Source organism: Pseudomonas sp. ICMP 561, assembly GCF_002699985.1.
GTDB lineage: Bacteria > Pseudomonadota > Gammaproteobacteria > Pseudomonadales > Pseudomonadaceae > Aquipseudomonas > Aquipseudomonas quasicaspiana.
This window is the reverse complement of sequence record NZ_LKBT01000016.1, coordinates 1-96,252: the sequence shown is the minus strand read 5'-3', so window position 1 is coordinate 96,252 and position 96,252 is coordinate 1. Positions and strand designations below refer to the sequence as shown.

The 96,252-nt window shown below is 56.9% G+C and carries 85 protein-coding genes and 4 pseudogenes; 42 read left to right on the top strand and 47 right to left on the bottom strand.

Annotated features, from left to right (window positions below):
- Positions 1 to 266: 266 nt before the first annotated feature.
- Positions 267 to 3,305 (bottom strand): D-2-hydroxyglutarate dehydrogenase YdiJ, encoded by a 3,039-nt coding sequence (gene ydiJ, locus AO242_RS14600; protein ID WP_099269261.1) that lies wholly within the window; start codon positions 3,303 to 3,305, stop codon positions 267 to 269.
- A gap of 157 nt (positions 3,306 to 3,462) precedes the next feature.
- Between ydiJ and AO242_RS14595 the strand changes: the two genes are divergently transcribed.
- Entirely contained in the window at positions 3,463 to 4,365 is a 903-nt protein-coding gene (locus tag AO242_RS14595; RefSeq protein ID WP_099269260.1) for a LysR substrate-binding domain-containing protein, read from the top strand.
- A 110-nt stretch (positions 4,366 to 4,475) separates the two neighbouring features.
- On the opposite strand, the gene dapF is transcribed toward AO242_RS14595, so the two are convergent.
- From dapF to AO242_RS14580, 3 genes are all read right to left on the bottom strand, one after another.
- Entirely contained in the window at positions 4,476 to 5,291 is an 816-nt protein-coding gene (dapF, locus tag AO242_RS14590) for a diaminopimelate epimerase (protein ID WP_099269259.1), read from the bottom strand.
- A gap of 44 nt (positions 5,292 to 5,335) precedes the next feature.
- The gene (locus AO242_RS14585) at positions 5,336 to 5,665 is read right to left on the bottom strand and encodes a DHCW motif cupin fold protein (RefSeq protein ID WP_027898278.1); all 330 of its coding nucleotides are present in this window, start codon (positions 5,663 to 5,665) and stop codon (positions 5,336 to 5,338) included.
- Between the two features lie 106 nt (positions 5,666 to 5,771).
- Positions 5,772 to 6,194 carry a hypothetical protein gene (locus AO242_RS14580; protein WP_099269258.1) on the bottom strand — a complete coding sequence of 141 codons (423 nt, stop codon included), beginning with the start codon at positions 6,192 to 6,194 and terminating at the stop codon, positions 5,772 to 5,774.
- Between the two features lie 249 nt (positions 6,195 to 6,443).
- Between AO242_RS14580 and AO242_RS14575 the strand changes: the two genes are divergently transcribed.
- Positions 6,444 to 6,686 (top strand): CopG family ribbon-helix-helix protein, encoded by a 243-nt coding sequence (locus AO242_RS14575; RefSeq protein WP_099269257.1) that lies wholly within the window; start codon positions 6,444 to 6,446, stop codon positions 6,684 to 6,686.
- Positions 6,687 to 6,934: 248 nt separating this feature from the next.
- A complete protein-coding gene (locus tag AO242_RS14570) occupies positions 6,935 to 7,195 on the top strand; it encodes a DUF6429 family protein (protein WP_099269256.1) in 261 nt (86 codons plus the stop codon).
- A gap of 117 nt (positions 7,196 to 7,312) precedes the next feature.
- On the opposite strand, the pseudogene AO242_RS14565 reads toward AO242_RS14570, so the two are convergent.
- Positions 7,313 to 7,543 (bottom strand): annotated as a pseudogene (locus tag AO242_RS14565) (hybrid sensor histidine kinase/response regulator); the annotation flags it as partial.
- 589 nt (positions 7,544 to 8,132) lie between these two features.
- Here AO242_RS14565 and AO242_RS14560 point away from each other — a divergent pair.
- The 4 genes and pseudogenes from AO242_RS14560 to AO242_RS14545 form a co-directional block, all read left to right on the top strand.
- A pseudogene (locus AO242_RS14560) lies at positions 8,133 to 8,384 on the top strand (type II toxin-antitoxin system HigB family toxin); the annotation flags it as partial.
- A 26-nt stretch (positions 8,385 to 8,410) separates the two neighbouring features.
- Positions 8,411 to 8,674, top strand: a pseudogene (locus AO242_RS14555) (helix-turn-helix domain-containing protein); the annotation flags it as partial.
- A 333-nt stretch (positions 8,675 to 9,007) separates the two neighbouring features.
- On the top strand, positions 9,008 to 9,670 hold the full coding sequence (locus tag AO242_RS14550; RefSeq protein WP_257153439.1) for a DUF6036 family nucleotidyltransferase: 663 nt from the start codon (positions 9,008 to 9,010) through the stop codon (positions 9,668 to 9,670).
- Positions 9,633 to 10,067, top strand: coding sequence for a hypothetical protein (locus AO242_RS14545; protein ID WP_257153438.1), 435 nt, complete (start codon positions 9,633 to 9,635; stop codon positions 10,065 to 10,067). The genes AO242_RS14550 and AO242_RS14545 overlap by 38 nt, the downstream gene beginning before the upstream one ends.
- A gap of 107 nt (positions 10,068 to 10,174) precedes the next feature.
- Here the strand turns inward: AO242_RS14545 and AO242_RS30185 are convergent.
- A pseudogene (locus AO242_RS30185) lies at positions 10,175 to 10,371 on the bottom strand (hypothetical protein); the annotation flags it as partial.
- A gap of 77 nt (positions 10,372 to 10,448) precedes the next feature.
- Between AO242_RS30185 and dusA the strand changes: the two are divergent.
- Positions 10,449 to 11,459: a tRNA dihydrouridine(20/20a) synthase DusA gene (gene dusA, locus AO242_RS14535; protein ID WP_099269253.1), complete on the top strand. Its 1,011-nt coding sequence runs from the start codon at positions 10,449 to 10,451 to the stop codon at positions 11,457 to 11,459.
- Positions 11,460 to 11,625: 166 nt separating this feature from the next.
- Positions 11,626 to 12,552 carry a transaldolase gene (gene tal / locus AO242_RS14530; protein WP_099269252.1) on the top strand — a complete coding sequence of 309 codons (927 nt, stop codon included), beginning with the start codon at positions 11,626 to 11,628 and terminating at the stop codon, positions 12,550 to 12,552.
- A gap of 75 nt (positions 12,553 to 12,627) precedes the next feature.
- Here the strand turns inward: tal and rssC are convergent, their stop codons facing one another.
- Positions 12,628 to 13,110: an anti-sigma factor antagonist RssC gene (gene rssC / locus AO242_RS14525; RefSeq protein WP_027898268.1), complete on the bottom strand. Its 483-nt coding sequence runs from the start codon at positions 13,108 to 13,110 to the stop codon at positions 12,628 to 12,630.
- Positions 13,107 to 14,291, bottom strand: a complete 1,185-nt coding sequence (gene rssB, locus AO242_RS14520) for a two-component system response regulator RssB (RefSeq protein ID WP_027898267.1) — start codon at positions 14,289 to 14,291, stop codon at positions 13,107 to 13,109. Before rssB ends, rssC begins: the two co-directional genes overlap by 4 nt.
- A gap of 264 nt (positions 14,292 to 14,555) precedes the next feature.
- Here rssB and AO242_RS14515 point away from each other — a divergent pair, with 264 nt between their 5' ends.
- The gene (locus AO242_RS14515; RefSeq protein WP_027898266.1) at positions 14,556 to 14,855 is read left to right on the top strand and encodes a PilZ domain-containing protein; all 300 of its coding nucleotides are present in this window, start codon (positions 14,556 to 14,558) and stop codon (positions 14,853 to 14,855) included.
- A gap of 78 nt (positions 14,856 to 14,933) precedes the next feature.
- Here the strand turns inward: AO242_RS14515 and AO242_RS14510 are convergent, their stop codons facing one another.
- On the bottom strand, positions 14,934 to 15,635 hold the full coding sequence (locus tag AO242_RS14510; RefSeq protein WP_027898265.1) for an MlaA family lipoprotein: 702 nt from the start codon (positions 15,633 to 15,635) through the stop codon (positions 14,934 to 14,936).
- 209 nt (positions 15,636 to 15,844) lie between these two features.
- Here AO242_RS14510 and AO242_RS14505 point away from each other — a divergent pair, with 209 nt between their 5' ends.
- Positions 15,845 to 16,453: a phosphatase gene (locus tag AO242_RS14505; protein ID WP_099269251.1), complete on the top strand. Its 609-nt coding sequence runs from the start codon at positions 15,845 to 15,847 to the stop codon at positions 16,451 to 16,453.
- Between the two features lie 318 nt (positions 16,454 to 16,771).
- Positions 16,772 to 17,035 (top strand): DUF4404 family protein, encoded by a 264-nt coding sequence (locus tag AO242_RS14500; RefSeq protein ID WP_027898263.1) that lies wholly within the window; start codon positions 16,772 to 16,774, stop codon positions 17,033 to 17,035.
- 74 nt (positions 17,036 to 17,109) lie between these two features.
- Here AO242_RS14500 and queF read toward each other — a convergent pair whose 3' ends face one another.
- The 5 genes from queF to AO242_RS14475 form a co-directional block, all read right to left on the bottom strand.
- Positions 17,110 to 17,940, bottom strand: coding sequence for an NADPH-dependent 7-cyano-7-deazaguanine reductase QueF (queF, locus tag AO242_RS14495; RefSeq protein WP_099269250.1), 831 nt, complete (start codon positions 17,938 to 17,940; stop codon positions 17,110 to 17,112).
- Between the two features lie 73 nt (positions 17,941 to 18,013).
- A complete protein-coding gene (gene copI, locus AO242_RS14490) occupies positions 18,014 to 18,526 on the bottom strand; it encodes a copper-resistant cuproprotein CopI (protein WP_049826770.1) in 513 nt (170 codons plus the stop codon).
- A 94-nt stretch (positions 18,527 to 18,620) separates the two neighbouring features.
- Positions 18,621 to 19,865, bottom strand: a complete 1,245-nt coding sequence (locus tag AO242_RS14485) for a lipoprotein-releasing ABC transporter permease subunit (protein WP_099269249.1) — start codon at positions 19,863 to 19,865, stop codon at positions 18,621 to 18,623.
- Positions 19,866 to 19,940: 75 nt separating this feature from the next.
- Entirely contained in the window at positions 19,941 to 20,624 is a 684-nt protein-coding gene (gene lolD / locus AO242_RS14480) for a lipoprotein-releasing ABC transporter ATP-binding protein LolD (protein WP_176469878.1), read from the bottom strand.
- Positions 20,625 to 20,631: 7 nt separating this feature from the next.
- Positions 20,632 to 21,882, bottom strand: coding sequence for a lipoprotein-releasing ABC transporter permease subunit (locus AO242_RS14475; protein WP_099269248.1), 1,251 nt, complete (start codon positions 21,880 to 21,882; stop codon positions 20,632 to 20,634).
- Between the two features lie 124 nt (positions 21,883 to 22,006).
- On the opposite strand from AO242_RS14475, the gene AO242_RS14470 reads away from it, so the two are divergent.
- Positions 22,007 to 22,588 (top strand): PilZ domain-containing protein, encoded by a 582-nt coding sequence (locus tag AO242_RS14470; protein WP_099269268.1) that lies wholly within the window; start codon positions 22,007 to 22,009, stop codon positions 22,586 to 22,588.
- A gap of 195 nt (positions 22,589 to 22,783) precedes the next feature.
- The gene (locus AO242_RS14465) at positions 22,784 to 23,506 is read left to right on the top strand and encodes a glycerophosphodiester phosphodiesterase (protein WP_099269247.1); all 723 of its coding nucleotides are present in this window, start codon (positions 22,784 to 22,786) and stop codon (positions 23,504 to 23,506) included.
- Positions 23,507 to 23,548: 42 nt separating this feature from the next.
- Here the strand turns inward: AO242_RS14465 and sthA are convergent, their stop codons facing one another.
- Positions 23,549 to 24,943, bottom strand: coding sequence for a Si-specific NAD(P)(+) transhydrogenase (gene sthA, locus AO242_RS14460; RefSeq protein ID WP_027898719.1), 1,395 nt, complete (start codon positions 24,941 to 24,943; stop codon positions 23,549 to 23,551).
- Positions 24,944 to 25,256: 313 nt separating this feature from the next.
- Entirely contained in the window at positions 25,257 to 29,786 is a 4,530-nt protein-coding gene (locus AO242_RS14455) for a dermonecrotic toxin domain-containing protein (protein WP_099269246.1), read from the bottom strand.
- Positions 29,787 to 30,116: 330 nt separating this feature from the next.
- On the opposite strand from AO242_RS14455, the gene AO242_RS14450 reads away from it, so the two are divergent.
- On the top strand, positions 30,117 to 31,409 hold the full coding sequence (locus tag AO242_RS14450; protein WP_099269245.1) for an MFS transporter: 1,293 nt from the start codon (positions 30,117 to 30,119) through the stop codon (positions 31,407 to 31,409).
- Between the two features lie 326 nt (positions 31,410 to 31,735).
- Here AO242_RS14450 and AO242_RS14445 read toward each other — a convergent pair whose 3' ends face one another.
- A complete protein-coding gene (locus AO242_RS14445; RefSeq protein ID WP_027898081.1) occupies positions 31,736 to 33,199 on the bottom strand; it encodes a glyceraldehyde-3-phosphate dehydrogenase in 1,464 nt (487 codons plus the stop codon).
- A gap of 216 nt (positions 33,200 to 33,415) precedes the next feature.
- Here AO242_RS14445 and mfd point away from each other — a divergent pair, with 216 nt between their 5' ends.
- From mfd to AO242_RS14430, 3 genes are all read left to right on the top strand, one after another.
- Positions 33,416 to 36,868 (top strand): transcription-repair coupling factor, encoded by a 3,453-nt coding sequence (gene mfd / locus AO242_RS14440; protein ID WP_099269244.1) that lies wholly within the window; start codon positions 33,416 to 33,418, stop codon positions 36,866 to 36,868.
- 11 nt (positions 36,869 to 36,879) lie between these two features.
- Complete coding sequence (locus AO242_RS14435; RefSeq protein ID WP_099269243.1) at positions 36,880 to 37,404, top strand: CsiV family protein; 525 nt, start codon at positions 36,880 to 36,882, stop codon at positions 37,402 to 37,404.
- A 71-nt stretch (positions 37,405 to 37,475) separates the two neighbouring features.
- Positions 37,476 to 40,217 (top strand): DEAD/DEAH box helicase, encoded by a 2,742-nt coding sequence (locus AO242_RS14430; RefSeq protein WP_099269242.1) that lies wholly within the window; start codon positions 37,476 to 37,478, stop codon positions 40,215 to 40,217.
- A 205-nt stretch (positions 40,218 to 40,422) separates the two neighbouring features.
- On the opposite strand, the gene AO242_RS14425 is transcribed toward AO242_RS14430, so the two are convergent.
- The 3 genes from AO242_RS14425 to AO242_RS14415 all read right to left on the bottom strand — a co-directional run bounded on the left by AO242_RS14425 (position 40,423) and on the right by AO242_RS14415 (position 42,983).
- Positions 40,423 to 41,172 (bottom strand): S-methyl-5'-thioinosine phosphorylase, encoded by a 750-nt coding sequence (locus AO242_RS14425; protein ID WP_099269241.1) that lies wholly within the window; start codon positions 41,170 to 41,172, stop codon positions 40,423 to 40,425.
- 9 nt (positions 41,173 to 41,181) lie between these two features.
- Positions 41,182 to 42,180, bottom strand: a complete 999-nt coding sequence (gene nagZ / locus AO242_RS14420) for a beta-N-acetylhexosaminidase (RefSeq protein ID WP_176560626.1) — start codon at positions 42,178 to 42,180, stop codon at positions 41,182 to 41,184.
- A gap of 86 nt (positions 42,181 to 42,266) precedes the next feature.
- Positions 42,267 to 42,983, bottom strand: coding sequence for a TetR/AcrR family transcriptional regulator (locus AO242_RS14415; protein ID WP_099269239.1), 717 nt, complete (start codon positions 42,981 to 42,983; stop codon positions 42,267 to 42,269).
- Positions 42,984 to 43,230: 247 nt separating this feature from the next.
- On the opposite strand from AO242_RS14415, the gene lexA reads away from it, so the two are divergent.
- Together lexA and sulA are read left to right on the top strand one after the other, a co-directional pair.
- Complete coding sequence (gene lexA / locus AO242_RS14405) at positions 43,231 to 43,839, top strand: transcriptional repressor LexA (protein ID WP_027900633.1); 609 nt, start codon at positions 43,231 to 43,233, stop codon at positions 43,837 to 43,839.
- A gap of 9 nt (positions 43,840 to 43,848) precedes the next feature.
- Positions 43,849 to 44,319, top strand: a complete 471-nt coding sequence (sulA, locus tag AO242_RS14400) for an SOS-induced cell division inhibitor SulA (protein WP_027900632.1) — start codon at positions 43,849 to 43,851, stop codon at positions 44,317 to 44,319.
- Positions 44,320 to 44,340: 21 nt separating this feature from the next.
- On the opposite strand, the gene AO242_RS14395 is transcribed toward sulA, so the two are convergent.
- The 7 genes from AO242_RS14395 to AO242_RS14365 all read right to left on the bottom strand — a co-directional run bounded on the left by AO242_RS14395 (position 44,341) and on the right by AO242_RS14365 (position 52,913).
- Entirely contained in the window at positions 44,341 to 44,574 is a 234-nt protein-coding gene (locus tag AO242_RS14395; RefSeq protein WP_027900631.1) for a hypothetical protein, read from the bottom strand.
- Between the two features lie 151 nt (positions 44,575 to 44,725).
- Complete coding sequence (locus AO242_RS14390; RefSeq protein WP_099269238.1) at positions 44,726 to 45,247, bottom strand: DUF6586 family protein; 522 nt, start codon at positions 45,245 to 45,247, stop codon at positions 44,726 to 44,728.
- 221 nt (positions 45,248 to 45,468) lie between these two features.
- A complete protein-coding gene (gene topA / locus AO242_RS14385) occupies positions 45,469 to 48,078 on the bottom strand; it encodes a type I DNA topoisomerase (RefSeq protein ID WP_099269237.1) in 2,610 nt (869 codons plus the stop codon).
- Between the two features lie 114 nt (positions 48,079 to 48,192).
- The gene (locus AO242_RS14380; protein ID WP_027900628.1) at positions 48,193 to 48,429 is read right to left on the bottom strand and encodes a DUF1653 domain-containing protein; all 237 of its coding nucleotides are present in this window, start codon (positions 48,427 to 48,429) and stop codon (positions 48,193 to 48,195) included.
- A gap of 102 nt (positions 48,430 to 48,531) precedes the next feature.
- Positions 48,532 to 49,707 (bottom strand): acetyl-CoA C-acyltransferase FadA, encoded by a 1,176-nt coding sequence (fadA, locus tag AO242_RS14375; RefSeq protein WP_027900627.1) that lies wholly within the window; start codon positions 49,705 to 49,707, stop codon positions 48,532 to 48,534.
- 34 nt (positions 49,708 to 49,741) lie between these two features.
- Positions 49,742 to 51,889, bottom strand: coding sequence for a fatty acid oxidation complex subunit alpha FadB (gene fadB, locus AO242_RS14370; RefSeq protein ID WP_099269236.1), 2,148 nt, complete (start codon positions 51,887 to 51,889; stop codon positions 49,742 to 49,744).
- 586 nt (positions 51,890 to 52,475) lie between these two features.
- A complete protein-coding gene (locus AO242_RS14365) occupies positions 52,476 to 52,913 on the bottom strand; it encodes a hypothetical protein (RefSeq protein ID WP_099269235.1) in 438 nt (145 codons plus the stop codon).
- Between the two features lie 110 nt (positions 52,914 to 53,023).
- On the opposite strand from AO242_RS14365, the gene AO242_RS14360 reads away from it, so the two are divergent.
- The gene (locus tag AO242_RS14360; protein ID WP_027900624.1) at positions 53,024 to 53,464 is read left to right on the top strand and encodes a universal stress protein; all 441 of its coding nucleotides are present in this window, start codon (positions 53,024 to 53,026) and stop codon (positions 53,462 to 53,464) included.
- A 222-nt stretch (positions 53,465 to 53,686) separates the two neighbouring features.
- On the opposite strand, the gene AO242_RS14355 is transcribed toward AO242_RS14360, so the two are convergent.
- Positions 53,687 to 55,603, bottom strand: coding sequence for an ATP-binding cassette domain-containing protein (locus tag AO242_RS14355; protein ID WP_099269234.1), 1,917 nt, complete (start codon positions 55,601 to 55,603; stop codon positions 53,687 to 53,689).
- 215 nt (positions 55,604 to 55,818) lie between these two features.
- On the opposite strand from AO242_RS14355, the gene AO242_RS14350 reads away from it, so the two are divergent.
- Both AO242_RS14350 and AO242_RS14340 read left to right on the top strand, forming a co-directional pair.
- On the top strand, positions 55,819 to 57,747 hold the full coding sequence (locus tag AO242_RS14350) for a transglycosylase SLT domain-containing protein (protein ID WP_099269233.1): 1,929 nt from the start codon (positions 55,819 to 55,821) through the stop codon (positions 57,745 to 57,747).
- Between the two features lie 478 nt (positions 57,748 to 58,225).
- The gene (locus AO242_RS14340) at positions 58,226 to 59,380 is read left to right on the top strand and encodes a glycerophosphodiester phosphodiesterase (protein WP_099269267.1); all 1,155 of its coding nucleotides are present in this window, start codon (positions 58,226 to 58,228) and stop codon (positions 59,378 to 59,380) included.
- 19 nt (positions 59,381 to 59,399) lie between these two features.
- Here the strand turns inward: AO242_RS14340 and AO242_RS14335 are convergent, their stop codons facing one another.
- Complete coding sequence (locus tag AO242_RS14335) at positions 59,400 to 60,416, bottom strand: LacI family DNA-binding transcriptional regulator (RefSeq protein ID WP_099269231.1); 1,017 nt, start codon at positions 60,414 to 60,416, stop codon at positions 59,400 to 59,402.
- A gap of 272 nt (positions 60,417 to 60,688) precedes the next feature.
- On the opposite strand from AO242_RS14335, the gene AO242_RS14330 reads away from it, so the two are divergent.
- The 6 genes from AO242_RS14330 (at position 60,689) to AO242_RS14300 (ending at position 65,721) form a co-directional block, all read left to right on the top strand.
- Positions 60,689 to 61,183 carry a gluconokinase gene (locus AO242_RS14330; RefSeq protein ID WP_099269266.1) on the top strand — a complete coding sequence of 165 codons (495 nt, stop codon included), beginning with the start codon at positions 60,689 to 60,691 and terminating at the stop codon, positions 61,181 to 61,183.
- A gap of 111 nt (positions 61,184 to 61,294) precedes the next feature.
- On the top strand, positions 61,295 to 62,647 hold the full coding sequence (locus AO242_RS14325) for a GntP family permease (protein ID WP_027898327.1): 1,353 nt from the start codon (positions 61,295 to 61,297) through the stop codon (positions 62,645 to 62,647).
- A 610-nt stretch (positions 62,648 to 63,257) separates the two neighbouring features.
- Positions 63,258 to 63,446, top strand: coding sequence for a carbon storage regulator CsrA (gene csrA / locus AO242_RS14320; protein WP_002554157.1), 189 nt, complete (start codon positions 63,258 to 63,260; stop codon positions 63,444 to 63,446).
- 294 nt (positions 63,447 to 63,740) lie between these two features.
- On the top strand, positions 63,741 to 64,493 hold the full coding sequence (locus tag AO242_RS14310; RefSeq protein ID WP_099269230.1) for a hypothetical protein: 753 nt from the start codon (positions 63,741 to 63,743) through the stop codon (positions 64,491 to 64,493).
- Complete coding sequence (locus tag AO242_RS14305; protein ID WP_099269229.1) at positions 64,490 to 64,897, top strand: phage holin family protein; 408 nt, start codon at positions 64,490 to 64,492, stop codon at positions 64,895 to 64,897. Before AO242_RS14310 ends, AO242_RS14305 begins: the two co-directional genes overlap by 4 nt.
- Complete coding sequence (locus AO242_RS14300) at positions 64,894 to 65,721, top strand: DUF3618 domain-containing protein (RefSeq protein WP_099269228.1); 828 nt, start codon at positions 64,894 to 64,896, stop codon at positions 65,719 to 65,721. The genes AO242_RS14305 and AO242_RS14300 overlap by 4 nt, the downstream gene beginning before the upstream one ends.
- Positions 65,722 to 65,933: 212 nt before the next feature.
- Here AO242_RS14300 and AO242_RS14295 read toward each other — a convergent pair whose 3' ends face one another.
- On the bottom strand, positions 65,934 to 66,176 hold the full coding sequence (locus AO242_RS14295; RefSeq protein ID WP_099269227.1) for a DUF465 domain-containing protein: 243 nt from the start codon (positions 66,174 to 66,176) through the stop codon (positions 65,934 to 65,936).
- A 51-nt stretch (positions 66,177 to 66,227) separates the two neighbouring features.
- Positions 66,228 to 67,163: a ketopantoate reductase family protein gene (locus AO242_RS14290; RefSeq protein WP_099269226.1), complete on the bottom strand. Its 936-nt coding sequence runs from the start codon at positions 67,161 to 67,163 to the stop codon at positions 66,228 to 66,230.
- Between the two features lie 201 nt (positions 67,164 to 67,364).
- Here AO242_RS14290 and AO242_RS14285 point away from each other — a divergent pair, with 201 nt between their 5' ends.
- The 3 genes from AO242_RS14285 to AO242_RS14275 all read left to right on the top strand — a co-directional run bounded on the left by AO242_RS14285 (position 67,365) and on the right by AO242_RS14275 (position 71,316).
- Positions 67,365 to 67,895 carry a sigma-70 family RNA polymerase sigma factor gene (locus AO242_RS14285; protein WP_099269225.1) on the top strand — a complete coding sequence of 177 codons (531 nt, stop codon included), beginning with the start codon at positions 67,365 to 67,367 and terminating at the stop codon, positions 67,893 to 67,895.
- Positions 67,892 to 68,830, top strand: coding sequence for a FecR domain-containing protein (locus tag AO242_RS14280; protein WP_099269224.1), 939 nt, complete (start codon positions 67,892 to 67,894; stop codon positions 68,828 to 68,830). Before AO242_RS14285 ends, AO242_RS14280 begins: the two co-directional genes overlap by 4 nt.
- Positions 68,831 to 68,913: 83 nt before the next feature.
- Positions 68,914 to 71,316 carry a TonB-dependent siderophore receptor gene (locus tag AO242_RS14275; protein ID WP_099269223.1) on the top strand — a complete coding sequence of 801 codons (2,403 nt, stop codon included), beginning with the start codon at positions 68,914 to 68,916 and terminating at the stop codon, positions 71,314 to 71,316.
- Positions 71,317 to 71,565: 249 nt separating this feature from the next.
- On the opposite strand, the gene AO242_RS14270 is transcribed toward AO242_RS14275, so the two are convergent.
- Positions 71,566 to 72,993, bottom strand: a complete 1,428-nt coding sequence (locus tag AO242_RS14270; protein ID WP_027898317.1) for a hypothetical protein — start codon at positions 72,991 to 72,993, stop codon at positions 71,566 to 71,568.
- A 619-nt stretch (positions 72,994 to 73,612) separates the two neighbouring features.
- Here AO242_RS14270 and AO242_RS14265 point away from each other — a divergent pair.
- A complete protein-coding gene (locus AO242_RS14265) occupies positions 73,613 to 73,927 on the top strand; it encodes a hypothetical protein (protein WP_141562218.1) in 315 nt (104 codons plus the stop codon).
- Positions 73,928 to 74,199: 272 nt separating this feature from the next.
- Here the strand turns inward: AO242_RS14265 and AO242_RS14260 are convergent, their stop codons facing one another.
- Positions 74,200 to 74,466, bottom strand: a complete 267-nt coding sequence (locus AO242_RS14260) for a DUF1652 domain-containing protein (protein WP_027902706.1) — start codon at positions 74,464 to 74,466, stop codon at positions 74,200 to 74,202.
- Between the two features lie 330 nt (positions 74,467 to 74,796).
- A complete protein-coding gene (locus AO242_RS14255) occupies positions 74,797 to 75,279 on the bottom strand; it encodes a GNAT family N-acetyltransferase (RefSeq protein WP_099269222.1) in 483 nt (160 codons plus the stop codon).
- A gap of 547 nt (positions 75,280 to 75,826) precedes the next feature.
- Here AO242_RS14255 and AO242_RS14250 point away from each other — a divergent pair.
- Positions 75,827 to 76,765, top strand: coding sequence for a hypothetical protein (locus AO242_RS14250; protein ID WP_099269221.1), 939 nt, complete (start codon positions 75,827 to 75,829; stop codon positions 76,763 to 76,765).
- 158 nt (positions 76,766 to 76,923) lie between these two features.
- Here the strand turns inward: AO242_RS14250 and AO242_RS14245 are convergent, their stop codons facing one another.
- On the bottom strand, positions 76,924 to 77,862 hold the full coding sequence (locus AO242_RS14245; protein ID WP_099269220.1) for a DMT family transporter: 939 nt from the start codon (positions 77,860 to 77,862) through the stop codon (positions 76,924 to 76,926).
- Positions 77,863 to 77,962: 100 nt separating this feature from the next.
- On the opposite strand from AO242_RS14245, the gene AO242_RS14240 reads away from it, so the two are divergent.
- Complete coding sequence (locus AO242_RS14240) at positions 77,963 to 78,829, top strand: LysR substrate-binding domain-containing protein (protein WP_099269219.1); 867 nt, start codon at positions 77,963 to 77,965, stop codon at positions 78,827 to 78,829.
- Positions 78,830 to 78,936: 107 nt separating this feature from the next.
- Positions 78,937 to 79,929 (top strand): alpha/beta hydrolase, encoded by a 993-nt coding sequence (locus tag AO242_RS14235; RefSeq protein ID WP_176560625.1) that lies wholly within the window; start codon positions 78,937 to 78,939, stop codon positions 79,927 to 79,929.
- Here the strand turns inward: AO242_RS14235 and AO242_RS14230 are convergent.
- From AO242_RS14230 to AO242_RS14210, 6 genes are all read right to left on the bottom strand, one after another.
- Positions 79,893 to 80,603 carry a DUF72 domain-containing protein gene (locus tag AO242_RS14230; protein ID WP_099269264.1) on the bottom strand — a complete coding sequence of 237 codons (711 nt, stop codon included), beginning with the start codon at positions 80,601 to 80,603 and terminating at the stop codon, positions 79,893 to 79,895. The two genes, AO242_RS14235 and AO242_RS14230, sit on opposite strands and share 37 nt — an antisense overlap.
- Positions 80,603 to 81,037, bottom strand: a complete 435-nt coding sequence (locus AO242_RS14225) for a DNA methylase (protein ID WP_257153437.1) — start codon at positions 81,035 to 81,037, stop codon at positions 80,603 to 80,605. Before AO242_RS14225 ends, AO242_RS14230 begins: the two co-directional genes overlap by 1 nt.
- 8 nt (positions 81,038 to 81,045) lie before the next feature.
- Positions 81,046 to 81,249, bottom strand: a complete 204-nt coding sequence (locus AO242_RS29305) for a hypothetical protein (protein ID WP_141562217.1) — start codon at positions 81,247 to 81,249, stop codon at positions 81,046 to 81,048.
- Positions 81,250 to 81,341: 92 nt separating this feature from the next.
- Positions 81,342 to 81,737 carry a RidA family protein gene (locus AO242_RS14220; RefSeq protein WP_099269217.1) on the bottom strand — a complete coding sequence of 132 codons (396 nt, stop codon included), beginning with the start codon at positions 81,735 to 81,737 and terminating at the stop codon, positions 81,342 to 81,344.
- A gap of 165 nt (positions 81,738 to 81,902) precedes the next feature.
- Positions 81,903 to 83,273, bottom strand: a complete 1,371-nt coding sequence (locus AO242_RS14215; RefSeq protein ID WP_099269216.1) for a GntT/GntP/DsdX family permease — start codon at positions 83,271 to 83,273, stop codon at positions 81,903 to 81,905.
- Between the two features lie 161 nt (positions 83,274 to 83,434).
- Entirely contained in the window at positions 83,435 to 84,343 is a 909-nt protein-coding gene (locus AO242_RS14210; protein WP_099269215.1) for a LysR family transcriptional regulator, read from the bottom strand.
- A gap of 125 nt (positions 84,344 to 84,468) precedes the next feature.
- Here AO242_RS14210 and AO242_RS14205 point away from each other — a divergent pair, with 125 nt between their 5' ends.
- The 3 genes from AO242_RS14205 (at position 84,469) to AO242_RS14195 (ending at position 87,458) form a co-directional block, all read left to right on the top strand.
- On the top strand, positions 84,469 to 85,170 hold the full coding sequence (locus AO242_RS14205; RefSeq protein ID WP_099269263.1) for a CoA transferase subunit A: 702 nt from the start codon (positions 84,469 to 84,471) through the stop codon (positions 85,168 to 85,170).
- Between the two features lie 67 nt (positions 85,171 to 85,237).
- A complete protein-coding gene (locus tag AO242_RS14200; protein ID WP_099269214.1) occupies positions 85,238 to 85,894 on the top strand; it encodes a CoA transferase subunit B in 657 nt (218 codons plus the stop codon).
- Positions 85,895 to 86,039: 145 nt separating this feature from the next.
- Complete coding sequence (locus tag AO242_RS14195) at positions 86,040 to 87,458, top strand: short-chain fatty acid transporter (protein ID WP_099269213.1); 1,419 nt, start codon at positions 86,040 to 86,042, stop codon at positions 87,456 to 87,458.
- A 213-nt stretch (positions 87,459 to 87,671) separates the two neighbouring features.
- On the opposite strand, the gene AO242_RS14190 is transcribed toward AO242_RS14195, so the two are convergent.
- The 6 genes from AO242_RS14190 to AO242_RS14165 all read right to left on the bottom strand — a co-directional run bounded on the left by AO242_RS14190 (position 87,672) and on the right by AO242_RS14165 (position 92,910).
- Positions 87,672 to 88,166, bottom strand: coding sequence for a MarR family winged helix-turn-helix transcriptional regulator (locus AO242_RS14190; RefSeq protein ID WP_099269212.1), 495 nt, complete (start codon positions 88,164 to 88,166; stop codon positions 87,672 to 87,674).
- A 99-nt stretch (positions 88,167 to 88,265) separates the two neighbouring features.
- A complete protein-coding gene (locus tag AO242_RS14185; protein ID WP_099269211.1) occupies positions 88,266 to 88,832 on the bottom strand; it encodes a YbhB/YbcL family Raf kinase inhibitor-like protein in 567 nt (188 codons plus the stop codon).
- A gap of 249 nt (positions 88,833 to 89,081) precedes the next feature.
- Positions 89,082 to 89,771, bottom strand: a complete 690-nt coding sequence (locus AO242_RS14180; RefSeq protein ID WP_099269210.1) for a hypothetical protein — start codon at positions 89,769 to 89,771, stop codon at positions 89,082 to 89,084.
- Positions 89,772 to 90,005: 234 nt separating this feature from the next.
- Positions 90,006 to 90,941 carry a 2-hydroxyacid dehydrogenase gene (locus AO242_RS14175; protein ID WP_099269209.1) on the bottom strand — a complete coding sequence of 312 codons (936 nt, stop codon included), beginning with the start codon at positions 90,939 to 90,941 and terminating at the stop codon, positions 90,006 to 90,008.
- 56 nt (positions 90,942 to 90,997) lie between these two features.
- A complete protein-coding gene (locus AO242_RS14170) occupies positions 90,998 to 91,807 on the bottom strand; it encodes an MOSC domain-containing protein (RefSeq protein WP_027898953.1) in 810 nt (269 codons plus the stop codon).
- A gap of 173 nt (positions 91,808 to 91,980) precedes the next feature.
- Positions 91,981 to 92,910 carry a chemotaxis protein CheV gene (locus AO242_RS14165; protein ID WP_027898954.1) on the bottom strand — a complete coding sequence of 310 codons (930 nt, stop codon included), beginning with the start codon at positions 92,908 to 92,910 and terminating at the stop codon, positions 91,981 to 91,983.
- Between the two features lie 553 nt (positions 92,911 to 93,463).
- Between AO242_RS14165 and AO242_RS14160 the strand changes: the two genes are divergently transcribed.
- The 3 genes from AO242_RS14160 (at position 93,464) to AO242_RS14150 (ending at position 95,820) form a co-directional block, all read left to right on the top strand.
- Positions 93,464 to 93,901 (top strand): hypothetical protein, encoded by a 438-nt coding sequence (locus AO242_RS14160; protein ID WP_099269208.1) that lies wholly within the window; start codon positions 93,464 to 93,466, stop codon positions 93,899 to 93,901.
- 369 nt (positions 93,902 to 94,270) lie between these two features.
- On the top strand, positions 94,271 to 95,164 hold the full coding sequence (locus AO242_RS14155) for a sensor histidine kinase (RefSeq protein WP_099269207.1): 894 nt from the start codon (positions 94,271 to 94,273) through the stop codon (positions 95,162 to 95,164).
- Positions 95,161 to 95,820, top strand: coding sequence for a response regulator (locus AO242_RS14150; RefSeq protein ID WP_099269206.1), 660 nt, complete (start codon positions 95,161 to 95,163; stop codon positions 95,818 to 95,820). Before AO242_RS14155 ends, AO242_RS14150 begins: the two co-directional genes overlap by 4 nt.
- Positions 95,821 to 96,252 lie beyond the last annotated feature (432 nt).

Below are 96,252 nucleotides of genomic sequence, written 5' to 3'. Positions count from 1 at the left end.
GGCGTTCGCCCTGATGAAAAATCAGAGCGAATATCAACCCAAAGGGTGGGTTATGGCTTGATCACAACCATAGAATCTCCCACAGGTTCATCATGATCTGGAACTCATAGGGATTCGCGCCAGCAGCGCCAAGATAGAATCTCCCACTGACGACGATTATCTGTAGGAGCCGAGCTTGCTCGCGATAAGCGATGACGCGGTCTATCTGATTGACCTCATCAGATGATTCGCGGGCAAGCAACGCCCCAACAGAGCACCGAGTCAACTCAGCCTGCGACTTCCCTCAAGCGAGCCAACAAAACCTGCAACGGATGGAGCACCGTTGTGCCCTCCTGACGCTTGACCTGACTGCGGCAGGAATAACCGTCAGCAACAACACGCCCCGACTGGTTGAATTTCTGGATCAGCAGTTTCCAGGATTGCCCGTAGATAATGTCCGACGTGGCTGCGTTTCGAGTTTCGTGCCCGTAAGTGCCAGACATTCCGCAACAGCCACTGGCCTGGACCTGCAACTTCAGCCCTGCCCGTTCGAAAATTTTCTGCCACAAGCTGATGCTGCCGGGCTCGTTGGTTTTTTCCGTGCAGTGCGGGAGGAAGTGATAAGGCTCGGCCTCCTTCAACACCTCGCTTTGCGGCAGCGCATTGATCAGCCACTCCTGCGCAAGCAGCACCGACGGCGTCTTGTCAGCCTCCAGCGTCTTGGCGTACTCCTGCCGATAAACCAGAGTCATCGCGGGATCCAGCCCCACCAGCGGCACGTCGTACTGCTGAAGATTGAACAGCGATTGACCATTGAAACTGGCCGCCTTTTCAAACGCCTTGAGAAAGCCCTGCACTTGCAGCGGCTTGCCATTGGGCGCGTACGGCGCCAGATACACCTTGTAACCAAGCCTTGAGATCAACTCCACCCAATCGGCCAGCAACGGGGTTTCGAAGAATCGGGTAAACGCGTCCTGAACGAGGATCACACTCCGCGCCCGCTGCGTGTCCGACAGCATGGCGAGCCGCTGCGGGGTGGCGACTTCGACGTTCCAGCGTCGGCAGACGGCAGTAAAGTCCACCAGACTTAGCAAAGGACTGTCGACCATTCCAGCGATGCGCTCAAGACTCCAACGAACCGGGCGAGCACTCATGGCGAAGTTATAAAGCCGCGGCATTCGAGCGATGTAAGGAACCGTGTATTCCAGAGAACCGATCAGGTAGTCCTTAAGCGGCCGAAGGTAACGAGTGTGATAAAGCTCAAGAAAGCGCGAGCGAAACTCGGGTACGTTCACTTTCACAGGGCACTGCCCGGCACAGGATTTACACGCGAGGCAGCCTGCCATTGCGTCGTAAACCTCATGGGAAAAATCATCCTGCCCAAGCTTTTGCCTGACGGTATTGACGGCCCGACGGGCAATGTTCTGCGTCGCGCCCGAGGCCGCCGACAATACATCAACACCCTGCGCGCCCTGCAACCGCAGCCACTCGCGAAGCAGCGACGCCCGGCCTTTGGGCGAGTGAATACGATTTCGCGTGGCCTTCCAGGAAGGGCACATGGCGTCATCAGGATCAAAGTTGTAGCAGGCGCCGTTGCCGTTGCAGTGCAGCGCCGCGTCGTAGCTCTGCCAGACACGCTCGTCAATCGTGCGGTCCAGTTCGCCACGCAGCCGGACTTCGTCGACCAACGTCAATTTCGCGGTCGGCACGGTCCCAGGCGTAGCGATTTTGCCCGGATTGAGCTGGTTGTGCGGATCGAATGCCGCCTTGAGTGCTTGCAGCGAGGGGTAAAGCTCACCGAAATAGTCAGGCACATATTGTGAGCGTAAGCCCTTGCCATGCTCGCCCCACAACAGGCCGCCATGCTTTTGCGTAAGTGCCGCAACCGCATCGGAAATCGGCCGGATCAGCGCGGCTTGAAGCGGATCCTTCATGTCCAGAATCGGCCGGACGTGCAGCACGCCCGCATCGACGTGACCGAACATCCCGTATTGCAGGTTGTGGCTGTCCAGCAGCGCCCGGAATTCCTGAATGAAATCAGCGAGGTTTTCCGGTGGAACCGCAGTGTCCTCAACAAAAGGCTGCGGCCGTGCTTCGCCCTTAACGTTGCCGAGCAAGCCCACCGCTCGCTTGCGCATGGCATAGATACGCTTGAGCGCATCAGCGCCTACCGCAAGGGTGTGCCCCAGGCGCACCACAGACAGGTCGCGCTGCAGGTGCACGACGAAGTCGTGGACTTTTTGCTGGACGACCTCTTCATCATCACCGCTGAACTCGATGATGTTGATGCCCAGCGTCGGCGTATCGGGATTTTCCGGGAAGTACTCGGCGACGCCATGCCAGACGATGTCTTTCATCGCCAGCATCAATACTTTCGAATCCACGGTCTCGATGGAAAGCGGCTTCAATTCCATCAAGGCTTTTGCATCGCGCAACGCATCCATGAAACCGGCGTAGCGCACGTTCACCAGAATCGAATACTTGGGGATCGGCAGAACGTTGAGTTTGGCTTCAACGATAAATCCGAGGGATCCTTCGGAGCCACAAAGCACGCTGTTCAGATTGAAGCGCCCGTCCGCCTCGCGCAGGTGCGCCAGGTCGTATCCGGTCAGGCAGCGGTTGAGCTTCGGGAACGTGCTTTCGATCAGTTCGGCCTGGGTGTCGACGATGTCCAGCGCACAGCGATACACCTCGCCGACGCGGTCAGTCCGGTTGACGAGTACTTGCAGCTGCTCGGCATCAACCGGCAGGCTGTCGAGGCGAAGGCCACCCAGCATGGCCGTAGAAAGTTCAAGCACGTGATCGCGGGTCTTGCCGTAGGTGCAACTGCCCTGCCCGCTAGCATCGGTGTTGATCATGCCGCCAATGGTTGCCCGATTTGACGTTGACAGCTCCGGCGCAAAAAATAGCCCGTGGGGCTTGAGCGCGGCGTTGAGCTGATCCTTGACCACACCACTCTGCACCTTGACCCAGCGTTCCTCGACGTTGATCTCAAGGATATTGTTCAAGTGCCGTGAAAGATCGACGACCACGCCATCCGTCAGCGATTGTCCGTTGGTGCCTGTACCGCCGCCACGAGGCGTGAGCACTACCGAGCTGTGTCGAGGCTCCGCAACCAGCCGGGAAACAATCGCAACGTCCTGCTCATCCAGCGGAAACACTGCGGCCTGGGGCAGCCGCTGATAAATGGAGTTGTCGGTTGCCAACACGGTCCGGCCGCCATAATCACGCGCAATCTCCCCGCGAAAGCCTGCCGCCTCAAGGGCATCAAGAAAGGCTTCATACGTCGTGCTTTGGGCAACTGTCGGGGACAAACGAGCGATCATGTGGAATTCCTGCAGGCTAAGAAGCTAATCTATGCATTCACGTTGGGCATGCTCGGCATATTGCACACAGAGCATCAGACTCTATTTTTGCTTATTTTTGCGACTCTCAGGCTTTGTCACAAGCGTAATTCCTGCCGGGTTTGCATGAGCTTTATGAATGAACCCTAGAAGACTGACTCCATCAATGTCGTTGCTGATTGCGTTTGAAGCTGCCGCTCGACATGGCAGTTTCACGAAAGCAGCAGAAGAACTGACGCTGACCCAGAGCGCAGTCAGTCGACAAGTGCAAACGCTTGAAGCCCAACTTGAAGTCGAGCTGTTCAGACGTGACGGGCGCAAGATCGAACTGACCGCCGCTGGCGCCCTCTATCAGCATGAGTTGGCCGCAGCTCTGGGCCGCATTCGCAGCGCGACGCTGCAAACCATTTCGTACAAGAATGACGGCGGCCCTCTGAATCTGGCGGTGCTGCCAACGCTGGGTTCAAAGTGGCTGCTGCCGCGCATGCATGAGTTCTATGCAAAACACCCTGGAATACTGGTGCATATCCACTCAAGAATTGTTCAGGCAGAAACCCAGTCCACGACCCACGACATGGACGCAATTATCTGCGTCGGTTCAGGGGAATGGCCTGGCTACATCTCGCATAAGCTGCTCAGCGAAAAACTGGTGGTCGTGGCCAGCCCGGCAGCTCTACCCGAATACCCTAAAATGACGCCCGCCAACGTTGCCGAGCATGCACTGCTCAACGTTGTGTCGAGACCGAACGCCTGGTCTGACTGGTTTGACAGCCATGATGTGGATCACCGAAACATGAGATCCGGCCCGAGCTTCGAACTCACCGCGCATCTGATTCAGGCGGTATCGGCTGGTATCGGGATCGGACTGGTGCCGGAAATTCTCGTGCAGGATGAGCTGAAGAGCGGCGAACTGGTTGCACTGTTTGACGCAATGGACAGCGGCCGCAGTTACTACCTTGTCTATGCGACCCGTTACCAGCATCTGCCGTCGTTGAACACCTTCAGCACCTGGCTGCTGTCGTTGCCGTTTCCTGACCGGTAAAGATGCAATCTTTGAGTTGAATGAATTCCTTGTAGGAGCTGCCGAAGGCTGCGAGGCATTTTCCGCCATCGCAGCCTTCGGCAGCTCCTACAAGTGAATGTGTGTCAGGACTACAGATCCAACAAGCGGTCGGCGATCAATCCCGACGCAACGCTCTCTACCGACCCGACCAGAAATACCGGGCCCATCCCATCCCATCGAACTGTCACTGTTCCGCCATCGCATTCGACTTCAACGGTATTGTCCAGCAAGCCACGCCGAATGCCGTTGACCGCAGCACCACACGCGCAGGACCCCGACCCGAGGGGAATACCACCGCCCCGCTCCCAGATACGCAGCCGGATGTGCTTGCGGTTGATAATCTGGACGAAATGCACGTTGGTCTTGAGCGGAAACAAGTCATTGGTTTCAAGGGCCGGACCGATTTTCGCGATATCAACATCAGCCAGATCATCGACAAAATAAGTGCAGTGCGGATTGCCCATGCTGCAGGCCGTCGGGCGACCGGCAAGTGGCAGCACTACAGAGTCCAGTTCCAGAGACAGCGGAATATCTGCCCAACCAAACAGCGGCTTGCCCATGTCGACCGCGATCTCACCGGTCGACGTTCGCTCGCACGCCAACAAGCCGCGATTGGTGCGTAACTTTACCGACGTTACATCGGCTTCGCGCATCAACAAATCCGCAACACCTCGCGTAGCGCTTCCGCACGCGTCCAGAGAAGAGCCATCGGCGTTCCAGAATATCAAGCGCGCCGCGGCATCTTCGCAATCGAGCAACACGGCGAGTTGATTGAAGCCGAGCCCTCGATTCCGGTCACCCAATCGGCGGGCGATGGCACTGGTGAACGGGTTGGCGGCGTTTCGCGTGTCTACAATGACGAAATCATCGCCATTGGCATGCATTTTATGAAAACCAAGCGGCATCACTGGATCCTGCGACAAGACGTGGAGATGATGTTTTAAGGGTATTAGTCCACCACAAACAACCTGGCGCCCGTTGTGGTGAACGAGCGATGTCCTTCGGCGTCATTACTGACCTGATAGCTCATACCCGCAGTGAGCACGAATTGGCGACCATCCTCAAGCTCGGTGTGCAATTCACCCTCAAGGCACAGCAGGATATGGCCTCTCCAACACCAGTGATCAGCCAGATAGCCTGGGCTGTATTCCACCATACGAACGCGCACCGCGCCAAACTGACAAGTGCGCCAATAAGCAGTACCGGTTTCACCGGCATGTTCTACGGGTTCGATTGTCGACCAGTCGGTTGTACCAAACGGGAAAGCGGTGAGTTCAATCATGGCTGGCTCAGAACAGGAGGGATGCAAACCGTATCAGCCCCAAGGAATGACCGACAGATACAGATTGCTTGTAGTCGCGGGATACAGAGCCCATCAAAACTTCTCAAGCGCGCCTTCGTAGCAACAGCCATACAAAACTGATGACAGCGATCAAAGGCCATCCCATGACAACAACACGAAACCATAAAGAGCCTGCGAGCGTAGACATTAAGACCAGGCTCGCAATCGTTCCGCAGAGCAATCCGGCCAGCGCCAGCTTTGACCAGGCAGGGGGTAAGCTGAAATGCAGAAAGTGATAGTAAAGCTTCCAGCCAGCGAGAATACCCAACCCTCCCAATACCACCACAGCGACCATTGCGCAGTGCATCAACGTGTCGTTAATAGATACGGCGCCCGATCTCAGAAACGAAACCCACTTCCCCAGCGCGAGTAGCGAAAAAAAAACCGCAGCCAATGTGGTTGGCACTAGAACGAGAATGCCCAACGCACGGATTGAAGCAGCTTTGACAGATGTGATGTTTGTCACCCGGATTCTTCCTTGATGGTTACGCTTGCGCGTCTATTTCGATAAAGAGTTTCATTGATTACTCGCAATGCGACGTGCAGGGCATGAACTAGCGCTGAACCGAGTCACAATAGCTGTTGCCAGACGTTTTAATAGCGCATCACACGACTTCGCTGTCCGTCAGCCGGACACTCTTGGCGACAAGCTGGCGCTCCATACAGAGGCTCCAGGGTGTAACATTCGCCATCAACGACCATCGTCGAGGTTTCCATGACCGGGATATCGCTGAATCTGCCAGAAGATCTTTCCAACTCACTCACCGATCTCGCTAAAACGAGCGGCCAGAGTGCGAGCTATCTTGCCATGGACGTTCTCCGCGACTACATCGAACACGAAAAAACGCTGACCGCGCATATCGAGCAGGCGGTGAAAGAAGCCGACGAAGGCAAATTCGCAAGCGAAGAGCAAGTCTCGGCAATGCGTGCCCCGCGCTGGAGCGGGAATGCGGGTTGAGTGGCTCGAAAGGCTCTCAAGAACCTGGAAGACGAAGCAAGTTTGATTCCCTATCGAGTACGTGATGATTGCCTGCAAGTGCTCGGCGTATTTCACACGAGGCAAAGGCCACGGTCGAAAGGGTGAGTCGAGCTATCGGGTTTTCTGTTCGTAGACTCTGGCTGACAGATGCTGCGCAGGGTAGTAAAGGTCGGGTATTTAAGAAACCTTGTTTCAGTCCCAACGGATGAATACGTGGAGCGCCGATCATGAAATATGACGAAAAACTGATTGAAGACGCCGTGCTTGCTCTATTGGCAACCTTCAGCGCTGACAACGGCAACGCCTGGAAAGGGTTCGACTTCGAAATTATGAATCGATTGCATGAACTTGGGTTTATCAGTAATCCAGTGAGCAAAAGCAAATCGATCTGGCTGACGGCGGAAGGTCAGGAGCGTGGACGGCAAATAGCCGACCGGCTATTTGGAGTGCAAATTCAAACGGGGGAAACATCTACTCCTGATACCTGACTTCAAACTGCGGTTACACTAGATGCAGCAAACATCTTCTGGTAGAACACGCCCCCCAACGAGCGAGTATAGAAGCTAACAGTGCAAGCCACTGAGCCTACTCTTGGGCATCGCTGATCATTGCACTTGCCGCGAAGCCATCGTTTCGACCAGAAACGGTTTGGTGAGTAAGGCGATCCCGGGAGCAAGGTGCCCATTCGCCAGGATCGAGCTTCCTGCATAGCCGGTGATAAACAGCACCTTAAGGTTCGGTCGGGAAATGCGCGCCGCATCCACCACCTGGCGCCCGTTAATTCCGCCGGGTAGCCCGACATCGGTCACCAGCAGGTCGACTCGAACATTGGATTGATGGGTAGATCGGCGTGTATCAGGCTCGAATCAAGACCGAAAGCAATGGCGAAACCCAGGTCTACAGTGAAAATGTCACGCGCAGGGTGCCAATTCCAGGTCCAGATCACTCCCCCGGCGGCCAAGGCGTTGCGTTGGTGCTCGTAACATCGACGAGACTCAACCTCGCGGGCGCATCTACTCTCGGCTTCGGCCTATCTCCCCCGAAGTTCACCGTTCTCAATCCTGAGCGAATAAATCTCGTTAGACACGCTGGCCATCCCAGACAAACTGCGCTGCTTCTAGCAATGCCGAAAATGGATGCAGGTAACCAGATGAACGTTTGGATGAGCTGTGGGGCAAGCAGACAGGCTGGCGGCAATGGGTGTTCATGCCTTGAATGTTCCTATAACGCAAGTAATTGCCATATTACACGGGTGGCACAATGCCGTCCCCGGTTGAAGATGGTGGCGAAGCAAGGCACACGTATTTTCCGGCGAGCATCCATTCCCGTTGTGCTCGGGCTATTGCCGGGGCTCTGGTAGACTTCAGCCTTTCGAATCCCTCGCGCTGAAATTTTGCGTCTCATTTACCGCTTCCAGGCGCTGATCTAAGAGCGTTTGGGGACCGTAGCCCGGGTTACGCCGATGCTATGAGCCTGCTGGTTGAGTGGTACAGGCACATGGAGAAAGCGGTTTATCGTACTGCTCAGGAAGTGAAGGCAGAGCTCCGCTCTGCAAGCATCCTGAAAGGTGGCCGAGTGGTCTTCAACATCGCTGGCAATAAATATCGAGTGATCCTGGCCATCGACTATGAGCGACAAATCGCTTTCATTCGTTTTGTGGGGACGCACGCCCAGTAAGACCACATCGACGCGGAGACTGTGTAATGAATATCAAGCCCATTCGTAGTGAAGCCGATCTGGCTGATGCCCTTCAAAGACTTGAGGAGCTCTGGGGTGCCCCCTTGAATAGCCCCGAGGGCGATGAATTGGAGATCCTGGCGGTACTGGTTGAGAAGTTCGAAGAGGAACACTTCCCGATGCCCGCTTCGGATCCTATTGAGGCCATCAAATTTCGCATGGATCAGCAGGGGTTGACGCCCCGGACCTTCACCCTTACCAGGTCCAGTGAATGCTTATCCAAATACCGAACCGCACGGGTCAACTGAGCTTGGGGGCTGATCCGGCGTATAGATGCGGCCTTCTCCATTGATGTCATACCGTCTTACCTCTAGGCCAAGACTGTTTTTTGTAGTCCTTTTCTGATTTTGGCATTAGTCGATATGTCGCAAAACGAAAGCGCTAAACTTCTGACTGCCCATTGGACAATGGTCGACTGAGCGTTGAGAATCGGCTTTCAAGGGTTCCTCCCGTAAGGTAGGCCTAACGCGGCCTCCCGCCACCTCTGATGTAGGCAGAGATAGAGCTTATGGCAAGTCTTTGCAAAAGGCCTTCGCCCCCTACGTAATCAGAGGAGCTAATCAGTGATTACCACACTGCCTGACATTCTGCCCGCATGTGTCGATACCAGTAAACCGCTAGGTCAGGCGGTCGTGGCTATGTTTAAAGGGGTAGAAGAAGAGCTAGAAGGCTATCCACCAGGCTCAGTAAAAATCATCATTTTCGGCGGAATCGCTGTCCATCTATACACGAACCACCGTGTTTCTGTTGACGTTGACGCTGAAATATTTCACTGCAGCCGTCAGTTGAGTAAGGATGAGCTGATCGAAAGCCTGGGCTCTACACCAGAGACGTTTATTGATCCAAGCACAGGCCGTACGTTGGCGCTCAACTACGATTTGACATTCAATACGACGCTTGGACCGCTGCATGAAGATTATCTGGAGCGAGCGATTCAATTGGAAGAGTTTGGCGAGGGCTCGCCCATACACATCCTGATTGCTTCACCTGTCGACCTAGCGATTTCGAAGCTTGGCCGAGCTACTGAGCAGGATATTGAAGATATTGAAACGCTCTTACGACGAGGCCTGATCCTAACCACAGATCTGAATCGACTAGCGTTACAAGCGATCGACGTGTACGTTGGCAACAAAGAACCACCTCAATCGATCCTTCACGCCATCATTACGGATTATTTGGAGACTGCACATGACGACGAAGCGTATGACGCCGACCGTCCTGTCTAATGAACTGGACCTGCTGGCTAAACGGCCTCTAGACCAGGCAGACGATGCAGTGCTCGTGCGTGCAGCACGAGCTTTCTGGTACTCCTCAGATAGCCTGGAGACGGCCCTGAGCTTTTTTCTTCTCAAGCAGCGCAGCGACGTCGAAGTTAGACGTGCGGGGTATTTACTGGAGCGCTTCACCCAATTTACGTGCGCTTCGGACGCTCGAGTCACTGAGGCTCATCGTGCGCTTAGCCTCGTTACATCACGTAAACAGGGTGCTAGCGCTGTAGTTGCCAAGGGTCGCGCCGATCACCTTGCAGATTCATGGGGTCTTGAAAAAGGGTTGGGCATGAAAGTACAAGTGCTTCAGCCGTATCAAAGTCGACACTTTGAAGCAACTCAACGGCAGGCATAGTCTTCATCGCTCTCTCGTACCTCTTACAATGACAACGAAAACCCTCCTCTCGAAAACGCGCAGAATAAGTATTGCATTGACTATCGCACCCTTGTGGTTGGGTCTGTCAATGCGCCAGGTGCCTCTAGCTCGGTTTCCCAACGCTTGATCCAAGCCTGAGTTATCTGCTTGCGGTCGAACGTTTGGCTTTCCTGATAAACTGTCCTCCCATCCCGATTGGTCCGGATTTGAGCCGTGTAGGCAGCGAGTTGTCTTTGCGTCTACGCAGTGTGATCGTTCCCTTTTCCGTTGCGCCATTGCTGATTTCGTTTGCTAAATTGTAGCAACGAGCTCAAATAACCACTGAAAACGGGTCATTTTTGCTACACACGACTGACTAAAATGCCACTAGATCTTGCTTCAAAGCAAAGTAATACAAGCCCTGAACCCTCGCGCCGCTTCAGCGTTGCGCCGATGATGGACTGGACTGATAGACATTGCCGATTCTTCCTCCGCCTCCTGTCAAAGAACGCCTTGCTCTACACCGAGATGGTCACCACCGGCGCGCTGCTCAACGCTGACCCATATCGTTTTCTCCAGCACGACGAGGCGGAGCATCCGCTGGCGTTGCAGTTGGGGGGCAGTGTTCCGGCGGATCTGGCGGCGTGTTCGCGGATGGCCGAAGCAGTGGGTTATGACGAGGTGAATCTGAATGTCGGCTGCCCGAGTGATCGGGTTCAGAACAATATGATTGGTGCGGTGCTCATGGCGCATCCGCAGTTGGTGGCTGATTGCGTCAAGGCGATGCGTGATGCGGTGTCGATTCCGGTGACGGTCAAGCATCGGATCGGGATCAATGGTCGTGACAGCTACGAGCAGTTGTGTGAGTTTGTCGGCACCGTTCGCGACGCCGGTTGCACCAGTTTTACGGTGCATGCGCGGATTGCGATTCTTGAGGGCCTTTCCCCCAAGGAAAACCGTGATATCCCGCCGCTGCGCTATGACGTTGCCGCGCAGCTGAAGCGTGATTTTCCTGATCTGGAAATCATCCTCAATGGCGGTATCAAGACCCTCGAACAATGCCAGGAACACTTGCAGGTATTCGACGGCGTAATGTTAGGTCGCGAGGCGTATCACAATCCGTATCTGCTGGCCGAGGTCGATCAGCAGTTGTTTGGCAGTGAGGCACCGGTGATTTCCCGGGCTGAGGCGCTCGCAGAAATGCGCCCATACATTGCCGCGCACATTCAGAGCGGCGGTTCCATGCATCACGTTACCCGTCACGTGCTGGGCCTCGGCACGGGTTTCCCCGGCGCCAGACGCTTCAGGCAGTTGCTGTCGGTGGACATCCACAAGACTCAGGATCCGCTGGCGCTACTGGATCAGGCGGCCGGGCTGCTGGAAGGTCGCTGAAAGCAGGGAACAAGCGCGGCGGATAGCGCTCCAACCAGTCTGGATCGAGTTTTCGCCCGCCCGGGCAACAGGCCGCCCTGTTCTGGCGCGGCGTTATGCTTAGCGCCCTTGAGTGGGCGCCATCGCTCGGGTAATGTCACCTAACCGCACAGGACAGAGCACGCTCATGACTTCCAAGCTGGATCAACTCAAAGCATTCACCACCGTTGTTGCCGACACCGGCGATTTCGCAGCCATCGAAAAGCTCAAGCCGGTCGACGCGACCACCAATCCTTCCCTGCTGCTCAAGGCCGGCTCCAGCGACAGCAACGCTGATCGCCTCAAGGCAGCCTTCAGCGGCGCCAATGGCGATATCGGTCTGGCATCCGATCGTTTTGCCGTCGCTATCTGCCAGGAAATTCTCAAGGTTGTTCCGGGCCGCGTTTCGACTGAAGTCGACGCCCGCCTCTCTTTCGACACCAATGGCTGCATTGAGCGCGCCCAGCGCCTGATCGATATGTACGAAACGGCCGGCATCAGCAAGGATCGCATCCTGATCAAGCTGGCTTCGACCTGGGAAGGCATCCGCGCCGCCGAAGTACTGGAAAAGAAAGGCATCCAGTGCAACCTGACGCTGCTGTTCTCCTTCGCCCAGGCCCAAGCGTGTGCCGATGCTGGCGTATTCCTGATTTCGCCGTTCGTAGGCCGTATCTACGACTGGTACAAGAAGGCTGAAGGCAAGGATTATGTGGGCGCGGAAGACCCGGGCGTGAAGTCTGTGACCCGCATCTACAACTACTACAAAGCCAACGACTACAAGACAGTCGTTATGGGTGCCAGCTTCCGTAACCTGAGCCAGATTGAGCAATTGGCCGGTTGTGATCGCCTGACCATCAGCCCGGACCTGCTGCAGAGGCTTGCCGAAGATACCGGCACGCTGGAGCGCAAACTGAAACCGGGCAATGCCGGTGAGCCGCGCGTAACGCTCAATGAAAGCGAATTCCGTTGGGCGTCCAACGAAGATGCGATGGCGACCGAGAAACTGGCTGAAGGTATCCGTCAGTTCGCTCGCGATCAGGAAAAACTGGAAGCGTTGCTAAGCGCCAAGGTCTGATCCAGAACGCTGAAAGACTAAAAGGGCGGCATCCTCACGGATGCCGCCCTTTTTGCTGCGCTCCTCACCAGTGGATCAGTGACGTTCGAGGGCGTTGACCAGGTCGTGGAAGGCTTCGCGATTGGAGTCATTGAGCCCCATCAGGATCTTGTGCGCTTCCAGCACCTTGGCCTTGACCACCTCTTCGCACTGGTCCTGAGACGGCAGGTCCGTCAGGCACTCAGGGCACGGAATCGGACGATCAACGATATTGAACACTTGATCGAAACCCATCGACTGCAGAAGCCGGGTGATGTCTTCGTGGGTGGTGACCAGCGTTGGCAACAACCCTACTTTTTGACGCGACAGGATCGACAGTTTGGCCAGCAAGCCAAGTGTCGTGCTGTCTATGCTGCGGGTTTCGGTCAGATCAATTACTACCGTTGAAAAATTCAGCGCAGTGAAGATCCGCTCAATAGTCGCATCCAAAGCCGAACATAACGTCAGACGCACTTCCCCGACAAACTTGAGGACAAACGTGCCTTCCTGCTCGGCGAACTGGATTCTACCGGTACTCATTCAAGGTTCCTGCTCAACACTAACAAGGCGATATCATCCGGCATCTCCCCTAGCGTGGCCAATCCAAAAGTCTGGCGCAAGCCATCCAGGCTGCCGCCCGCCGCCTTTACCAGTTCAGGTAGTGCGGCTTCTTTCTCTTTGAGTGTATCACCGGGAAGCAAGTCCAGAATGCCATCAGACAGCAGGGTCAGACTAAACGACTCGGGCAAGTCGATCACATGATCCTGGTAGGTGGCTTCGTTGAACAGCCCTACGGGCAAACCGCGACCTTGCAGGTAGCGTGCTTCACCCGGTGTATACAACACAGGCAACGGCAGATGACCGCCGACTGCGTACGTCAGTTGCCCCGACTCCTCGTCAATCACACCGCCAACCATCGTTACATGCTTGCCCAGCTTGCAACTGATCAGGCCGCGGTTGATGTGGCCTAGAACGTCAGAGGGCTTGAATTCCGGTAGCGTACCACCACGCTTGGATTCGAACAGCAAGCGTGTGGTCATGAACTTGAGCAGCACGGTGATGAATGCCGAAGAAGCGCCATGCCCGGAGACATCCGCGAGATAGAACGCAACGCGGCGCTCGTCGACGCGGAAGTAATCAACGAAATCACCCGACAGGTAAAGCGAGGGAATGATTTCGTGAGCGAAATTGAACTGATCGATCGACCACGGGCTGATCGGCAGCATGTTCATCTGCACCTGTCGACCGGCATCCTGGTCTTCCTGGAGCAAATGCAAGCTTGCTTCCAGCTCGCGGTTTGCGGTTTCCAGCTTCTTGCGATACTGCTGGTTCTCCTGCAGCAGACGCGCACGGTCAAGTGCGCGACGCACCGAGTGCTCCAGCACGGCCAAGTCTTCCAGAGGCTTTATCAGGTAATCCGCAGCGCCCAGGCGGAGCGCCTCGACAGCGTCATTCATCACGCCTGCACCCGACACCACGATTACAGGCGTTTCCGGCGCGATGGCCGTCACCTGACGAATCAGCTCAAGCCCGCCCATTTGCGGCATGCGCAAATCGCAGATCACCAGATCAGGCTTGTCCTGCTCGAATATCTGTATGCCCTCCAAGCCGTTATTTGCTTGAAGGACGCTGAAGCCACTGTCTTCCAAATAGGCGGCAAGGCTCGCTCGCACTACTTCGTCGTCATCGATTATCAGCAGCGTGGCACTGGTTTTCTGCATGTGGGCAAACGGCGCCAGATAAGGTTGGCGTAAGCACCCCGGTTCACGGGTCTGCGTACTGGATTCGCTTCTAGCCACTCTGACCGCACGACCGGACTTGTGATCCCGTAACTGGCGTTTCAGAGGTGCCCTTCAAGGCGCAGACGGTACTCCCATCCGACGGGCGTTTCAAGCACGCGGCAGTGCCGACATTGCGTCTTTACACGGCAAATCGCTCAGAGTTATAAGAACCATGAATTCAGCAATGGAAATGAAGGACTGGACATGAGTCTAAATGATCGAAGCTACGAGGAGAAACGGGACTTCATCCGGATGCGCGTGGAAGCTGACATCAGCTTGATCTACGCAGGCCAGGTCATCCCGGCTGTATGCATTGATTTATCGAGCTCCGGGATGCAGGTACAGGCACCCAGAACCTTCAGGGTTGGCGAAAAACTGCACGTGAGAATCGATTCGGACCATGCTGCCCTCAAAGGCCTTGAGGCAGAAACAGAGGTTGTATGGGTCACTGACGAAGCCGATGGCGGACAAAAACTGGGCCTGACCATCGTCAAGATGAGCTGAGATCCGGCGGAACTGGTTCACAAATGGTAAAAAATAAAGGCGACCACAGGTCGCCTTTATACTTTCAACTGACCGCGATCAGAAATCGTCGACCACCTGACCATCCTTGACGCGGAACTCACGGTTCTGCAGGTATGCGTTACGGATAAAGATGTACTTGTCGCCATTGATCAGGCGCTCGGCCGACAACAGGCTGGCACGGGTATCCACCAGGTTGATGCCCAGCGCAGTGTTGCGGGTGGGTACGTGGTCAATGTAACGGTACGGTGAGGTGTAGGTGTCCGGGTACTTGGCGACGGCGTCACGCACAGTGCTCGGCCCAAACAACGGCAGCACCACGTATGGACCGCTTTGCACGCCCCAGTAACCCAACGTCTGACCGAAATCTTCGTCACTGCGCTGCAGGCCCATTTTGGTGCCGACATCGATGAAGCCCAGCAGGCCGAAGGTGGTATTGAAGATCAGGCGCGCCGTATCAACACCCGCTGCAGCCGGTTTAGCCTGCAGCACGTTGTTGGCAAGATTTCCGACATCACCGATGTTGTTGAAGAAGTTATGTACGCCGTCTTCAACGAACTGCGGAGCAATGAATTGATAGCCCTGCGCGATAGGCTTCAGCGCATAGGTATCAAGAGTGTCATTGAAGCGGAAAGTGAGCCGGTTGACGCTTTCCCACGGATCTTCCTCGGCGGCCTGCGCAACCATTGGCACTAGCGCCATACCGGCACACACACACAGCTGAGCAAGACGATTGAATACACCTGCACCGGTCACGGGCATAGCTGAAACTCCTGGCATAAGTAATGAAGCGGGCGCTACGCCCCCACACGTCAAGGCGAGGAGTATAAGGCCATATGACAGGGATTTGGCAGCGCCTTGGTCATTCAAGTCTGTAGGACTGGTAAAACACTGATAAACACCATCACCTGATATTCATCTTACTGTCACAAATGCCCCGTAGCGTTCAGCGTTATTTCAGAGATATCGCCATGCTCGCCCCTGTGACAGCTCCCCTGCCCGCTTTTACTGCCGTTCTTTTTGGTCTCAGTGGCTGCCTGGTGGACTTTGGCGCCCAAGCGCGCAACGCTTCCAGGCTGAGCGATGAGCATTCGCTACCTACACCAGGCGCCTTGAAAGCATTACAGAGACTGCATCAGCAGGCAGTGCCTTGTGCGTGGCTGGACGAGTTGCCCGACGACCTTACAAACAGGCTGGCACAGCCATTGAGCCAGCTGATTAGTGCTCCCCCTGCCGCCCAGGCACCCTGGCCCGCTCCCCATGCTTGCTGGCAGGCGCTCATGGAGCTGAACGTCGGTCAACTGGATGGTTGTGTACTTGTCAGCGGCGAGCCACGCTTGCTGCAAGCGGGCTTGAGCGCCGGGCTGTGGACGGTCGGCCTCGCGTCGTGTGGTTCACTGTGTGGCCAGTCACCTTCTCAGTGGAATGCCCTGACCGATGCCGAGCGCGAATACCGCCGGGGCCAGGCGACATTGCAGCTTTACGCGCTGGGCGTGCATTCGGCGATCGATCATCTGGGTGAACTGGAATCCTGCCTGGCGGATATCGCGCTGCGTCGCACCAAGGGCGAGAAGCCCTGACATAGAATATTCGGATGCAACTCGCGCACTGTAACGCAGCCCCTTAAACGCACACCCGTAGGACCGGCTTTAGCCGGGAGGGCATTTTTTCCTGACACTCGGTTTGCAGCGAATCCACCGCCCCTCTCCCGGCTAAAGCCAGTCCTACAGGTCACAGGGCGTCCGCAGGAAAGTCTTTAGCTGCGAGGGCGCCAAGACTGGACGCGCAATTTGAAGGCAAGCCGCACCAGAGTGGATTAGTCTTGTCACATACCCAAGAAGAACCTTTGGCCCTGCGCCGGGGTCCATGGGACAGACTTATCAAAGAAGGAGCACGTCATGCCTGCCCGCGAACTGCAAGAACAACTCAATACCCTGCGCGAGCAACTGGAGCAGAACCCGCCGCTCAACCCAGAGGAGCGCGCCGACCTGGAAACACTGGCGCAGCAGATTCAGTCGCAGATCGAACTGGAGTCCGTGACTCAAGACGCGAGCCTGGCCGACGGCGTCAATCTTGCCGTAGAGCGCTTCGAGCTGGAGCATCCTGGCATTGCAGGGACTCTGCGCAACATCGTTGTGACCTTGGGCAATATCGGTATTTGATGCCACTAGACGCTAGAACGCACCGCCTGCCAACCAGCAGCAAAAAGCCCGTCGAAGACGGGCTTTTTTTATGCTTACTGCCTGGCCAGTCGGCGATTATCCGGGCTGATCGAGTCAGTGCTGCGATACGGATTGATATCCAGCCCGCCACGCCGCACATAACGCGCATAGACGGTCAACTTCTCCGGTTTGAGCAAACGCTGCAGGTCGAGAAATATCCGCTCGACACACTGCTCATGAAAATCCGAATGCTGGCGGAAACTGACGATGTAAGCCAACAGGCTCGCAGGATCCAGCTCGGCGCCGCGATACTCCACCGCTACGCTGCCCCAATCCGGCTGACTGGTCACCGGGCAATTGGACTTGAGCAAGTGACTGTGCAGGCTTTGCTCGACAATACGGGAATCATCACAACGCAGCAGCTCTGGCTGAGGCCGGTCGTAGCTATTGATGCTCACATCAAGCTCGTCGATGCACAGGCCCGGCATCGTCGCCACGCCTTCGCCTTCAATGTCCGCAAGACTGCGGATACGCACGCCTACCGGCTTACCCGCCGCGGCAGACAAATCCTTGACCAGCGTTGCAGTCAGCTCTGCACGATCAGCAAAGGCCGTCTGATTGAGCGAGTTGAGGTACAACTTGAACGACTTCGACTCGATGATATTCGGCGAATCAGCCGGAATGCTGAACTCGGCGATGGCCACCACCGGCTTGCCGGAGGGCAGCAGCCAGGAAAGCTCGTAGCAATTCCAGAAGTCGACGCCCTGATACGGCAACGTCTCGGCGGTCAGACCCAGCTCGGCCCATTTGGCGGCACGCGGGATCGGGAACAACAGAGACGGCGTGTAAGTGGCGATATATTCGCTGGACTTGCCTAGCGGCGAGTGTTCGGCTGCGGGGGGCATGAAAGTACCTGAATCACATAAAGCTGACGGAATAAGCGCCAAGTTTATAGGGTTTGCGCCGAGCTTTCAGCGACTAGTCGGTAATTGTCAGCTTGCCGACCATACCGGCCTGATAATGCCCAGGCAGATTGCAGGCGAACTCAAGATTGCTGGCCTTGGCAAAGGTCCACGTCAGCTCGGTGGTTTTGCCCGGTTCAACCAGCACGCTGTTCGGATCATCGTGCTTCATTTCCATGGAGCCATGGCCCATGTCGTGATGAGCCATACCCGTAGGCGTCAGCATGCCGCTTTGTTGCATTTTGATCATTTCCTGCTGATGGCTGGCGTGCATCGCCGCATCGCCCAGGTTGAACTCATGCAGCAACTGGCCTTTGTTGATCAGCACGAAGCGCACCGTCTCACCCGCCTTGACCTGCACCGCCTTGGGGTCGAAATACATATCCCCCAATACCAGTTCAATGGTGCGCGAAGCCTGGGCGGCAGGCGCAGCATGTCCGAACGTGAGGGCAGGAGCTGGCGAAGCGAGCAATGGCTGACTGAGTGTCAGCAGTGCAGCAACCAGTGTGAAGCGGGCAATAGAGGGCATGGTGTTCTCCAGAGTGGCGACGAACAAAGGCTGAAGTCAATGAAGTGAGTGACCGGGCCTGACGAACAGAATCGAGTCAGGCCCGAGCCATCAATCACTCATACCGCAATGCATGCGCAGGCTGAATCTGCGCAGCGCGCCAGGCCGGGTAAAGCGTGGCCAGGAAGCTCAGGATAAAGCCCGCGCTGCAAATCAGCACCACATCGCCCGCTTGCAGCTCGGAAGGCAGATTGCTGATGAAGTACACGTCAGAGCTGAAGATGTGCTGTCCACTGACCCGCTCTATCCAGCCCACAAGGCTGCTGACGTTGATCGCGGCAATAATCCCCAGCACGCCACCAATGATCGTCCCGACGATACCGATGACCGTGCCCTGAACCATGAAGATGGTCATGATCTGCCGCGGCGTCGCACCGATGGTGCGCAGGATCGCAATGTCCGCGCCCTTGTCGTTCACCACCATGATCAGCGTAGCAATGATATTGAACGCAGCGACGGCGACGATCATCAGCAATAGCAGGCCGATCATGGTCTTCTCCATCTTCATCGCGCTGAAGAGGCTGCCCTGAGTGTGGGTCCAGTCATCGGCCCGATAATCTGCGCCCAAGCCTCCGGCAATTGTTTTCGAGACTTCAGGCGCCTTGTACAGATCCTTGAGAGCCAGACGCACACCCTGCACCTGATCAGGCTGCCAGCGGTTTATCTGCGCGGCGTCTGCGACGTTGATCAAGGCCATGGAGCCGTCCAGCTCGGCGCCAACCTTGAAAATGCCGACCACCGTCAGGCGTTGCAGGCGTGGCGTGATGCCGCCCGGCGCGCTGCTGACTTCAGGCACGATCAATGTCAGCTTGTCGCCGACATTGAGTCGGAAGCGACGGGCGCTCAACTCGCCCAACACGACACCAAACTCGCCCGCTTTAAGGTCTTCAAGTTTGCCCTGCACGATGTGTTTGGTGACGATGGACACCTCGTGCTCCAGCGCCGGATCAACACCACTGATCTGAATCGGCTGCATCGCACCCTTGTAAGAGAGCATGCCGTCCATCTCGGTAAATGGCACAGCGGCCGTGACTTCCGGATTCTTCAACGAAGCGTCCGCAACCGGCTTCCAGTTGTCCAGCGGCTTGACGCCCGCGATCACTGCATGGGGCACCATGCCGAGAATTCGCGAGCTCATTTCCCGCTGAAAACCATTCATCACGGACAGCACCACAATCATCGCGAGCACGCCCAGCGCCAACCCGATCATCGAAGTCATGGAGATGAACGAGATGAAATGGTTGCGGCGCTTGGCACGTGTGTAGCGCGCGCCAATAAATATTGATAACGGTCGAAACATTCGCAGTGCACCGTGGGAAAAATTGTCGCAAAAAATCCAAATCCCGGCGCGATCAATTGCGCCGGGGCGGAGGGGTCAGGCTTCTACCAGACGACCGCCTTCCAGGCGCCATACACGATCCATCTGTCTGGCCAGATTCATGTCGTGAGTCACCACCAGAAACGCCGTGCGCGACGAAGTGCTCAGCTCCAGCATCAGGTCCTGAATACCTTGCGCGGTGTGGTGATCGAGGTTACCCGTAGGCTCATCAAGCATCACCAGCCCTGGCTGATTGACCAGCGCCCTTGCGATTGCCACACGCTGACGTTCACCACCGGACAACTCGGAAGGTTTGTGCGCCAGACGGTGTCCCAGCCCTACCCGCTCCAGCAGCGCGGTCGCACGCTGACGCGCTTCCGGGATCGCCGTCTTGCCGATCAGCAGCGGCATGCAGACGTTTTCCAGCGCAGTGAATTCCGGCAACAAGTGGTGGAACTGATAAACGAAGCCCAGCGCGCGATTACGCAGCAGGCCACGGGCCTTTTCGCCCAATGCGGAAAGCTCTTCGCCAGCCAGCCAGACACTGCCTTCGGAAGGTGTATCCAGGCCGCCCAACAAATTGAGCAAGGTACTTTTGCCAGAGCCTGAACTGCCGACAATCGCCACGCGCTCGCCCGGGAACAACTCCAGTTGCAACCCGGACAGGACCACTACCGACTCAGGGCCTTCCTCATAGGATTTGCCCAGGTTGCGGCAACTCAATACTGCTTTATCACTCATGCCCGACTCACTCATAACGTAACGCCTCCGCCGGTTGGGTGCGCGCTGCGCGCCAGGCCGGATACAGGGTGGCGAGGAAACTCAGGACCAATGCCGCGCCGCAGACCATCAACACATCTTCAGCCATCAGTTGCGATGGCAAGTAGTCGATGAAGTACACATCGGCATTGAGAAACTTGTGGCCAATCAGGCCTTCCAGCAGGGAAATGGCAGCACTGACGTTGAGCGCAGCAATAATGCCCACTACAGCGCCGATAAACGTGCCGACCACACCGATCACTGTGCCCTGGACCATGAAAATCGCCATGATCTGCCCGGGCGTAGAGCCCAGGGTGCGCAGGATCGCGATGTCGCCCTTCTTGTCGTTGACCACCATCACCAGCGTGGAAATGATGTTAAAGGCTGCGACGGCGACAATCAGCAACAGCAGCAGCCCGATCATGGCTTTTTCCATACGGATCGCCTGATACAGATTGCCGTGGGTGCGGGTCCAGTCACGGGAATAGTAGTTGTGCTCGCCGAGGGTCTGGGCGATTTGATAAGAGGTGCGAGGCGCTTCGAACAGGTCTTCGAATTTCAGGCGCAGCCCTTGTACTTCGTTGGCTTTCCAGCGATGCAGGCGGCCCAGGTCATCAATATTGGTCAGGCCGAGGTAGCCATCCAGCTCACCGGCTCCAACATGAAAAATACCTGTCACGGTAAAACGCTTCATGCGCGGGAACATTCCGGCGGGCGTCACCGTCACTTCAGGGGCAACGAAGGTCACCTTGTCGCCAACCCCAACCCCGAGCTTGGTGGCAGCTTTATCGCCGATCACGATGCCGAAGCCACCGCCAGCCAGATCATCCAGCTTCCCCTGCTTCATGAAGTTATCGATGATCGAAACTTTCCGCTCTTGCGCCGGGTCGATGCCATTAAGCAGGACCTTTTGCACGTTGCCGTTATTGGTCAACAAGCCCTGCATCTGGGTGAACGGGGCAACGGCCAGCACCTGCGGGTTTTGCCTGACCTTGTCGGCCAGACCCTGCCAGTTGCCGATCGGCTCACCGGCTTCAATGGTGGCGTGCGGGACCATGCCGAGTACGCGAGTACGCATTTCATGATCGAAACCATTCATCACCGATAACACGACTATCATCACCACTACGCCCAGGGCGAGACCGATCATGGAAGTCAGGGAAATGAAGGAGACGAAATGATTACGGCGTTTTGCACGGGTGTAACGCGTGCCTATGAATACAAAAAGAGGTCTGAACATTTAGGGACTTGTTCGGAGGAATGGGAACGTCCTTGTGGCGGGCCTGAGCAGGCAGCTTTACACTCGAAATCACTTGAGCACTGCGAGCAACCACTATGACCATCGCCGCTACCATGGGTTCGCCATGTCGACATTAGATGAAGAAGAACGCCGCGAATACTACCGTATCGAGGACAGCGTCGCACTGGAAATTAACCTGTTGTCCAGTACCGACGAGACTGGGCACCAGGCCATGCGCGAGACCTCGGCCCTCTTCGAGTTGCTCAGCGAGTTGCACATAGCCGAGTTCGAATCCCAGCATCTTCTACGCCAGCTGGACGACCGCGACCGGGTGGTGAACAGCCTGATGCAATCGTTTGGCAAGCGCATTGAACTGCTTGGCCGGGTGGTGGCGCAAACCACTCTGGGCAAGCTGGGCGCCCCGCAACCCGTGACTATTTCCGAAGGTGGCGTGCAGTTTCACAGCGCTACAAGTTATGCCGTCGATGCTCAGCTATCGATAAAAATGGTCTTGATGCCGCAAGCGTCAGCATTGATGCTGCACGCCAAAGTCACCCATTGCGACATTCTGCTGGATGGCCAATTCGAGATCGGCACCGAGTTCATCGACCTGCCGGACTCTCAACGACAGCTGTTGGCCAGATACATTTTGCAACGACAAGCTGCGCTGCGGCGTCAGGCGCTGGAGCAGGAAAAGCCTGAGTAAACGAAAGCAGGCCAAGCAGACGCTGCACCTGTAGGAGCTGCCGAAGGCTGCGATGGCGGTGCGTCAGACTAAATGCTTCGCAGCCTTCGGCAGCTCCTACAGGGAATGTATTTCATCCAGAGGATGCATTTCGATAACAGTACATAACTGACTATCAAACCAAGACCAACGCCTTGAAGGCCACCAGGAGTAAACGTGACCCTTATTTATGGCCATCGCGGCGCCAAAGGCGAAGCACCGGAAAACACCCTGACCAGCTTTCAGGAATGCCTCAAGCACGGCGTTCGACGCTGCGAACTGGACCTGCACCTGTCCAGTGACGGGGAATTGATGGTGATTCACGATCCAACCCTGAAACGCACCACCGACAGGCGCGGCAAAGTCATCGAACACAGCGCCGCCGACCTGGTGACGTATGACGCACGCAAAGGCGGCCCCGGCTGGATAAATCCCTGCCCGATCCCTCGTCTTGAAGAGCTGTTCGAAAAGTGCGATTTCGAGCACTGGCAGCTGGAAGTCAAAAGCGCCTCCCGCACCCGGGCCGCATCAACCGTACTGGCCATCCGCGAAATGGCTCAGCGTCACGGCCTGCTGGACAAGATCACTATCACCTCAAGCTCTCGAGAAGTGCTTAAAGCGGCACTGGAACTGACACCGGACATATCGCGCGGTCTTGTCGCCGAATACGCATGGCTCGACCCGCTGAAAGTCGCGCAAAGCTATGGCTGTGAGTACCTGGCATTGAACTGGACACTCTGCACCCCTGAGCGCCAGCAAAAAGCTCAGCGTCAGGGTTTGCATGTGTCGGTGTGGACGGTCAACGAACCTGCGTTGATGCGCAGGCTCGCCGACTTCGGCGTGGACAGCCTGATTACAGACTTTCCCGGTTTGGCCAGCGCCACCCTCGAGAATCGCTGAAATCGGTCTCCCCGGCCGGCTCAGGCCACCGGCCGGAGTCGCTTAAAAAAGCCGGTTCAGGCCATCGTAAGCAGCTACCCGATAAGCTTCAGCCATGGTCGGGTAGTTGAACGTGGTGTTGACGAAATACTTCAGGGTATTGGCTTCACCCGGCTGGTTCATGATCGCCTGTCCGATGTGCACAATCTCTGATGCCTGGTCGCCGAAGCAATGCACACCCAGCACTTCCAGAGTTTCGCGATGGAAGAGGATCTTCAGCATGCCCACACGTTCGCCGGAAATCTGCGCCCGCGCCATGCCCTTGAAGAATGCCTTGCCCACTTCGTAAGGCACCTTCGCCTGCGTGAGTTCGTGTTCGTTTTTGCCGATCGAGCTGATTTCCGGAATCGTGTAGATGCCGGTCGGCACGTCGTTGACATAGCGCCAACTGCCGTTGTCGACTACAACGCCTGCAGCTGAACGCCCCTGATCGTAAGCAGCACTGGCCAGGCTCGGCCAGCCAATCACATCGCCCGCGCCGTAAATATTCGGCACGTTGGTACGGTAGCTTTCGTCGACTTCAATCTGGCCGCGGCCGTTAGCCTTGATACCAACATTCTCCAGCCCCAGCTTGTCAGTGTTGCCGGTACGACCGTTACACCACAGCAAGGCGTCTGCCTTGATCTTCTTGCCGGACTTGAGGTGCAGGATCACACCGTTATCCAGACCTTCGACCTTTTCGTACTCTTCGTTATGGCGAACCATCACGTTGTTGTTGCTGAAGTGATAACTCAACGCCTGAGAAATTTCCGAATCCAGAAAGCTCAGTAGCTGATCGCGGTTATCCACCAGCTCGACCATGACGCCCAGACCACTGAAGATCGAAGCGTACTCGCACCCGATAACGCCAGCGCCATAAATGATCAGCTTACGCGGGGTGTGACCGAGGCTGAGGATGGTGTCGCTGTCGTAGATACGCTTGTGGGAAAAGTCGATATCCGCAGGGCGATATGGGCGCGATCCAGTGGCAATAATGATCTGGTTGGCGACCAGTTTCTCCACGACGCCGTTGCCGCACACCACATCGATGCTGTTCTCGTCAGCAAAACTGCCAGTGCCAAAGAACACATCGACGCGATTACGGGCGTAATAGCCAGTGCGCGAAGAAACCTGCTTGGAAATAACCATTTCGGCGTTTTTCAACACGTCCGGGAACGAAAACCAGCGTGGCTCGCCAATGGCCCGGAACATAGGGTTAGTGTTGAAGTGAATGATTTGCTTGACCGAGTGACGCAATGCCTTGGACGGGATGGTACCCAAGTGTGTGCAGTTACCGCCGACCTGCCGACGGCTGTCGACCATCGCTACTTTGCGCCCTGCCTTGGCGGCGTTCATTGCCGCGCCTTCTCCGGCAGGGCCGGAACCCAGTACTACTACGTCGTAGTTGTAGACAGCCATGCGTACTCCTTAGAACAGGCCGAGGTGCCACTCTGGCATCTCTGGCTAAATCACGTCGCGGCCAGCGACATGAAGGATCAGAATCTGGCGCGAAGTTTAAACTGCCACCGAAGCGTGGAACATTAACCGTTGGTAGCGCCGCAAGCCACTTTTGTCTGCGACAAAATGACGCTCTGGCTTTTCCCGCGACGCTCCACGTTGTGCAGACGGCAAACATTCGAACACCCCAAGGCTGCAAATGATAAAGCGCTTGCCGTCGCAAATCACAAAAAAAGCCAACGCAGCTTTCAAGCCACGCTGCGATCGACTCCATTCAAGGGGTCAGCACCAGAAACAGGCGCTGAGCGATCTCCCTGCCAATCGAACTGCGGTAAATGCTGACCACCTCCTGATTGGCTTTGGCCGCTTTGACCAGTGCCTTGTAGCCCAGAAGCCGCTGCGCCGGTAATTTCAGATGCGCCGCGGTGAATGCGTCAGGGCTGGCATTTTCGGTGGCGTAGTGAAAATGCGCCCACCAGAGTATCTGATGGTCTTTATCGCGAATGGCAAACTCCTGAAGGAAATCATCCCGCCGGGCTCCAGACATATTTTTTCGACCGCCAAAACTGGAAATATCGATCTCCCGCTGCTGATGCAGATAACTGATACGCGCAGCTGTGGGTGGCTGTGCCTTGATCATTGCAATACGAATCAAGCGCCCCTGATCTTTCAAGCGGGCGGCCGCCACTGCCAGATCCTGCATATCCTTTGCGAAGCCTGATGCAGATGCCTCTTCACTGAAGGGCTTCATCTGGTCGATCAGCACGGTCAGCTTTTCAGCCCTTTGAACGAGAATATCTTCCATGTCCTCCGGCTCACTCGCCCGTTTTGATTGTCTCCAGGCACTGTTGATGCTGGCCTCTACCCTTGCCAGATATTCACGAGCCTGCCGCTGCAACTCTGCTGGCAAAGCGCGAGAAGTGACGGGCTTCGCGGCAGGCCGGGGCGTCACGACCTCAACCCACTCACCGTCAGCATGCTGATGCCATGAGTTGATCACTTTACTGGTCATCGCATCGGAGACATCCACCACTTCGCCATCGGCATCACTCTGACGGACGCTGCCAATGAACGTTCGGTGTCCACGGGTTTTGATCACACGCTTGTCGGGCTTTGCAACTTTGGGCATATGCGCGACAAAGGTGTCCGAGGCTTCGGTTTTTTCCTTGATCAGCAGGGTCAGACGCTGCAGTGCGGCATCATTAAAGGCGCCAAGTTGTGCAATGAACTGCTCAAGGTATTGACCTTTGCTGCCTGAAAACTCCAAAGCCTGAATATAGGTGCTGATATCACTGACCCTGCCGTACTCCTTCAGCGCGCTTTCCAGCACGCTGATGCTCTCAGCCAGTGAATGGTCGTTCGGCTTCTCCAACTCAAGGTGTGACGCCACTGCCGCGTGCAGATTTTGATCGTTGCGCAGCCCCCTCAATTGCTTCAAGTCCTCCTCGAGCATCACTTCGGGACGACTGAACACCAACTCGAGAGTCGAAAACATATGAACGGCTTTCCACTCCAGATTCGAAGGCTGATTGTTGCTGTATGCCTCCGTAACTTCACTGCGCCAATATTCCTGTCCCACCTTTGGCAGGTCACGCAGTTGAACCCAAAAGGTCTCCCGCATCTGTGACCAATGCAGGCCTTTTGTCTGGGCGATCGTCAACTTGCGAAACAGATCAAAGTAAGCTTCAGCATTCTCGGGCGTCACTGCGTCGGCAGAAGCCAGGGCTCGCATTCTTACCATCTCATGATTCGCCATGGCTGCCTGCTCTTGAAAAAGCAGGCCTTCGAAGTAACAAATATGCCGGGCCAGAATTTGCAGCTCGATGGCAATATCCTTTTCAGCAGGACGATCCCCCGGCCGTTGTTCCTGCTCAAGTTTGACATGCTCTTGCATCACGCTGACCAGCTCGGTCAGATCGCTTTCATAGCGCTCCATAAAGAGCTGGCGCACATGGCCCTGCGCAGTTTTTAGCTGTTGATCGTAAGCCAGCATGTTTTTCAGCAATGCATCACGACGCTTCACGAGCTCCGCCAGGCCATTGTTGATACGCAGGGCGTTGGCGGCATTGGCCTGTGCCAGTTTTCGAGCATTCTGTTTTGGACCACCACCGCGCAAATGCAGGCCCAGATCAAGTCGCCATTCCAGCCCGTCCCGCGCCAGCCATGGTCCCGCCACAGAGGCATCGTCGTCCCGGACGATATGCACACCGTCCTCATCAGCAATGACACGAAACAGATTGGTATCAACTCGCGCGTACCACTTTCCATGGCTTTCGTACAAACCTGTGTAAACGCCAGAATTGGCCATTGCGCCAAGGGACGGCTCCGGTGAGATATTAAAGGCCAACAGCCTGGAGCGCTGAGCTGCAGTAAGGCGAGAAAGCGGGTTGGACCAACTGAAATCGAGACCGGACGCCATGTCCGGCCTCCGTGCGGCCATCGGCGATAAATCCACTTCGTGAGAGGTGGGTTCCGTCTCAATCAGCGGCTCGCCGCTTTGGGTCACCGGGCTCGGCAGCAGACCACCTGATATGACGCCCCGATGCAGCACAATTAGCGCAACGTTTAGCAGCAAATCCGCAAGCGCCGCCGAGCAAGCATTTTGATCGGCATCGACTGGCAGGGTGAGCATCTGATCGGTGCTATTGAGTAATTGCAAAAGCCATGCGGACTGGCCTAATGGGCCACTAATCAGGGGCAGCAACGTGTCAAGCAACAGCCAGCCTCCTTCCTTCAGGTTCGCCCAACGGCTCTCTACATTGGAAACCGACTCGCGATCAGCCAACTCGACCAGCGCCAGTGCAGTCGACTTGAACAACGCAGAAAGCGGATCACCGGCCATGACATCATCACTGAGAACAGCCGGCTGCGGGCGCTCAAGAGGCTCGAATTCGGAGCCAAGTCCGAAGCGAATGATGTGCGGTTCATCAAACCCTCCGTTGGCATAAACAGGACGTGCCGCATCACTGAACCAGGTAAGGACCTGCTGCTGCAAGGCACCCGCCTGAGCAATAGCGTTGCGCAGAGCCTCCCAGCTATCGAACTCAGTCAGCGGAGTACGCAGAAAGGGCTGATAAAGCAAGTGTGGGCCCGAAGCGATATCCCGCGGCCCAATGACAAACATGTTGCCGACCAGGTCCACCTGCCCCGTTGACCTGGCCTTGAAGCCCAACGGGCGCAGAACCACAGCCTGACCATCCACTTGGCGCACGGTAGACAGATCGCCCATCAATGAAGAAACCAACCGGCAACCCGCGGCACTTATCCCCCCTTCGCCTCTGAGCTTCTGCTCCAGAGCCTTCAGCGGAAGCTGGATGCGCAGTTGATTGCAGAACAGTAATCGACGTCGGTCCGCTTCCACAGCATCGGTAATCAACAGATTGCGCAGCAGTTGCGGATAGGCCTGGCCGACGTCGACCACCTGAATCAGGCGCTTGACATAATCTACGGTCAGCCAGTCCGGCAAAGGCTGGCCAGTGACTCTGCTTAATGTGACGGTCCCTACCGGTAATCCAACGAGATTCTCCAACGCAAAATCGGTCAACGTCATGCGGACCTTTTCCACGCTGCCCTGCACAAACACCTGACCACCAACCGCTGGTGCCACTGCCGTCACCTTGTCGATGACCAGTTCTATTTCGCTCAACGGTAAAGGTGAGGCCTGCGGATGATCCGCCAGCATCTGTCTGCTCATGGCCAGTGATGCGAAATCCGCGATGGGCGGCAACCCCTCGTTAAACGTTTTGCCTAGGGTACTGGCCTGCAACACGGCCAGCGCCATCATCGAGCGGCTGTAGGCAACGCGATCGGAATCACTGGCGTTACTCAGCCAGTCAGGAAGCGATCCGGCATAAGGCGGCTTGACGAACAAGGCCGCTACATCCGTCGACGCCTCAAGATATCGCTCAAGCGCCTGGACACTGAACCCAAGACAATCCTGCAAGCGTCCCACGGACCTGATTTGATTTTCCAGGACGCCACGGGTGAGGTCATCGAATACGTCAACGCCAGGCTCATAGAACCCCCAAGCGAGGGATTGATGCTGAGGGTCCTCAATGAAGTCCAGGCGCAGGCGCGTGACCCATGCGCCCAGCGAGTGGAGCTCACACCACCCGTAAGGTCGGTAAACCAACACCTGAGACTCACCAGCAGCCTGCTCAAGCGCGACAAGCGCGGGTAGAGCTCTGGTTCGTGAAGTAAAGCCCTCATCAATCGTCACGTACGCAACACCGGCCTCAGTCTGCGCTTGTTCGTAGTTATCGAGACGAAGGCTCATCGCGCCAAGCATGGCGTGCTGCTGATGATCGGAGACCGTTATCTCCGGCGCACCCAGCCTGTCCTGAACATCCTGCCTGATCCGCCTCGAAAGCCAGATCCAGCGAGTCATGCGGGTGCCATCAATGATGCATGGCTGGCTCCAGAAGTCAGCAATAGCCTGCTTGAAGGCCGCAACCAGAGCCAGTGCAGACTGGTCGACAAGTGTGCTGATTTCCCTCATATCCACGGCAAACGGACGCGCCGGTGCCCCGCTGCGACTAGCGGTAAGGGCAAAGCCCGTGTTTATCCATTGTGGTGTTGACTGCTGGACAAGATGCTCAAGGAGGCTGTCCACCAGAGATCTTCTCATTGTGTAAGAGGGTAAAGCCTGGGCACCGGCGTGCAGAGGCACTACCGAAACTTCCTCAGGGTCGATGGCAAGGTCCGGATAGCGAGCGATTAGCGCATTACGCAGACTATTTGCCGCCAGATTGCGCAAGGTGGGGCGTGAAGCGAACTGATGCGCCACGTCAAATTTGATCGTCATGGGTTGAACTCATCGTGATTGAAATAACTCACGCGAGTTAACGCTGCCCGCGACCTGGCGATGCAATACAAAAATACTGCATTCAAGCGACCGATATAGGCGCAGGGCCGGTGCTGACAAAGTATCAAGAGTTGTCTTTAAGACGTTTTACACATATCGTTACAATTGTGCGGCGCGTGCAGGCAGGAGCCTCTAGCGGTGCAGCAGGACATAAAAATACAACGGATCCTTTGGGGATCTTGTCACTTCAACACAACCGGGCCAGAGCCTTCTGGCTGATGTTGCAAGTGCTCAAGGCCCTGACCAGATAGCCCAAGCGAGTAATTTTCAATGACCTCGAACACCGGCAAAGGCAAGGCGATATTTCGCGTTGTCAGCGGCAACTTCCTTGAAATGTTTGACTTCATGGTCTACGGCTTCTACGCCACTGCCATCGCCAAAACCTTCTTCCCTGCCGACAGCGCATTCGCCTCACTGATGCTTTCACTGGCAACGTTCGGCGCTGGCTTCCTCATGCGTCCGCTGGGGGCGATCTTCCTTGGCGCTTACATTGACCGCCACGGCCGAAAAAAAGGTCTGGTTGTAACCTTGGCCATGATGGCCATGGGCACAGTGCTGATTGCCTGTGTGCCGGGTTATGCAACCCTCGGCGTCGCTGCGCCGTTGCTGGTGCTGCTGGGTCGTTTACTACAGGGCTTTTCTGCTGGCGTGGAACTGGGAGGTGTCTCGGTTTATCTGGCGGAGATATCTACCCCTGGCCGTAAAGGTTTCTTCGTCAGTTGGCAGTCCGCCAGTCAGCAGGCCGCCGTGGTCTTCGCCGGCTTGCTGGGTGTTGCCCTGAACCATTGGCTGAGCCCGGAAGAGATGGGCGAATGGGGCTGGCGCGTGCCGTTCCTGATCGGTTGCCTGATTGTACCGGTGATTTTCGTGATTCGCCGCTCGATGGAAGAAACCCCGGAATTCGAAGCTCGCACTCATCGCCCGACGCTGAAAGAAGTGGTGCGCTCGATTGGCCAGAACTTCGGCCTCGTGCTCGGCGGCATGGCACTGGTGATCATGACCACCGTGTCCTTCTATCTGATTACTGCTTATACGCCGACATTCGGTAAAAACGAGCTGCACCTGTCCGACCTCGACAGCTTGATCGTCACGGTTTTCGTCGGGATTTCGAACTTCATCTGGCTGCCGGTGATGGGCGCGCTGTCTGACCGTATTGGCCGCAAACCTTTGCTGGTTGCCGCAACCGTTCTGGCCATTGCGACGGCGTACCCTGCCCTGTCTTGGCTGGTCGCCAACCCGAGCTTCGGTAACCTGCTGATGGTCGAGCTCTGGTTGTCATTCCTGTACGGCTCGTACAACGGCGCGATGGTGGTTGCCCTGACCGAGATCATGCCGGTGGAAGTGCGCACAACTGGCTTCTCCCTGGCCTACAGCCTGGCAACCGCAACCTTTGGCGGCTTTACCCCGGCAGCGTGTACCTACCTGATTCACGCGCTGGACAACAAGGCTGCACCAGGCATCTGGCTGACAGGCGCAGCAATTCTTGGGCTGGTCGCCACACTTGTGCTGTTCCGCAAGGGCGGGCAAAAACTGCAAGCGCCTGAGGCTGTGACTGCCGGCTGAGTGGATTCTGTAGGAGCTGCCGAAGGCTGCGAATAGCGGAGTGTCAGGTACATAGCCTTCGGTAGCCCTTATCGAACAACGCATAAGTCACTGAAATATCGGGATCTCGTAGGACCGGCTTTAGCCGGGAGGACGTCGGTACATTCGCACTATTTCTTTTCGTCAGGGACATTGCCCTCCCGGCTGAAGCCGGTCCTACGGCCCCTTCGTTTGGCGCGACAGCGCGGCGTCTGGACGACGGGAGCGCTCCTACAGATACCAGACCACAAAAAAACGCCCCGACCAGTGACCCGGCCGGGGCGTTTTTTTAGCGCTTAACCTGAGGCTTAACGCGGAAATGCTGGTGGGTTAACGCCCGCCATGTCTTCCATCACGCGCACCACCTGGTGGCTGTAACCGAATTCGTTGTCGTACCAGACGTACAGAACAACGCGGTTATCGTTGGCGATGGTTGCTTCAGCATCTACTACACCGGCGTGGCGCGAGCCGACGAAGTCAGTGGAAACCACTTCCTGCGAGTTCACGAAGTCGATCTGCTTGTGCAGGTCCGAGTGCAACGCCATGTAGCGCAGGTACTCGTTGATTTCTTCGCGGGTGGTCGCTTTCTCAAGGTTCAGGTTGAGAATCGCCATGGAAACGTTCGGCGTCGGTACGCGAATCGCGTTGCCGGTCAGTTTGCCAGCCAGCTCAGGCAGTGCCTTGGCAGCGGCAGTGGCAGCACCGGTTTCGGTGATCACCATGTTCAGCGCGGCGCTACGACCACGGCGATCGCCCTTGTGGAAGTTGTCGATCAGGTTCTGGTCGTTGGTGTACGAGTGAACCGTTTCAACGTGACCATTGACGATGCCGAACTTGTCGTTGACGGCCTTGAGCACCGGCACGATGGCGTTGGTGGTGCAGGAAGCCGCAGAAACGATCTTGTCGTCAGCAGTGATTTCACCGTGGTTGATACCGTGCACGATGTTTTTCAGCTTGCCTTTGCCTGGAGCGGTGAGCACCACGCGGTCGATGCCCGGGCACCCAAGGTGCTGACCCAGACCGTCGGCATCACGCCATACACCGGTGTTGTCCACCAGCAGAGCGTCCTTGATACCGTACTGGGTGTAATCCACTTCGGTCGGGTTCTTGGCGTAGATCACCTGAATCAGGTTGCCGTTCGCAGTGATGGTGCTGTTGGCTTCATCAACCGTGATGGTGCCATCGAAGGAACCATGCACAGAGTCGCGGCGCAGCAGGCTGGCGCGCTTGACCAGATCGTTCTCGGCGCCTTTACGGACGACGATTGCACGCAGACGCAGGCCATCGCCGCCGCCGGTTTTTTCGATCAGGATGCGCGCCAGCAGGCGACCAATCCGGCCGAAACCGTACAGCACAACATCAGTGCCCTTGCGTGGCGACGCGTTCTGCTGCCCCACCAGCTCGGCCAGCTCTTCACGAACGAACTGCTCGGCGGTGCGGCCGTTGCCTTCAGTCTTGAACTTGACGGCCAGTTTGCCGAGGTCCACCGAGGCTGAGCCCAGCTTGAGCTCGCTCATGGCCTTAACGAGCGGGAAAGTCTCGTGTACGGACAACTCGCTTGCATCGGACTGGCGGTGACGCGCAAAGCGGTGAGCTTTGAGAATCGCGATAACCGATCGATTGATCAGGCTGCGGCCATAGATCGAACTCACCACATTATTATTGCGGTAGAGCTGACCGATAAGCGGGATCATCGTCTCGGCGAGAGCTTCACGATCAATCCATTCACCAAGACACTGGTCGGGCTTCTGAGTCACGGGAACCTTCCACATGTAGGGGCTGAAAAAAGGGGCTACATTATGCCGCCGCCTTTGTTTAAGGGCAATGCGCCGTAGTCAGATCAGCGAGCACTACATTTTGTTCCGCTGCACTTCAGAAATTGCCAAGGCGTGCACTTCTGAATCACAGCGTAGTCTTAGACCTGACATTTGCACCCTTCCCCCGGTACAATCGCGGCCCTCGTCGCAACGCTTGGAGCTCAATCTTCCGTGCCTGTTCTGCGTCTACCGCTACTCCCTGCCGCGGCAGGCAAACAACACTGGGGCAACCTTCCCGGTGCCGCGCTGAGCCTGGCGATTGCCGAGGCCGCCAGTGCCGCCAAGCGCTTCACCCTGCTTTTGACCGCCGACAGCCAAAGTGCCGAGCGACTCGAGCAAGAGCTGAAGTTCTTTGCACCCAGCTTGCCGGTGTTGCATTTCCCGGACTGGGAAACCCTGCCCTACGATTTGTTCTCACCGCACCAGGACATCATTTCCCAGCGGATTGCGAGCCTTTATCGCCTGCCGGAGCTGGTGCATGGCGTTCTGGTAGTGCCCATCACCACAGCCCTACATCGTTTGGCACCGACCAAGTTCCTGCTGGGCAGCAGTCTGGTTCTGGACATTGGCCAGACGCTTGATATCGAGGCCATGCGTACACGCCTGGAGGCCAGCGGCTACCGGTATGTCGACACGGTTTACGAGCACGGCGAATTCACGGTACGCGGCAACCTGATCGACCTGTTCCCGATGGGCAGCAAACTGCCGTACCGGATCGACCTGTTCGATGACGAAATCGAAACGCTGCGCACCTTTGATCCTGAAACCCAGCGCTCCATCGATAAAGTCGAGTCGGTTCGCCTTTTGCCTGCGCGTGAATTCCCGTTGCAAAAGGAAGAGGTGACACGCTTCAAGGCCCGGTTTCGCGAACGCTTTGATGTGGATTTCCGTCGCAGCCCGATCTTTCAGGACCTGAGCAGCGGCATCACACCGGCCGGTATCGAGTATTACCTGCCATTGTTCTTTGAAGAGACCTCGACGCTGTTCGACTATCTGCCTCAGGACACTCAAGTGTTTTCCCTGCCGGGCATTGAACAGGCCGCAGAAAACTTCTGGAATGACGTACGCAACCGTTACGAGGAGCGTCGCGTAGACCCCGAGCGGCCTCTCCTGCCTCCCGCTGAATTGTTCCTGCCTGTGGAAGACTGCTTTGCCCGCCTGAAAAGCTGGCCTCGGGTAGTGGCGAGCCAGCAGGACGTCGACACCGGCGTCGGCCGTGAGCGCTTTCCGGCGCAGTTGCTGCCGGAGCTGGCGATCGAAGCCAAGGCCAGTCAGCCATTGGCCGCCCTGTCGAAATTCATTGAAGAGTTCGACGGCCGCATCCTGTTTACCGCAGAGTCAGCGGGTCGCCGCGAGGTGCTGCTGGAACTGCTCGAACGTCTGAAGCTGCGACCTAAAACGGTCGACAGCTGGAATGACTTCGTTGAGGGCAAGGATCGCCTGTCGATCACCATCGCTCCACTGGATGACGGCCTGCTGCTCGAACAACCTGCTATCGCCCTGATCGCTGAAAGCCCGCTGTTCGGGCAACGGGTGATGCAGCGTCGGCGTCGTGAGAAACGCACCGACGGTGGCAATAATGACGCCGTCATCAAAAACCTCACCGAACTGCGTGAAGGTGCTCCGGTCGTTCACATCGACCATGGCGTCGGTCGCTATCTGGGGCTGGCGACACTGGAAGTGGAAAATCAGGTCGCGGAGTTCCTGATGCTGGCCTACGCCGAGGACGCCAAGCTGTATGTCCCGGTGGCCAACCTGCACCTGATCGCCCGTTATACCGGCAGCGACGACGCTCTGGCCCCGCTGCACCGACTGGGCTCGGAAACCTGGCAGAAAGCCAAACGCAAAGCCGCCGAACAAGTGCGCGACGTCGCGGCCGAACTACTGGACATTTATGCCCGCCGCGCAGCCCGGGAAGGCTACGCATTCGCCGACCCCAAAGCCGACTACGCCACGTTCAGCGCGGGCTTTCCGTTTGAAGAAACACCGGACCAGCAAACCACGATCGATGCCGTCCGCGCCGACATGCTCGCGCCGAAACCCATGGACCGGCTGGTCTGTGGCGATGTGGGCTTCGGCAAGACCGAAGTGGCCATGCGCGCAGCGTTCATTGCCGTGCATGGTGGTCGTCAGGTGGCGATTCTGGTGCCGACCACCCTGCTCGCCCAGCAGCACTACAACAGCTTCCGCGACCGCTTCGCCGATTGGCCGGTGAGCGTTGAAGTGATGAGTCGCTTCAAGTCCGCCAAGGAAGTCAGTGCCGCGGTTGCGGATCTGGCTGAGGGCAAAATCGACATCGTCATCGGCACGCACAAGCTGCTGCAGGACGACGTGAAGATCAAGAATCTGGGCCTGGTCATCATCGACGAAGAACACCGTTTTGGTGTGCGTCAGAAAGAACAGCTCAAGGCGTTGCGCAGCGAAGTCGATATTCTGACCCTGACCGCGACGCCAATTCCGCGAACGCTGAACATGGCGGTGTCGGGTATGCGCGATCTGTCGATCATCGCCACGCCGCCTGCCCGACGCCTGTCCGTGCGGACCTTCGTCATGGAGCAGAACAAGCCAACGGTCAAAGAAGCCTTGCTGCGTGAACTGCTGCGCGGCGGTCAGGTGTACTACCTGCACAACGATGTGAAGACCATCGAAAAATGCGCCGCCGATCTGGCCGAACTGGTGCCGGAAGCGCGTATCGGTATCGGTCACGGTCAAATGCGTGAACGCGACCTCGAACAGGTGATGAGCGACTTCTATCACAAGCGCTTCAACGTTCTGATCGCCTCGACCATTATCGAAACCGGCATCGACGTACCAAGTGCCAACACCATCATTATCGAGCGCGCTGATAAATTCGGTCTGGCGCAACTACACCAATTGCGTGGCCGGGTTGGACGCAGTCACCACCAGGCCTATGCTTACCTGCTGACACCGCCACGCAAGCAAATCACCCCGGATGCAGAAAAGCGTCTGGAGGCCATCGCCAATACTCAGGATCTGGGTGCCGGTTTTGTACTGGCCACCAACGACCTGGAAATCCGTGGCGCTGGCGAGCTGCTGGGCGACGGCCAGAGCGGGCAGATTCAGGCAGTAGGCTTCACGCTGTACATGGAAATGCTCGAACGTGCGGTGAAATCGATCCGCAAGGGCGAACAACCGAACCTTGATCAGCCACTGGGCGGCGGACCGGAGATCAACCTGCGCGTGCCAGCCCTGATACCGGAAGCCTATTTGCCGGATGTGCATACCCGCCTGATTCTCTACAAGCGCATCGCCAATGCCACTGACGAAGACAGCCTCAAGGATCTTCAAGTGGAAATGATCGATCGCTTCGGCTTGCTCCCCGAGCCAACCAAGCATCTGGTGCGCATTACCCTGCTCAAATTGCAGGCCGAGCAACTGGGCATCAAGAAGGTCGATGCAGGCCCTCAAGGCGGGCGTATCGAGTTTGCTGCGGACACGCCGGTTGATCCACTGACCCTGATCAAATTGATTCAGGGCCAACCCAACCGCTATAAGTTCGAAGGTGCCACGCTGTTCAAATTCATGGTGCCCATGGAGCGTCCGGAAGAACGCTTTAACACCATTGAAGCGCTGTTCGAGCGCCTGACCCCGAAAACTGCTTGAAGGATTCATCCATGCGTGTGCTTCACTCACTCATCCTGCTGCTGACGCTGATCGCGCCAGCAGCCTTTGCCGATGGCAACTTTCAGGTCGAAATGATCCTGTTCCGCCAGCAAGGCGAACCGGCTGCAACGCGTCAGGTCGCACCTGAGAACTGGGCAGCCAACGCACAGAAGATTGATGCACAGAGTGAGCGCGGAATTGCCTTGAAGGACCTGGCTGACAAACTGAACGCCAGCGGTACTTACCAGGTATTGCTGCACCGCGCCTGGCAGCAGAGCCTGAGTGCAGAGCCGGGAAAGGTCGCCGTCAGCAGCGGTGAGGAACAGTGGGGACACTTCCCGATTGAAGGCACCTTGAGCATAGGCATTGCACGCTTTACCGATATCGCGGCAGACTTCTGGGTCAACCAGCTTGACGCCCATGGTGTGCTGACCAGCAGCGAACGCCTGAAACAGACCACCCGGGTCAAGAACGGCGAGTTGATCTATATGGACCACGGAAGTCTGGCCATGCTGGTGAAAGTATCGCCTCTTTAATTATTCAAGTAGCGCAACACGTGCTTCTTTTTCCATTCAAGCATCGCTACGGCGTAGGGCTGTCCTGAACTGTGTCGTCCAATCTTGAAAAGGTCCTCGCTTGGTCGTGGACAGATTTATTTACCAGCAGAACCGTTGAACGGGGGTTTGACTATGCCCACGAAGACCGTATTCAGCTTGAGGAACTCAACCCTGACTCCGCACGTACGACATGCCGAGGCTCAGGTTCGGAAGTCTATACACAGACTTTCAAGTTCAGAGACCCTGACCGCTTCGCCAATGCCCTGATCTGCAAATGCACTTGCCCGATGCGCGAGAACTGCAAGCATTGTGTGGCGGCCTTGTTTTATCTTCATGCACCGCAGAACAGCAACGCTTTGGAGGCTGCGCTGGACACCACTCCGTCAGTGCAGCGACCGCGCATCGAAAAAGCGCCAGCCCTGCCCGAACGGCTGGTCGACGACATAAAACCGCAGCCGCGCCTGATGCTGGCCAGCGTCGAGTTCAGCGCCTACGAACCGCGTAACGGCCGCATGCAACGGCACATCCAGCATCGCGCCGCCCTTGCCTTCGGCTACGACAAACACTACGCCACCGGCACGGCTAACGTCAGCATCCTGGTCAGCTCTCTGGGCAGCGATCTGGTTAACCAGAAAAGCGACATCATCGAACACCGTGAAACAGAGACCCTGCGTATCCGCCGTCAGGGCGAGCTGGAACGCCAGCAACGCCAGGTTCTGCAGGACATGGGTTTCCGGGTCGCAACGCGGCAAAGCAAAGCGCTGCCGGACACCGCCGGTGATATGTTCGACCTGCCCAACGACAAGGCCTGGCTGCACTTCGTGCTCAACGACTTGCCGCGCCTTGAAGAACAAGGCTGGGAAATCGTTATCACTGACGACTTTGCCTTCGACGTGACGCCCGTGGACGACTGGTACGCGGTCATTGACGAAGAGGCCGAGCGCGACTGGTTCGATCTGGAACTGGGCATCATCGTCAACGGCGAACGCCTGAGCCTTCTGCCGATCCTGATCAATCTGCTGCGCAGTCATCCGGAATTGATGAGCGCGGCCGGGATCGCCAAGCGCGGCGACGATGAACAACTGCTCGTGCAGCTCAATCACTTCACCCAAAATGGCGGTGGGCCGGTGCAGATCGCCCTGCCCTACGGGCGTCTGAAACCGGTACTGGCCACCCTGGGCGATTTTTATTGGCGCGAAGAAGGCAGCAACTCGTTACGGCTGAACACTGCCGACGCCACGCGCCTCGGTGAGCTGGATGACTTGCCCCTGAGCTGGCAAGGCGGCGATCGTCTACGCCAGTTCGCGGACCGGCTGGCCAATATCAAGGACGCTCCGGTCGTCGTACCCGAAGGGCTTAACGCCACATTGCGGCCCTACCAGCACGAAGGCCTGAGCTGGATGCAGTCGCTGCGTGAACTGGAAGTCGGTGGCGTGCTGGCCGATGACATGGGGCTGGGTAAAACCCTGCAGACCCTGGCACACCTGCTCATGGAGAAACAGGCCGGCCGCCTGGATCGTCCGGCGCTGGCCGTGATGCCCACCAGCCTGATTCCCAACTGGCTGGACGAGGCCGAGAACTTCACGCCGCAATTGCGGGTACTGGCGCTGTATGGTGCCAATCGCCACGCCGACTTCGAAAACCTGAATCAGTACGACCTGATTCTGACGACTTATGCCCTGCTACCTCGGGACGAAGAAGTGCTTGCGAAGTTGCAACTGCACACATTGATCCTCGATGAAGCGCAATACATCAAGAACCCGAACAGCAAAGCCGCTCAGGCTGCTCGCAGCCTGAATGCCCGGCAACGTCTGTGCCTCAGTGGTACGCCGCTGGAAAATCATCTGGGCGAACTGTGGTCGCTGTTTCACTTCCTGATGCCCGGCTGGCTGGGCAGCAGCAAGGAATTCAACAGCAACTACCGTAACCCCATCGAGAAGCACGGCAACATGGAGCGCCTGCAGCATCTGAACGCGCGGATCAAACCGTTCCTGCTGCGTCGCACCAAGGAACAGGTCGCCACCGAGCTGCCACCCAAGACCGAGATCATCCATTGGGTCGAACTTAACGAGGCCCAGCGCGATGTATACGAAACTGTTCGCCTGGCCATGGACAAGAAAGTCCGCGACGAGATCACCCGCAAAGGTGTAGCGCGCAGTCAGATCATCATCCTTGAGGCGTTGCTCAAGCTGCGCCAGGTGTGTTGCGACTTGCGTCTGGTCAACAGCGCCCCGGCCAACCCGCGTCAGGGCCACTCCGCCAAACTGCAAAGCCTGATGGAGATGTTCGAAGAGCTGCTGGCCGAAGGCAGGAAGATCCTGCTGTTTTCGCAGTTCACTTCGATGCTGACCCTGATCGAAGCCGAACTCAAGCAACGCGGCATTGAATACGCCCTGCTTACCGGATCGACCCGAGACCGGCGCACGCCCGTGCAAGCGTTCCAGGCGGGCAAGCTGCCGATCTTTCTGATCAGCCTGAAAGCAGGCGGCACCGGCCTTAACCTGACAGCGGCCGACACCGTGATCCATTACGATCCATGGTGGAACCCGGCAGCCGAAAACCAGGCCACCGACCGTGCTTATCGCATCGGCCAGGACAAACCGGTATTCGTCTACAAGATGATTGCCCGAGGCACCGTGGAAGAGAAGATCCAGCGCCTGCAGCAGGAAAAATCAGCACTCGCAGCCGGGGTGCTGGATGGCCGGGTGACGGGCGACTGGAAGCTGCAAAGCGAAGACATTGCCGCCCTGTTTGCGCCATTGCCCGCCCAGACCAGAAAAGACAAGAAGTAAGTGCATTACGCCCCCGTAGGAGCTGCCGAAGGCTGCGAAGGCGGTGTGTCAGACAAGACCGCCTTCGCAGCCTTCGGCAGCTCCTACAGGGATCGCCGATATCTGTGGGAGCCGGGCTTGCCCGCGATTCAGACACTGCGGTTTATCGTGAATATAGAATCATCGTTCATCGCGAGCCAGCTCGGCTCCTACACAGTAAACCTTGTCAAACCGCGTCCAGCACCCGTGCCAGTGTCGCCTTCACTTTCCCCATCCCGTCATGCAAGGCCTGTTCGATTTCAGCCATGGTGATAACAGCGGACGACTTGCCCGCGGCAGGATTGACCACCAGCGCCAGACAGGCATATTCCAGTTCCAGCTCACGAGCCAGCGCAGCTTCCGGCATGCCGGTCATGCCTACGATGTCGCAGCCATCACGCTCAAGGCGGATGATCTCGGCGACAGTTTCAAGCCGTGGACCCTGAGTGCAGGCATAAACGCCCCGCTCGCTGAATTCACAACCCTCAGCCGCCAACGCCGCAATCAGACGTCCGCGCAGCGCTTCACTGTAGGGATAGCTGAAGTCGATGTGGGTCACTTGCTCCAGATCATCAGCAAAGAACGTGTGCTGACGACCACTGGTGTAATCGATCAGGTCGTGAGGCACGCAAAAATGCCCGGTGCCCATGGCCGGATGAATCCCGCCCACCGCGTTGACCGCCAGAATCGCCTCGGCACCAGCGTGCTTCAGGGCCCAGATATTGGCGCGATAATTCACCTGATGCGGCGGGAAGCGATGTGGATGGCCGTGACGCGCCAGAAACATCACTTCGCGACCGGCATAATCACCGATCTGAATCTCGCCGGAAGGAACGCCGTAGGGTGTATTCACCGGCAAAGACTGACGAATGCTCAAGCCCTCGAGCTGAGTCAGCCCGGTACCACCAATAATTGCGTAAATTGCGTAAACAGTCATGAGAAATCCTTAGTCGATCAATTGCGCGGTGCGCAAGGCTTCAAGCGCGGCAAGCCAGCGCGGGTGTTGACGATACTCGGTGCTGGCAAAAGCCTGACCGCGCATCCTGGCGATACGGGGCGACGGCTTGACCTTGAGCCGCTGTGCAGCAGTCAACGCCAGCTCTGCGGCCGCTCGATCATTACAGACCAGCCCCATGTCACAACCGGCGCTCAATGCGGCTTCAATACGACTGGCAGCATCGCCAACCACATGGGCACCCGCCATGGACAGGTCATCACTGAAAATCACGCCGTCGAACTTCAACTCACCGCGCAAAATCTCCTGCAACCAGCGCCGGGAAAAACCAGCGGGTTGGGAGTCGACCTGCGGATAAATCACATGCGCAGGCATCACGGCCGCCAGTTGCTTGCTCAGCCGGGCAAACGGCACCAGATCATTGGCGCGGATCTGCTCAAGACTGCGCTCGTCGTTGGGTATCGCCACGTGGGAGTCAGCCTCAGCCCAGCCATGCCCTGGAAAATGCTTGCCGGTGGCGGCCATGCCAGCGGCATTCATCCCGCGAATGAAAGCGCCTGCCAACAACGCTGCTCGTTCGGGATCACCCTCGAAAGCGCGGGTACCGACAACAGCGCTACGCTGGTAGTCCAGATCAAGCACAGGCGCAAAACTCAGGTCCAGGTCTACCGCCAGAACTTCCGTCGCCATCAGCCAGCCGCAGTGCTCAGCCAGCGCCTCGGCATTGGGCTGGTCAGCAATCGAACGCATGGCAGGCAGTCGCACAAAACCCTGACGCAGGCGCTGCACGCGCCCGCCCTCCTGGTCCACTGCCAACAGTAAATCAGGCCGTACCGCACGAATCGCCGCACTCAGCTCACGAACCTGGCGTGGGTGCTCGATGTTGCGGGCAAAAATGATCAGGCCGCCCACTTCGGGCTGACGCAGAAACTGGCGATCCTCGGCGGTCAACCAGGTGCCCGCGACATCCACCATTAAAGAGCCTTGCAGGCCAGAACTCATAAAAAAACACCATTGCCGATATCCAGTCCGGGCAATGGTGCTTGATCATCGAGCCTGGCGCAATGCGCGAACAGTCAGGCCTTGGCGGTACTGGGGATAGCAGAGCTGCTTTTGGTGCGCGGCTTGAGTTGCGCAGCAATCATTGCGGCGTCGGTCACGCCGGTTTCAGCACGCATGCCAGCGGCCAGAAACGGCACCATCAGGCGCATGACCTGCTCAATCGAGGTGTTGACGCCGAAGTCGGTTTCGGCAATTGCCCTTAGCGCCTTGATGCCGGACATGCTGAACGCCGCAGCACCGAGCATGAAATGCACACGCCAGAACAGCTCAATGGGAGGTATGCGAGGTGCAGCCTCGTTGACCAGCACCATGTAACGGCGGAAAACCTTGCCGTACATGTCTTCCAGGTAACGGCGCAAGTGGCCCTGGCTCTGGCTGAACGCCAGACCAAGCAGACGCATGAAGATCGACAGATCATTATTGCTGCGTGGCTGCACCACGAGGGCTTGTTCGACAAGCATCTCCAGCAACTCTTCCAGCGTCGGCTTTTGATCAGGCCTGGCCTGACGGCGCTCCAGCTCACGGTCAAGGCTGATACAGAAAGGCCCGAGGAAGCGCGAGAACACAGCCTGAATCAGCGCCTTCTTGGAGCCGAAGTGGTAGTTGACCGCCGCGAGGTTGACCGACGCCTTGCTGGTAATCAACCGTAGCGACGTCTCTGCGAAGCCTTTCTCCGCGAACAACTGCTCGGCAGCATCAAGAATGCGTTCAACTGTTTCCGACTGGGCCATGGTTCTCTGCCTGACAAACACTTGTTTGAAACATACGTTTCAGATTATGTATCTGTCAAGTCCGCGATACTCCATGGGCCGACAGGGGCGTATTTAACCATATAAACCGCGGGCTGTAGCCACCCACTTGGTCCGCCCTGGCGCGCCGCCCCCGGAGCTTGAAAACAAGTCTGAGAAAAGGACGATTGCCAACTCGCTCGTACTGTATATAATCCCAGTCACTGTATAAAAAGACAGAGCGATCAACATGATTAAACTGACGCCACGCCAAGCTGAAATTCTGGGATTCATCAAGCGCTGTCTTGAAGACAACGGCTACCCGCCTACCCGTGCGGAGATCGCTCAGGAACTGGGTTTCAAATCGCCCAACGCCGCAGAAGAACATTTGAAAGCCCTCGCTCGCAAGGGCGCTATCGAGATGACGCCGGGCGCTTCCCGGGGCATTCGCATCCCAGGCTTTGAAGCAAAGCCCGAAGAAAGTGGTTTGCCCATCATCGGTCGCGTCGCTGCAGGTGCGCCGATACTGGCTCAGCAACACATTGAAGAATCCTGCAACATCAACCCTGCATTTTTTCACCCAAGTGCCGATTACCTGTTAAGGGTGCAAGGCATGAGCATGAAAGATGTCGGCATTTTTGATGGCGATCTACTCGCCGTGCACACCACCCGTGAGGCCCGCAACGGCCAGATCGTGGTAGCGCGCATTGGCGACGAAGTGACGGTCAAGCGATTCAAGCGTGAAGGCAGCAAAGTCTGGCTGATTGCCGAAAACCCGGACTTCGCGCCCATCGAAGTGAATCTCAAGGATCAGGAACTGGTTATCGAAGGTTTGAGCGTCGGCGTTATCCGTCGCTAAGGAGACATCATGCAGTTCGTCCAGGCCCCGCAATCACAACTTCCGCTGTTTGAAGCATTCCTCGCGCAGCCTATTGCGCCCATGCTCAAAGAAGCCGCAGTACCGTCATGGAACAATGAACCTGAAGTCTTCAGTGAGCTGTCATTGCGTGGTGCCGCCGGAAACTGCCTGAGTCTACTGGCGCCAATCCTGCGTGAGCTGAGCGAAGAGTCCAACGCTCGATGGCTGACCCTGATCGCGCCACCGTCCAGCCTTACCCAAAGCTGGCTGCGTGATGCAGGCCTCAACCGCGAGCGGATCTTGCTGCTGCAGCCACGCGGGACGCAAAGCGCATTTGAACTGACGCGCGAGGCACTTCGCCTCGGCCGCAGTCACACGGTTGTCAGCTGGATCAATCCGCTCGGTACAGGATTGCGTCAACAACTGATCAGCGCGGCAAAAATGGGTGATGCACAGAGCCTCAACATTCGTCTGGGCTAGGTATTGCGGGCGAAGTCAGCTTTAGTGAAGAACTCGCGGGCCGGTATCTTTTTCCAGCTCGCCTTCAGCAAGACGACCCGCCATCTGTACACCGACACTCAACATTGCCTTGGCGATTTCGACATGTTGCCCTTGCAGGAACTCTTTGGCATCGGCGGAGAAATCCAACGTCACCAACGACCCCTCATCATCGGCACGACGCAGTTCTATACGGCCGTCAGGCAGTTCCACAATTTCAAGAAACGATGTTGGCATCAGGGCAGTACTCCACGAAAGGCCGACATTGTAGCAGCCTGTCGACCCAGCCCCTAGGGCCTGTTCCCGTTTTATGACAAGCCGTAGTGCCAGAGCTGTTTGAAACAGCCGTCTTGAAAACGGAACGCATTGAGCAATCAATCACTGCACTTCAGCACTCGCTGAGGCCTTCGCGGAAGCGAATCGCCAGCCCTTTGAGCTGTTGGCGCCAGCTTTCCAGTTCTTCGCGGGTCAGCTCAACCTCAGGCTCTTCATCGAGGTTGACCGCCACAATCAATGGCTGTGTTACATCGCCTTTCACTTTTTTCGGCGCGCGCGGCGGTTCGAACAAGGCGTTGTACGCTGCCAGCAACTGAGCCAGCCAGGTTTCCCGGTGTTGAGCCAACTCGACCAGTTCGGCCATTTCCGGAATCGCCAGGGCATCCAGCACTTCCTGATTGAGCAGCATCTCGGCACGTGGCGCATTGGCTTGCGGCAGACGATAGTAACCGGCGATCTCGTGACACAAACCCAGCAAAGCGCCATACAGATGGAACAACGCCGACTCGCGCTCCGCCTGCAACAGCGCCTGAGCGTTCATGGCACGGCCTTCCTGCGCCTTGCCCATGGACTCCAGAGCGAGACCGGCGAAATAAATCTTTTGATTGGTGCGGGTATACAGTTCGTGCGCCATGGCGGCAGTCTCCGTAGCGATGAGCAAGACCTGAAGCCAAGCCTTGTCAAATTAGCTCAATTAAATGCTTCCTGGTAGGAGCGAACTTGTTCGCGAAGCGGTGTATCAGCCACAACGGCTCGCGAACAAGTTCGCTCCTACCGGAGTTTCACCCAGCCAAAACAACAAAACCCTCGGCACGACCAGCATACCGAGGGCTTTGTGTTCAGTCAGGCGTTAAATCAACGCTTGTCTTCGACCTTCCAGGCCTTGCCGTCGTAGAACGCTTTCCAGCCGGTTGGCTTTCCTTCCACTTCAGTCTGAACGTACTGCTCTTTCGTCTTGCGGCTGTAGCGGATCACTGTTGGGCGTCCGTCCGGATCTTTTTTCGGTGCATCACACAGGAAGTGATACTTCGGATCGATCTCGTCCTTGTGCGGTGCAATCTCCATGACCAGCGGCGCGCGGGTTTCACGATTTTTCGGGAACTGACTGGCCGCGAGGAACAACCCGGATGCGCCGTCACGCAGAATGTACGTATCGTCGACCTTATCGCACTTGAGCTCAGGCATCTTCACCGGATCCATCTTCGGTGGAGCTGCGTCGCCACTCTTGAGCAGCTTGCGAGTGTTCTTGCAGTCAGGATTGGTACAACCAAAGAACTTGCCGAAGCGGCCCGTCTTGAGCTGCATCTCACTGCCGCACTTGTCACACTCCAGGCTCGGACCTTCGTAACCCTTGATCCGGTAGTTGCCCTCTTCCACTTCAAAGCCAACGCAATCCGGGTTGTTACCGCAGATGTGCAGCTTGCGCTTCTCATCCAGCAGGTAAGCATCCATTGCCGTGCTGCAGATATGGCAGCGATGCTTGCCGCGCAGGACACGGGACTCGGATTCACCTTCGTCGTCTTCGGCGATTTCATCGCCCGGCGTCAGGTTGACGGTAGCCTTGCAACGTTCTTTCGGTGGCAGGCTGTAACCCGAGCAACCAAGGAACACACCGGTAGATGCAGTACGAATCTGCATCGGGCGGCCGCACACCTTGCACGGAATATCAGTCATCACCGGTTCGTTGGAACGCATTCCGCTGTCCGGCGCTTCAGCTACTTCGAGTTTCTTGCGGAAATCACCGTAGAACTCGTCGAGCACGTTTTTCCAGTCACGCTCGCCCTGGGCCACGTCATCGAGGTTTTCTTCCATGCCGGCCGTGAAGCCATAGTCCATCAGGTTGGAAAAGCTCTCGGACAGCCGCTCGGTAACGATATCGCCCATTTTTTCGGAGTAGAAACGGCGATTGTGCAGCGCTACATAACCACGATCCTGAATGGTCGAGATGATTGCCGCATAAGTCGACGGACGACCGATGCCACGTTTTTCCATCTCTTTTACCAGGCTCGCTTCCGAGTAACGCGCAGGCGGCTTGGTGAAGTGCTGGCTCGGGTCGAGCTTGATCAGCTTCAGGGTTTCGCCCTGAGCCATGTCCGGCAATACGTCGTCATCGCCCGGCTTGGTCATCTGCGGCAAGGCACGGGTGTAACCGTCAAACTTGAGGATACGACCCTTGGCACGCAACTCGAAGGTCCCGGCCGCGACACTGACGGTAGTCGACAGGTATTGCGCCGGAGGCATCTGGCATGCAACGAACTGGCGCCAGATCAGCTCATACAGGCGCTCAGCATCGCGCTCCATGCCGCTCAGCTTGCTCGGATGCGTGTTCACGTCAGAAGGACGAATCGCTTCGTGAGCCTCTTGTGCGCCTTCCTTGCTGCTGTAGACGTTTGGCGATTCCGGCAGGTACTTCTTGCCGAACTCGGCTTCGATGTAATCGCGCGCCATGCTTACCGCGTCAGCGGACAAGTTGGTCGAGTCGGTACGCATGTAAGTGATGTAACCCGCTTCGTACAGACGCTGGGCCATCATCATGGTTTTCTTCACGCCGAAGCCCAAGCGGTTACTGGCAGCCTGCTGCAGGGTCGAGGTGATGAAAGGCGCCGAAGGCTTGCTGCTGGTCGGCTTGTCTTCACGCTTGGCGATGCTGTAGCTGGAAGCCTTGAGCTTTTCCAGCGCCGCCATGGCCTGAGCTTCGTTCAGCGGCTTGAACGCTTCGCCGTTCTCCCGGGCAACTTCGAAACGCACGTTGGCGCCCTTGGCAGTGCCCAGGTCAGCGTGTACTTCCCAATACTCTTCAGGGTTGAACGCCCGGATTTCCCGCTCACGCTCCACTACCAGCTTTACGGCAACCGACTGCACACGACCGGCGGACAGGCCACGAGCAATCTTCTGCCACAGCAGCGGCGACACCATGTAACCCACGACCCGGTCGAGGAAACGGCGTGCCTGCTGAGCGTTGACGCGGGCGATATCCAGCTCGCCCGGCTTGGAGAACGCTTCCTGAATGGCTTTCTTGGTGATCTCGTTGAACACCACGCGCTTGTAGCGGCTGTCATCCCCACCAATGGCTTCGCGCAGGTGCCAGGCAATGGCTTCCCCCTCGCGGTCCAAGTCCGTCGCGAGATAGATGGTGTCAGCATCCTTGGCGAGCCGACGCAGCTCTTCGATCACCTTCTCTTTACCGGGAAGGATTTCGTACTTGGCTTTCCAGCCATGATCCGGATCGACGCCCATGCGGGCGACCAGCTGCTTCTTCGCCTTCTCTTTAGGCGTGAGCACCGGCCCTTCGCCAACCGCGGCCTTGCCACGTTTGACGGGTTCTTTACTGGCGCTAGCCGAACCGCTGGTGGGCAGGTCTCGGATATGGCCGATACTCGACTTCACCACGTACTGGTTGCCCAAATACTTGTTGATGGTCTTGGCCTTAGCCGGGGATTCCACGATGACCAGCGATTTGCCCATGGATCAGAAAATTCCTGAATACTGAAAATGAAAGACGGTTGGAACCTGTCAGGGCCCCGCTATATATAGTGGCTACAAGAGGAGGTCAAGCACGGGATAGTGATCGAACTCGCCTCACGGCCTGGAAAAGAGACTCGGCTCGACTTGAACCAAAGCAAAGCGCGGGACCTGCTCGCCGTCAACCTCGACGGACTCAAGAAACATGCTCAGCGGCCGCACCCACATCCCGAAATCGCCGTACAGCGCTTGGTAAAACACCACTTCTTCTTCGGTTTCGGAGTGCCTGGCAACACTGAATACGCGGTACTCGGGGCCTTTGTAATGGCGATAGAGACCTGGCTGTAAATTCATGTTGCTGTCCTCGCGAAAAAAACTGAAAAACTTTTCTGGAATGGCTTATACAAAAATACAAAAGCCGGGGCACCTGGCCCCGGCTCGCATCAAACAAACGCGTCAGACGCGTTCGAAGACGGTAGCGATACCCTGCCCCAAACCGATGCACATTGTTGCAACACCGAGATTGGCGCCATTTTGCTTCATGACATTGAGCAAAGTGCCGGAAATACGAGCGCCGGAGCAACCAAACGGGTGGCCCAGGGCGATCGCGCCGCCGTGCAGGTTAACCTTCTCATCCATCTTGTCGAGCACTTTCAAATCTTTCAGCACTGGCAAGGCCTGTGCAGCGAAAGCTTCGTTGAGCTCGAAGACGTTGATATCAGCGATGCTCAGACCCGCGCGTTTCAAGGCTTTCTGCGTCGCCGGAACAGGACCATAACCCATAATTGCCGGATCCACACCTGCCACGGCCATGGAACGGATCACCGCCAATGGCTGAATACCAAGGTCCTGAGCGCGCTGGGCGGACATCACGATCATGCACGAAGCACCGTCGGTGATTTGCGAAGATGTGCCCGCCGTCACAGTACCGCCTTTCGGGTTGAAGGCTGGCTTCAAGGCCGCGAGGCTTTCCAGGGTTGTCTCGGGGCGAATCGTTTCGTCATAGTCGAAGACCTTGAGGAAACCGTTCTCGTCATACCCTTGCATCGGGATGATCTCGTCCTTGAACTTGCCTTCCAGCGTGGCCTTGTGGGCCAATCGGTGGGAACGCACGCCAAAGGCATCCTGCTGCTCACGGGTAATGCCATGCATTTTGCCAAGCATTTCTGCGGTCAGACCCATCATGCCCGATGCCTTGGCGGCATACAGAGACATGTGCGGGTTTGGATCAACGCCGTGCATCATGCCAACGTGCCCCATGTGCTCAACGCCGCCGACCACGAACACATCACCGTTACCGGTCATGATCGCTTGCGCGGCAGTGTGCAGCGCACTCATCGAGGAACCACACAGACGGCTGACCGTCTGCGCCGCTGACGTGTGTGGGATCTGTGTCAGCAACGACGCCATACGCGCGATGTTCCAGCCCTGCTCCAGGGTCTGGTTGACGCAGCCCCAGATCACGTCTTCAACTTCGGCGGGATCAACCTTGTTGTTGCGCTCAAGCAGTTTGCTGATCAAGTGCGCGGACATGTCTTCTGCGCGGGTATTGCGGTGCATGCCACCCTTGGAGCGGCCCATGGGTGTGCGACCGAAGTCGACAATCACCACATCTCTTGGATTCAAACTCATACATTCACTCCTGAAAGACGCTTGACCGAAGCTCTCAACCGAAGAAGCTCTGGCCGTTTTTGGCCATCTCACGCAGCTTCGCGGTCGGGTGGTACAAAGCGCCCAAATCAGCATATTGATCGGCAAGGGCAACGAATTCAGCGACGCCAATGGAGTCGATGTAGCGCAACGCACCGCCACGGAACGGAGGGAAACCGATGCCGTAGATCAAGCCCATATCAGCTTCAGCGGCGGTTTCAACAATACCGTCTTCCAGGCAGCGTACGGTTTCCAGGCACAACGGGATCATCATCCAGTTAATGATGTCTTCGTCGGACACTTCACGCTGTTCGTAGATGATCGGCTTGAGGACTTCGAGCACAGCAGAGTCGGTGACTTTCTTCGGCTTGCCCTTCTTGTCGGTCTCATAAGCGTAGAAACCTTTGCCGTTCTTCTGGCCCAGGCGCTTCGCTTCATAAAGCGCATCGATAGCAGAGCGACGGTCGTCCTTCATGCGATCCGGGAAGCCTTCGGCCATGACATCGCGACCGTGGTGGCCGGTGTCGATGCCGACCACGTCCATCAGGTACGCCGGGCCCATAGGCCAGCCGAATTTCTCCATGATCTTGTCGATGCGCACAAAATCCACACCGGCACTGATCAGGCGGGCGAAACCGCCGAAGTACGGGAACAGCACGCGGTTGACCAGGAAGCCCGGGCAATCGTTGACCACGATCGGGTTCTTGCCCATTTTCTTGGCGTAGGCCACGGTGGTGGCAACTGCCAGCTCACTGGACTTCTCGCCACGAATAACTTCAACCAGCGGCATCATGTGCACCGGGTTGAAGAAGTGCATGCCGACGAAGTTTTCCGGACGCTTGAGGGCTTTCGCCAGCAAGCTGATGGAAATCGTTGAGGTATTGGAAGCCAGAATAGTGTCTTCGCCCACTTGAGCTTCGACTTCAGCCAATACCGCCTGCTTGACCTTCGGATTCTCGACAACGGCTTCGACCACCAGGTCGACGTTGCCGAAATCGCCGTAGGACAGCGTCGGACGAATCGCATTGAGCGCTTCGGCCATTTTGGCAGCAGTCAGACGGCCTTTTTCAACACGGTTGCCCAAGAGTTTCGAGGCTTCGTTCAGACCCAACTGAATGGCGTCTTCACGAATGTCCTTCATCAGGATCGGCGTACCTTTGGAAGCTGACTGATAGGCAATGCCGCCGCCCATGATGCCTGCGCCCAGCACTGCAGCCTGCTTCACGTCTCTGGCGGCTTCATCGTAAACCTTGGCTTTGCGCTTCAGTTCCTGATCATTCAGGAACAGGCCGATCAGACTCTGTGCCGCAGAGGTCTTGGCCATTTTGACAAAACCGGCAGCTTCGATTTCCAGCGCCTTGTCGCGACCGAAGTTCGCAGCTTTCTGGATCGTCTTGATCGCTTCGACCGGGGCTGGATAGTTCGGGCCAGCCTGACCGGCGACGAAACCCTTGGCGGTTTCGAATGCCATCATTTGCTCGATGGCGTTGAGCTTGAGTTTTTCCAGTTTTGGCTGGCGCTTGGCCTTGTAATCGAACTCACCGGAAATGGCACGTTTGATCAGGTCCAGCGCAGCTTCCTGAAGTTTTTCAGGAGCGACCACAGCATCGACTGCACCGACTTTCAGGGCGTCTTCGGCGCGATTTTCCTTGCCGGAAGCAATCCACTCAATAGCATTGTCGGCGCCGACGATACGCGGCAGACGCACCGTACCGCCAAAACCAGGGTAGAGACCCAGTTTGACTTCAGGCAGGCCGATTTTGGCGCTGCTGGACATTACCCGGTAGTCCGCGGCGAGACACATTTCCAGACCGCCACCCAGCGCGATACCGTTGATGGCCACCACGGTAGGTACGCCAAGGTCTTCGAAATCGCTGAAAATCCGGTTGGCTTCCAGATTGCCCGCCAGCAGCTCTGCATCCGGCAACTTGAAGTTGTCGACGAACTCAGTGATGTCGGCACCGACGATGAAGACGTCCTTGCCGCTGGTGACAATCACGCCCTTGATGGAGCCATCAGCCTTGATGGTATCCACGGCCTGACGAAGGTCGTTGAGGGTGAGACGATTGAACTTGTTGACGGACTCACCCTTGAGGTCGAAATTCAATTCGACGATGCCGCTCTCAAGAGCCTTAACCGTGATGGCTTTACCTTCGTAAATCATCAACTGATCTCCACGATATGGAAGCTGAACAATACACACCGGACGCTGAAATCTGGCGCGGCTACGACGTTATCGTCGGTGAAACGCCAAATCTTCAGGCACACCCGTCGATGCGGTAGCCGGGATCTGTAAGAACTGTCTTACTACCAAACGCTCAATTCATACGCCCGTTTGATTTGGGTGCGCCTACCTTCATGCAAATCCTGCGGTTTGTCAATTCGACGAATCACCGACAAATGCGGGTCATCCCCTAAAGCATCGCACGCCCAGGAGCCCTCAAGCCGAGCGTGATCAGCCTCTATTCACTGTGTTTATCGGCAAAAAGTGAACACCTGCGAATGCATGTTTTTGCACCACATAGGGTCACGCATAAAAATAAATACAAGAAAGCGCGACAAATGAGAGCAAAGCGTCTACATTCAGCGCACGACAGCACGATGTGAAGTTTTCCATATCCGTCGAGGCTTTCGTCACCCGCTTTGGGCATTGCACCGCAAAGCGCCACAGAATTACCGGCCTGCCTGGCCAACCCGAGCCCGATGTTGTTATCGGGCTTTTTAATGCCTGAAATTTGATGCTGTGAACGCTATGCCAGCGCTTTCAGCACTGCAGCAATACGCTGCAACACCTCTGATTCGCCCTTCTCGCCCCAATACAAGGTGACCATCTGCTGGTCCGCTTCGACCTTGTAGACGTCCGCCGGCAGGGTATTGAAGTGCGCCAGTAACGCAGCGTCCTCGCAAGGCTCACGCCACTGATTGAGCCAGACGCCGGGCTCTGCCTGCCAGTAAGCCCAAACGGAAGGTTTGCTGCCGCGTCGGGGCCGATGGTATTGAGCGCAGGGGCTTGGCGGCTCTTTGGCCAGCCAGTGCGGCCAGTCCTGAGCCGACAGTTGCATGGCGAGCCCCATGCGCCGTGCCTCCATCCGTAGGGCCATTCTGCCGCCCTGCTGACGGGACGGTCGCAGCCAGACCAAAGGGCTAAGCATTACGCCAACGATTGACAGAATTATCCAGAACGTCATATTGCTTGCTGCCTTTTTATCCGCTTACCCAAAGATGAAAATAATGGCCTGCCCAGATTGGGCTGAAAGAGCCATACTGAACGCATCGCAACCTTAAGGAGGACTTCCTCATGAAGTATGAACACGTTCTGGTCGCTGTTGACCTGACAGACGAGTGCAACCCTGTCCTTTCCCGCGGTCGCGAAATTGCCGAGCGCAACGGGGCCAAATTGTCACTGGTTCATATCGTCGAGCCGATGGCCATGGCCTTCGGCGGCGACGTGCCGATGGATCTTTCGCAACTTCAGCAGCAGCAGTTTGATCAAGCCAAGGAGAAGCTTGCCGCACTGAAGTCTCAGTATCCAGATACTCACATTGGTGAAGCGCATCTGGTCTATGGCCAGCCTCGCCAGGAAATCCATGAGTTGGCGATCAAGGAAAAATGCGACCTGATCGTCGTAGGCAGTCATGGCCGTCATGGCCTGGCCTTGTTGCTTGGTTCAACAGCTAACGACGTACTGCATGGCGCACCTTGTGATGTACTCGCCGTTCGCCTGAAAAAGGCGGAGTGATTCAACAACAGGATTAGTAAGCGCATTCCCCGTCCAAGTCAAAACGCTGTCTCGCTATCGACATTGGACTGTAGGAGCTGCCGAAGGCTGCGATGGCGGTGTGTCATGTTGAACGCTTCGCAGCCTTCGGCAGCTCCTACGGAGTGCGCATATCAATTCAGTGGCTTGCCACACAATAAAAAGCCCGGATCACTGATCCGGGCTTTTTATTGGCCTTGAGTATCAGGCGTCCAGTTCGGCCCAGCGCTCCAGCAAACCGTCCAGTTCAGCCTGACGGTTTTCCAGTTGTGCCAGTACTGCAGCCGTTTGCTCCGCAGGACGCTGATAGAAGCCAGGCTCGGCCATTTCAGCAGTCAGGGCAGCGATCTGCGACTCGACTTCATCGATCTGCTCAGGCAGTGCTTCCAGCTCGCGCTGCAGCTTGTAGCTGAGTTTCTTCTTGGCGCTCGCCACCGGCATTTCCTTGGCTTCAACCGGCGCAGCTTCTACCACTGCGGTGGCCAGTTCGGCCTTGCCCGACTTGGAGTCAGTCACACCCAGCAGTTTTGGCGAGCCGCCCTGACGCAACCAGTCCTGATAACCACCGACGTATTCGCGGACCTTGCCTTCGCCTTCGAAAACCAGGGTGCTGGTCACCACGTTATCGAGGAATGCCCGGTCGTGGCTCACCATCAGTACGGTGCCCTTGAAGGTCAACAGCACCTCTTCAAGCAACTCCAGGGTTTCCACGTCCAGGTCGTTGGTCGGTTCATCGAGAACCAGCAGGTTGGCTGGCTTGCTGAACAGCTTGGCTAGCAGCAGACGCGCACGCTCACCGCCTGACAACGCCTTGACCGGCGTACGGGCACGTTGCGGGCTAAACAGGAAGTCGCCCAGATAGCTCAGTACGTGACGACTCTGACCATCGATATCAATGAAATCGCGACCTTCAGCGACGTTATCGATCACGGTTTTCTCGAGGTCCAACTGGTGACGCAACTGGTCGAAGTAAGCCACGTCCAGACGCGTGCCGACATCTACCGAGCCGCTGGTTGGCTGCAGGTTGTCGAGCATCAGCTTGAGCAGCGTGGTCTTGCCGGTACCGTTGGCACCCAGCAGACCGATGCGGTCTTCGCGCTGCAGGACCATGGAGAAGTCCTTGATCAGCATAGGGCCACCCGGGTGGGCAAAGCTGACGTTGTCCAGAACCATGACCTGTTTGCCGGACTTGTCGGCCGTATCCAGCTGGATATTCGCCTTGCCGGTACGCTCGCGACGGTCGCTGCGCTCAACGCGCAACGCCTTGAGTGCACGTACACGACCTTCGTTACGGGTACGACGGGCCTTGATGCCCTGACGAATCCAGACTTCTTCCTGGGCAAGCCGCTTGTCGAACAGCGCGTTGGCCGTTTCTTCTGCCGCCAGCACGGCTTCCTTGTGAACCAGGAAGCTGGCGTAGTCGCCGTTCCAGTCGATCAGACCGCCACGGTCCAGCTCAAGGATGCGCGTTGCGAGGTTTTGCAGGAAAGAACGGTCGTGCGTAATAAACAGCACGGCGCCCTGAAATTCCTTGAGGGCGTCTTCCAGCCAGGCAATCGCACCGATGTCCAGGTGGTTGGTTGGCTCGTCGAGCAGCAACAGATCCGGTTCGGAAACCAGTGCCTGGGCCAGCAAGACACGACGACGCCAGCCACCGGACAACTCGGCAAGAGTCTTGTCGGCGGGCAATTGCAGCCGGCTCAGGGTGCTGTCGACCAGTTGCTGCAAGCGCCAGCCATCACGGGCTTCGAGGTCTTGCTGAACATGCATCAGCTTGTTCAGGTCTTCCTCAGTAACGCAGTTCTGCGCAAGGTGGTGATACTCGGCCAGCAAGGCGCCCACACCGTCCAGACCTTCAGCGACCACATCGAACACTGTCCGGTCGTCGGCTACTGGCAATTCCTGAGGCAATTCACCGATTTTCAGGCCCGGCGCGCGCCAGACTGCGCCGTCATCAGGCTTTTGCACGCCTTTGACCAGCTTCAACATGCTGGACTTGCCAGTACCGTTACGACCGATGATGCACACCCGCTCACCACGGGCGATCTGCCAGGATACCTTGTCCAACAACGGCATAGCGCCGAACGCAAGGGACACATCGCTGAATTTGAGCAGGGTCATGAGCTTCTCCAAAAACCGGGGGCGCATTCTACCTGAGATAGAAGCCATATGTCGGGTTTCAATGACAAGCGCGCTGTCTGGAATGCGCAATGACGCGCCTTGAGTCGTCCTCATTTGTTTCCAGTTGCGAACCCTCGGTCCGCAACGCTTTCAACCGGAGCTGGCAAAAGGCTAAGCTAGCGATACTTTTCACGATTCATCTGCTCGGAAGTCTCATGCGCAGTCGCTTGTTCAGCCTTTTTTCCTGCATGCTCCTCTCTGCTACTGCGGCTCAAACTGTCTACGCCGCAGATCTCAATCAACAGCGTCAATATTACGATGTGGCCAAAAGCGCATTGGCCAAAGGCGATACCGGCCCCTATCGGGCCTATGCCGCAGCACTTGCGGATTACCCGCTGGAGCCGTATCTGGCTTACGACGAGCTCACTGCTCGCTTGAAGACCGCGAGCAATCCGGAAATCGAGAAGTTTCTCGCCGAGCACGGTGACCTGCCGCAAGCCAACTGGATGAAGTTGCGCTGGTTGCGCTGGCTTGCCGAACGAGGCGACTGGGCAACTTTCGTCAAGTACTACGACCCGAAGATGAACTTCGTGGAACTCGACTGCCTGTATGGGCAGTACTTGCTGGGGCATGGCAAGAAGGCCGAGGGTTACGCCAGCGCCGAAAAACTCTGGATGACGGGCAAAAGTTTGCCCGCTGCGTGTGACGGTTTCTTTGCCCAATGGGCCGCCGACGGCCAGCTCCCTGAGCAGAAGCGCTGGCAGCGGGCCAAGCTCGCAGCACAGGCTGGCAACTATCCTCTGGCAACCACACTGGTCAACAGCCTCAACAGCCTTGCACCCCAGGGCAAGCTGCTGCTGGAAATCGCCAAAAAACCGGAGATGCTCAACAACCCGGCACAGTTCGCTCCGGTGGATGAAGCGATGTCTGACGTAGTCGGCCTCGGCCTGCGCCGACTGGCCAAGCAAGATCCGCAGAAAGCCATGGAGATGCTTGACGGTTATTCGGCCAAAATGCACTTCTCCCATGAAGAGCAAGTGCAGATCGCCAAGGAGATCGGCCTCACCCTGGCACGCCGTTACGATGGCCGCGCTCTGGAGGTGATGACCAAGTACGACCCGGACCTGCGCGACAACACGGTCACCGAATGGCGCTTGCGCCTGTTGCTGCGCCTCGGTCGCTGGGAAGATGCCTACGAACTCAGCCGTCGCCTGCCCAAAGATCTGGCCGACACCAATCGCTGGCGCTACTGGGAAGCCCGCTCGCTGGAGCTGGCTCAACCACACAGCCCGCTGATTCCGGCACTCTATAAAGACGTGGCCAAGGAGCGTGACTTCTATGGTTTCCTGGCGGCCGACCGTACTCAAAGCGCTTATCAGCTAAATAACAAGCCGCTGGTACTGAGCCAGGCGTTGATAAACAAGGTTCGCAATACACCGGGCGTTCGCCGCGCGCTGGAATTCCATGCACGCGGGCAGATCGTCGATGGTCGTCGCGAGTGGTATCACGTCAGCCGCCACTTCAACCGTGATGAAATGGTTGCCCAAGCCAAACTGGCCTATGACCTGAAATGGTACTTCCCGGCCATTCGCACCATCAGCCAGGCACAGTACTGGGACGATCTGGATATCCGTTTCCCGATGGCCCACCGCGATACGCTGGTTCGTGAAGCCAATGTGCGGGGCCTGCATTCGAGCTGGGTGTTTGCGATCACGCGACAGGAAAGCGCCTTCATGGACGATGCCCGCTCCGGCGTCGGTGCCAGTGGCCTGATGCAACTGATGCCGGCTACCGCCAAGGAAACTGCGCGCAAATTCAGCATCCCGCTGGCTTCGCCACAACAGGTACTGGACCCGGATAAAAATATCCAGCTGGGCGCAGCCTATCTGAGCCAGGTCCACGCCCAGTTCAATGGCAACCGGGTGCTCGCCTCCGCTGCTTATAACGCAGGCCCCGGCCGCGTCAGGCAGTGGCTCAAGGGTGCCAATCACCTGGCCTTTGATGTGTGGGTAGAAAGCATCCCGTTCGACGAAACCCGTCAGTACGTACAGAACGTGCTGTCCTACTCAGTGATCTACGGCCAGAAGCTCAACTCGCCACAACCGCTGGTGGACTGGCATGAGCGGTTCTTTGATGATTTGTAAGTAACCTGTGCAATACCCCGATGCCAGTCAGCCACCCTGACTGGCATTTTTGTTTGTGATACCGACTTCATTGCGCTGCAACAAAAGAATGCTCAACTGGGCTCCGTCTTCTGGCTTGCCAACTTTTTGTACCGAAGCAAATGCGACTTTGGCTGTAGGAGTGAGCTTGCTCGCGATTCGATTTTCCTGTCGATAAAGTGTTGCCTAAACTGACGCTATCGCGAGCAAGCTCACTCCTACAGAAACTGCTTTTCAACTCAGTGAATCGTGTTTATTTGAAGAAATCATTCGTATCCCGCCCCAGAGATAGCGCCACCAGAGATGGTTGTGCACAGTTGCGGTAACGACATCAACGGCCGCAGAACGACGCAGCACTTGCCGGGTCAACCAGAGGCTGCTAAAGCTCTGCATCAGGTTTTGCAGACCATGATCGACCTCATCGTCAACGATCACAAAAAGAAGGATTATCGAGACCATGCTGAAAGGAATTTCAAAAACGCTGCTCTTCAAGACGCCCTTGAGCAGCCTTCTGACCGGCAGCGTGCTGGCAGGCTTAATGATGGCCTCAGCGCCAGCTGTCTCGGCCGAGCCACCTGGCAAGGCACTGAGCGCGAAAATCGGCCTGCCCTGGCCTGCGGTGATTGCCCACCGCGGCGCGTCCTATGACGCCCCCGAAGAAACCATTCCCGCCTACACGGTGGCGCGGGATCAGGGCGCGGACTATCTGGAAATGGATATTCGGCGCACCAAGGATGGCGTGTTGATCGCCCTGCACGATGACACGCTTGAGCGCACGACCAACATCGCGCAAGTCTTCCCCAAGCGAGTCAAGGATCCGCTGAACACCTTTACCCTCGAAGAGATCAAGCAACTGGATGCCGGCAGCTGGTTCAACAAGGCTCACCCGGACCGCGCACGTGAGGCTTACGCCGGTCTGCAGATCCTGACGCTGGAGGAAGTAATCGATATCGCCGAAGGCGGCAAGAACAAGCCTGGGCTGTACATCGAAACCAAAGCGCCAAGCCAGTTTCCCGGCATCGAAGCGGACCTCAAGAAAGTACTCGCCAAACGCGGCTGGCTCAGTAGCCGCCCCGCTGCCGCCGCCGGTTATGTAAACGTTGCGCACATGCCCGGTCGCGTTGTTCTGCAAACGTTCGAGAAGCCAAGCCTGGTGCTGCTGCAGAAAGAAATGCCACAAGTGCCGAAAGTATTGCTGCTGTGGATCGGCAAAGGCTCCATCGAACCCGAATCCGATGTCGCCTTCGCAGACTCGGGCGCCAAAGACAAAGCCACTTATTACGGCGCGCAGAAACCGAAAACCCAGGAAGAGTTTGTTGCCTGGGTCGACTGGGCCAAGGCGCATGGCGCAATCGGTACTGGTCCGTCAGCGAAACTCACCAACGGCGGCGACCAGAGCTACATGGACCTGGTCAAACCGTGGATGAACAACGTGGCGCACGAAAGAGGCATTGTGGTGCACCCCTACACGGTGGATGAGGAAGTTGATTTCAAACAGATCAGTCATGACGGCGTCGATGGCTTCTTCACCAATCGCACCTCTGAACTGCTGAAATTCTATGGTCGTCCGGCCAAAGAAAGCCTGGAGACCATCCTCAAGCGTAACGGTTACTGATCCGCCCCGGAGCTCTTGCTCAAGAGCTCTCCCGCACGACCAGCTCAAACCCCAGGTCCACCTGGGGTTTCTGCGCGACACCATCGATCAACCCCAACAGCAATTGAGCAGCACGCTGCCCGACTTCTTCACGGGGTGTGCGAATCGAGGTCAGCCGCGGGACCATGTGCGCCGACCCTGGCAGATCATTGAAGCCCACCAGAGACACTCGCCGGGGAATCTCGATACCGCGACGCAACGCTTCAAGCGCCGCGCCTTGGGCAAGGTCATCGTTGCAGAAGAACACCCCATCCACATCGGGATGCTGCGTCATCAATTGCATGAACAACTCACCTCCAAGACCGATGGAAGACGGTTGCGGCGTCATCACTTGCAGGGCTGGATCGTAAAGCCCCTGCTCTTCCAGCACCTGACGAAACCCTTCACCACGCTGCATCACGCGCGGGTCGAGTTGCGCAGCGATATAAGCCAGCCGTTTGCGTCCGCGTCCCAGTAAATGACGCGCCGCCTCGGCACCTGCCTGAATTTGCGAAAACCCGACGCAATACGCGCCGCGCACAGTGTCCAGCTCCATCATGTGCACGCAAGGGACTCCGCTCGCGGCCAATAGCTGACGCAATGCCGGCGTGTGATCAAAGCCGGTAAGCAGCAACCCTCGTGGTCGATTCACCAGGTGGTTGCGCAGCAGGTTCTCTTCTTCTTCAGGGGAGTAATGGTAGTTGCCGATCACCACATCCAGGCCACGGGTGCGTAGCACGTTCTGAATCGCTTCCAGCGTTTCGATGAACAGTTGGTTCGACAGTGAAGGCACCAGCACCACAACGGTCTGGCTCTGGGACGAAGCCAGCGCTCGTGCTGCCGGGTTGGCGACATAACCTAGGTCGAGCGCTGCCGCGCGGACTCGTTCAACTGACTCGGGCGTAACGGTACTGACACCCCGCAACGCGCGGGATGCCGTGATGGGTGAAACGCCCGCCTGACGAGCAACTTCGTTCAGGGTAGGACGGCCAGTCGAGCGGGAACCAATGCGTGTCATTCGTTGCCAACTACACAGGGATAAACATCGGGGGTTGCCAAAGGCGGTGGATGGGCTCTAAGGTAGCGCTGTCTCGTGGACCCTGCCAATGCTTTCAGTCATTTTATTGACTTCGAGTAACGTCCGATGAAGACCGATTCATTCAAAACAATGACAAGAACTGGAACCAGCTCTTGCTGTACTTATGTCCAAGTCGACAAAGACAGCGCTGTCTCCAGCTAAGGTGGCCTACTGTGACAACTGCGAACTCTGCTATTTCCGCTCTCGTGATCATGGGCGTTTCGGGCTGCGGCAAGAGCGCCGTCGGTGCCGAGATTGCCGCCAAGAGCGGAGGCCGCCTGATCGAAGGCGACGCCTTTCATCCCCCCGCCAACATCAAGAAGATGAGCGACGGCCACCCACTCAACGACGAAGACCGTGCCGGCTGGCTCGAAACGCTGGGCAAAGAAATGGCCGCAGCGTTGAGTAATGGCGAACAACCCGTCCTCACTTGCTCGTCTCTGAAACTGATTTACCGCGAACGCCTGCGCAACGCTGTGCCTGGTCTAGGCTTTGTATTTCTGGAACTGACCAAGGAGGTGGCGGTTGATCGCTGCTCCCATCGTCCCGGTCACTTCATGCCAGCCAGCCTGGTTGACAGCCAGTTCGCAACGCTGGAACCACCTTACGGTGAAGACCGTACGTTGGTCGTTGATGCTGGTAATGCGTCTATAGACGAGATCAGCACCCAAGCAGCGCACTGGTGGAAAGCGTCGAAAGCCAGCTAAAGGCGTGGGCGCGAAAGACAGCGCTGTCTTGCACATAAATGTGCTGAAAATGTGGAACGACAGCGTTTAGCCGAAGCTCCATAAACAATAAAGATAACCGGAGAGACACCCATGTTCGGTATGACACACGAGACGTACCTGTTGGTCGATGCGGTGGTTACGATCATCGGCCTGATTCTGCTGATCACCAAATTCAAGGTTCACCCTTTCGTCGCACTGACGATTGCCGCAGGCTTCCTTGGCCTGACGTCCGGCATGCCGGTGGAAAAAGTCATGAAAGCCTTCCAGGACGGCTTCGGCGGTGTACTGGGCTTCGTCGGTATCATCCTTGGCCTGGGCACCATGCTCGGCAAGCTGATGGCGGACTCCGGTGGCGCTGATCAGATCGCACAGACACTGATCCGCTCGTTCGGCAAGCAGCGCGTGCATTGGGCGATGATGTTTGCCGCCTTTCTGGTAGGCATCCCGCTGTTCTTCGAGATCGGCTTCGTTCTGTTGATTCCGCTGGTGTACATCGTTGCTCGTCGTACCGGCGTGTCCATCGTCAAGATCGGCATCCCGTTGCTGGCAGGCCTGTCCGCCGTTCACGGTCTGGTTCCGCCACACCCGGGCCCGCTGCTGGCCATCGGGATCTTCGGCGCTGATATCGGCAAAACTATTTTCTACGGCCTGTTGGTGGCGCTGCCGACGGCAATCATCGCCGGTCCTGTCTACGGTAAGTGGATTTCCAAATACGTACCGGGCACGCCTTCGCAGGAGTTGATGGAGCAGATCGGTAAAGAGTCGAGCGCGACCAACTTGCCAAGTTTTGGCATCACGCTGGTCACCATCCTGCTGCCCGTGTTCCTGATGTTGCTGAAGACCTTCGCTGATGTGGTGCTGCCTGAAGGCAATACCTTCCGCATCTGGATGGACTTCATCGGCCACCCGATCACCGCCCTGCTCGCGGCCTTGCTGCTAGCCTTTTACACCTTCGGTTCAGCGCGTGGTTTTGATCGCACTAAAATCATGAAATTGCTGGATCAAAGCCTGACGCCGGTCGCTGCTATCGTACTGATCGTAGGTGCGGGCGGTGGCTTCAAGCAGATGCTGGTAGCCAGCGGCGTGGGCGACCTGATCGGTAACATGGCAGTGCAGGCGCAGATCAACCCGATCATGCTGGCCTGGCTGGTCGCTGCAGTGATTCGTATTGCGACGGGTTCGGCGACGGTGGCAACGATTACCGGTGCGGGCATCGTGGCTCCGGTGATTGGTCTGATCCCGGGCGTTAACCGTGAGTTGCTGGTGTTGGCGACGGGTGCAGGTTCGTTGATTCTTTCCCACGTGAACGACGCCGGTTTCTGGCTGGTGAAGCAGTATTTCAATATGACAGTGGCCGAGACGTTCAAAACCTGGACGGTCATGGAAACCATTCTGTCGGTGGTCGGCTTGATCTTCATCATGCTGTTGTCGATGGTGATCTGATCCAGCACTACTGTTGATGAGCCGGTTCACTCAATGCACGCAATTGAGTGAACCGGGCCATCAAGCGTGTGATGTATAAATTCTTCCTCTTACTGCCTGAACAGCCGCAACGCCTCCCACCCCAATCAGCCCACGTTTACCTCTCGTGGAGCCCAGTCATGTTGTATGACGCAAATCCCCTCTCAAGTTCAGACCCATCCGACCAGGCACGCCCTTCCGTCCTACGTGCCATGTCGCGATTTCGATCAATATTTTCAGAAGAGTCCAGCGCATCTCTTAAGTAACGCCTACGCTGATAGGCAATCAGGGATGTGCCGTAGCAAGGCGTAATCTGTTGCGTGAAAACGCTGCCGATCGGGTACATGCTTCACGCATTGAACAGAAAGGTGTTCGGATGCGTAGCTAAATACGGGCTTTTGCTCACAAAAACAGGCAGAATTGGCGCGCTCATCGGGTCGGTAACCGCTCTTGATGACAGAAAAATGTACCGAGGGAATTAAATTCACACCTGTAACGTCATATTGATGGACGCATTTGGATGTACTCGGCAACTATTACTACGCAAAGGCACACGCCAGCCTCCTGCTGAGAGGCCATCAAGGAAACGATTATGTTGATACTCACCCGCAAAGTAGGCGAAAGCATAAACATTGGTGACGAGATTACCGTCACGATTCTGGGCGTTCAGGGCCTTCAGGTACGCCTGGGCATCAACGCACCGAAAAATGTTTCTGTGCATCGCGAAGAAATCTACAAACGCATTCAGGCAGAACTTGCCCCGAACCAAGACCCACAATGACCTGATCGTTACCTCCCCGCATTCAAAGCGACCCGCCTGGAATTGGGCGAGTTGGCTACGGCGTCTTCGGACGCCGTTTTTTATGCCTGGTGTATTTGCCCCCCATCCCTTGCAAAGGTCACAACGCCGCCCGGCATGTGGCTATTTGCCGCTGACGACCACTTGTCCGCCACCCAGAACTCCTGCCGAAAAACTTCACTCAACCCCCTGAACACAGGATCGATGCAAAGCCCGTAGTCAGTAGTGAGCCAAGCACGCTCTTCATTCTCATGAATAGCAAAGACGGTGACTAACATGGACACAACGTCGCAAAATCCGGCCGGCTCCACTGACCAGAACAATGATCCACCACAAGACCATCTGCACAACCTGCAAGAAGATGCCCTGGCAGCCGTTGCCAGCGCCAAAGAGCATGGCTCGGCCCAGTTCGAACAGTATCGCGACACGGCTGTCGACCGGATCGAAAACCTTGCCCATAGCGCACAAACGGCGGCCGAGCAGATGCAGGACGGTGACACGCTGGGGCTGTCTCATTACGTCACCGACCTCGCCAAGAACATGACCACTCTGGCCGGTAATCTGCGTGGTAAAAGCATTGATGAACTGCTGCAACAGGCGGGCAAACTGGCACGGGATAATCCGGCCTTGTTTGTTAGCGGCAGCGTTGCACTAGGCTTCGGTCTGTCACGCTTCCTCAAGGCATCTAACTCAGGACAGCCACAGGGCGAAACCCAGACCTCCAGTCCGGCTCAGCCACCCACCGGGTCAACAGGCACACAACCGGTACGGCCAGACGACGAATTGGGTAGCAATTATCAGTCGGAGTCCAGCCCGATTGTTGAGGCTGATCACGTGCCTCCCGTCAAACATGCGCACATGGGCGATGTTTACCACAGCGATAGGCCCGGCATAGTCGACCGCGGCGCAACGCCTGATGCGGCGGCGGGTTCATCGGTACCAGGTGTGCCTGATGGGAGTCTGTTCGATGACGACTTGCCTGCAGATGCGCAAACCAGAGAAGGCCAGTCCCGGGGAGATGTGTCATGAGCATTCCTCCCAACACACCGCCGGAAGGCGATACCTCAGCGCTCGGTCTGATTCGCCAGTTGGCGCACGAAGTCCCTGCATTGCTCAGTAAAGAACTGGCACTGGCCAAAGCTGAAGCCCGGGAGTCCATCACAGCGGCAAAAGCCGGTATTGCAGCGGTGGGCGGCGGCGCGGTGGTCATGCTGGCCGGGCTGGTGATTGTGCTGCTGGCGGCAGTTTATGCCCTGGCCAATATCATGCAGCCATGGCTTGCCGCCTTGATCGTCGGAGTGATCGCCATGGTGGTCGGCTTCATCATGATCCAGTCCGGCAAGAAGCAATTCGACGCGTCAAACCTGACGCCAGAGCGCACCGTCAGCTCCCTGCAAAAAGACAAGGACGCCATCCAGAGGAAAGTCTCATGAGCATCGACAGCACTTTCGACACACCCGAAAGATTTGACAATGATTCCTACAAAAGCCCGGAAACCCTGGAACGGGAAATCGACGCACAGCGCTCCAGCATCGGCAATATCGTTGATGCGCTGGAGGGCAAATTCTCACCCGGCCAATTGCTGGACCAGGCATTGAGCTATGGCAAAGGCACAGGCGGTGAGTTCTTCAGCAACCTGGGTAATACCGTGAAAACCAACCCGCTGCCCACAGTACTCACATCGGTCGGGCTGTTGTGGCTGATGATGGGGCAAAACCGTAGCCCGTCGACATCTTCCGGCCCTTCAAGCCTCACCCCTCTGGGCGAGCGCATCAGCGACATGGCGCACAGCGTGACAGACACGTTTGACAGCGCCAAATCCAGAATCGGGGAAACTGCGCAACGCATGAAAGAAAAAGCCGGACAGGTGTCAGACGACGTCAGTGGAAAACTTTCGGCCACGGGTGAGCGCTTGAATAAAGGCAGCCACGACGCGACTGATTCCCTGCGTGAACAAAGCCGCAAGGCTCAATCAAGCCTCACTTACATGTTGCGCGAACAGCCGCTGGCGTTGGCCGCCATCGGCATTGCGTTAGGCGCGGCCCTGGGAGCAGCCCTGCCTTCGACCGAGCGTGAAAATCAGATGATGGGCCAGGCCAGCGACACCCTGACGGAGAAGGTCAAACAGACCGCCAGCGAAGGCTATGAAAAAGTCGCGCAGGAGGCGAAAGGCGTGGTCGATGAAGTGAAATCGGCGTCGCCTGACAGCACGGCTCAGCAGGGTTCGACGGTGGATATGTCTTCCGGGCTGGGTTAGTCGAAATTTGCGGCGCCTGTATCGTCGGAATGCCGCCCAGACCAAGCACCGCTTATCTACTGTTGGAACGAGGCTTGCCCGCGAAGAACGATTCCGCGGTGTACCTGAATTACCGCGTCGCGCCATTCGCGGGCAAGCCTCGCTCCAACAGCTAGCGCATCCTTTCCAGGCAGGGCACTAATCCGCATCCGGACGATACAGCCGCCAGGTTTTTATTCTGAAACCTCAACACGCTGAACAATCCAGTCCTTGATCGCCAACCTCTTTTCTTTGAGCTTTTTCAATTCTTCATCACCAATCCCGCCAGCAGGACCAGACTCCGCGGCCAGGACCTCGCTATCAATCCGCGCATAATCATCCAGCAATTGATTGAGCTTTTTATCCGCATTGCGGCGCTCGGCCACTTGCTCCCGAGTGAGCTTCAGATCCGCGTATAAATCGTGTTTGACCGGCATGGAACACCTCTCTGACGGCGATGACTCATTGGCGAAATTCGCCATGGACCGCTACGCTTGCTCACGCAGACGGCGTACTTCGTAAGCCTTCAAATGTGTATACGCAAAACCCAGTACAGATAATGACGAGGTCAGGCCTTGAGCATCCCGGCGCACCAATAGATCACCCAGTACGTGCTCGACTTCTATCGATGCGCCGCGCTCCATGTCGCGCAACATCGATGCACTCAGCTTCGATCCAGGGGCGGTCAGCATGCTCAGGTAACGCTGACGAACAGCCTCCTGCAATGGGTGGCCCTGAGCGTCAGCGATGCTGCAGCACTCGGCGAACAGCTTCACCACCAGCGCCAGCCCCTGCGCCTCAAGGACATCCCCCAGACTCGCGCGCATGGAACAGGTGATTCCAGCGAGGGTGGCAATGAAACACCACTTGTCCCACATGTCCTGAACAATGTGCTGACTGAAATTCGCTTCGAAACCCGCATCAGCCAAGGCTTCGGCAACTCGCAGAATACGAGGCGTCGACGCGCCATTGAGTTCGCCGAACGACAACTGATGCCGGTCGTTGAGATGCAGAATGCTGCCCAGGGTGCTGCGATCCACGGAAATCAGACACTGGCCGCCCAACACATTGGAGCTGTCGAACCGCTGCGTGAGACGGGTCAGATGCGCCATACCATTGAGCAGCGGCAGGATTGCCGTGTCACGCCCTACCGCCGACGCAAAGGCGTCCATGGCCGAGTCCAGGTCGTAGGCTTTGCAGCTCAGGACGATCAGGTCATAAGGACCGTCGAGCATGTTACTCAGCACGCATGGCGGCGAGGGGTACAGGATATTGCCTTGGGGGCTGCGGATAATCAGTCCATCGCGTTGCAACTCATCGGCTCGACCCGGCCGCACCAGAAACGAAACGTCGCGCCCCGCCTCCAGTAGTCGCCCACCAAAGTAACCACCAATGGCCCCCGCTCCAACGATCAGAATACGCATTGATATCGACCTCCCGTGACGCTATTGCACACCGAAAACCCGGCTCGCTCAGCGGACTCACAGCGCGGTTAAACGTTGAGCGTAGAAGATGTTCTTGCATGCCTCAATAACATGACCCGGCACGGACGCTCATTGGCTGGTTGCATTAGGCATATCTAATCGTCATCATTTGATAATAGTTGTCATTAGCACCTTCAAAACATGACTCCCAATGCTCTAAACGCTCAGCAACTGACAAGCCGTAATCGTGTCTTGCGCCAACTGTTCGGTGACCATCACGGCTGGTTGCTTTCACGGTTGCGTGCACGTCTGGGCTGTCGTCATGACGCAGATGATATGGCGGCGGAAACTTTCGCTCAGGTAGTCGCTCTGCCTGATCCGTCCTGCATCAACGAACCCCGCGCCTTGCTGACAACTATCGCCAAACGGCTAGTCTTCGCCACCTGGCGACGTCGGGATCTGGAGCGCGCGTATCTGGAAAGCCTTGCTCAGCAACCTCTGGCTTACGAACCCTCTGCTGAAGAACAGGCCCAGGCGCTGGAAGCACTCAGTGCGCTGGATCAGATTCTGGATGGCCTGTCGCCGATCGGGCGTAGTGCTTTTCTGTATAGCCAGCTGGATCAGCTGACTTATGCCGAAATCGGACAGCGCCTGGGCATCTCGGCGCCACGGGTTCACCAGTACATCGTCAAAGCCTTGAGCCTGTGTTACCTGGCGATGGAAACCCGATGAACAGCAATGACCTGTCGCCCTCCATTAAACAGGCTATTGAATGGGTCGCCCGACAACGTTCAGGACAGATGAGCGAGACTGAGCAGCAGCACTTCAAACAATGGTTGATAAGTAACGAGGAAAACCGCGTTGCCTGGCACACGCTGGAACAGCGACTGGGTACGATTTTTAGCAACCTGCCAGAGGTGTCGCACCAGGCGCTGAGCAAAGCGGGCCGCAGTCGACGTAATCTATTGCGCGGCGCGCTAGGACTGGCAAGCGTTGGCCTGGGCGGCTGGTGGTTACAACGCGCAGGACTACTACCCGGCATGGGTAATGACCTGCAAAGCGGTTTTGCTGAACGCCGTCCATTCGTACTGGAAGACGGCAGCCGCGTCGTGCTCAACGCCCAGAGTCGCGCCGATCTGGTGATGACCAAGAGTCAGCGACGGTTGATCCTGCGCGAAGGCGCACTGAGCATTCGAGTAGCCGCCGACCCGCAGCGCCCGCTGATCGTGCAGACAATCTACGGGGATATCCGCGCATTAGGTACCCGCTTCAGCGTCACTCTTCGCGAGCAAGGTGCACATGTCTGGGTTCAGGAGTCTCGCGTGCAACTGACTTCGCCTTCAGGGGCTCGTCAGGAACTTACCGCCGGTCAGGGTGCGCTCCTGAGTGAAACCGGCGTGCACCTACTGGATCCGCGCCAGGCAGGCGAAGGCGTCTGGGAGGATGGTTTCCTCGAAGTGCATGATCAGCCCCTTGGCGAAGTCATCGAAGCACTGCGGCCTTACCGACGCGGAATCTTGCGCATCAGCCCACAGGCCTCTGGATTGCGGGTAAGCGGCGTGTTTCCGCTGGACAAAAGCGATGAGGCGTTGCGTTCGTTGCAGGAAGTCCTGCCGATCAAGGTCGAGCATCACCTCAACTGGTGGACGCAACTGAGCCTGCGCTGAAAATATTTTCGTCTGCCCCTTAATATCGACCCCGTTCGCGTCACATAGCTGACATCGACTATCCCAGAGGGGAAATTGCTGTCATGCAACGCACACTTCGCCTGACCCTTACGCCATTGACGCTAGCCCTGAGCCTGACTGCCTTGCACAGCGTGGCGGCACCGGCACAAAGCCCTGCGGCACAACAACAGCTCATTGACTTCGCCCTGCCGGCCGGCCCTCTGGATGCCAGTTTGACAGCCATCGCCCGGCAGAGTGGACGCGGCATCGCGTTTAGTGCGCAGCTGACCCGCGACTTGCGCGCACCCGCGCTCAATGGCCGTTACAGCGTAGAGCAGGCATTGAGTCAGGTCCTGCAAGGTTTACCTTTGCGACTGCGCACTACGGCCAGCGGCACCTTCAGCATTGAGCCGATAGTCGCCAGCCAGGCATTAGAACTGGCGGACATCAACGTCGACGGCCAGGGTTATGGCCAGGACGCATGGGGCCCGACCTACAGCAAAGTGGCAACCAACAGCGCCACTGCCAGCAAGACCGATACACCATTGCGAGAAACGCCGCAGTCTATCTCGGTCATCACGCGCGAAGAACTGACCTCGCGCCAACATGACAGCCTAGCCGACGTGCTCAACTACACCGCGGGGCTGGTCAGCCAACCCAATGGTTACAGCCGGGTCGCCGACGACTATCGATTGCGCGGTTTCGATATCGGCCCGCGCACAGGCGGTGTGCTGCGCGACGGCATGAAAATGCAAAGTACCCAGTTCGAAGGCGGCCAAGAGCCTTACGGACTGGAGCGGGTGGAAGTGCTCAAAGGCGCCTCTTCGGTGCTGTACGGCCAACTCGCGCCGGGCGGCATGGTCAATGCCACCAGCAAACGACCGACACTTGAGCCGTTGCACGAAATCAACGTCGAATATGGCAACAATAACCGCCAGCAGGTTTCAACCGACCACAGCGGCAAGCTCGATGAAGAAGGTCGTTTCAGCTACCGCCTGACCGGCCTTTGGCGAGACAGCGGCACTCAATTCGACGAGATTGACGACGACAAGCAATACATCGCCCCGGCGTTGACCTGGCAAATGGACGACGACACTCGACTGACTCTGCTCGCTACCCATCAACGTACGCAAACCACCCTGACGCCGCCAATCCAGTACAACCTGACCACGTTCAGCGCCACGCCAGGCTACAAGGTGCCGTATGACCTGTTCCCGGGTGAGCCCGACTACGATGATTACGACGGCACCCTGCAAACCTTCGGTTATCTGTTCGAACGGCGGCTGAGCGACAACCTGCAATTGCGTCACGCACTGCGTTATTACGAATCCCGCGCCGACTATGACTACATTACCCTCAACAACAGCCGTATCACCGGGCCGAATCTGTCCAGCCTGTCGCGCACTTACAACTCTCGCGAAGACATCTCCACTGGCTGGACCAGCGACACGAGCGTGCAATGGAATTTCGACAGCGGCCGCTGGCAGCACACACTTCTGGGCGGCGTTGACCTTTATCGCAAGACCTACGACAGCCATCGTTTCAGCGGTACCGCACCGGCGCTGGATCTCGCTAACCCGGTTTACGGCAACCTGCCGCAGGTCAACACCGCTAATGATCGCGGTTCGGATCTGCACAGCGAGCAGTTCGGCGTCTATCTGCAGGAACAGGTCAAGTTCGACGAGCACTGGGTTGCGCTGTTCGGGCTGCGTCAGGACTGGGCCGAAAACAATACTCGCAACTATATCGACGACTCCCGCGCCAAGGTCCGCGATAACAAAACGACGGGGCGTATCGGCTTCGTCTATCTGGCTGACAACGGTCTGGCGCCCTATATTAGCTACAGCCAATCCTTCCTGCCCTCGGCCGGAACCGACAGCGACGGCAAAGCTTTCCAGCCTACCGAAGGCGAGCAGTATGAAGTTGGTATTCGCTACCAGCCCCCTGGCCGCGAAATAATGATCAGCGCGGCGGTTTATCAATTGACGCAAAAGAACGTCATCACGTCCATACCCGGCTCTGATTTCGACGAACAAACCGGCAAGGAACGCAGCAAAGGCTTCGAGCTTGAAGCGAAAACACAACTGACTCCGATGCTGGCGCTGAATGCCTCTTACGCGTACACCGACGCGCATGTCATCGCCGATAACGACAAGAGCCTCGAAGGATCCCGTATTGAAGGCACGCCTTATCACAGCGCCGCACTGTGGCTGGATTACCGTCTTGCCTCGCTCGGTTTGCCCAAAATGAGCATCGGCTCCGGGGCCCGCTACAACGGCACTACGCACACTACGCCCAGCGTCAGCGACCGTAAAATCCCGGCCTACACCTTGTTTGACGCCAAAGTCAGCTACGAGGTGAACGCCAACTGGCTAGTCAGCGTCCGGGCGCAGAACCTGACCAACGAACGCTACATTTACTGCGCAAACTCCTGCCGCTATGGCGACGAACGCAGCGTGGTCAGCTCGGTGAGTTACAAGTGGTAGGTCTTTATCTCCAGAAGTCGTACCGGTGCCCCTGACTCCGCGCTGTCACATAGCAAACGGGTGACCGGTAGGAGCCAACTTGTTGGCGAGACGTCGGACCTGCATCGTCAGAAACCAGGCCTCGCCAACAAGGTCTGCGTTTCAAAGGGCGACAGCTTGGTGTCAGGAAGACCGGGACGGTTCCTGCAGAAATGCATTCGAGACTTTTTCAAAGGAGCCATTGCGGTCTTGAAAAAGAGCCACCTCACCTCAACCCTCCACGCCAAGCAACCCCGGAAATAGAAACGGCAACCCCTCCTCCAGCCGTTGCGTCAGGCTGCGGTTATGGTTTGCCGCTTCCGGGGCGGTGTGTTGTAGACGGGCCATAAGCGCGTCGATTACCGCGCTTGATGCGTCGTTGTGAAACTGCCAGACCCCATAAATCCGCCCATCAAACGATGGTTCGCTGCCCATACGCTCATCTGCCGCAAGTCCCGCGCCGATGCCAAACAAATGCAGACCGTGCAGACGCTGCCCCGAAAGATCCAGTGGGCAGCCCGATAGATCCGAGTCAACACCACCCTTTACCTGACGCAAGGTAATCGCCGTGCCATCCATATGGCTGAAAGCTGGCAGCCGTGGCTGATAGCCCGTGCATTGCACGACAACACTGGACTCCAGTAGCGCTTGAGCGGCCTGCTCACGCTCACCTTCAGCACCGCCCTGAATCTGAAAGGTGTGCGCCCGCACACCGGTTTTACCGACCCGGCTGCGGGCCAACACTTCACGCCCAACGTCCAGCGCCCGATAACGCAGCCCACTGGAACGGTTGACCCGCCCCGACACCGGGCAGACATCGCGCACTGGATGGAAAACATAACCGGCGGCCACCGCCAGTTCAGGACTTTCGTAAAACAGCCGGATGGCAGAGCGATGCACCAGCGTGACCTCTTCGAGGCCCGCAAACTCCAATGCATCGGCGAGATTTTCCAGCATGGAAAAAGCACTGTGGGAACCGCCGACCACGGTAATCCTGCCCGAGCCCGCCAGAGCCGGGGCGAATGCATCACGCAATTGCACGGCGTTCAGGCGCAGCAAATGGTCGGAGCTCATGATGGCGGCCGACGCAGGCAGCAGCAAACCGTCAGCAGCCAGTCCTTCACGCAGGTATTCAGGGTTCTGATGACCGCCGAAGTTCAGCACCAGCGTTCGACTGCGAATGCGGCGGGTACGTCCCTCGTTCTCGACCCAGACCACAAATTCGTCACCGTCCTTGACCACTTCGGTAACAGTCGTGCTGTGCCAGAGCGTTACCCCATAACGCTGGACGATAAAATCCAGTATCAGCCTGGAGGCTTCCCCCAGCAATTCACCAATATCGGACAACTGCGGCGCACTCTGGGCTTGATGCCGAATACGCCAATAGGTCGGTGAGTGCTCCAGCGGCCCGAATACGTCACGCAAAGCAGGATCGCGCAGGCAGTCGAGGAAGACGTCCCCGACAGAGTTGGCCGTGATTTGATAATCACCGAGACTCCCGACACCGGGGGTCGGGCTCGAGTCGACGATGATCAACCCCTCCCGTGCGAGATCCGGCAACGTTCCGCTTTTCAACGCATTGAACAGCAACCCCATGCCCGCAGGTCCTGCCCCCGCTATTACGCAACCGCAGCTGGTTTCCAGATAGTCTCCAAACATGGTGAGGCTCCTTCAAGTGATAGAGACGCAAGCGTGATCTCACCAGGGCTGGACCCAGTGATTGAGCAGGCAATAGCCTGTTGTTGGCAGAGAAATATTTTCAGGCGCACACAACTGCGGGCCTCGAGCTGAATAGCCGGGGCTGTGATCTTTTATCGGATACAAATCTGACGGAAAGCGGGATCGTTATCGAAGGGCCAAGCTACCGCAGGGGATTCAACGGGGTAGTGAGATAGAGGCTACTGGCAAGGGACGGACGCAGACAGAGGCGCCCTGAAAGGGTAATAGATAATTTCAAACATCCGCCTAACTGTCAATTTCACGTCAAAGCTTTACACCTCAGCATGTTTTATGTAACCGATTGATTTATAGAGTAATTATTTATTGACGACATTAAACGGCTATTTCAAAAGTCCCCTATCAGTTTTTACACTGGATTGGCCCGGACGATTCATGAAAATCCAGCCTGGCAAAGCCTGACCGTCAGCTCCAGTACGGAGACCGCTACAAGTCCGATCAGCGGCTTGCTCCGCCCGTCTTCAAAGGAGAACTATCTGCGAGTGCGGGAATCAATGACACAGGATGTAAAAAAAGCTTAATGGATGCAGAGGTCGCAGACATGAACGTTGGAAAGCACAATCGCTCGAGTATCGCTGAAATCGACTATTCCCGTGAAACCCTGTTCGGCCCGATCCCGATGCAGGCAACCTGCAGGGTGAGGTTGACCACAGTAGAACAGAATGGCCAAAGCTTGCGTGAGCTGACGATCCTGGGCGAGGTTCCAGACTACCTGCTTAAATCTGCGGCTATCCGGGTAGCACTGGAAGGAAGAATTGAAGCGGGCCCGATACGGGATTGTTGCGAAGTGAACAGCAATAGTGAAGAACCGTTCAAGTTGCTGTTCGAAAATGAACATCGCCGGGCTATGCATTAAGTTATCGTACAACTTAGGTGTTCGCGCATTGAAGTATTGGCATAAGGATATATGCCGATAGGCGTGCGCTTATTAACACGTTGCAAAACATTACATCGCGTTATGCCGACGACAGAACGTTCATGCCACAAATGGCAAACTGATCCCCGCGCTGACTGGCTTGATCAGTATGTCCGCCGTTAAGCCGAGACAACCCCAGACATGCGAAAGCCGCCTATCGAGTCCCCTGAAGGTCTACCACGGCGGCTTTATCAGACGTTTTTTCAGTTCAATCAAACAGCAATGCGGGCCTTGCCATGGTGATGCCGGGTATGTGCGAGGTCGTAGCGCAGCTCTGCTACCAATTCGGAGATATCACGGGTGGTATTGAGGCGATCCAGGGAAATCCCGGTCACCAACAATTCAACCTTTTCCGAATTAGGATCAATGATCTGAACGGTCATGGAGTCCGGGGATACGCTGCAGGTGCAACGCAGGGGTAAAAACGCACTCTCGACGATACTTCTCAACTCGAGTGTGGAAAGTCTGTAGGCGATCATGTCCTTCTCCTTGTTAAATCGCGCGTGGCTGAGTTCCTGCCACGATGGACACAGTGATACATCAATGTTTATTTTGATTGCCGCCAAACAAACGACGTCATTTAATTGAAGGCATGTTTACTTATACGCTTCGCACCACCTTGAAGCAACGGGGATTTTTACGCTCTTTTTCAAGCCGTTCATAACGGTTTATATAAACAATCAGCAGAAACGGTTCACTTAACAATATTCATCACTTTGTTTACATGATTGGTATCAATAAAGTGCCCAAACAGTTCTTAAGCAGTATCCCGTCAGCCGCTTTTGGCGACTGACGGTCAGTCTCACGCTTCAGTCGTCCTGACGTGGCAGCCGCAGGTGAATCAATGCCACTCGTCCGCCTTGCTTGTCCCTGCGCTCATCGATGGCGTAGGGCCGGAATCCCAGTTTCGGATAGAACAACAGACCCGGCACATTATGGTTGTAGCACGATGCTGTCATTTCGCTAGCCTCATGCTTGTCGAATGCCAGTTCCATCATGCAACCGATCAGGTAACGCCCTACCCCTCGAGATCGCGCCTTGGGGGCAATGATCACATTGCCCAGGGAGCAGCGTCCGCGAAAGTCACTGCGAGCGAAATTGGCATATCCCACGACTTCGCCATCCATCTCGATAACCGTCGAGTCGGAATGGTTGTGCAACGCATCCAGCAATTGGGGCGGTGTGAGAGGCCATATTGCGCGAGGGAACATATAAAACAGCTCGTCGACATTCTGCGGCAGCGCACAGATGGCCGGGATGTCTTTTTCTTCCAGTGGGCGGTTCAAGAACATTGGGCAGTGACCTCTTGAAGAATGGAAATAACAAGCGTGTGAACACTATATGCGAACTGTCGCTCTGTGCACGTGTTCGGCTGACAAAATTCCGGCACTGCTCTTGGACTTTCATCAGTCCCCCTGCCCTGCCGTCAAGTAATGTGCAATTTGAAATGCATGTCCCATAGGAGCTGCCGAAGGCTGCGAAGCATTTCCGCTGACGCACAGAATCGCAGCCTTCGGCAGCTCCTACAGACCGTTCGTTTGCCAATGAATAGCGCCGCATTGGAACCAGAAAGAAGGTTTATATATAAAGCATTAGTCAGTCAGCGCCATTGATTGCCGTACTTAAAAACGTTACGCAACGCTTTGATGTGCCACTAAATCCCCACTCATGCAGAACGCCTGTAATAAAGAGCGTGTCCTTGCAGAATGCATGACTCAAAAATCCTTAGATAGCTTAAGCCCTTGAATTAAATCAACTTTAATTAAAGGCACTTCTGGCATAACCACTGCATTGCTTTAAGGGACGCTGTAACAAAATCCTTCATGGAGCAGAAAAATAATGATTTCATCCCCCGACACTTTCAATGCTGCCGCGCAAGAATCAAACAACCACTCAGGTGTTTCCTGGGGGGCAATCTTTGCAGGTGCCGCCGGCGCCGCTGCGCTTTCCTTGATTCTCATATTGCTGGGCTTCGGCTTGGGTTTCTCGGCGGTATCGCCGTGGGCCAACGAAGGGATCAGCGCCAAGGGCCTGGGCATCTCTACGGTCATCTGGCTGGCATTCACCCAAATCATCGCTTCCGGTCTGGGTGGCTATATCGCCGGTCGACTGCGCGTGAAGTGGGCAAACCTGCACGGCGATGAAGTGTATTTCCGCGACACCGCCCACGGTTTCCTTTCGTGGGCCGTGGCAACCCTGGTCGCTGCAACACTGATCGCCAGCTCTGTCAGCAGCATTATTGGCGGGGGCGTACAGGCCGGTGCCAGTGTTGCTTCCGGCGCCGCAGGTGCAGTCACTCAAGTAGCAGGCAGCGCGGCGAGCAATAGCAACGCCAGCAGCCAGGACTACGGCTACTACATCGACAGCCTGTTCCGTGATGATCGCCCTGCTGCTGTCAGTGATGACGCGGCCCATGGCGTAGTGCTGCGCATCTTCAGCCGCACACTGAGCAATGACGGTCAGATCAGCCCTGAAGATCGTACTTATCTGGCACAGATGATTGCTCAGCGCACCAATCTCAGCCAGGCAGATGCCGAACGTCGCGTTGACCAGGTCTATGGTCAGGCTCGCAAAGCCGTAGAAGACGCCAAGGTCGCTGCTAAAGAAGCTGCCGACACCGCTGCGAAAGTTGCCGCGATGACTGCCCTGTGGACCTTCGTCTCGCTGCTGTGCGGTGCCTTCTTCGCCAGCTTCGCTGCCATTTATGGCGGTCGCCGTCGCGACGCAGTGACTTATCTCGACGAACGTCCTTACACCACTACAACAACGGCTCTTTAAGCCAAGGAGAACGACTATGCCTTCCATCCTTCTGTGGTTACTCGGTGTCCCAATCCCGGTCATCATCCTGATTGCGATCCTGATGTAACGGATCGGGTCCAGGCCGCCTCCCCTCACGGGCAGGCGGCTTTTTTATAGGCGTCTTTCTTAGCCGTCACTCAGCGTCTGCGCAGGAATGGCAGCCCGACCAGTGTCAGCGCCACACCCACTATTGCACCCGTACTCAAAGGATTGCCGAATTGGAGCCAGGCCCAGATCATCGTTGCGGGAGGCGTCAGAAACAGCGCTCCGCTGACGCTTTGCATGTTGAATCGCTTCAGGCACAGCCAGTAAAAGCCGTATCCACCGAGGGTTGAGCAGATCACCAGCCATAGCACGGCGGCGCCAAAGCCAAAGGACAACACCGGCGCAATCCCACCTTCCAGCATCGACAACACCGCGAACACCGGCAAGGCCGCGCATATCTGTATAAACAGCGAAGTCATAGCGGGAACCGTGAAGGACGGTGTCTCCTTTTGATGCGTCTTCTTTTGATAGATCGTTGCTGCGGTTAGCGACAGGACGGCCAGAGCCGGTAAGCCGTAGGCCCACAATGGCGCATCGGAAAACTCGACACTCGCGGCGCTGGCAATCAGCATTCCGGCGATACACAACCCCACGCCAAGCCATTGCCAGCCACGAGTACGCTGGCCGGGGATGAGCCCGGCCGACAGCACAATGCTCAGCGGCAGCAAGTTGGCAATCAGGGAACTGGTGCCGGGCGCCACGCCAAGTTCGATGGACAAGGCAATCGCAGCAATGAAACCGGCAATCGCCAAAAGCCCTACCAGCATCTGCTGCCGCACGATGGCCCAGGTCAGCTCACGCAACGAGCCCAATACCCACGGGAACAGCAACAACGCCGCCAGCACGAATCGCCAGAAGGTCACCAACATTACCCCGCTGTGCTCCAAGGCATAGCGATAGCCAATGAAACCCGAACTCCAGCTCAGCACCATGGCAGCCAACAGCACACCACTGACCCACCTGGATCCAGAAACCGATGAAGTCTTTGGCGTACTGGCCTGATCAATAATTTCGACCGTCTGCCCATTCATTGAGCATCCCCTATTGCGCTGAATGAGCGTGATGTTAAGAATGGGCAGGCACTTCAATCAAACGAAATGATCAGCATCACTAATGCAGGATTTATAAACCATGCAAAGCACGCTGGATATCGAGCTTCTGCGTACCTTTCAAGCTGTGGTGCGTTTCGAGCAGTTCCTTGCCGCCGCAACTTTTCTCAATCGCAGTCCTTCAGCAGTGAGCCTGCATATTCGACGTCTGGAGGATATTGCCGGTGGCCGCTTGCTGGAACGGGATAACCAGACCGTCACCCTGACCTCTCTAGGGCGTCGCTTCGCCTTGCAAAGCGCCGAACTGCTGCACGTGCATGATCGGCTGCTGGCCGGTTTCGCGAGCCCGACGATCAACGGGCGGGTGCGGTTAGGCATTTCCGAAGAATATGCAGCGAGCCTGTTACACAGCACGCTAAGCCCATTGACCAGCGGCTACCCGCAAATAGAGCTTGAAGTCGAAACCGCCTCCAGCGGTCGGCTGAATGAGCAATTGCAGCGCGGCCAGCTGGATCTGGCGCTGCTCGTGGTACCAATCGAGACCGCCAGCGCTGACCGGCCATTGCATACGTTCGGGACCACCGAGCCCGTCTGGGTCGCCGCTCCAGGCTACCAACTGGCACATGACAAACCCGTACCCCTGGCACTGCACGGCGAAGGTTGCCCTTACCGCAGCGTCGCTGTTAACACGCTGAATGAGATCCGCAGAGCCTGGCGCACCGTGGTCATGTCGGCGAGTTCCAGCGCGCTGGAAACGGCTATTTGCGCCGGACTGGCTATCGGCATCATTGACCGCAGCCGGGTCAGCGCGCAGATGCGCATTCTCGGTCGGGATGAAGGCTTGCCACCCCTCCCGCTGCATGAACGACAACTGGTCAAGGCTCCAGGAGTGCCCAGCGCCGCCTGCGAAATAATGACCGGCCTGATCAACGATCATTTCCGCCCATGAAATCAGACCGACTGCGCCCGCAATATTCTGTAACCGATCAATCAATCGGTATCATGACAACGCCGTTACAGTCAGCCTTTCGCTTGAAAAGTCGGGGGAAGTAATTCATGGCCATATTTTCTCTGGCTCGTATCCGGGCGCGCTGGCTTACCTGGACCTGCATGCTGGTGTTCATCATTGGTTTGCCCGTGGGCTGCTCCGTCCTGGAACACACCGAGCGGGAATTGGTGTTCCGCATTGAACCCGGCACCGCCAGTTGGTACAGCGGGCTACCGGCCAATGTGCAGGAACTGGAACTCAAAGCTCCGCAATTCGGCCTGTCGCAAAGCATTCACGGCTGGTGGTGGCCTGCCAATCGCAAAGATGCCCCAGCCGTCCTCTACTTGCACGGATCACGCTGGAACCTGACCGGCCAACTGTTTCGTATCGAAGAGCTGCACGCGCTGGGTTTCTCGGTGTTGGCAATCGACTACCGTGGCTTCGGCGAAAGTCGTGGCCCGCTTCCTTCAGAAAGCACCGTCTATGAAGATGCCCGCATCGCCTGGGAGCGCCTCAAGCTTCTGCAACCGGACGCCAGCCGTCGGCTGATTTACGGCCATTCCCTGGGCGGGGCAGTGGCTGTGGATCTGGCTGCCGAACTGGGGCGCGATACTCAGGACGGCACGCAACCGGCACAGGCGCGTGGGCTGATCATCGAATCGACCTTCACCACCCTCGCTGACGTCGCCACCGCAGTGGCCACTAACTACACCTCATTACCCGTACGCTGGTTGCTGTCACAGAAATTCGACTCCGTCGACAAGATCGCCGACATCCAAATGCCAGTGTTGATCGTGCACGGCATGGACGACCGATATGTACCGCCGCGCTTCAGCGAGGAGTTGTTTGCCGCGGCGCAGGAGCCCAAGAAGCTATTGCTGGTGCCAGGCGGGACTCATAACAACAGCATGCGAGTGGGCCGTCAGGCGTACAGCCAGGCCATTCAGGCCTTACTCAAATCCAGTGCGGTGCCTGCGAATGCAACGAGGCCGGAAAGCACTCATTCGAAAGAACAACCGTCTGCTCAAGCCAGAAATCTGCGCAGCAATAACGCATCGTGAACGGCGTGCCCGCTGGCGGTGTTGTCGAAGATGCACCAGGTTTCCAGGCCAGCGTCGGCAGCGGTCTTCAATTTCACCGCCAGTTCCTGCAAGTACGCCAGTTCATAAGCACTGTGATAAAGGCGTGGCGAACCGTGAAGTCGCCAATACTGAACACCCGACCAGCCTCCCGGCGTATCTCCACCGGTAATGGGTGAAGGGTCTGCCGCCACCTGACCGACCTGAAAAACATTGAGCAACGACTCGGCATCGCGCCAACTCGCATGACGCGGCTCTATCACCAGGCTGCCGTCATAACCCTTCCGCAAGGCCTCAAAGAAAGCCGTTGCGATTGTCGGGTCATAAGTCAGTGAGGGCGGTAACTGCACGAGGAGGCAGCCCAGCTTGTCCTTCAGATGCAGGCACTGAGTCAGGAACTGCTCAAGCAGATGCTCACAGCCCTGAAGACGATGTTCGTGAGTAATTGACTTGGGCATTTTCACGGAGAAACGAAAGCCCGCAGGCACGCTCTCAGCCCAACGCTGCCAGGTTTGCGGACGGTGCGGGCGGTAAAAAGAGCTGTTGATCTCGACCGCCGATAACGAGGAGGCGTAGCGCTGCAAGTGTGTACCTTCTTCGGCAAACTCAGGCCAGTGCTCGCGGGGCAAGCTCCAGCCAGCGCAGCCGACCTGAATCAATACAGCACCTCGCCGGCTTCGCGCATGAATATTTCGACGGTCTTTGGCCCTACTCCGTCGAACTCGGCAAGGCACTTTTCGAATCCGCTGCGGCTTCCACTGCGACTATGGATTTCGCCAATCTTTCCGGCATATTCCTCGATAAGCTTTTTGCTCATGGCAGTCAAACGTGTTGCCGTCGTCTCGTCATAACGCACGTAGTGCGCCTCACCAAGCATCGCAACCAGTTGCCGATGGGACTGGCTGGCCATTTTACGCGGCGTGTCGCAACCATGCTGATCGACGATGACCCGATAAGCCTGCGCTGCGATATCCGCCTGAATACGCTTGCCCATGAGAAAACTGGCGATAAACCATTTGAACAGAGCGACTTCGTCACCGCTCTTCAGGTCGATCGCCAGGTCTTGGGCCGTGATGACCTTGCTCGCCACGGTACGTGTCAGCTTGGGCTATCTGAAGCGTCATCACCCGCTACATCGGGATCATCGGGCTCGACTTCATTGATATCGGCCTCACGCACATCATTGTCGGACGTGGACCTGCCATCCGAATTGTCGGACGTGGACCTGCCATCCGATTCGCTCGGGTTGGGATTCGGACCGGGAGTCTGGGCGGCCTGGCTGTCTACAGGGTCTCTACTCATGATGTTCCTCGCGAGATAGTTGAATGAATACCCTGTTTGGAATCAACACCGTCCCACGAGTTCGGTTTATTTGATGATTGGTCCTGGCCTGATCAGCCGCGTTGAACAGCGATGCACTTGATCTCAAGAAGCAGCCCCGGGACAGCCAGTTCTGATACACCAATGGCCGTCCAGGCACACAGTCCGCGGGGGAACAGGCGCTCTTTGACGTCACGAAAAACGGCCATGTGCTCGCTCATGGACACGTGAAAAGTGGTCATTTCTACCACGTCCTCAAAGCTGCAACCGCCCTCGGCAAGCACAGTGCGCAGGTTTTCCCAGCAGGCGATGAACTGTTGTTCAGGATCGGCAATGACCTCAAGGTCGGGCGTGCGTCCGATCTGCCCGGCACAGTAAAGCGTGCTTTGAACCTTGACCGCCGGAACATACCCCGCGCGCTCGACGATATTGCGCATGGACGGTGGAATGATGATTTCGCGATCTGGCATGGAGGTTTCCTTAGCTCTGTCAAAGATTAAATCTCTGAGCAGAGTGTATCCCTGTAGGAGCTGCCGAAGGCTGCGAAAGCATTCTTTCTGATACACCGCCAATCGCAGCCTTCGGCAGCTCCTACAGAATGTTGATATACGACACGAGAACGTGCTGCAAGTGAACTACGTCAACCACCACCATAACAGCAGCGTGCCCACCAACCCCACCACTGACACAATGGTCTGCAGTACCGACCAGACCCAGAGCGTCTGCTTCAACTGAAGACCAAAATACTCGCGGACCATCCAGAAACCCGCATCGTTGACGTGGCAAAAGAACACCGAGCCTGCACCAATCGCCAGCGCCACCAGTGAGCTTTGCGTTGCCGCCAGCCCCGCCATCATCGGCGCAAGAATACCCGCCGTGGTGGTCGTCGCGACGGTCGCTGAACCGGTGGCCTGACGCAGCGCCACTGCGATCAGCCAGGCCAGCAACAGATATGGAATATGCGCACCCTCTGCGACCTTGCTGATGGTCTGACTCACGCCAGCATCCAGCAACGTCTGCTTGAGCCCGCCGCCCGCACCGATGGTCAGCAGCAGGACTGCAATCGGTGCCAGGCTTTTACGCAAAGTGCCGTTCACGTGCTCGCGCGTCAAGCCATTGGCCCAGCCCAGACAAATGACCGCCGCAATAACCGCGATGCTCAACGCAACCAGGGGCTCGCCGAGAAACTTCAGGGTCAGCGCCAGCGAGCTGTGCGGGGCCATGAATATCTTGGCCAGCGTGCTCCCCAGCATCAGGATCACCGGCAAGAGAATAATCAGCAGCGAAATACCAAAACCCGGCTGACGGGTCACGTCAGGTTTGGTCGAGAATAATTCGCCCAACTCGGCCGGTTCCTTGATGTCCATGCGTCTGGATAACCAGTTGCCGTACAAAGGACCGGCAAGAATCACCGCCGGAACCGCAATGCAGATGCCCAGCAGCATGGTCAGCCCAAGGTCGGCATGCAGCGCGCTGACCGCAATCAGCGGTCCCGGATGCGGCGGCATCAATGCATGCAAGGTGGTCATGCCTGCCAGAGCCGGAATCGCGATTTTCAGTAAAGGCTGATCAGAGCGTCGGGCCATGACAAAAATGATCGGCACCATCAGTACCAGACCGACTTCAAAGAACAGCGGCAGACCGATAACCATGGCCACCAGGGCCATCACCCAAGGCAACGACCTGCCCTTGCCAAACCCCAGCAACGTAGTGGCGATACGGTCCGCAGCGCCCGATTCAGCCATCAGTGCGCCGAGCATCGCACCCAGCGCGATAATCAATCCAGCCTCACCCAAAATTCCGCCTGCGCCTTTACTGAAGGCCTTGGCGACTTCTTCGGCAGGCAGACCGGCACCGATCCCCGCGATAAACGTGCCGATCAGAATCGAAAGAAATGGCGGAAGTTTAGTGGCGCTGATCAGCACGATGATGGTGGCAATCGCGATCAGGCAGCAGATAATCAGGCGGGTGTCGTGCACCAGCCAGGCAGCAGAAGAAACATCCAAGGCACTCTTCCTTATCGTCGGTCCCTGCGGTCAAGAGCACTGCAGAAACATTTAGTTGTAATTCTGCAGCACGATACCGGAACGCCAGATGCGCGAATGTGAAGTTTGTGACAGTTTCGCCCCCGTCTCGAGTGATCCACTTCTGGATCAACAGACCCGACTTAGACGTGCAGCAGACCAGGAACCTGCGCTTGGGCATGCTCGATCAGCACCTCGCGCAATGCCTGAGCAGCGGCCGATAACTTGTGATCGGCAAGCATCATCAGCCCAATAGGCCGCTCAATTGCAGGCCCCACCAGCGCAATGCAATGCGCGCCCAGTTCGTGCATCTGCTGAATACACAATGAGGGCACCGCGCTGACGCCCAGACCACTGGCGACCATGCGGCCAATAGTCGACAACTGATGGCTTTCAAACGCAACGGACAACTTGCCGTGCTGCGCTTGCAGATGATGTTCCAGCAGCAAACGCACTGCTGAAGGCCGCTGCAAGGCGATGAAGTCTTCCTGCAAGAGTTCTTGCCAGGTGATTTCCTTGCGTTGTGCCGATGGCGAATCCTGCGGCACCACTGCAACAAAGCGATCGGTATAGAACGGCGTGAACACCAGCGAGTTGCTGGACTCAGGTTCAAAACCGATGCCCAGTTCAACTCGCCGATGACGGACCATTTCCAGCACTTCTTCGTTGATCAGGTCATGAACGGCTACATTGACTCGTGGGTAGCGACTGCGAAACACCTTGAGCGCGCCAGGCAGCAGGTTACCGGCAAACGATGGCATGGCGGCCACCGACACTTTGCCCAGTTGCAGGGTAAAGCGCTGACGCAGCAATTCTTCAGCGTTGTCCCAGTCAGCCAGCAGTTGCCGGGCCAGCGGCAGCAGGGTTTCACCCTCGGGCGTAAGGCTGACCGTACGCGTGGTGCGGCTCAGCAATTGCCCGCCCAGATCGTCCTCAAGACTCTTGATGGTCAGGCTCAGCGCGGGTTGCGACACATGCAGCCGCTCCCCCGCCTGGGCAAAGCTCAAATACTGGGCAACGGCCAGAAAAGCCCTTAACTGTTTGACGTTCATATATTTGCTTTTCTTATTAATCGATCAGAAAAACAAAATTAACAAAACACTCCCCTCAAGAGAAGATGTCGCAACGCTCCCCCGACGGCCAGACCGTCGACCACAACTATAAAAGGCGGATCATCATGGCTGGACTCGACAAACGAGTGGCGACTTATCAGGAAGCCCTCGCCGGGCTGACCGACAACATGACGGTGCTGTGCGGCGGCTTCGGCCTCTGTGGCATCCCGGAAAACCTCATTGCAGAAATCAAGCGCATGGGCGTGAAAGGCCTGACGGTTGTTTCCAACAACTGCGGCGTCGATGGCTTTGGTCTGGGCATCCTCCTCGAAGATCGCCAGATTCGTAAGATGGTCTCCTCCTATGTCGGCGAAAACGCGCTGTTCGAACGTCAGTTGCTCAGCGGCGAACTGGAAGTCGAACTCACTCCCCAAGGTACGCTCGCCGAAAAAATGCGCGCAGGCGGCGCTGGCATTCCAGCCTTCTACACCGCAACGGGCTATGGCACGCCGGTCGCTGAAGGCAAGGAAACCCGCCAGTTCAATGGCCGCAACGTCATCCTCGAAGAAGCCATTACTGGCGACTTCGCCATCGTCAAAGGCTGGAAAGCCGACCACTTCGGTAATGTGATCTATCGTCATACCGCACAGAACTTCAACCCGGTGGTAGCGACCGCGGGCAAGATCACCGTGGTCGAAGTCGAAGAAATTGTTGAACCGGGCGTGCTGTTACCTTCGCAGATTCATACGCCAGGTATTTATGTCGACCGGGTCATTCTCGGTACTTTCGAGAAGCGCATCGAACAGCGCACCGTCAAAAAAGCCTGACGCAATCCGGCTCCGGATGCTGCCTTGCACAGGCAGCGGCACAAAAACAACAAAGAGACTTCAGACCATGGCACTGTCCCGCGAACAAATGGCTCAACGCGTTGCACGCGAACTCAAGGATGGCTACTACGTGAACCTCGGAATCGGCATTCCGACGCTGGTGGCCAACTACGTCCCCACCGACATCGACGTCATGCTCCAGTCGGAAAACGGCCTGCTGGGGATGGGCGAATTCCCCACCGAAGAAACCATCGATGCCGACATGATCAACGCTGGCAAGCAGACCGTAACCGCCCGCGTCGGCGCATCGATTTTTGACTCATCCCAGTCCTTCGCCATGATCCGTGGCGGCCATGTGGACCTCACGGTTCTGGGGGCCTTCGAAGTCGACGTGGAAGGCAATATCGCCTCCTGGATGATCCCCGGCAAACTGGTCAAAGGCATGGGCGGTGCCATGGACCTGGTGGCCGGTGCCGACAATATCATTGTCACCATGACCCATGCGTCCAAGGACGGAGAGTCCAAACTCCTCACCCGCTGCAGCCTGCCCCTGACCGGTGCTGGCTGCATTCGCAAGGTGTTGACTGACCTGGCGTATCTGGAAATCGAAAACGGTGCTTTTATTCTTCGCGAACGCGCACCGGGCGTGAGCGTTGAAGAAATCATCGCCAAGACCGCCGGAAAATTGATCGTGCCGGATGATGTGGTTGAGATGATTTTCTGATTGGGATCAATAGTCCCTTGTAGGAGCTGCCGAAGGCTGCGATAGCGGTGTGTCAGAGATGCCGTTTTCGCAGCCTTCGGCAGCTCCTACAAAAGCCACCCGTTATAGATTCAACCCCCAATAATAAATACAAGAGGACAACCCCGTGGCCGCCGATATCGAAGATAGCCGCTCTGCTCGTTTCGCCCTGCGTTGCGCCAAATGGGCGGAGCGCTGGTTTCCGGATTCCTGGGTGTTCGCCGCGCTCGCGGTGGTCATCGTCACGGTTGCCACTCTGGCCATGGGTGCCAGACCTGCCGACGCTGCCAAAGCTTTTGGCGACGGCTTCTGGAGTCTGATCCCGTTCACCATGCAAATGGCCTTCGTGGTGATTGGCGGTTATGTGGTGGCCAGCTCGCCTCCTGCGGTCAAGCTCATTGATCGGTTGGCGCGTATTCCAGAGAACGGGCGCTCGGCAGTGGCCTGGGTTGCGCTGATCTCCATGGTCGCCTCGCTGCTCAACTGGGGCCTGTCGCTGGTGTTCGGCGGCTTGCTGGTTCGCGCCCTCGCCCGCCGTACCGACTTGCGCATGGACTATCGCGCAGCGGGTGCAGCGGCCTATCTGGGGCTCGGCGCCGTGTGGGCGTTGGGTCTGTCATCCTCGGCGGCACAGTTGCAAGCCAACCCCGGCAGCCTTCCACCTTCGATTCTGGCAATCACCGGCGTGATCCCGTTCACCGAAACCATTTTCCTCTGGCAGTCCGGCGTGCTGCTGGCTGCGCTGGTCGTGGTATCGCTGGTCGTGGCTTACGCAACAGCGCCGGGCCCGAACAGCGCTAAAGATGCCCAGGCGTGCGGCGTCGACCCAGCATTCAGCATGCCCGCGTTACCTGCGCGTACCCGTCCGGGTGAATGGCTGGAATACAGCCCGCTGCTGATCATTCTGATGGTGCTGCTGGCGTCCGGCTGGATCTTCAACGAGTTTTCCACCAAGCCGGCAATCACGGCGATTTCCGGTCTGAATACGTATAACTTCCTGTTCATCATGGTCGGTGCGCTGCTGCACTGGCGTCCACGCAGCTTTCTTGATGCAGTGACGCGAGCGGTGCCGACCACCACGGGCGTGCTGATCCAGTTCCCGCTGTACGGTTCGATCGCAGCATTGATGACGACCGTAAAAGGTACGGACGCACAGACCCTGGCGCATCACATCTCGACGTTCTTCACCAGCATCGCCTCCCATGACACCTACGCGCTGCTGATGGGCGTGTACTCGGCAGTCCTGGGTTTCTTCATCCCGTCGGGCGGCGGCAAGTGGATCATCGAAGCGCCGTATGTGATGCAGGTCGCCAATGACCTTGAGTATCACCTGGGCTGGGCCGTGCAGATCTACAACGCCGCCGAAGCGCTGCCGAACCTGATCAACCCGTTCTACATGCTGCCGCTGTTAGGCGTGCTGGGTTTGAAGGCTCGGGATTTGATCGGCTTCTCGTTCGTGCAGTTGCTGGTGCACACGCCGCTGGTGTTGTTCCTGCTGTGGATTCTGGGCGCGACGCTGGCGTACATACCGCCGATGCATCCGTAGACCTATTTACAGGCGTTTGAATTGGGGGAGCATTTTCTGCAGAAGATCGCCTTGCGTCCCTGACACTGCGCTGTCGCGAAGCAAGCCCGGGTCTATGTGGGAGCCGGGCTTGCCCGCGATGCAGGCGATGGGGTGTATCAGGGAGACCGCCATCGCAGCCTTCGGCAGCTCCTACAGGTGTTGTGTTTGCGTAAGACATTTGAGTTCAGACATTCAGGCTGAACAACCGTCGCCGTAATCCAGGGCGGCGACTTTTGCCAACAGCTCGCGCAACTCACAGGCCTGCTGCTGCCCCAGTGACTTTTCGAAGCACTGCTGAGCCTGTTCCCATAACGCCTGAGACTCCAGCAGTTTGTCCACGCCGGCCTGAGTCAGGCGCACGCGTCGGCTGCGCTTGTCTTCCGGATCGATACCTACGGAGATAAGGCCCTCACGCTCCAGTGGCTTGAGGTTTTGCGCCAGCGCCGAACGATCGATCACCAGAATTGCCGCCAGCTCGGTCACTGCCGGTGCCTGATTGCGCGCAACCTGGATCAGAATCGAACGCTGCGTAGAACGCAGGCCACAAGGCGCCAGAACCGCGTCGTACAGTTGGGAAATACGCCGGGTCGCCTTGCGCAGGCTGGTTGCATGACACAGCACGCGCGGTGCAATCCGCAGGCTGTCGGGGATCTGCAACGCAACGACCGGGGTCTGACTCTGGCTCATATAGTTTCCCGCAGAAATACGTCAATCAAAGAGCTGTCAGTGGGCAATGCTGGCATATCTCCGTGCACAGCGACAGCGACGACCGACGCGTGCGAGGCATCAGGCACGCTCATGAATCCCGTCCAGCCGTCCACGGCCAATGACTGCGCCGTCGATGGCTTTGAGCAACTGATTACGATTGGGTGGACCGTCGAAATCCAACTGTCGATCCAGTGCCAGCAACTGAAAGCTGTATCGATGCGGGCCATGCCCGACCAGAGGCTGCGGCCCGATGTAGGTCGCACCGCCAAACGTGTTACGCCCCAAGGTCAGCAGGCCGCGGGAAGCGCTGCTCAAAGCTCCGACAGGCAGACCGTTGAGTTGCGGCGAAATGCCGACGGCAATCGCATGCACGAACGCAAAGGGTATCGGCGCATCGGCATCTTCAATGATCAGCACCAGTTCTTTTGTGCCGGTCGGCAGTCCTTCCCACACCAGCGGTGGCGACAGATTACCGCCCTTGGCCGAACCAACATGGGACAGCGGAATCTGCGCCATTGAAGCAAACGCAGGGCTGCGCACGTCGATGACCACCGGCGAAAACGACACAGCTTTGTGGTTCCAGATCAGTTTGTTTTCAGTGGCTCCGCGGCCGCGCAAAACGCGTCCTAACAGACGGCTCAGCATCCTGACGATCCTCCTCTGCACATGGGACAGGACGATAGCCTGCTGAGGGGATTTAAAAAAGTGATTAGCGCAGGTCAACGAGAAAGAAGAGGCGGCCCAGGACATGCCTCCGTCGCAATCTACACCGCGGCAACGGCGTTAGTCGGTAAGGCTGCCGTTCGCCAGACAAAGATTCATTGATTGTTCTGGCCTCTTCCCGGCTAGAGCCGCTCCCCACGCAGACGGTGTAAAACTACTGCGCTAGTCCTTTCAGGCGACAGGGTCTCCGATATTGGTTTCGAGGATATCCAGCGTCAACGGAACGATGACTTTTTGATCACTGATAAGTGGCTCTTTGAGCTTGCAGCAAGAAACATAGGCCCACCAATCCTGACCGAACGTCACCGAGTTATTGATCCCTACAGTGTTCCCATTGGGCGCAATGATCGACATATTGTCCATCACACCCGTTTTTAAAACACTTGAAGTCAGCGCGCGCCCATCGCACAGGATCTTCCATTCGACAGATGAACTACCGGAAGGAGCGACATAATAATCAATGGACTGCTGACTCATGGTCAGCGAGCTGTATTGCGATCGTTTCTCGGTGACAAGATCATTAAACAAACCTTTAAAATCAATAAACATGTCATGTTGAGCTTTAATCTGATAGCTGGTGTGTCCGTCGTCAAACTGGCGACAAATGAACCAGAATTGCTGACGAGGGGTTGCGGCTGTGCCCCCTCGAGGCATCGTGGTCGCACTCAGGTATCTTTGTTCTTCAGTGCCCTGAAAGTAAACCTGTCGCGCCATTGCTTGCAAATCGTAGTCAGGTATGGCCGCGGCGTCAGACGAGCCTAAACTGGACGTGATTTTTGAGAAATCAAAATAAGCGGTTCTGTTTTTATGGTAAAGCCGCACGGTGGCCCTGAACGACAACTCGTTAATTATAGTAGCCATCACGATTCTCCTTGTTAATCGTGCACTAACAAGTTTTGAGTCTAATACCGTCTACTCAACCGGAAAACTGTCAGAAATGACAGTTTTGGAAACATCGTAGCGTTAATCAATTGCCGTTTAATTCGCTTTGCTATAAAGCTTTCTTTGACGTGTGTATCAGCGCCTCCAGGCCACATCATGCTTCATGGTGCGGCCTGCGTTTATTGGTTGAAGACGCCCATCAATGCTTTCCGGTCAACCACGCACCGGCGTCAACACCGGTTTACCCGCAAAAAACGCCTGCAGGTTATCCGCCACCATCTGCACCGTTGCTTCAGAAGCCTCCGGCGACAAGCCGCCCACATGCGGCGTCAGCACCACGTTGTCGAGGCGCTTCAACGCATCCGGAACCCGAGGCTCATCGTCAAAGACATCCAGCGCCGCACCGGCAATTCGCCGCTGCTGCAGGGCATCAACCAAAGCAGCAGTATCAATCACGCTGGCACGGGCAATGTTGACCACAAAACCGTGGGGGCCTAGCGCATCAAGTGCCTGTGCATCGATCAAATGATGAGTTCCGCCACCACCCGGCGTAGCGATAATCAAAAAGTCGGAAACATTGGCCAGTTCAAGCGGCGTTGCGCAATAGTCAAAATCCACATCGGTGCGCTGCTTGCGATTGTGATAACTCACGACCATGCCAAAACCCGCTGCACGCCGGGCGATGGCCAGGCCGACCGCGCCAAGGCCGAGAATGCCCAGGCGCTTGCCCTCGAACGAGGGGCGCGTGACCTTGCGCCACTCACCGCGGCGCACCGATGCGTCCGCCTGCGGGATATCCCGCACGATGGACAACAGCAACGACATCGCATGATCGGCCACCGTCGGTGCATTTACACCAGCGCCGTTAGTGACCGTAATACCCCGCGCTTGCGACGCAGGAAGGTCAACGTGTTCATAACCCGCACCCAGCACGCAGATGATTTGCAAATGCGGCAGCGCTGCAATTTCATCCGCGTAAAGCCCCAGCGGCCCTCGGGTCAGCACTACGGTGATTTCCTCACTGCGCGTGGCAATGGCTTCGGCACGCGTTGCCGGAGTTGGCGCCAGAATCAGCCGATAACCATTGTTTTCAAGGATGGGCAGGTACTCGTTGACGCTCTCGACCAGCACCAGAACTGTGGTTGTCATGCAAGGCTCCGAAACAAACCAAGGAAAAAAAATGGACAGTAACCCGAGTCAGAGCGTCACTCCAACACGGTCACCGGCATACCGACTTCAAGGATACCCGGCCCGTCATTGACCATATTCTGCCCGAACCAGACATCCCCCTCGCGCTCACGATAGGTTTTCAGGGTGGTCAATGGTTCGCGATCGGCGTTGCGCTCGCCGGTGGCAGGATCGATGGTGGTGAGGATGCAGCGCGTGCACCCTTTGAGCAGGCGAAATTCGATATCGCCGATACGAATGCGCTTCCATCCATCTTCCGCAAACGCCTCAGCGCCCTCCACCACCAGATTTGGCCGAAAGCGCAGCATTTCCTGCGGACGACCAATCTTCGCTGACAGATCATCAAGAGATGCCTGACCGATCAGCAACAGCGGGAAACCGTCGGCAAACCCGACGCGCTTTTCGTCGACACCAAGACCGCCGGGCAACATCCGGGCGCGGTCAGCCGGTACATACACCATGCGGGTCGGTTTGCCGATGAAATCGCTGACCCAGCGAGCGGCTTCGTCACCGGCATCCGGCACGCGCAACGTGTCGCGCCACACAGTAACGCCGCGCAGAGACTGTTCGATATTTTGCGGGACAGGAATATCCAGCGCCGTAAAGCCCGGTGCCTGGAGGATTACACCACCGTCTTCGTTCAACAGCGCAGAAAGCTGAGACATGTGCGGCAAGGCGCGCTGGGTCAGAAAGCGCCCGCTGGCTTCGTCCACCAACATCCAGCGTCGATCCCCGGTCATCCCCAACTCGTCAAAGGACGCCTGCTGAAGGACTTCAGCCTTGCAGGATTTAAGGGGGAAACGGTAGAGCGCGCTGAGATGCAACATGGCCTGGTCCTTGTTCGGCTGAAATCGCCGGAATCATGAAGGCCACAAGCTTATACGAACTTGTCTGTTGCGAGACATGACAATGCGAGCCAGCGCGCAGATCCATGCTGCGCCTGGCTTCTCGCTCGCTGGGGCCGGTCAAGCCCTGGGCTGCGATCAGTTCCTGGTTGCGATCAACCCTGAACCATGATCAAACGTTCACGAACCACGTCCACCAGTTTGTCGGGCTGGAACTTGGAGAGGAAGTTGTCGCAACCCACTTTCTTCACCATGGATTCGTTGAAGCTGCCGGACAGCGAGGTATGCAACACCACATACAATTCGCGCAGCCGTGGATCGTTACGAATTTCAGTGGTCAGGCGGTAACCATCCATTTCCGGCATTTCCGCGTCGGTAAACACCATCAACAGCTTCTCGGTCATGACCTCACCGCTGTCGGCCCAGGCCTTGAGCATGTTCAATGCTTTAAGACCGTCGCTGGCCACATGCAGCTTCAGCCCCAATTGGGACAGGGTGTCACGCAATTGGCTGAGTGCAACCTTAGAGTCATCCACCAACAGGATTTCGCGACCTACCGCAGCGGCAAGCACAGGGTCCTCGAGTTTCTCACTCGACACTTTGGCGTTGTACGGCACGATTTCGGCGAGGACTTTTTCCACGTCGATGACTTCAACCAGTTGATCGTCGACTTTACTGATCGCGGTCAGGTAATGCTGACGGCCAGCGCTGGCAGGCGGCGGCATGATGGCATCCCAGTTCATGTTGACAATGCGGTCAACGCCACCCACCAGAAAAGCCTGAACCGAGCGGTTGTATTCAGTCACGATAATGGTGCTGTTCGGCCCCGGTACCAGCGGCTTCATCCCGATGGCCTGGGACAAGTCAATCACCGGCAAGGTCTGGCCGCGCAGGTTGACCACACCGCACACAAACGAGTGACGTTGCGGCATCAGCGTCAGTTTAGGCAGTTGCAGAACTTCCTGAACCTTGAAAACGTTGATCGCAAACAGCTGCCGACCCGCCAGGCGAAACATGAGAATTTCAAGGCGGTTCTCGCCCACCAGTTGTGTGCGTTGATCTACTGAGTCGAGAATACCAGCCATTTCTTGCTCCTGAAGCGTGGGTCACAGTGAGTCTGCGAAGTTGTTATCGGCTGAAAACAGCGGGACTTAAAGGCGATGAAAGGTTAAATACACAATTGATATCAATTTAACATCATGCTTTACTCATCGGCGAATGACAGATGCTCATTCCGACCAGTAACAGCCCTTCATCGCCTCTTCTGCAGGCGACGATCGCTCTACGCCCTAAGGGAAAACCCTAGAAGCCCTCAGGGGCGACCTGATTTGCGCCTCTCGGCTTAGCCATTAATGTGACACCATTCTCATATTTGGAATGGAGTTGAGGTCTTGGTTGCGTCGCGGCCCACCCCAAAAAACCTGCCGTCCCGATTCGCCGCAAGTGGTGAATGTATCGCCGCGCCCGCTCTATCCGCCGGTCTCACCACCCTCCATCCAACCGGAATATTCGTCACACAGCCTTCCATTTCGAAACATTCGGAAGCGGCCTACAGACTTTCACTTCACATCCACATTAACGTTCCGCAGTGCGCGCCGGGTACTACACTGGAGCGATCCATGATCTATGGAGATACCCATGCTGAACGGTAAAGAGTGGCAACAGGCCCACCCCGATTTCTTTGATGAATCCCAATTGCTGCTGGGCACCTGCCAGGAATGCCTCGCGCACCTGGAAATGATCAGCAATGATCAGGACGCCGTGGAGTGCCTGCTTGGCACCCTGTTCAAGCTGTCGGAAACCGCTGATAACGCGCTGATCCCGAGCACTGCCGATTTCGCTCGTCAGTTACGCTGCATGCTGAGTATCGATTATCCGAATCTGCGCCTGACTGACGAAGCCCTTCAGACGCTTGAAAACTGCCTGACCCTTCTGGCCTGGCAACTCGAGTTGATTGATCCCCATACCGGGCAATTGCTGCTGGATGACACCGAGCAAAAAGAATTGTTGGGGCAGCTTGCTTATACCTGTGGACAGGAAGTCTCCAAACCGGTTCAGGAACAACTGCGGTCATGACCTTTGACTGGCCCCAATGCGCCGGTGTATCACGAGTTAAAGCACGCCCACCCCACAAAAAGCCTCCCCACTGCGTTATGAACACGGTATTCCCGAGCTGTTCGTGGACATGGACACGATAAGCCTGTCAGCCTTGCCAACTATCCGGTGTAACGTCAGGCAGCTCGTTCAAACTTTGAACATTGAGGTAAGATCACGACCCCAAGCATTATTGCCACAATGATGACGACACAGGATGTGCGATCAAATCTGCAAGACGAGACAAAAATAAGTGATCAAGGCAGTCAACGATAAACGACATGCCCGACATTGACCTGGCATCCTCAATGGCAGGTTGTTCCGCAGTGACCACCCGATGGCTCCATCGCTATGCACGCCCCTACCAGTATTTCCAGATATCGGCTGCCAGGTAACAGAAGCATTCTCTGGCTGAATGCCGTTCTGTGCATCGGTGCAGCAATCGGTAATAGCGCGCTGTATCTGACCTCGGACGATTTCCCTGTCGCCCTGTTGCTGCTTAATCTCGCGACCTTTGCCAGCGTCTGGCAGGCGCAGTTGCGCTATGGCCGGTCAATTCGATTCCAGCCGCAGGAACTGGCCGACCACATGCTGCAGGTTCAGGAAACAGAACGGCATCGCCTGAGCCGCGAGCTGCATGACGACATTGGACAGATGCTCACTGCCGCAAAGATGCAATCGGAATGGCTACGCCGCCGTCTGCCTGCCGAACTGCTCGAACACAGCGCGCAACTCAACAACACCCTGGACGAAACCCTGGCGAAGGTTCGCGACGTATCAGCCATCCTGCACCCTCGCCAGCTGACCAGTCTGGGACTGGAAGCCAGTCTTCGCGGGCATCTGCTGCGCACCCTGGCGGACAGTCAGGTGCGCTGGAGCCTGGAGTGCAAACAGCAACTGTCCGGCATCCCGGAAGAGATGACGGTTACTGCGTTTCGCATCACCCAGGAAGCGGTCACCAATATGTTGCGCCACGCCCACGCAAGCAATCTGCTGGTTCGCCTGCGCCGCCTGCCACAGGGTCTGGAGCTGCACATCAGCGACGACGGAGTCGGCTTTTCACCCGCCACGGACCCGGCGCGTGAGGGGCAGCGAGGCATGTCCGGCATGGCCGAACGGGTGGCTCTTCTCAACGGTACATGGACGATACGCAGCGAACCCGGCGAGGGTACGCGTATCGATGTGCTGTTGCCTTGGGTTCCGCGCGCTCATGAACGAGCAAACATAGACAAGAAGGCCAGATGACCTGCACATTGCTGTTGATTGATGATCACTCACTGATCAGGGCTGGCGTTCGCGCTCTGGTCGCCGACATTCCAGGCTACTCAGTGATTGGCGAAGCCTGCGACGGCGCGCAATTGAGTGCGCTGGCTACCGAGTTGAACCCCGACATCATCCTGCTGGATATCTCCATGAAGGATGTCGACGGCCTCGATGCTCTGAAAGAGCTAAGGGGTATCTTGCCGGACAGTAAGGTGCTGATCCTGTCCATGCACAGCGACCCGACGCGGATCATGCGAGCGCTGGAAGCGGGTGCCCATGGCTATTTGCTCAAGGACGCGGCAGCGACTGAGCTGGAGCAGGCGTTACTGGCGTTGAGCAGTGGTGAACGTTATCTGAGTCCGGCGATTGCCCATACGGTGATCAATCAGGCGTTGATCGGGGTTCAGGCGAGAAAGAACGAACCGCCGCAAAACCATAATCTGACGGCCCGGCAGCTGGAGATTCTGCGTCTGATCGTGCGAGGCAAGTCGACGCGGGAAATTGCCGGTGGGTTGGGTTTGAGTATCAAGACGGTGGAGACCCATCGGGCCCAGGTCATGAAGCGCTTGCAGATTCATGACGTGGCCGGGCTGGTTCTGTTTTGTGTGCGGGAAGGGATTATCAGTCTGGATGATTGATCGGCGTTGTCTGCACGCAATCATCTATGTGTACATATCCGTTGTTGGGGTAACNCGGCTGATATTGGTTGCGCTTTTACAGCGCGTCACTTTTGATAGAGCGCAAAAGTAACCAAAACGCTCTTGCCCCACCACTTGGCACCTCGCTGTCGCTCGGCATACCCGTAATCCGACATTGCTGCGTGGGGCCGCCGCCACCGGCCATCCATGGCCTGAGGCGGCTAAACCGGCATCCCTGCCGGTTTGCCCCACGCAGCAATATCGAATTCCGGCCGGCGTGGTTTAACGGGGCGCCTGAGATCAAAATCAAAAGCAGATCAAAAGCAAAGCAAATACAGCGGTAACACCCCGGACCGGTACAGACTGTGTGAAAACCTAGCCAACTCCTTTCAGATTTAAGAAAATGCCCCGCATCGAAAGATGCGGGGCATT

Bases quoted from the DNA above. Each gene is read 5' to 3' on its own strand.
- AO242_RS14160 (WP_099269208.1), top strand. From the start codon at position 93,464: ATGCTGAACGGTAAAGAGTGGCAACAGGCCCACCCCGATTTCTTTGAT.
- dusA (WP_099269253.1), top strand. From the start codon at position 10,449: ATGCCACTAGATCTTGCTTCAAAGCAAAGTAATACAAGCCCTGAACCC.
- AO242_RS14510 (WP_027898265.1), bottom strand. From the start codon at position 15,635: ATGCCCGTGACCGGTGCAGGTGTATTCAATCGTCTTGCTCAGCTGTGT.
- AO242_RS14360 (WP_027900624.1), top strand. From the start codon at position 53,024: ATGAAGTATGAACACGTTCTGGTCGCTGTTGACCTGACAGACGAGTGC.
- AO242_RS14210 (WP_099269215.1), bottom strand. From the start codon at position 84,343: ATGAACGTCAAACAGTTAAGGGCTTTTCTGGCCGTTGCCCAGTATTTG.
- AO242_RS14310 (WP_099269230.1), top strand. From the start codon at position 63,741: ATGGACACAACGTCGCAAAATCCGGCCGGCTCCACTGACCAGAACAAT.
- AO242_RS14205 (WP_099269263.1), top strand. From the start codon at position 84,469: ATGGCTGGACTCGACAAACGAGTGGCGACTTATCAGGAAGCCCTCGCC.
- AO242_RS14190 (WP_099269212.1), bottom strand. From the start codon at position 88,166: ATGAGCCAGAGTCAGACCCCGGTCGTTGCGTTGCAGATCCCCGACAGC.
- queF (WP_099269250.1), bottom strand. From the start codon at position 17,940: ATGCCCCCCGCAGCCGAACACTCGCCGCTAGGCAAGTCCAGCGAATAT.
- AO242_RS14295 (WP_099269227.1), bottom strand. From the start codon at position 66,176: ATGCCGGTCAAACACGATTTATACGCGGATCTGAAGCTCACTCGGGAG.
- AO242_RS29305 (WP_141562217.1), bottom strand. From the start codon at position 81,249: ATGAGTAGAGACCCTGTAGACAGCCAGGCCGCCCAGACTCCCGGTCCG.
- AO242_RS14250 (WP_099269221.1), top strand. From the start codon at position 75,827: ATGATTTCATCCCCCGACACTTTCAATGCTGCCGCGCAAGAATCAAAC.
- AO242_RS14285 (WP_099269225.1), top strand. From the start codon at position 67,365: ATGACTCCCAATGCTCTAAACGCTCAGCAACTGACAAGCCGTAATCGT.
- AO242_RS14425 (WP_099269241.1), bottom strand. From the start codon at position 41,172: ATGACTGTTTACGCAATTTACGCAATTATTGGTGGTACCGGGCTGACT.
- AO242_RS14485 (WP_099269249.1), bottom strand. From the start codon at position 19,865: ATGTTTCGACCGTTATCAATATTTATTGGCGCGCGCTACACACGTGCC.
- AO242_RS14395 (WP_027900631.1), bottom strand. From the start codon at position 44,574: ATGCCAACATCGTTTCTTGAAATTGTGGAACTGCCTGACGGCCGTATA.
- AO242_RS14150 (WP_099269206.1), top strand. From the start codon at position 95,161: ATGACCTGCACATTGCTGTTGATTGATGATCACTCACTGATCAGGGCT.
- AO242_RS14445 (WP_027898081.1), bottom strand. From the start codon at position 33,199: ATGTGGAAGGTTCCCGTGACTCAGAAGCCCGACCAGTGTCTTGGTGAA.
- AO242_RS14290 (WP_099269226.1), bottom strand. From the start codon at position 67,163: ATGCGTATTCTGATCGTTGGAGCGGGGGCCATTGGTGGTTACTTTGGT.
- AO242_RS14505 (WP_099269251.1), top strand. From the start codon at position 15,845: ATGCTCGCCCCTGTGACAGCTCCCCTGCCCGCTTTTACTGCCGTTCTT.
- AO242_RS14240 (WP_099269219.1), top strand. From the start codon at position 77,963: ATGCAAAGCACGCTGGATATCGAGCTTCTGCGTACCTTTCAAGCTGTG.
- dapF (WP_099269259.1), bottom strand. From the start codon at position 5,291: ATGCCGCTTGGTTTTCATAAAATGCATGCCAATGGCGATGATTTCGTC.
- lexA (WP_027900633.1), top strand. From the start codon at position 43,231: ATGATTAAACTGACGCCACGCCAAGCTGAAATTCTGGGATTCATCAAG.
- AO242_RS14300 (WP_099269228.1), top strand. From the start codon at position 64,894: ATGAGCATCGACAGCACTTTCGACACACCCGAAAGATTTGACAATGAT.
- AO242_RS14570 (WP_099269256.1), top strand. From the start codon at position 6,935: ATGAAATATGACGAAAAACTGATTGAAGACGCCGTGCTTGCTCTATTG.
- AO242_RS14500 (WP_027898263.1), top strand. From the start codon at position 16,772: ATGCCTGCCCGCGAACTGCAAGAACAACTCAATACCCTGCGCGAGCAA.
- copI (WP_049826770.1), bottom strand. From the start codon at position 18,526: ATGCCCTCTATTGCCCGCTTCACACTGGTTGCTGCACTGCTGACACTC.
- AO242_RS14155 (WP_099269207.1), top strand. From the start codon at position 94,271: ATGCACGCCCCTACCAGTATTTCCAGATATCGGCTGCCAGGTAACAGA.
- AO242_RS14235 (WP_176560625.1), top strand. From the start codon at position 78,937: ATGGCCATATTTTCTCTGGCTCGTATCCGGGCGCGCTGGCTTACCTGG.
- AO242_RS14515 (WP_027898266.1), top strand. From the start codon at position 14,556: ATGAGTCTAAATGATCGAAGCTACGAGGAGAAACGGGACTTCATCCGG.
- AO242_RS14380 (WP_027900628.1), bottom strand. From the start codon at position 48,429: ATGAATTTACAGCCAGGTCTCTATCGCCATTACAAAGGCCCCGAGTAC.
- AO242_RS14305 (WP_099269229.1), top strand. From the start codon at position 64,490: ATGAGCATTCCTCCCAACACACCGCCGGAAGGCGATACCTCAGCGCTC.
- AO242_RS14170 (WP_027898953.1), bottom strand. From the start codon at position 91,807: ATGTTGCATCTCAGCGCGCTCTACCGTTTCCCCCTTAAATCCTGCAAG.
- AO242_RS14365 (WP_099269235.1), bottom strand. From the start codon at position 52,913: ATGACGTTCTGGATAATTCTGTCAATCGTTGGCGTAATGCTTAGCCCT.
- AO242_RS14330 (WP_099269266.1), top strand. From the start codon at position 60,689: ATGGGCGTTTCGGGCTGCGGCAAGAGCGCCGTCGGTGCCGAGATTGCC.
- AO242_RS14265 (WP_141562218.1), top strand. From the start codon at position 73,613: ATGAACGTTGGAAAGCACAATCGCTCGAGTATCGCTGAAATCGACTAT.
- AO242_RS14455 (WP_099269246.1), bottom strand. From the start codon at position 29,786: ATGACGATCAAATTTGACGTGGCGCATCAGTTCGCTTCACGCCCCACC.
- AO242_RS14165 (WP_027898954.1), bottom strand. From the start codon at position 92,910: ATGGCTGGTATTCTCGACTCAGTAGATCAACGCACACAACTGGTGGGC.
- AO242_RS14475 (WP_099269248.1), bottom strand. From the start codon at position 21,882: ATGTTCAGACCTCTTTTTGTATTCATAGGCACGCGTTACACCCGTGCA.
- AO242_RS14355 (WP_099269234.1), bottom strand. From the start codon at position 55,603: ATGACCCTGCTCAAATTCAGCGATGTGTCCCTTGCGTTCGGCGCTATG.
- rssB (WP_027898267.1), bottom strand. From the start codon at position 14,291: ATGCAGAAAACCAGTGCCACGCTGCTGATAATCGATGACGACGAAGTA.
- AO242_RS14390 (WP_099269238.1), bottom strand. From the start codon at position 45,247: ATGGCGCACGAACTGTATACCCGCACCAATCAAAAGATTTATTTCGCC.
- AO242_RS14220 (WP_099269217.1), bottom strand. From the start codon at position 81,737: ATGCCAGATCGCGAAATCATCATTCCACCGTCCATGCGCAATATCGTC.
- AO242_RS14470 (WP_099269268.1), top strand. From the start codon at position 22,007: ATGTCGACATTAGATGAAGAAGAACGCCGCGAATACTACCGTATCGAG.
- rssC (WP_027898268.1), bottom strand. From the start codon at position 13,110: ATGAGTACCGGTAGAATCCAGTTCGCCGAGCAGGAAGGCACGTTTGTC.
- lolD (WP_176469878.1), bottom strand. From the start codon at position 20,624: ATGAGTGATAAAGCAGTATTGAGTTGCCGCAACCTGGGCAAATCCTAT.
- AO242_RS14270 (WP_027898317.1), bottom strand. From the start codon at position 72,993: ATGTTTGGAGACTATCTGGAAACCAGCTGCGGTTGCGTAATAGCGGGG.
- topA (WP_099269237.1), bottom strand. From the start codon at position 48,078: ATGGGCAAATCGCTGGTCATCGTGGAATCCCCGGCTAAGGCCAAGACC.
- AO242_RS14280 (WP_099269224.1), top strand. From the start codon at position 67,892: ATGAACAGCAATGACCTGTCGCCCTCCATTAAACAGGCTATTGAATGG.
- sulA (WP_027900632.1), top strand. From the start codon at position 43,849: ATGCAGTTCGTCCAGGCCCCGCAATCACAACTTCCGCTGTTTGAAGCA.
- AO242_RS14200 (WP_099269214.1), top strand. From the start codon at position 85,238: ATGGCACTGTCCCGCGAACAAATGGCTCAACGCGTTGCACGCGAACTC.
- AO242_RS14255 (WP_099269222.1), bottom strand. From the start codon at position 75,279: ATGTTCTTGAACCGCCCACTGGAAGAAAAAGACATCCCGGCCATCTGT.
- sthA (WP_027898719.1), bottom strand. From the start codon at position 24,943: ATGGCTGTCTACAACTACGACGTAGTAGTACTGGGTTCCGGCCCTGCC.
- AO242_RS14275 (WP_099269223.1), top strand. From the start codon at position 68,914: ATGCAACGCACACTTCGCCTGACCCTTACGCCATTGACGCTAGCCCTG.
- AO242_RS14335 (WP_099269231.1), bottom strand. From the start codon at position 60,416: ATGACACGCATTGGTTCCCGCTCGACTGGCCGTCCTACCCTGAACGAA.
- csrA (WP_002554157.1), top strand. From the start codon at position 63,258: ATGTTGATACTCACCCGCAAAGTAGGCGAAAGCATAAACATTGGTGAC.
- AO242_RS14545 (WP_257153438.1), top strand. From the start codon at position 9,633: ATGACGACGAAGCGTATGACGCCGACCGTCCTGTCTAATGAACTGGAC.
- AO242_RS14575 (WP_099269257.1), top strand. From the start codon at position 6,444: ATGACCGGGATATCGCTGAATCTGCCAGAAGATCTTTCCAACTCACTC.
- AO242_RS14415 (WP_099269239.1), bottom strand. From the start codon at position 42,983: ATGGCCCAGTCGGAAACAGTTGAACGCATTCTTGATGCTGCCGAGCAG.
- fadA (WP_027900627.1), bottom strand. From the start codon at position 49,707: ATGAGTTTGAATCCAAGAGATGTGGTGATTGTCGACTTCGGTCGCACA.
- AO242_RS14260 (WP_027902706.1), bottom strand. From the start codon at position 74,466: ATGATCGCCTACAGACTTTCCACACTCGAGTTGAGAAGTATCGTCGAG.
- ydiJ (WP_099269261.1), bottom strand. From the start codon at position 3,305: ATGATCGCTCGTTTGTCCCCGACAGTTGCCCAAAGCACGACGTATGAA.
- AO242_RS14595 (WP_099269260.1), top strand. From the start codon at position 3,463: ATGAACCCTAGAAGACTGACTCCATCAATGTCGTTGCTGATTGCGTTT.
- AO242_RS14435 (WP_099269243.1), top strand. From the start codon at position 36,880: ATGCGTGTGCTTCACTCACTCATCCTGCTGCTGACGCTGATCGCGCCA.
- AO242_RS14245 (WP_099269220.1), bottom strand. From the start codon at position 77,862: ATGAATGGGCAGACGGTCGAAATTATTGATCAGGCCAGTACGCCAAAG.
- AO242_RS14175 (WP_099269209.1), bottom strand. From the start codon at position 90,941: ATGACAACCACAGTTCTGGTGCTGGTCGAGAGCGTCAACGAGTACCTG.
- AO242_RS14350 (WP_099269233.1), top strand. From the start codon at position 55,819: ATGCGCAGTCGCTTGTTCAGCCTTTTTTCCTGCATGCTCCTCTCTGCT.
- tal (WP_099269252.1), top strand. From the start codon at position 11,626: ATGACTTCCAAGCTGGATCAACTCAAAGCATTCACCACCGTTGTTGCC.
- AO242_RS14180 (WP_099269210.1), bottom strand. From the start codon at position 89,771: ATGGCTACTATAATTAACGAGTTGTCGTTCAGGGCCACCGTGCGGCTT.
- AO242_RS14185 (WP_099269211.1), bottom strand. From the start codon at position 88,832: ATGCTGAGCCGTCTGTTAGGACGCGTTTTGCGCGGCCGCGGAGCCACT.
- fadB (WP_099269236.1), bottom strand. From the start codon at position 51,889: ATGATTTACGAAGGTAAAGCCATCACGGTTAAGGCTCTTGAGAGCGGC.
- AO242_RS14325 (WP_027898327.1), top strand. From the start codon at position 61,295: ATGTTCGGTATGACACACGAGACGTACCTGTTGGTCGATGCGGTGGTT.
- AO242_RS14450 (WP_099269245.1), top strand. From the start codon at position 30,117: ATGACCTCGAACACCGGCAAAGGCAAGGCGATATTTCGCGTTGTCAGC.